The sequence below is a fragment of the Nocardioides sp. BE266 genome, assembly GCF_031457855.1.
In the GTDB taxonomy this organism is placed as follows: domain Bacteria; phylum Actinomycetota; class Actinomycetes; order Propionibacteriales; family Nocardioidaceae; genus Nocardioides.
This window is the reverse complement of the sequence record NZ_JAURTI010000003.1, coordinates 114,242-225,725: the sequence shown is the minus strand read 5'-3', so window position 1 is coordinate 225,725 and position 111,484 is coordinate 114,242. Positions and strand designations below refer to the sequence as shown.

Here is a 111,484-nt window from a genome sequence, read left to right as displayed (position 1 = left end):
GTGAGCAGGACCTTGCTGGTGGTGCGGTGCATGAGGCATGACTTCCTGGTCGTGGCGAGACCCCCGATGGCCTCGCCGCTCCCTCCACCCGAACCGATGCCGACCGCCGGGGTCAACCCCGCGCGGGTGAACCGTCAAAGAATTTGCCCTCGTCCTTGAGTCTCTGGGAGACTCACGGCACAGGGCGTCGTCCACCGCCCAGCCCACGCGTCGGCCCCAGTCCGTGCGAGGTGGCGAAGGGGAGCAGATCCTCGGACGCATCCGAGAGAGCTGATTCATCGATTCGCCCGCTGCAGCGGCGTACTGGGGACGCAGCGCAGTCGAGGTGACCACGATGACCAGGGACAGTGACTTCAAGCAGGTCGTGCGTGCGCGCATGGCCGAGACCGGTGAGAGCTACACCGTCGCCCGCGCGGCGGTGCAGGGGAGCACGAGCCCGCACGACGCGGCGTACGACGTCGCGCGTGTCGAGCAGGAGCGGCTGGTCGGCCGGCTGTTCACCGACGGGCGCATCGAGCGCGTGCCGGCGAAGCGGAAGGTGCGCGCCGGTGTGCTGCTCGAGGTGGTGAGCAGGTTCGAGCCGGGGCGGACCTACTCCGAGAAGGAGGTCAACGAGGTGCTGCTCGGGGTGCACGAGGACTTCGCCTACCTGCGCCGCGAGCTCGTGAACTACCACTACCTCGAGCGCGAGGCCGGTCGCTACCGGACCGCGGCGCGCGCTCCGCAGCGGTCGGTGGTCGAGCTCCAGGAGATCCCTGCGTGGGAGGCCCACTGGCTGCCGGCCTTCCTCGCGGGTCGCTGACAGGGCAGGGTGGGGTCATGACCGATCCCACGCCTGCAGGCATCGACCCCGAGGTGGCGCCGTCCGGACCGGGCTGCGTCGAGTGCGAGGAGGCGGGTGGCTGGTGGGTGCACCTGCGCCGCTGCGCGCAGTGCGGCCACGTCGGGTGCTGCGACAGCAGCCCGGCGCAGCACGCCACCGCTCACTTCCGCGCGACGGGCCACCCGGTCATGCAGAGCTACGAGCCGGGCGAGGACTGGTTCTGGGACTTCACCCGGTCGGTCGGCGTGATGGGCCCGCGGCTCGCGGACCCGCAGTGCCACCCCGAGGACCAGCCGACCCCCGGCCCCACCGGTCGCGTGCCCGACGACTGGCGCGACCACGTCCACTGACGCGCGTCAGCAGCCGGCAGCGGTGAAGGTGAAGTCGCTGAGGAAGATGCGCTGGTTGCCGTTGCCCGAGTTGTTCCAGAACGACATGACGATCGGCGAGCTGGCAGCGATCGTCCCGCTGTAGGTGACCGTGAGGTTGCCGGCACCCGAGTTGTTGTTCTGGTTGCCCTGGTCGTCGGGGCGCCAGGCGTTGTTCGTGTTCGACGGCGGCGTCCCGTTGGTGCCGTCGCCGTTGATGTTCGGACCGGAGTAGGTGCGGCTCCCGGTGAGCTCGACGCGGTCGTTCCAGTCGCCGTTCTGTCGGTCGATGTCGGTGATGGTGAAGCTCAGGCCGGTCACCGCACGGTCGAAGGAGATGGACACCTCCTGGCGGTTCGCGCGTCCCGTGGGGATAGGGGACTGGTGGGAGATGTTCAGCCCCGCTCCCTGGTTGAGCCCGCCGACGTTGTTGGCAGCGGGCGACAGGACGGTGGACACCCGGAGGTTGTCGCCGTCGCGCTGCATCGTGCCGACCATCTTGCTGCTGAAGGTGACCTGGATGGGCAGGGTGCCGACCGGGCCGGTGATCGTGGCGACGCCGGTCTGGATGCCGCTTGTCGTCGTCGGAGTCGGGTAGGACGTCGTGAAGGCATCGACGGTGTTGTCGTTGCTCCAGTCCAGGCGCCACGTGAGGCTGGTCATCCCGCACGAGGCCGCGAACGCCGGCGCACCGACGCTCGCGGCCACGACGGGCACGGTCCAGGCCGCGGTCCGCACGACGTTGCGGCGCGTGGGCAGCGTGACTTCACTCAACTGAGATCCCCATCCCTGAGGAAGCCCTGGCGTATCCCCACACGCTCGTGGCGGGCCCCTCGCCTCGAACGTAATCAGGCCCTACCGCACGCCCGGCGCCTTCGGGATTCCTTCGACGAACGTTGACGCTTTCCCGATTTTTGGGGATGACAGGTCTAGACCGAGGCTCCTCACCACCTTCCCGCTCGCGGGTCCCCGGACGTGCCATGCTCGGCGCATGCGTCGTACGCCGCGCATCCGCCGCGCCCGTCAGCCCCGCACCCGGCCGCAGGTGGTCGCCCACCGTGGCAGCAGCCACGACACGGCCGAGCACACGCTCGCGGCCTACGTGAAGGCGCTCGACGAGGGCGCCGAGGCGCTCGAGTGCGACGTCCGGCTGACCGCCGACGGCCACCTGGTCTGCGTGCACGACCGCAACCTGAGGCGTACGGCGTCCAACGCGGGGATCGTCTCGACGATGAACCTGGCCGAGCTCGACGAGCTCGACTTCGCGTCGTGGAAGAGCCCGTGGTCCGACCTCGACGACGAGGCGCCCGAGCGCGACCCCGAGCACGGCAAGGTGCTGACCCTGCGCAAGCTGCTCACCACGGTGGCCGACTACGACCGCCCGGTTGAGCTGGCCATCGAGACCAAGCACCCGACCCGCTACGGCGGACTGGTGGAGCGGCGCCTGGTCGAGACGCTGGGCGACTTCGGGTGGGACCGGGCGGGGTCGCCGGCGCGGATCATGAGCTTCTCGCTCAACGCGGTGAACCGCGTGCGCAAGCTCGCCCCCGAGCTCGACGTGGTGATCCTCGTGGACAAGGCGCACCACTGGCCGGTGCTGCGCCCGGTCATCGGCGACGACTGGATCGTCGGCCCCGGCATCGACGAGCTGCGCGACCACCCCGGCCTCGGCAAGCACCTGGTCAAGGCCGGCCGCGAGATCCACGTCTGGACGGTCAACACCGCCGACGACCTCCAGATCTGCCTCGACCTCGGTGTCACCGCGGTCATCAGCGACCGCCCGGCCCACATGCTGGAGCTGCTCGACGGCTAGATTTCCGGCCATGGCCAAGAAGTCCCGCACCAAGTCCCAGCCCGCCGACGCCGCGCCCGGCGAGGTCGGCCCCCGTCAGCCGTGCCCCTGCGGCTCGGGCAAGCGCTACAAGGCCTGCCACGGCGCGGCCGGTGGCGCGGCCCCGACCTTCGTGGCCCGGCCCTTCGAGGGGATGCCGAGCGAGTGCGACGTGATCGCGCTGCGTGAGCTCGTCCCCGCCGCGACCGCCCCGCTGACGCTCAAGGAGGGCTCGCGCAAGGTCCGGCTCGCCACGCTGCTGCCCGGCGCCGCACCGGCGATGGTGCGCGACTCCGGCGACATCTGGCTCGGCCTGCAGGTGCAGCACTCCTACGGCAACCCCGCGCGCGACCTCGGCGCGGTCCTCGAGGCGGCCCTGGCCACCGAGGAGCCCGGCATCGTCGGCCTGATGAGCGCGCCCGGCGACGGGTGCAGCATCCAGGACCTGATCACCGACACGGAGCTCGACATCACCGTCCACGACGGCTTCGAGTACTGGATCGACGACATCCCCGACCGCGACGCCACCATGGAGGCCGCCCTCGAGCAGGCCAACGGCGGCGTGATGCCCACGACGCGGCTCACCTCGGTCGAGGCGGCGTACTGGACCAACGTCGGCACCAAGGAGCACCTGCGCTGGGTGATGCCCCACCCCGAGGACCAGCTCCTCGACGCGCTCGCCCGCCTGCACGCCGCCGGCGACGACTCGGTGGCCGACGGATCGCGCTTCGTGGGGATGTTCCGGGCCCACGGGCTGCTCGCCCCGGTGTGGGACCTGCCGCTCGGCACGGGCGCCGAGGTGCTGGAGGGTCCGGCCACGGCGTTCGCCGCCGCGCTGGACGACGCACTGAAGGGCGGAGACCTCACCGCGGCCGAGCGCTCGGCCCGGGCAGGACTTGCCAACCGGCAGGTGACGATCCGGTAAGGAACGGGCTACGTTCGTTCCACGGGCCGAACACAACGTCGCGGACTGTTGTGCGTGCGCTCGCGAGCGGAGTAGATTGATGTCTGCCCGGTCGTTGTTGTTTCCCCCGTCAACAACGACCGGGCTTTCACATTTCCTGCGCCCGGTCGTCGTCCCGGGCAGGTTTCACGCGCCAGGCCTCCAGGTGGTGGAAACCCTTCGCCGAGACGCGCCGTAGACGACGCCAGCGCCACGCCGGATCGTCGTCCTCGTCGCCCGCCAGCGCCTCGTGGACGCCGGCGTCGACCAGCACGGTGCCCGGTCGCGCGGCCGACGTGAGGCGCGAGGCGGCGTTGACGGTGGAGCCGAACACGTCACCCAGACGTCGTACGACGGCACCGTGGGCGATGCCGGCCCGCACCCGCGGGAAGGGGTCGTCCGCGTCCTCGCCGCGGGTCGTGAGCGAGTGCGCGATGGTGACCGCGGCGCCCGGGTCGGCGACGGTGAAGAGCACCTCGTCGCCGATGGTCTTGATGACCTGACCGCCGTGGTCGACCACGAGCGTGGTGGTGTCCTGCTCGAAGCGGTCGACCCACTCGACGAGCTCGGCGCCGTCGAGGCTGCGGCTCTGGGTGGTGTAGCCGACGATGTCGACGAAGCACACGGAGAGCCGCGACTCGCTCTGGGCGAGGGCGCTGGTGGCGTCGAGCAGGTGCTGGGCGGCGCTGGCGAGGTGGCGCCGCCAGACGTAGGTCTGGAGCGCCTCGACGCGCGGCAGCACGTCGCCGGCCAGCGTGGTCAGCTGGGCCGCGGGGTCGTCGCCCTCGACCGCGAGCCCGGCCAGGAGCGTGGTCTGCCACTCGGCGAGCCGGGCGTAGCTGCGGCCCCAGGTGCGCACCAGTGCGGCCTGCGACTCTGGCGGCAGGATGCCGAGCTCGACCAGGTCGGCGCTGAGCCTCAGCGCCTCGACGTCGCTCTCGGCGAAGGCGACGTCCTCGTCGTCGCGGTGCGGGAAGCCCAGCTGGTGCCAGAGCGTGACGGCGAGGTCGAGCGGCACGCCGGCACGCTCGGCGACCTGCACGCGGGTCAGGCTGGGTGCCTCACCGAGGAGGAAGGCCTGCAGGACGTCGCCGAGGTCGGGCGGCAGCTCCGGCAGCGGCAGCCCCGACTCGATCGCCATGCTGGGGTCAGCTCCGGTCGATCCGCGCGGCGGAGGCTGCCCGCAACGCCTCGCCGAAGGCCGGGATGTCCGCGGCGAGCTCCTCGATCCGCTCGCTGGTGAAGTGGACGACCTTGAGCGGCGTGAGCGCCACGATGGTGGCCGAGCGCAGGGTCTTGTTGACGATCGCGGTCTCGCCCACGACCGCGCCGGGACCGAGCGTGGCCACCTCGGTGCCGCCCTTGCGGACCGACACCTCTCCCTCGGTGATCAGGTAGGCCTTGTCGGCAGGGGTGCTCTCGGCGATCGGGGACCAGCCCTGGGGCAGGGTCAGCGCGTTGCCCGCGGCCAGGACGCGCTGGGCGTCGGCCGGGTCCAGGGCATCCAGGATGGATTCAGTCATGCCTCGTCAACGAGTGACCGCGACGAACGTGATGCCCTTTCGGTCAACAGTTGTGCACTGACCTCAGTCGACCTGCAGGGGCTCCCGCGAGATCGGGCAGCTCATGCAGCGCGGGCCGCCGCGGCCCGAGCCGAGCTCGGAGCCGGCGATCCGCACGACCTCGATACCGGCGTCCTCGAGCCGGTCGTTGGTCTCGTCGTTGCGCTCGTAGGCGACCGCCACCCGCGGCGCGAGGGCCAGGGTGTTGTTGCCGTCGTCCCACTGCTCACGCTCGGCGGTGACCGGGTCGAGGCCGGTGTCGATCTGGTGGAGCGTGTCGATCTGCATCGCCTTCGCGGCCGCCACGAGGAACGGCTCCGACTCGCTGACGGTCAGCGTCAGGTCGGACTCGTCGGAGCCCTGGTCGTCGAGGGTCACGGTGACGGCACGCAGCGTGTCGGCGACGTTGGGGTACATCACGACCTTGTCGACGTCGACCATCGTGCAGACGGTGTCGAGGTGCATCGTCGCCCGCTCCTGGGCGATCGGGACCGCCAGCACGGTGTGCGCGAGGTCGGCGTGGAAGACCTGGCGGGCCAGCCGCTCGACGCCGGCGGGCGTCGTACGCTCCCCGACGCCGACCGCGATCACGCCGGGCGCGAGCAGCAGCACGTCGCCGCCCTCGACGTGCTCGTTGTGCCAGCCGTGGATCTTGCGGGTGCCGGCGAACCTCGGGTGCTCGGTGTAGATCAGCTCGGTCAGCTGCGTCTCGCGCTTGCGCGCGGGCATCGCGAGGCTGGTGACCGCGACCCGGTCGCGGACCCACACGCTGGAGTCGCGGGTGAAGAGCAGGTTGGGCAGCGGGTCGATGAGGAAGTCGTGCGGGTGCAGCAGGCTGGTGACCAGGCCGTGGCCGCCCTTGACCTCGTCGTTGCGGATGCCCGCCGTCAGTACGTCGGTGAGCTCGGCCGGCGACAGGTCGCGCAGCGCGGTCGCGAGGTAGCGGCGCATCGTGTCGCCGAGGTGCAGGCCGGACAGCGCACTGGTGATCGCGTGGTTGCGGGCGAGCTCGCTCTCCAGGGTCTGGGTGAGCAGCTCGGTCAGGTAGAGCACCTCCACGCCGCGGTTGCGCAGCGTCTCGGCGAAGGCGTCGTGCTCCTCCTGCGCGCGGTTGACCCACGGGATGCCGTCGAACAGCAGCCGGTCGTTGTTGCGCGGCGTCAGGCGCTTGAGCTCGTTGCCGGGGCGGTGGAGCATCACGGTGGCCAGGCGGCCGACCTCGCTGTCGGCGCCATGGGGAGTTGAGACCATGAGCGGGACTCTATCGGTGCCCCGGCCCGGACACGTGTCCGAGAAGTCGCCCTCGATCCTGGCTCGGGAGGGCGACAAGTCGGACACGTGTCGTCGTACGACCTCAGGCCGCGTCGGAGAAGCCCGGGAAGTGCGGCCGCCAGTCGTCGAGCAGTCGGAGCGGGACGCCCGGGAGACCTCGTGCCAGCAGCACCCGGTGCACGCGCTGGAGGGTGCGGAGCGGGTCCTTGTAGATGCCCGGGCTGATGACGACCACCAGTCGCCATTCGTCCTCGTCCATGTCGGCTCGGCGCTCGAGGTCGTCCTCCCAGTTCTCGACGACCTCGACGTGGAGCTTGCCGTTGTACTCCACGGCGACACGCACGGCGGGATAGCTGAGGTCGTACTTCCGGATCAGCTCGCCGACGTCGTCGCGGACCTCGAGGTTGATCTCGGGCTCGGGCAGCCCGGCGAGGACCAGCAACATCCGCAGCCGAGTCTCCATCGGCGAGTCCACGCCGCGGCGGACGAACCGGGCCGCGGCCCAGGCCTTGCGGGCGTCCTTGTGCCGGCTGCGCTTGCAGGCGGTCATCAGCTGGGCCGGCGAGATCCCACGCCTGCGGACCAGCCAGTCGCCGACCACGACGAGATCGACGAGGCCCAGCTGCCCGCTGAGCTCGATGAACATCGGAATGTCGCCCGAGACCCGCATGCCCCGCTCCACGACCACGCCCGTCGGATCGCCGACGTGGCAGCGCATTCCCTTGTGGTGGCGCCGCATCTTCTGGTGGGCCACGCTCACGTGCTCGTCCGCGATCGTCGGGATCGGCGCCTGCTTCACCCGGGCGGCCGAGGCGTGGCTCGCCCACGCCTCGTCGCACTGGAGCACGAGCGCACCCCGGACGCGCTGGACCGCCGTCGGCGGCGTCGATGACGAGACCAGGACGCCGCGGAACAGCTGTCGATAACCGGGGCCGCGCAGCACTTTGTCGCTCAGTCCGTGCTCCATGCCGTCGGCACGGAGGAACGGCTGCGTCGGGTCGAAGGCCATGTCCTCAGGGTCGAGGATCCCGGCGATCGGCGTCGGGCGTCGTCCACAGCCCCATTCGTCGACGTACACGTGTCCGAGAAGTCGCCCTTCGATTGAGCCGGCGAGGGCGAGAGGTCGGACACGTGTACGGCGCGGCCGCCGGCGTACACGTGTCCGAGAAGTTGCCCTTCGATTGAGCCGGCGAGGGCGAGAGGTCGGACACGTGTCGGCGGTACGGCGATCAGGTCAGGGCTGCTGGGCCAGCCACTCGTCGCGGAGGAGGGCGTACTCGTAGGAGTCGGTCCACCGGCCCTTGGACCAGAAGTCGCCGAGGCGGTGGGTCTCGCGGCGCATGCCGAGGCGCTCGCACATCGCGGCGGAGCGGTCGTTGCGGGCGTCGAGGTTGGCGGTGACGCGGCGCAGGCCGTAGTGCTCGAAGGCCATCCGGAGCACGGCGCGGGCGGCCTCGGTGGCGTACCCGCGACCGGCGTGGCGGGGCATCACGGTCCAGCCGATCTCGGCCTCGCTCAGCCCGGTGCCGCCGAGGATCAGGACGGAGTCGCCGACCACCTCGCCGTCGTGCTCGGCGACGAGGCCGACGATCATCCCGTCGCCCGGGTCGGAGCGGCGGCGCACCATCTCGCGGACCTCGGCGGGGTTCTGGGTGCCGGTGAGCAGCAGGCTGGCGTAGTCCTCGTCGGCCCACGCCTCGACGAGCGCGGCCTCGTCTTCCGCGCGCCAGGGGCGCAGCAGCAGCCGCTCGGTCACCAGCGGCCAGACGGGCGCGACCGGGGTGAGGAACTCCCGGCGCGGGCCTTCGACCCAGGTCTCGCGCACCGTGGGCCCGCCGAAGCGCAGCCGGTCGTAGGCCGTCATCGGCAGCAGGATCGAGTCGAGCCCGGGCACCGCCAGGACGCCGTCGACGGCCTGGCCGATCATCCCGCGCCCGATCGGGTCGTGCGGGTCGCGGCGCAGGATCTCGACCGCGGCCGACGCCTCGGCGACGCGGGCGGTCTTCATGCGGATCCGGATCGGCGAGACCTCCTTGAGGCAGACGTACTGCCCCGAGAGGTAGTGGCCCCACTCGGCCTCGCCGGTGCCGGGGTCGTCGGGCCAGAAGGCGATGAACCAGTCGTGCAGCGCGTCCACGCCACCGGCGAACTCCGCGAGCCGGCCGTGCTCGGCGGGCACCATCGGCGTGCCGTCGGAGAGGAGGTACGACGGCAGCGGCAGGCGGCCGTCGACCATCAGCGCCAGCGCCTCGGGCGTGGCCTCGACGAAGTGCTCGCGGACGTAGGCGTCGTCCGCGTCCGACATCGGGTGGTCGCCGTTGACGGCGACGTAGCGCCGGCGGACCTCGGTCAGCGAGTCATCTCCCACACGGTCAACAGTGCCATCAGCACGCAGACCGTCGCACCCACATAGTGGAGGACCGACAGCCTCACGCGCTGGAGCAGCAGCCGGCCGACGATGACGGCGAGGCCGGAGACGGTGAGCAGCGCACCCCAGGCGCCGAGGAAGACCGACACCGGGTCGTCGTACTTCGCGACGAGGGAGATGGTGAGCAGCTGCGACAGGTCGCCCCACTCCGCGGCGAAGAGCACCACGAACGACGTCGCGATCACCTTGAAGCCGTGGGCGGCCGAGTCGGCCTTGGCGGCGTACTCCTCCTCCTGCCCGGCCTCGTCCTCGTCGGCCGAGCGGGCCTCGCGGAAGAGGATGACCGCCCCGATGACGAACATCAGCGCGGCCACGCTGTGGATCAGCTGCTCGGGCAGGAACGACGCGGCCTTGCCGACGCCGACCGCGACGCCGGTCTGCACGAGGAAGGCCAGCCCGACGCCGATCCAGACGAAGAGCGGTCGCATCTTCGTCGACATGACGAGGGTGGCGATGAAGGTCTTGTCGGGCAGCTCGACGACGAAGATGGCGCCGAAGGCCAGGGCCACGACCAGCAGATCGATCACCCGGCGAGTGTTCCCTACTCGCCGCGGAAGGCATCCGCGGGGTAGACCCCGAGCACCTTCACCTCGGTCGTGAAGAACTCCAGCTCCTCGAGCGCGTTGCGGACCGGTACGTCGTCGGGGTGGCCGTCGACCTCGGCGAGGAACTGCGTCGCGGTGAAGTGCCCGTCGACCATGTAGCTCTCGAGCTTGGTCATGTTCACGCCGTTGGTCGCGAAGCCGCCGAGCGCCTTGTAGAGCGCGGCCGGCAGGTTGCGGACGTTGAAGATGAAGGTCGTCACGACCGGGCCGTTGCCTGCGGGCGCCTGCTCGAAGTCGCGGGAGAGCACCACGAAGCGGGTGGTGTTGTGGTCCTCGTCCTCGATCTCCTCGCGCAGCACCTGGAGGCCGTAGATCTCCGCGGCCAGCGGCGGCGCGATCGCGGCCTGCGTCGGGTCGCCGGACTCGGCCACCTCGCGCGCGGCACCGGCGGTGTCGCCGGCGACGACGGGAGTCAGGCCGAGCTCGCGGATCACGCCGCGGCACTGGCCGAGCGCGTGGACGTGGCTGTGCACCGTGCGCAGCGAGTCGACGCTCGCCTCGGGCAGCGCCATCAGCGAGAACTGGATGCGCAGGAACCGCTCGCCCACGATGTGCAGGCTCGAGGTCGGCAGGAAGTGGTGGATGTCCGCGACGCGGCCCGCGATCGAGTTGTCGATCGGGATCATCGCGAGGTCGGCCTCGCCGTTCTCGACCGCCGCGAAGGTGTCCTCGAAGGAGGCGCACGGCAGCGGCTCCCAGTCGGGGTAGGCCTGCTGGCAGATGATGTGGCCGTTGGCTCCCGGCTCGCCCTGGTAGGCGATCCGGCGCGGCGAGGAATTCACCCGGCGAGTCTGGCACGCGCGGCCGTGTCCGACCGGCCGTGACCAGTCGCCGAACATAGGGTCAGGGGGTGCTCGATGTGGTCGCCGTCGTCCTTGCCGCCCTGGCCTGCGTGCTCGCCGCGCTCGCCCTCCGTCGTACGACGTCGCGCCCGGGCGGCGAGGGCGTGGACGCCCTGCCCGAGGACGTGCACGGCCTCCGTCAGGAGGTCGCGGCCCTCAAGGCGGAGAACGCCGACGCCCTGCGGCACCTCTCCGTCGTGCGCTACGACGCCTTCGGCGACGTCGGCGGACATCTCAGCTGGAGCCTCGCGCTGCTCGACGACGCCGGCCACGGGGTCGTGCTGACCTCGATCCACGGCCGCAGCGAGGCCCGCACCTACGCCAAGTCGATCTCCTCCTGGTCGTGCGAGCAGCAGCTCTCGCCCGAGGAGGAGGAGGCGATCGAGCACGCGCGTCCGTAACGGTCGTCCGGCGTGAACAACGCGCCTGATCGGCGTCAGGAACGCGTCAAGGCCGCGGCGCCGCGGCCGGCCGGTGCTTCCATCGAAGGATGGACACGACCCTGACCCCGTGGTGGCAGACCAGGACGCCCGTCCGGCTCGCCGCCGCCATCGTCCCGTTCGCACTCTGCGCAGTCCTCTACGGCATGCGGGAGCAGGTGCCCGCTGCCAGCGCCGTGCTGGTGCTCGCGCTGTGCATCGTGGCAGCCGCGGCCACCGGCGACCGGGTGGCGGGCCTGCTGGCCGCCCTCTCGAGCGCCGTGTGGTTCGACTTCTTCCTGACCGAGCCCTACCTGCGGCTGACCATCGAGGACGGCGACGACATCCAGGCGGCGGTGCTGCTGGTCGTGATCGGCGCGTCCGTGACCGAGCTGGCGATCTGGGGCCGGCGCCAGCAGGAGAGCGCGTCGCGGCGCTCGGGCTGGCTCGACGGCGTGCTCTCCGCGGCGGTCACCGTCAGTGACGGTGCCTCCGGTCCCGACGACGCCGTCCACGTGGTCGCGGCCGGGATCACCGACGTGCTCGGTGCCGACTCGTGCCGCTTCGTCGCCGGCCCGGTCCGCGACCGCCGGATGGCCGTGCTCGACCACGACGGCGTGCTCACCCAGAACGGTCACCACCGCGACGTCGACCGCACCGGCCTCCCGGTCGACGAGTACGTCGCCATCGAGGTACGCCGCTCGACCCGGGTGGTCGGCCACTTCGAGGTCACCGCCGCCACCCGCGCCGTACGCCCCACGCGTGAGCAGTGCCGGGTCGCGGTCCTCCTCGCCGACCAGGTCGCCCCCCTGGTCGACGCCTGACGAGGCCCGCGCCACACGGGCGACAAGTGCTCGTCAACGAGCGCTAAGACGGCGTCAAGGCGTCGCGACCAGACGCCCGGCGGGCGTTTGCTGGAGGACATGAGCATCGAATCCAGCCTGCTCGTGGTCGCGGTGGTCGTCATCGCGCTCTACGTCCTCGCAGCCCTTGTCTTCCCGGAGCGTTTCTAGTGTCTGACACCCTCGGCGGTCTCCTGACGATCGCCCTCCTGGTCGGCCTGCTGGCGCTCGTGTACGTCCCTCTGGGCGACTACATGGCCCGGGTCTACACCAGCACGAAGCACCTGCGCGTCGAGCGCCTCGTCTACCGCCTGACCGGCGTCGACCCCGATGCCGAGCAGGGCGCGCGGTCCTACGCGACCAGCGTCGTCGGCTTCAGCCTGGTCAGCGTCGTGGTCCTGATGGGGATCCTGGTGGGCCAGGCCGCCCTGCCGATGGGTCGCGACCTGCCGGGCATGCCGTTCTGGATGTCCTTCAACACCGCGGTCTCGTTCGTGACCAACACCAACTGGCAGTCGTACGCCGGTGAGTCGACCCTGGGCTTCACCGCCCAGGTGGCCGGTCTGGCGGTCCAGAACTTCCTCTCCGCCGCGGTCGGCATCGCCGTCGCCGTGGCCTTGGTCCGGGGCTTCGTCCGCTCACGCAGCGGAGCGCTGGGGAACTTCTGGGTGGACCTGACCCGCGGCACGATCCGCATCCTGCTGCCGCTGTCCTTCGTCGCTGCGCTGGTGCTGGTCGCCGGCGGCGTCGTGCAGAGCTTCGCGGACTCGACCATGACCACCCTGGCCGGGCACTCGCAGGTGCTCACCGGCGGCCCGGTCGCGAGCCAGGAGGCGATCAAGGAGCTCGGCAACAACGGCGGTGGCTTCTTCAACGCCAACTCCGCGCACCCGTTCGAGAATCCCACCGCCTGGACGAACTTCCTCGAGATCTTCATGATCCTGGTGCTCCCGGTCAGCCTGACCCGCACCCTCGGCACGATGCTGGGGAACCGCCGCCAGGGCCTCGCCGTCCTCGGCGTGATGGCCATGCTGTGGTCGGTCTCGCTGGCCGTGGCCACCTGGGCCGAGGTCGGCGCGCACTCCCCGGCCGCCCAGGCCGCGGGCGCCGCGATGGAGGGCAAGGAGACCCGCTTCGGCGAGTGGGCCTCCGCGCTGTTCGCGGTCGCCACGACGGGTACGTCGACGGGCGCGGTCAACGCGTCCCACGACTCGCTCACCGCCACCGGCGGCGGCGCCGTGATGGTCAACATGATGCTGGGCGAGATCGTGCCCGGCGGCGTCGGTGCCGGCATCTACGGCATCCTCGTGATGGCGATCCTCGCGGTCTTCGTAGCCGGCCTGATGGTCGGCCGGACCCCCGAGCTGCTCGGCAAGAAGATCAGCGCCCGGCAGATGACGTACGTCGCCCTCTACACGCTGGCCACACCAGCCCTCGTGCTCGTCGGCACCGGCGTCGCGATCGCGCGCAGCTCGACGGCCGACGCCATGGGCAACTCCGGCGGGCACGGCTTCAGCGAGGTGCTCTACGCCTTCACGTCGGCGGCCAACAACAACGGCAGCGCCTTCGGCGGCATCACCGTGACCTCGGACTTCTTCCAGATAACCCTGGGCCTGGCCATGCTCATCGGCCGGCTGCTGCCCATCGTGCTCGTCCTGCTCCTGGCCGGCTCGCTGGCCGCGCAGGGCACGGTGCCCGTCACGGCAGGCACCCTCCCCACCCACAAGCCCCTGTTCGTCGGGATGCTGGTCGGCGTCATCGTGATCATGACCGGCCTCACCTACTTCCCGGCGCTCGCCCTCGGACCGATTGCTGAGGCCCTCGTATGAGCACCCTTGTCCCGACCCCTCCCGACGAGACCGTGCGGGCTCCCCACACCCACCACACCCACCGGCCGGCCGCTGGCATGACGCTCGGCGTCCTCCTGCGGCAGGGCGCCCGGCAGCTCCCCGAGGCCGTGCGCAAGCTCGACCCGCGCCACATGTGGCGCTCGCCGGTGATGTTCCTCGTGCTGCTCGGCTCCGTGGCCACCACGGCGTACGCCATCGCCGACCCGAGCACCTTCACGGTCGCCATCGCGGCGTGGCTGTGGCTCACCGTCCTCTTCGGCAACCTCGCCGAGGCGGTGGCCGAGGGCCGCGGCAAGGCCCAGGCGGCCTCCCTGCGTGCCACCCGCACCGACACCGTCGCCCGCCTGGTCGGCACCGACGGCGCGGAGTCGCAGGTCCCTGCGACGCAGCTGAAGGTCGGTGACCTGGTGGTCGTCGAGGCCGGTGACGTCGTCCCCGGCGACGGCGACATCGTCGAGGGCATCGCGTCGGTCGACGAGTCGGCGATCACCGGGGAGTCCGCCCCGGTCATCCGGGAGGCCGGCGGCGACCGCAGCGCCGTGACCGGCGGCACCCGCGTGCTGTCGGACCGCATCGTCGTACGCATCACCGCGGCGGCGGGCGAGACGTTCCTCGACAAGATGATCGCGCTGGTCGAGGGCACCTCGCGGCGCAAGACGCCCAACGAGATCGCGCTCTCGATCCTGCTCGCCAGCCTGACCCTGGTCTTCCTCGCCGCGGTCGCGACCCTGGCACCCATGGCGACGTACGCCGGTGCGCCACAGGACGTCGTCGTCCTGGTCGCACTGCTGGTCTGCCTGATCCCGACCACCATCGGCGCGCTGCTGTCCGCGATCGGCATCGCGGGCATGGACCGCCTGGTCCGCGTCAACGTGCTCGCCATGTCGGGGCGGGCCGTCGAGGCCGCCGGCGACGTCAGCACGCTGCTGCTCGACAAGACGGGCACGATCACCTACGGCAACCGGCAGGCCAGCCGGTTCGTGCCGGCCCCGGGCATCGGCCACGACGAGCTGCGCAACACCGCCCGCCTGTCCAGCCTCGCCGACCAGACCCCGGAGGGGCGCTCCGTCGTCGACCTCGCCCTCCTGCAGGGCGCCGACGACCACGACCTGCCGAGCGACGCGACCTTCGTGGAGTTCACCGCGCAGACCCGGATGTCCGGCGTCGACCTGGCCGACGGCACACAGGTCCGCAAGGGCGCCGGGTCCGCGATCGGTGCGTGGCTCGGGCTCGAGCAGCCCCGCGAGGTGCAGGACACCGTCGACGAGATCTCCCGCGCCGGCGGCACCCCGCTGGTGATCGGGCGCAAGGACACCGCGGGAGTCGGTGCGGTGCTCGGCGTCATCCACCTCAAGGACGTGGTGAAGGAGGGCATGTCCGAGCGCTTCGCCGAGCTGCGCGCGATGGGCATCCGCACGGTGATGATCACCGGCGACAACGCCCTGACCGCGCGGGCGATCGCGGACGAGGCAGGTGTCGACGACTTCCTCGCCGAGGCGACGCCCGAGGACAAGATGGCCTACATCCACCAGGAGCAGGAGGGCGGCCGGCTCGTCGCGATGACCGGTGACGGCACCAACGACGCCCCGGCACTGGCCGCCGCCGACGTGGGCGTCGCGATGAACAGCGGCACCGCCGCTGCGAAGGAGGCCGGCAACATGGTCGACCTCGACTCCGACCCGACGAAGCTCATCGACATCGTCGAGATCGGCAAGCAGCTGCTCATCACCCGCGGTGCGCTGACCACGTTCTCCATCGCCAACGACGTCGCGAAGTACTTCGCGATCATCCCCGCGATGTTCGTGACGGCCTACCCGTCGCTGGACCGGCTCAACGTGATGGGCCTGGCCACGCCGCAGTCGGCGATCCTCTCGGCGGTCGTCTTCAACGCCCTGATCATCGTCGCCCTCATCCCCCTGGCCCTGCGCGGCGTCCGCTTCCGTGCGGCGTCCGCGACGTCGGTGCTGCGCCGCAACATCCTCGTCTTCGGCCTCGGCGGGATCCTCGTGCCGTTCGTCGGCATCAAGCTCATCGACCTGCTCGTCTCGACCATCCCAGGGATCTGACATGTTCACCGACCTCTACCGCCAGTCCCTCGCCGGCCTGCGCCTCCTCCTCGTCATGACCGTCCTGCTCGGCGTCGGCTACCCGGCCGCCGTGTGGGCGGCCGGCCAGGCGTTCGGCGACCGCGCCGACGGCTCGCCCGTGCGCGTCGACGGCCAGGTCGTCGGCTCCCGCCTGATCGGCCAGCAGTTCGGGGGCGACCAGTGGTTCCTCTCGCGGCCCTCGCTCAACGACTACGACACGCTCGCCTCGGCACCGAGCAACCTCGGCCCGCTCGATCCCGACCTGATCGGCTCGATCCAGGACCGGAAGGCCGAGGTGGCCGCGCGCGAGGGCGTCGACCCCTCGGAGGTGCCGGCCGACGCCGTCACCGCGTCGGCGTCCGGGCTCGACCCGCACATCTCGCCCACGTACGCCGAACTGCAGGCGCCGCGGGTGGCCGAGGCCAACGGGCTCGACCTCGAGGACGTCGAGCAGCTGATCGAGGAGTCGACGGACGGCCGGAGTCTCGGCTTCCTCGGGGAACCCGGCGTGAACGTGCTCGAGCTCAACGTGGCGGTGCGCGCCGCCGTCGTGGGTGGAGACTGACCCCATGGATCGCGGACGCCTTCGTGTCTACCTCGGCGCCGCGCCCGGGGTGGGCAAGACGTACGCGATGCTCGACGAGGGCCACCGGAGGCTCGAGCGTGGCACCGACCTGGTCGTCGGCTACGTCGAGACCCACGGTCGACCGAAGACCGAGCGGGGCGTCGAGGGGCTCGAGGTCGTGCCGCGCCGCCGCATCGACTACCGCGGGACGATCCAGGAGGAGATGGACCTGGCCGCGATCCTCGAGCGCCGGCCCGAGGTGGTGCTGGTCGACGAGCTCGCGCACACCAACGTGCCGGGCAGCACCCACGAGAAGCGGTGGCAGGACGTCGAGGCGCTGCTCGACGCGGGCATCGAGGTCATCACGACCGTCAACATCCAGCACCTGGAGTCGCTCAACGACGTGACGGAGTCGATCACGGGGGTCCGGCAGCGCGAGACGGTGCCGGACCAGGTGGTGCGCGCCGCGGACCAGATCGAGCTCGTCGACATGAGCCCGCAGGCCCTGCGGCGCCGGATGGCACACGGCAACATCTACACGGCCGAGAAGATCGACGCCGCGTTGTCGCGCTACTTCCGCGAGGGCAACCTCACCGCGCTCCGCGAGCTCGCACTCCTGTGGCTCGCCGACCGGGTCGACGAGGGCCTCGAGCGCTACCGCGACGAGCACGAGATCGAGTCGACGTGGGCGACGCGCGAGCGCATCGTCGTACCTGTCAGCGGGGGGCCGGAGTCGTCGACGCTGATGCGGCGGGCGGCACGCATCGCGACGCGCCGCTCGGGCGGTGAGTGGCAGGCGCTCTACGTCACCCGGCAGGACGGGCTCACCGGGATCTCGCCCGACCAGCTCACCCGGCTGGCGGCGAAGGCCGAGGAGCTCGGCGGCACGTTCCACACCGTCGTGGGCGACGACGCCGCCGAGGCGATCCTGTCCTTCGCGCGGGCGGAGAACGCCACCCAGGTCGTGATCGGCGCGAGCCGACGCGGACGGATCTCGACCCTCCTGCGGCCCGGCGTCGGCGAGCGGGTGGTCACCGGCTCGGGCGACATCGACGTGCACATCGTCACGCACGACTACGCCCGGCGGTCCTCCCTCCGGCCGGCGGTCGACAACCTCGGACCGCGACGACGGCTGGCCGGTCTGGTCTTCGGCGTGGTCGTACCCGGTGTGCTGAGCGGGCTGCTCTACCTCACCGCCGACCTGCACGGCCTGCCCATCGAGGCGATGTCGCTGATGGTCGTGGTCGTGGCCACCGCACTGATCGGCGGGCTCGCACCCGCCATCGTCGCGGCGATCGTGTCGGCGTTGATGTTGAACTACCTCTTCACCCCGCCGCTCTACACGCTGACGATCGCCGAGCCCGAGAACGTCGTCACCATCTCGATCTTCGTCGCGGTGGGCATCGCGGTGGCCACGGTGGTCGACAACGCAGCGCGCCGCACGGCGCAGGCGATGTCGGCGCGGGCGGAGGCGGACGCGCTCACGGTCCTCGCCCACAGCCTGCTGACCTCGGCCGACGACACGGCCGGACTGCTCTCCTCGGCGTGCCGGCTCTTCAACGCGACCGGAGCGGCGGTGGTCAGGCGCGAGCCCTCCGGTGCCGAGACGGTGGTGGCGAGCTGTGGCACGCCGCCCGCGTCGGTCGAGCGCGCGGACATGTCCGCGGCGATCGACGACCACAGCACGCTCGTGCTCGCCGGAGCCACGCTGCCGGCGTCCGAGCGCGGCCTGCTCAACGCGTACGCCGCCTACGCGAAGGTGATGGCCGAGCGCCGTGCGGCCACCGTCGCCGAGGTCGAGCGGTTGCGGCTGACCGAGGTCGACCGGACGCGGACCGCGCTGCTCGCCGCCGTGTCGCACGACCTGCGCAACCCGCTCGCCGCCGCCAAGGTGGCCGTGGCGAGCCTGCGCAACGGGGAGGTCGACTGGTCGCCCCAGGACGAGGCCGAGCTGCTGCAGACCATCGAGGAGTCGACGGACCGGCTCACCGCGCTCGTCGCCAACCTGCTCGACATGAGCCGGATCAACACGGGCTCGGTGAGCGTGGCCCTGGCCGAGGTCGACCTCGGCGAGGCCGTGCGGGCGAGCCTGGCGCCACTGGCCGGGAGCGAGCGGATCGAGGTCGCCACACCCGCCGACGTGCTCGTGCTGGCCGACGCCGGCCTGCTCGACCGGGTGCTGGCCAACATCTGCGAGAACGCGTTGAAGTACACGCCCGAGTCCGCGCAGGTGCGCATCGACGCGACGGTCGCGGGAGACCGCGCGATCCTGCGCGTCGCCGACACCGGGCCCGGCGTGACCGACCACGACCAGGCCCGCCTGTTCGCGCCGTTCCAGCGGCTCGGCGACGTGCCGCAGCAGGACGGTGTCGGATTGGGCCTCGCAGTGGCCCGCGGCTTCACCGAGGCGATGGGTGGCACCATCACCACCGAGGAGACCCCGGGCGGCGGACTGACGTTCGTCCTCGAGCTCCCCGCGCTGCCCCACCCGACGGCGGCGCCCGCCAGCGACCTGAGCGAGGCCCGATGACGTTCGTCCTCGTCGTCGACGACGACCCGGCGATGCGGCGCACGTTGTCGATCAACCTGCGCGCCCGCGACTACGAGGTCGAGACGGCCGGGGACGGCCGGTCGGCGCTCCAGGTCGTGGACGAGAGGATGCCCGACGTCGTGCTGCTCGACCTCGGCCTCCCCGACCTCGACGGGATCGCCGTACTGAGGCAGCTGCGATCGTTCACGCAGGTGCCGGTCATCGTGGTCTCGGCCCGGTCGGAGTCCGACGACAAGGTCGAGGCGCTCGACCTCGGCGCCGACGACTTCATCACCAAGCCGTTCTCGATCGAGGAGCTGCTCGCCCGGGTGCGGGCGACATCGCGCCGCGCCGGCCGGGAGGAGCCCGACCTCGTCGTCGAGGTCGGCGACCTGCTCCTCGACCTCACCGACTCGCGCGCCGTCCGCGCCGGCGAGGAGATCCACCTGACGCCGATCGAGTGGCGCATCGTCGACGTGCTCGCGCGTCGCCGCGGCCGGCTCGTCCGCCAGGCCGAGCTCCTGCGCGAGGTGTGGGGGCCGGCGTACGAGAAGCAGACCAACTACCTCCGCGTCCACCTGGCCAGCATCCGGCGCAAGCTCGAGGACGACCCGACCCAGCCGGTGCTGTTCGTCACCGAGCCCGGGATGGGCTACCGGTTCCTCGGGCCACCCCCGCTGTAACGCCGGGTTAGTGCTTGTTCTACCTATCCCCGGAGGGGGTGCCTACAAGCACCAACCCGGCGTTACAGCGGGCGGCGAGGGCTAGGCCTCAGCGCGGCACGCGGACCAGCAGGCGGCCGTGGATGCACTCCATCCAGAGCTCGCGGCCCTCGCCGATGGAGTCGCCGTCGAGTTGGCGGGGGGTGTCGGCGGAGGCCTTGATCCGGACGCGGGAGCCGGTGCGGCGGTCGATCAGCTCGTCGACGGTCTGGCTCTTGGCGAGCACGCGCACCGCGAGCGGGATCCACGAGAGGAACTTGCGCGGGTGCAGGATCACCACGTCGAGGACGCCGTCGTCGATCGCGGCGTCGGGCAGCAGGGGCATGCCGGCCTGGAGGAAGCCGACGTTGCCGACCACGACGGTGCGGGCCCGGTGGACGGTGGGCTCGGCGTCGTCGATCTGGATCTCGATCTTCACCGCCGGGAACATCAGCGACTTGAGGCCGGACAGGATGTAGGCGACCCAGCCGATCTTCTTCTTGATGTCCTCGTTGACGCCCTCCATGATCGCGGCGTCGAAGCCCATGCCGGCCATCACCATGAAGTGGGTGTCCTCGATGCCGTCGCCGCCGACCTCGACCAGGTCGATGGCCCGGTCCTGGCCGTTGAGCGCGACGTCGATCGCCGAGCGCAGGTAGAGCGGGATGTCGAGGTTGCGGGCCAGCAGGTTGCCGGTGCCGGCGGGGATGATCCCGACGGGGATGCCGGTGCCGGCGAGCTCAGCACACACCTCGCGCACCGTGCCGTCGCCGCCGCAGACCATCACCAGGTCGGCCCCCGAGACGGCGGCCTGCTCGGCCATGCCGGTGCCGGGGTCCTCGACGGTCGTGTACTGCCAGGTCGGCTCGGACCAGCCCGACTCCTTGGCCATCGCGCTGACGATCGCGCGGAACTGGCCGACGTCCTCGACCTTGATCGGGTTGAGGACCACCGCGAGCTTGCGCTCGGAGGCGTAGACCTCGGGCAGCGGCTCGGCCTTGGCGGCGATCGAGCGCGGCCGCGGATCGATGAAGGCGAGCGCGACGAGGAAGACGGCGAGGCCCAGGAGCGAGCCGCCGATGACGTCGCTGGGGAAGTGGCGGCCGAGCAGCAGCCGGTCGAGGCAGACCAGGAGCCACATCGCGACGACCACCGCGATTCCGGTACGACGCAGGCTCGCCCGCCGCACGAAGAGCACGAGCAGCATCACCAGGATCGCCGCGAAGGCGGCCGTCGAGGAGGCGTGCCCGGACGGGAAGCTGTAGGTCTCGTGCAGGCCGAGCGTGTCCTGCCAGCTCGGCCGGTCACGGCCCAGCCAGACCTTGATCCCGGTGGTGGCGAGCGAGGTCACGGTCATCACCACGGCGGCCAGCAGAGCTGCCCAGCGCTGGCGTCGTACGAACAAGGTGACGACGAGCAGCACCGTCAGCACGGTCATCCCGAGCGTGCCGAAGGAGACCTCGATGATGCGCAGCCCGTCGACGAGGAGCGAGTAGTCGTCGGCCCAGTCCTCGAGCCGCTTGCCCTCGACGTCGAGCTGGTCGAGCGGCGACCGGTCGCGCGTGACGAGCCACCCGAGGATCCCGAACAGGACGACGGCGAGGCCGGCCCAGGTGAGGGTGCGGGTGCGGGAGGCGGGGGTCACCCGCGAAGTATGCCCAAACCGAGTCGAGAACCCGATCTCGCGACGGATAGCCTTTGACCATGATCGACCCGCGCCTCCTCCGTGACGACCCCGACCGCATCCGTGCCGCCCAGGCCAAGCGCGGGCTGTCCGACGACGTGGTCGACCGGGCGCTGGCGGCCGACTCCGCGCGCCGGCAGGCGATCGCCGACTTCGAGGCCAAGCGGGCCGAGCAGAAGGCCAGCGGCGCCCTCGTCGCGAAGGCGCAGGGTGAGGAGAAGCAGGCCCTGCTCGCCCAGGTCAAGGAGCTGGCCGCGGGCGTGAAGGACGCCGAGGCCGCCCGCAACGCCGCCGAGGCCGAGTGGGACGACGCCATCAAGGCGATCCCCAACCCGGCCGCCGACGAGGCCCCGGCCGGCGGCGAGGACGACTTCGTGGTGCTCGAGCACGTCGGCACCCCGCGCGAGTTCGACTTCGAGCCGCGCGACCACATCGAGCTCGGCAAGATGCTCGGCGCGATCGACCTCGAGCGCGGCGCCAAGGTCAGCGGCTCGCGCTTCTACTTCCTCACCGGCGTCGGCGCGCAGCTCGAGCTCGCGCTGGTGAACATGGCGATGGACCAGGCCCGCAACGCCGGCTTCACCCAGGTGATCGCCCCGTCGCTGGTCAAGCCGCGTGCCATGGAGGGCACCGGCTTCCTCGGCCAGGCCGCCGACGACGTCTACCGGATCGAGGGCGAGGACCTCTACCTCGTCGGCACCAGCGAGGTCGCGATGGCGGCCTACCACTCCGACGAGATCCTCGACGGCGCCACGCTGCCCCGGCGCTACGCCGCCTTCAGCCCGTGCTTCCGCAAGGAGGCCGGCAGCCACGGCAAGGACACCAAGGGCATCATCCGGGTGCACTGGTTCGACAAGGTCGAGATGTTCGTCTACACGACCCTCGAGGAGTCGTACGCCGAGCACGAGCGGCTGCTGGGCTGGGAGAAGGAGTTCCTCGACAAGCTCGAGCTGGCCTACCGCGTCATCGACGTGGCCGCCGGTGACCTCGGCCTCAGCGCGCAGCGCAAGTTCGACTGCGAGGCGTGGATCCCGACGCAGGGCAAGTACCGCGAGCTCACCTCGACGTCGAACTGCACCGACTTCCAGTCGCGTCGCCTCGACATCCGCATGCGTGAGGACGGCCAGACGACCCCGGTCGCGACCCTCAACGGCACGCTGACCGCGATCACCCGCGCCATCGTCGCCGTGCTCGAGACCCACCAGAACGAGGACGGCTCGGTCACCGTCCCCCAGGCGCTCCGCCCCTACCTGGGCGGGCTGGAGGTCATCAAACCCCTTGGCTGACTGGACGCCGAAGGTCGTCGCGCTCGACATCGACGGCACCCTGCTCGCATGGGTCGACGGGCAGACCGAGGACTACGAGACCATCCCGCCGGCGGTGTACGACGCCGTGCACCGCGCGCTCGACGCCGGTGCGCACGTCGTGCTGTCCAGCGGCCGCTCGCCGCACGGCATGACGCGCATCGCGGACCTGCTCGACGTGCCGCGTGAGGGCACCGACCGGCTCTGGATCGTGGCGTCCAACGGCGCGGTGGTGTTCCGCTACCCGCCGATGGAGGTCGTCCACGAGGAGACCTTCGACGCCGCTCCGGCGGTCGCGGCGGTGCTCGAGCACCACCCGAACGCCCTCGTCGCGGTCGAGGAGCGCGGCGTCGGCGGCTACCGCGTCAACCGGGTCTTCCCCGAGGGCGAGATCTCCGGCGAGCAGATCATCACCGAGGTCGACGACATCGTCGGCGAACCCGTCAGCCGCGTGATCATCCGCGACCCCGAGGCCACGGCGCAGGACTTCGTCGACCTCGGCGCCCGCCTCGGCCTGCACGGCACCGACTACGTCGTGGGCTGGACGGCCTGGCTCGACCTCTCCCCGGTCGGCGTCTCGAAGGCCTCCGGCCTCGCGCACGTGTGCGAGGCGCTGGGCCTCGACGCGAGCGACGTACTCGCCATCGGGGACGGGCGCAACGACATCGAGATGCTGCGCTGGGCCGGTCGCGGTGTGGCGATGGGCCAGGCGGTCGAGGAGGTCAAGGCGGCCGCGGACCACGTCACCGAGAGCGTCCACGACGACGGTGCCGCGGTCGAGATGTCGCGCTGGTTCCCGCCCGCCGGTGGCTGACGTGGACTCCTTCACGTTCACCGCGCCGCTGTGGCGCTGGACCGCGCGTGAGGAGTCGGCCGACGCCGGCGCGTGGAGCTTCGTGACCCTGCCGCTCGAGGTGGCCGACGAGATCCGCCAGCGGTCCGGTGAGCCGCGCGGCTTCGGGTCCGTGCGCGTGCACGTCGAGGCCGCCGGCAAGGCCTGGGACACCAGCGTCTTCCCCGACGCCGGCTCCGGCAGCTTCGTGCTGCCGGTCAAGAAGGCGATCCGCGTCGCGGCCGACGTCGAGGAGGGCGACGACCTGACCGTGACCCTCTCGCTCCGGGACCCCGCGTGACGCCGCGCCTCGTCGCGACCGACCTCGACGGCACGCTGCTCGACTCGGAGGGACAGGTCTCCGCTCGCACCCGCGCGGTGCTCGACGAGCTCGACGCCACCGGCGTACCCGTCGTGTTCACCACCGGCCGGCCGATCCGCTGGATGGAGGGGCTGTGGGACGCCGTCGGCGGCCACGGGCTGGCGATCTGCAGCAACGGCGGGATCGTGTACGACGTCGCCGCGCGGCAGGTGCGCGACCACTGGCCGGTCACGCGCGAGGTCGGCCTCGCCCTCGCCGAGGCGGTGCGCGCGGCCGTGCCCGGCACGACCTTCGCGATCGAGCACATCTCCGGCTGGGCCAGCGAGGTCGACTTCCCCACGCACCCCGACGACCGCGAGGAGCGCACGCAGGGGGCGTGGGAGGACATCTTCCGCGACGACGTCGTGAAGGTCCTGGCCGTGCACCGCGACCTCGACCCGGAGGTGTTCTGGAGCCGGGTGGCCGAGGCAGTGGGCGACTCGGTCGTCACCACGTGGTCGTCCTCCTTCGCGCTCGTGGAGATCAGCGCGGCCGGTGTCACCAAGGCGACGACTCTCGCCCGGGTCGCCGCCGAGATGGGTCTCGGGCCCGAGCACGTCGTCGCGTTCGGCGACATGCCCAACGACCTCCCGATGCTGGAGTGGGCCGGGACGTCGTACGCCATGGCCAACGCGCACGAGACGGTGCAGGAGCTTGCCGACCACCTGGCGCCGACCAACGACGACGACGGGGTCGCCACGGTGCTCACCGAGCTCTTCGACCTCTCTCGCTAGGCTGCCCGCCATGACCCGCACCGCCCGACTCGCTGCTGCCCTGCTGCTCGCGTGCCTGGGACTGGTCGTCACCGTCAGTGCGCCGGCCTCGGCCGAGTGCACCTGCAAGCAGGGTCAGCTGGCCCAGCAGGTGAAGAAGGCCGACGTCATCTTCATCGGCACCGTCGACGCCGTCGCCACGGAGGGCAAGGACCACACGTACTCGATCACCGCCTCCCGCGCCTACCAGGGCGAGCCGGAGCGCTCGACCATGGTCGAGTCGGCCGGCGGGCGCAACGCCTGCGGGCTCGGCGCGCTCGGGGTCGGCACGGCCTACGTCTTCTTCGCGACCGGCACCGAGGCGCCCTACCAGGCCGACAGCTGCGGCGGCACGAGCGTCGCCAACCCGACGAAGGTCCAGAAGATCGAGAAGATCCTCGGTGAGGGCACCTCGGTCGAGCCGCCCCCGCCGCCGGAGGCGGTGTTCGAGAAGGTCGAGGACTCGGCCCCGCCCGGGTTCGCGCGGATGGCCGCGCCCGGTGCGGCCGCGGCGATCATCGGCCTGCTCGGCCTCGTGCTCGTACGCCGCCTGGCTCGGCGCTAGAGGTACATCCCGCCGCTGCCGGAGCCCTCGTCGGACTGACCGGGCGGCGGCTGGGGCATGCCCATCGGCGGGTGTGCCCCCTGGTCGGAGCCGGCCGGGAGCGCGCGGCGCATCTGCTCCAGCTGCGCGCGCGAGGCGACCTGCTGGGCGTAGATCGCGGTCTGGATGCCGTGGAACAGGCCTTCGAGCCACCCGACCAGCTGGGCCTGCGCGATCCGCAGCTCGCCCTCGGACGGCGTGCCCTCCTCGGTGAACGGCAGCGAGAGCCGGTCGAGCTCCTCGACCAGCTCGGGCGCCAGGCCCGACTCCAGCTCCTTGATCGAGGCGGCGTGGATCTCCTTGAGGCGCTGGCGGCTGGCCTCGTCGAGCGGGGCCGCCTTCACCTCCTCGAGCAGCTGGCGGATCATGCTGCCGATCCGCATCACCTTCGCGGGCTGCTCCACCAGCTCGGTGATGTGGCGCTCGCCCTCACCGTCGCCGTCGTCGTCGGAGGCGGCGACCTGCGCCATCGGCGGCAGCGCGCTCGCCGGGATCGTGCCGATCGGCTGACCGTCCGGTCCGATCACGACCACCTGGTCCTCACCGTCGTCGGCGGGCGTGGCGCTCTGCTCGGGCTGCTCCTCGGTCATGCCACGACCCTAGCCGGGGCACCCCGTGCCGCTCCCGGCGCGGGGCGGGCGGTGGTCCACCTACATTCGGCGGCCCTGGAATGTGGGTCCGCCACCGCTCGTACGGCGTGTCGGTCCCGCCGCGCGGATGGGCGGTGGTCCACCTCCATTCGGCGGCCCTGGAATGGTGGTGGACCACCGCTCATCTGGGGCCGGCGATCAGAGGGTCAGCAGGATCTTCCCCGAATGGCCGCCGTCCTCCATGAGCTGGTGGGCGGTGGCGACCTCGTCGAGCGGGAGCGTGGTCCCGACGACGGGCTTGATCGCGCCGGAGGCGACGAGGGGCCAGACGTTCTCCACGACCCCGCAGCAGATCGCGGCCTTCTCGGCGAGAGGCCGGGCGCGGAGCGAGGTGGCGGTGACCGAGGCGCGCTTGCGGAGGAGGGCGTTGATGTCGAGCTCGCCCTTGGTGCCGCCCTGCATGCCGATGATCACCAGGCGGCCGCCGGTGGCGAGCGCGTCGACGTTGCGGCCGAGGTAGCTCGCGCCCATGTTGTCGAGCACGACGTCGGCGCCGCCGAGCTCCCTCATGACCTCGACGAAGTCCTCGTCGCGATAGCTGATCGCCCGGGTCGCGCCGAGCGAGCGGCAGAGCTCCAGCTTCTCGGCGGACCCGGCGGTCGCGTAGACCTCCGCGCCGCGGGCCGCGGCGAGCTGGATCGCCATCGTGCCGATGCCGCCGGCACCGCCGTGCACGAGGAACCGCTCGCCCTTGGCGAGGTGCGCTGCCATGAAGACGTTGGACCACACGGTGGCCGCGACCTCGGGGAGGGCCGTCGCCTCGAGGAGGGGTACGCCGGCCGGGACCGGCATGACCTGGCCGACCGGCACCGCCACGCGTTCGGCGTACCCGCCACCGGCGAGCAGGCAGCACACCTCGTCGCCGACCGACCAGCCCTCCACGCCCTCGCCGAGCTCGACGATCCGGCCGCTGCACTCGAGGCCGATGACGTCGGAGGCACCGGGCGGGGGCGGGTAGAAGCCCATCCGCTGGAGGGTGTCGGCGCGGTTGACGGCGGTCGCGACGACCTCGACGAGGACCTCGCCGGCGCCCGGGCGGGGGTCGGCGACCTCGCCGACGGACAGGACGTCGGGGCCGCCGGCCCCGGAGGTGACTGCAGCGCGCACGGGCCGGTCAGTCCTCGTACGCGTCGTCGGTGTGGTCGACCGAGGAGTCGTCGGGCACGTCGTCGTCGATGTCGTCGGGGTCGGGCGCGTCGGCCGGCTTGTCCCAGCTCTCGGCGAGCTGCTGCGCACGGCCAGCCAGCTTCTCGACCTCGTCGGGGTCGGCGTCGGCGGCACCTGCCGCGAAGCCGAGGAGGTACGCCGTGATGGGCGCGGCCGTCCTCTGCACGTTGTCCGCGGCCACCTTCGCAAGGTCGAGGATCAGCGCCTCGTCGACCTCTGTCTCGACGTCGAGCACGTCGCTGAGCTCGTCGATCCAGTCGTGGAGGTTCACGAGGCCAATGTCTCGCAATCAACCCGCGCCCCGCAAGGAAAACGGGCCGGAACGGGGCGATCCGGGCGTGTCTAGCCGCTCAGGTCGCGGAGGTCCGACCACGTGTCGACGTCGACCGCCTCGTCCCCGGTTGCGGGCACGAGCGCGAGGTCGAGCGGTGCCAGCAGGCGGTGCAACGGCATGCCGTGCTGGCCCTCGAGGTCGGGTCGCACCGCCGCGAGCCGGGCCGCGTCGAGCACGCCGGCCAGCTGCCGTCGCCCCGACGCGTCGGCCAGGAAGGCGCCATCGTGCCCGGCGGAGGCCTCGCGCAGCCGCCGCATCGTGTACGACGTCGTGCGAGGCATGTCGACCGCGAGCACCCCGACCAGGCGGGGTCGTCGCAGCAGCGCGTCGACGCCGGTGAGGAGCCCCGCCACCGGCCCGCCGCGCGGCGGGTCCTCGCAGACGAAGGTGACGGGCCGCGCCGTGGGGACGGCCTCCGGTGCGACCACGACGACCTCGTCGGCGTCGAGGAACGCGTCGATCGCGAGCTCCAGCAAGGTCCGCCCACCGAGCTCGACGCTCGCCTTGTCGACCCCGTCCATCCGCGCGGCCGTGCCGCCCGCCAGGACGACGCCGCAGAAGCCGGCCGCGGTGAGGTCGAGGTCCATGGGGTTCATCCTCCCAGCCGGAGGATGTGTGCCTACGCTGGAGCCATGGGTGACCAGCTGCGCGTGCGTGTCCAGCAGTGGGCGAGCGGGCTCGACCCTGCCGACAACCGGGCGCGGCTGGCGGAGGGCGTGACGCCGGGCGCCGACCTGGTGGTCTTCCCCGAGGCCTTCGCCCGCGACTTCGGCCAGGCCGGCTCGGACGTCAGCCCCTTCGCCGAGCCGCTCGACGGGCCCTTCGCCCAGGAGGTCTCCCACGCCGCCGACGCCGCGTCGTGCACGGTCGTGGCCGGGATGTTCGAGGTCGCCGACGACCCCGAGCGCCCCTACAACACGCTCGTGGTGGGCGGTGGCGCGAAGGCGTCCTACCGCAAGATCCACCTCTACGACTCCTTCGGCTACAAGGAGTCCGAGCGGCTGACCGGTGGCGCACTGGAGCCGGTCGTGGTGGAGGTCGCGGGCTGGCAGGTCGGGCTGATGACCTGCTACGACCTGCGCTTCCCCGAGCTGGCCCGCCGGCTCGTCGACGCCGGCGCCGAGGTGGTCGTCGTACCTTCTGCGTGGCTGCCGGGCGACCGCAAGGTCGAGCACTGGCGCACGCTGCTCGCCGCGCGCGCGATCGAGAACACCTGCTTCGTGGTCGGGGCGGGCCAGCCCGAGCCGCGCTACGTCGGGCACTCGGCGGTCTTCGGGCCGCTGGGCCAGGAGCTCGCTGCGGCCGACGGTGCGGAGCAGACGCTGGAGGCCACCCTCGACCGGGCCGACCTCGTCGCGGCACGCCGCACCAACCCGTCCCTGGCCAACCGTCGGCTGTAACCTCGTCCGACGTGTCTTCCCCCACCTCCGGCTCCCGCGGGTCCTCCCGCGGCAAGCGCGTCGCCGAGCGGCCTCCGTCACGGTTCCGGCGCACCCGGAAGGTCGAGAAGCCGGTCGGGACCAAGGTCGAGGAGCCGGCGGCCCCGGCACCTGTCGAGACCGCGCCCGTGGCGGTCGAGGAGACCGTCCCGCCCGGCCCGGGCGGACCATCCAGGCGGGTCCTCGCGCTCTGGCTCGGGTTGCTCCTCGTGGGCACGCTCGCCCTCGGCTGGTCGGCAGTCGACGGCGTGCTGAGCCGCGGCAACGCGCTCAGCGACATCGTCCCCCTGCCGAGCTGGCTCGACGGCGCCGGCGCGGTGGCCGTCGTGACGTCCATGTCGTGGCTTCTCGCCACCCGCACGGCCGGACGGCCGCTGGTGTCGGCCGGGCTGGCCCTCGTGCTCGGCGTGACGAGCCTCGTCGTCGGCGGTCGCATCCTGCCGACCGGCGCTGCTGTCATGACGTGCGTGGTCGGCAGCGTGTACGCCGTGATGGCGACGGTGCCGGCAGTCACGTGGTGGAAGGCCGTGCGCGAGGTGCTCGTCGCGACCGTCGTGGCAGCAGTGACCTCGCTCGCGGCCGTGGGGTTCGAGCCCACCGTGGCCACCGAGCGCTTCGACATGGCCGCGCTCTTCCTCGCGCTCGCCCTCGCCTTCACGATCGTCTACCGCCTCGGTGCCGGCCTCCACGGCCTCGGCCGCCGCGGCATGATCGTCGTCGCGATCGGCCTCGCGCTGCTCTTCGTGACACTGGCGTACGCCGAGCTGCTGCGGCGCTACGGCGCGCAGACCTTCGTGTCGTCGGTGCTCGACTTCGTCGACACCACCTCCGAGCAGATCGGGGCGTTCCCGCGTCCGCTGGTCGTGCTGCTCGGGATCCCCGCGCTGGTCTGGGGCACGCACGTCCGCGCCCGCCGGCGTCAGGGCTGGTGGGTGTGCGCGTTCGGCGTCGCGGCCACGGTGCCGTTGGCGACGGGGCTGGTCGCGCCGGACAGCTCCTACCTCGAGGCGGGGCTGCGGGCGGCGTACTCCCTCGTGCTCGGACTGCTGATCGGCTACCTCATCATCCGGGCCGACCTGGCCCTCACCGGGCCCAAGGGCCGTCGCGGGCGACGCGCCGAGGAGGCCGGTCCGCACCGGCCCGAGCCGTCGCGCTTCGCCGAGCTGTGAGGTCGACTCGGCGCCCCTGATCGGTGGCTACGCCCGGGTAACCGCTAGCGTCGGGCGCATGGCCCGCAGCAAGTCGCTCGAGATCGTGTCCGAGCTGGTCGCCAACGTGCTGACCATCGAGGTCGCCGAGGGCGACCACGTCGAGGCCGGCGACACCGTCGTGCTCCTGGAGTCGATGAAGATGGAGATCCCGATGCTGGCCGAGCGCGCCGGCACCGTCTCCGCGGTCAAGGTCACCGTGGGCGACGTCGTCCAGGACGGCGACGTCCTCGTCGTCCTCGACTGAGCATCCTCGTCACCTAGCGCGGACGTGAGTCCGGGGCCCAGCGCCTCGGCACCGTGGCATTGGACCCGACGGCGCGACGGAGCGACGGCGCGTCGAGCCCGGCGGGCTTCTCGTCCGTGAACAGCCACGCGTCGAAGAGTCCCTCGAGGTCCTCGCCCGACACCCGCTCGGCGAGCTTCACGAACATCGGCGTCGTGACGTTGCCGCGGGAGTTGAGCTGCGTCCAGAGCCGCAGGGTCCGGAAGAAGGCCCGGTCGCCGATCTCCCGCCGCAGGGCGTGAAGGGTGCCGGCGCCGCGGAAGTAGACCGCGTCGTCGAAGAGCGCGTCCGGCCCCGGATCGCCGATGGTGAGGCTCCAGAACGGGTCGTCTGCGGGGATCGAGGCGAGGAAGCCGAAGATGTCGTCGGCCGTGTCGCCGCCCTGTGCCTCGCTCCAGAGCCACTCGGTGTAGGACGCGAAGCCCTCGTTGAGCCAGACGTGCTGCCACGTGTCGACCGCGACGTCGTCGCCGACCCACTGGTGGGCGAGCTCGTGGACGACCACCCCCTCGGTGCCCCCGGTGCGGTTCTGGAAGAAGCCCTTGGCATAGATCGGCCTGGTCTGGTTCTCCAGGGCGAACCCGATCCGGTCGGTGTCGTCGACGATCCCGCCGACCGCGGAGAACGGGTAGCGACCGAAGAGGCCCTCGAGGAAGTCGACGATCTCCGGCTGGCGGGCGAGCGAGCCCCGGGCGACGTCCGCGACGGTGGGCGGCGCGTCGGAGGCGCCCCCCGCGATCCAGTCGTTCTCGTTGGGGGCGCTGCCCGCAGGAGCGCCCGGGGTGGTCCAGCCGTCGAGCGGGTCGGCGTCCGCCTCGAACGACGTCGAGCCGCCCGGCCACGTCACGTCGTCGACGTACACGCCGGAGAGCTGGAAGAAGTCGTCGCTCGCGTAGGAGAGGGAGACCTCGACCTGCTGGCCGGCGTACGGCGTCAGGTCGACCGCCCAGCGCTCGTAGCCGTCGCTCCCCCCGCTCGCCGCCCACCACTCGCCGGTCGCCGTGCCCGGCGTGCACGTGCCGTCGCCGTTGTCGGTCTGGTAGCTGCCGAGGAACGGGTGCAGCTGGAGCCAGAACGGGCACGCGAAGCCGGTGGCGTCGGACGTGTGGCCCGCGAGGTCGGGAAGCGTCGTCCACTCGTCGGAGCCCACCGCGTGCGCCTCGACGAAGAAGTAGTCCCAGTCCGGCTCGGTGTCGCGGGTGACCCAGAACGACAGCTGACCGCCGCCGGCCGGGACGTCGATGGTGCGGGCCAGCCGCTTGTAGGAGGTGTCGGCGACCTGGGACAGGGCGTACCCGGTGCCGGTCCGCGGCTGCGGGGAGGTGTCGAGGTCGGGGTCGAGGGCGTCCCAGTAGCGCCGCCCGTCCGCGCGGTAGGCGTCGATGTCCCACTCCCCGACCGACGCGGTCGCCAGGTAGGGGGCCATCGGCTCCTCGACGCTCCAGCGCCACGTGGTCCAGCCCCGTCGCGTCGACGTCCCGCGCAGCACGCCGTTCGACATCGCCTCCAGCCCGGCGGGCGCGGTGACGTCGATGTCGAAGGTGGCCTTGTCGCGCGGGTGGTCGTTGACGGGGAACCAGGTCGCGGCGACCTCGGGCTCGCCGATGACCAGCGAGCCGTCATCGGTGTGGAAGAACCCGCTCTCGCCGAGGGTCGGGGACGAGAGCGTCACCGGCACGCCGTCGTACTCGATGGCGCTGGTGAACGTGTGGTGGCGTCGCAGGGGCTTGCGCGGGACCACGGTGAGCTCGTCGCCGGTGCGGGTCCAGCTCGCCGCGCGGCCGTCGACCAGCACCCGGCGCACGGTCAGTCCGGACAGGTCGAGGTTGAAGCTCGAGAGGTCCTGGGTCGCGCGTGCGCGCATCGTCGTCACGCCGACGAGCACGTCGGTGGCGGGGTCGTAGCGCACGTCGAGGTCGTAGTGCCGCACGTCGTACCCGCCGTTGCCGTAGAGGGGGTAGTACGGGTCACCGATGCCGGCGGCGCCGGGCGTGCCCGGGGAGTGTCCGTGGTCGCCCGGATGGGCGGCGGCCGGGGCGAGCGATGCCAGGGCGAGGGCGAGGGCAGCAACAAGGGTCCGAGTCATGACAGCCTCCTGGTCCTTCGACGGTAGACCGGTTCTTCACTGTGGGAGCGATGGTCTGGACCGGCGGTCTGCACCGGCGATGGCCCTAGGCTCCTGCCATGACTCCCGCGCGCGCCCGGAGCGTGCACCTCGTGGTGGCCGCGGTGGCGTGGTTCGCGTTGGTGTTCCAGCTGGTGCTGGTGTTCACCGGCGAGGCGGTGCTGGTCGAGACCGATCCGCCGGGGCTGGCGGCCCGGATCTACCGCTACTTCGCCTACTTCACGATCCAGAGCAACATCCTCGTCGCCGTCACCTCGACGATGTTGGCGCGCGAGCCGGCGCGTGACGGCACGCGTTTCCGGGTGGCCCGCCTGGCCGCGCTCGTCGGGATCACCGTGACCGGGTTGGTCCACTTCTTCCTGCTGCGTCCGCTGCTCGACCTCGAGGGCAGCAACTGGGTCGTCGACAAGCTGCTGCACATGGTCGTGCCGGCCCTGGCCGTCGTGGCGTGGGCGCTGGTCGGGCCTCGCCCGCGCGCCGACCTGCGCGTGGCGGCGTACGCACTCGTGTGGCCGATCGTGTGGACGATCTGGACGCTGGTGGTCGGGCAGGTCGACGGCTGGGTGCCGTACCCGTTCCTCGACCCCGCCGAGGACGGCTGGGGAGCGGTCGGGATCGCCTGCGCCGGGATCACGATTCTCTTCCTCCTGCTCTTCGCGCTCTACACGTGGCTCGACGCGAAGCTGCGCCCGGCGCCTCGCTAGTGTCGAAACCATGGAATTCCGATACCTCGGCAACAGCGGACTGAAGATCTCCGAGATCACCTACGGCAACTGGCTCACCCACGGCTCGCAGGTCGAGAACGACGTCGCGTCCCAGTGCGTGCGCGCCGCCCTCGACGCGGGCATCTCGACGTTCGACACGGCTGACGTGTACGCCAACACCGCGGCGGAGACCGTGCTCGGCGAGGCGCTGAAGGGCGAGCGGCGCGAGTCGCTGGAGATCTTCACGAAGGTCTACTGGCCCACCGGCCCCAAGGGCAAGAACGACACCGGCCTGTCCCGCAAGCACATCATGGAGTCGATCAACGGCTCGCTCGAGCGGCTGCAGACCGACTACGTCGACCTCTACCAGGCCCACCGCTACGACGTGGAGACCCCGCTCGAGGAGACGATGCAGGCCTTCGCCGACGTCGTACGCCAGGGCAAGGCGCTCTACATCGGCGTGAGCGAGTGGACCGCCGACCAGCTCCGTGCCGGCGTGGAGCTGTCGAAGGAGCTCGGCTTCCAGCTGATCTCCAGCCAGCCGCAGTACTCCATGCTGTGGCGCGTCATCGAGGACGAGGTCGTGCCCGCGTCGCGTGAGCTCGGCGTCTCGCAGATCGTGTGGAGCCCGATCGCCCAGGGCGTGCTCACCGGCAAGTACAAGCCCGGTGCCGAGCCGCCGGCCGGCTCGCGCGCCACCGATGCCAAGGGCGGCGCCGACATGATCTCGCGCTGGATGCGCGACGACGTGCTCACCGCGGTGCAGGACCTCGAGCCGATCGCCGCCGACTGCGGCCTGACGATGGCCCAGCTCGCGGTCGCGTGGGTGCTGCAGAACGACAACGTCGCCGCCGCGCTCGTCGGCGCCTCGCGCCCCGAGCAGGTCGCCGACAACGTCAAGGCCGCCGGCGTGAAGCTCGACGCCGACGTGATGAAGCGCATCGACGACGCCATCGGCTCCGTCGTGATCCGCGACCCGAAGCTCACGCAGGTCCCGGAGGGCCGCGTCGTCTGACGCAGCACCCTCTGCTTCATCCCTGATCGCTGGGCAGCGCACAGCAGTCGCACAGGAGGGCGGCCGAGGCTCGAGGACACCTCATCCCGAAGGAGTCCTCGATGCCTCGTCCGTCCCTCTCGCGCCGCCTGACCTCCGGCACCGCGGCGTTCGCCCTCGCCACCACGGCGGTCCTGGTCCCGGTCGCTGCCGCCTCTGCCGCGCCCGCGATCGTCCGCACCGACGCCGGCTGGAGCCCGTACGGCGGCCAGTACCCGGCCTACCCGTCGTACCCCTCCTCTCCCGGCAGCGCGACGGCGACGACCACCGCCGGGCTCGACGTCACCGCCGCCACGGAGTCCCAGTCCAGCGGGCTGGTGCTCGTGTCGTCCACGATCGGCTACGGGACCGGCACCGCGGCCGGGACGGGCATGGTGCTGGAGTCCGACGGCCTGGTGGTCACCAACCACCACGTCGTCGAGGGCGCGACCAGCGTCGAGGTCACCGTCGCGACGACCGGGGAGACGTACGACGCGACGGTGGTCGGCACCGACTCCCGGCGCGACGTCGCGGTCCTGCAGCTGGAGGACGCCTCGGGCCTGACCACCGTGACCACCTCCACCGATGGACTGTCGACCGGTGACGCGATCACCGCAGTCGGCGACGCGGGCGGTGACGGCGGCGACCTCACCGCGGCTGCGGGCACGGTCACCGACCTGCGCGACTCGATCACCGTCTCCGACGAGGCCGGCGGCTCCAGCGACCTGCGCAACCTGATCCAGATCGACGCCGACATCATCGGCGGCGACTCCGGCGGCGCCCTCCTCGACAGCGACGGCGACGTGGTCGGCATGAACGTCGCCGCGTCCAGCGGCACCGCCGAGATCACCGGCTACGTCATCCCGATCGCCCGCGTGCTGCGCGTCGTCGACCGGATCGTCGCCGGCGACGAGGGCGGCAGCATCGTCCTCGGGGTCGGTGGTCGGCTCGGCGTCGGGACCTCGATCGCCGCCGGCGGCGCGACCGTCGCCGAGGTCGCGGATGGCACCCCCGCCGCCTCGCTCGGCCTCGAGGTCGGCGACGTGATCACCGCCGTCGACGGCACGGCCGTCTCCTCGTCGTCGCAGCTCTCGGAGCTCATCGGCGGCCACGACGCCGGGGACCGGGTGACGATCACCTGGACCGACTCCACCGGCGCGACCCGGTCAGGAACGGTCACGCTGGCGGTTGGGGCCGTGCGGTAGCCGCCACACGTGTCCGACTTCTCGACCTCCGAACCTCCGTCCGAGGGCGACTTCTCGGACACGTGTGGTCCGGGGTCAGGCCTCGAGCCCTGTGTGCGTGGCGACCCACGCCTCGGCCGCCTCGAGCGTCTGCCGTCCGTCGCCCGCCGAGACGTCGTACGGAGTCCAGGTGTGCGGTGCGGGCACATCCGCGATCTCGCGCAGCCGGCGGTCGATGTCGACGTGGGACTCGGGTGACGGTACGTCGGAGATGCCCGTCCTGCCTGCAATGCGGGCGAGGACGGTCTCGGGCTCGCTCACGAGCGCGAGGAAGTGGACGACCTCGTCGGTCGTCGCCGCGAGCACCTGGTCGGGTAGGCAGACGCACGGCACCACGGGGACCAACCCGTTGGCGCGCACCTCACGACAGATCCTCAGTACGTAGCGCCAGAACCCGACGTAATCCCGCCGCCCGTCGGCCGTCGCTGCCGCACCCCGCCCGAGGACATCGCCGTCGAGGACGAGAAGTCCGGCCCAGCCAATGAGCTGGTCGCCGATCGTCGACTTCCCGGTCGCCGCGGCGCCCGTGACGACCAGCACCGACCGTGGCTCGCGCACGCAGTGACCGTAGACCACCGCACGTGCGGCGTATGTCGCCCTCGCGTCGTCTGGACGGGGGCCACAACCGCCACACGTGTCCGCGTTCTCGCCCTCCGAACGTCGGTCCGAGGGCGACTTCCCGGACACGTGTCAGGTGGTCGTCACCCGGGTGACCCGGTAGCGGACGAAGGCGGGGACGGCGAGGGCGGCGAGCACCGTGAAGACGACGATCAGCACCCCGCCGCCGGCAGCGGCGACGGCAGCACCGGTGGCCGCCGCGGTCGCGCCGTGGGCGACGTCGGCGACGCGCGGGCCGCCGGCGACGACCACGATGAAGATGCCCTGGAGGCGGCCCCGGACCGAGTCGTCGGCCGCGGCCTGCAGCATCGACGTACGGAAGGCGGCGGAGGCCATGTCGGCGGCGCCGCCGATCGCGAGCATGAGCACGGCGACGCCGAGCATCACCGCGGGGGCGTACGACGCCAGCATCGCCGCGACGCCGAAGCCGACCATCGCCAGGCCCCAGACCAGGATCGCGACGATCACCGCGCGGCCCTGGTGCTCGACGCGGGAGACCCAGCCGGACAGCACGCCGCCGATGACGGCACCCGCAGGGATCGCGGCGAAGAGCAGGGCGAAGGCCAGGCCGCCCTCGCTCGGGCCGCCGAAGTCGACGTCGGCCATCTCCGGGAACAGGGCGCGCGGCATGCCGAAGACCATCGCGATGATGTCGACGACGAACGACATCATCAGCACCGGCTGGGTCCGGAGGTAGCGGAAGCCGTCGACGACCGCGCCGATGCCCGGCGTCACCGTCGCGCCGATCACCGGCAGCGCGGGCAGCCCGACGACCGCGCCGAGGGTGGCGAAGAGCGTGATCGTGTCGACGAGGTAGAGCCACGAGAAGCCGATCAGCGGGATCAGCGCGCCGCCGACGAGCGGCCCGGCGATGCCGCCGGCCTGCATGACGGTCATGTTCAGAGAGTTCGCCGCCGGCAGCAGCTCGTCGGGGAGCAGGCGGGGCAGCAGTGCTGACCGCGTCGGCTGGTTCACCGCGAAGAACGCCTGCTGGACGGCGAACAGCCCGAGCAGCAGCCACACGTCCTCGGCGCCGAAGGCGGCCTGCAGCCAGAACCCGGCACTCGTGAGGATCAGCCCGGTGGTGGTGATCATGAGCAACGTACGACGGTCGAAGACGTCGGCGAGGGCACCGCCCCACAGCCCGAAGACCACGAGCGGCACGAGGCCGAAGACGCCGGTCAGGCCGACGTACGCCGACGAGCCGGTGATCGCGTAGATCTGCGCCGGCACCGCGACGACTGTCAGCTGTGCGCCGATGACGGTGACGATGTTGGCCAGCCACAGCCGCTTGAAGTGCGGGTTGGCGAGGGGGCGGGTGTCCGCCAGCAGTCGCCTCTCCACCTCGGCAGGCTAGGTGACCGACGGCACGCCTTCGTCACCGGTCCGCCGACAGGTTCTCAGACGTTCTCGGGGCGGAACAGCTCGCTCACCAGCGAGACCACGTCGGCGATCGAGTCGACCACCAGGCTGGGGCGGTAGGGGAAGTTCTCGACCTCGTGGCGCTCGGTGGCACCCGTCGCGACGAGGATCGTGCGGAGGCCCGCCTCGAGGCCGCTGATGATGTCGGTGTCCATCCGGTCGCCGATCATCACGGTGGTCTCGGAGTGGGCCTCCAGCCGGTTGAGCGCGCTGCGCATCATCAGCGGGTTGGGCTTGCCGATGAAGTACGGCTGGCGGCCGGTCGCGGTGCTGATCAACGCGGCCACCGACCCGGTCGCCGGCAGCATCCCCTGGCTGCTCGGCCCGCTCGGGTCGGGGTTGGTCGCGATGAAGCGAGCGCCGCCGTTGACGAGGCGGATCGCCTTCGTGATCGCCTCGAACGAGTAGGTGCGCGTCTCCCCGAGCACGACGTAGTCGGGGTCCTGGTCGGTCATCACGTAGCCGACGTCGTGCACGGCCTGGGTCAGCCCCGACTCCCCGACGACGTACGCCGACCCGCCCGGGCGCTGCTCGTCGAGGAACTGCGCGGTGGCGAGGGCCGACGTCCAGATCCGGTCCTCCGGCACGTCGATGCCGCTGCTGCGCAGCAGCCGGACCCGCAGGTCGCGCGGGGTGAAGATCGAGTTGTTCGTGAGGACGAGGAACGGGATGTCCTGGTCGCGGAGCGCGGCGATGAACTCCTTCGCGCCCGGGATCGGGTCCTCCTCGCGGACGAGCACGCCGTCCATGTCGGTGAGCCAGGTGAGTACGGGGCGGCGGTCGGTCACAGGGACATTGTGACGGTCGTAGGCTCGGCGCGTGGACCAGGAGACTCCGGCGACACGCGCGCTGGCCGCGTCGGGGATCGCGCACACCGTCACCCGGCACGGCCGCGTCGGCTCTCTCGCCGAGGCCGCGGCCGCACGAGGCGTCGACCCGTCGGCGATCGTGAAGACGATGGTCGTGCGCCGCGGCGAGGGCGACCACCTCCTGGTGCTGGTGCCCGGCGACCGCCAGATCTCCTGGCCCAAGCTGCGCGCGCTCCTCGGGGTCAACCGGATCTCGATGCCCGACGCCGACACGGCGCGCGAGGTCACCGGCTACGAGCGCGGCACCATCACGCCGTTCGGTGCGCAGGGCGACCTGCCGGTCATCGCCGACGAGCGCCTCGTCGGGCAGACGATCTCCCTCGGCGCAGGCGGTCACGGCGTCGCCGCGACCCTGGCGGCCGACGACGTGGTCGCCCACTTCGGCGCGCGGGTCGCGGACGTCACCGACCCCGCCTGATCGTCGTACCCCTCGCCTGGTGGTCCTCCGCCGAGGGTGGCGGCGGACGACATCGATCCGGGCTTCGGGGATGTCGTGCGCCGCCACCCTGGGGCCGACACGCCCGGGATACGCGTTGAGTCTCTGGGCGACTCAAGGGCCAGTGCGAGTGGTCGAAGATCACACCCGCCAGGGATTGGATCGTTCCAAAGATTTCGGCAGACTGGTCGTACCGACGCACATCCGAGGAGAACAGCATGCGTCTGATCGACGAGCTCAACGAGCTCCACGCCCACTACGCCCGCATGATCGAGGCCGCGATCGCCGGCGACGACGTCGCCCAGGCCGAGGCCTACGCGCAGGCCTACGAGGACGAGGCCGTCCAGCTGATGGCCGAGCGCGAGGGCCTGACCCACCTGCTGCCGCTGCCCCGCTTCGGCACGCAGGAGAGCGCGCTCCGCTCGCGCGTACGCCGCTTCGGCCGCACCCGCGCCGCCTGACTCATCGCGTAGACGCGCGGGCACCAGGTCCGTCGTACGTCCGGCCGGTCGTGGGTCCGTCCGGACGCGCCGGACCAGTGCCCGCGCGTCTACGGCGATGATGGGCCCGTGCTGCTGCATCTCGGCCCGCTCGGTGACGACGAGGCCTTCGAGCTCTCGATCGCCCACGCGCTGCTGAGGCGCGCCGGCGCGGGCGAGCTCGATGAGGCGTTGCGCGTCTACCGACCGGCCGGTCCCGCCGTCGTCTTCGGGCGTCGCGACACCCGCCTCCCGGGCTACCCGGCCGCCGTCGCGGCGGCGCACGAGGCCGGCTTCGGGACGGCCGTCCGAGCCGTCGGCGGGAGGGCCGTGGCGTACACCCGCGAGGCGGTCGTCGTCGACCACGTCCGTGCCGAGGCACAGTCCCCGGCCTCCATGGACCGCCGCTTCGAGGACTTCGGCCGGCGCTTCGCCGCGCTGTTCGGCGACCTCGGCATCGACGCCCGGGTCGGACCCGTGCCCGGCGAGTACTGCCCCGGCGCGCACAGCGTCAACGCCCGCGATGAGGTCAAGCTCGTGGGTACGGCGCAGCGCGTGCTGCCGCGGGCGTGGCTGTTCAGCTCGCTGGTGAACGTCGGCGATCGCGACCGCGTCAGCGCGGTCCTCGCCGACGTCTACGGCGCCCTCGACCTGCCGTTCGACCCCGCGTCGGTCGGCACGCTCCAGTCCGAGGCCGGGACCGGGGCCGACGAGGTCCTCGCTGCCGTCCTGCGTGCCTGGGACGCCGACCCGCAGCAGGCCGTCGAGGTCGACCGGGACACCCTCGACCGAGCCGCGCTGCTCGAGCCCGACCACCGCACGCCCGCGGTGCCGAAATGACGATCAGGCCGGCCCGCGAGGGACCGGCCTGATCGGCTGGCGGTGACGGAGGGATTTGAACCCTCGGTGGACTTGCGCCCACAAACGCTTTCGAGGCGTTCTCCTTAGGCCGCTCGGACACGTCACCGCGGGGAACGTTACCGGAGGGGGTCCGCGAGTCGGAAACCGGCGACGTCGGTCCACGAACCTGGCCGGGGCCGTGGCGAGCGAGCGCGTACGACGGTAACTTTCGGCGCACGCCTGTGCTCGCGCTCCGGTGCGTGCGGGAAGGAGAGCGGTGACTGCCGTCCGACGTGCCCGAGACCTCGCCCGTGCCGCGCTGCCCCGGAGCGTCGGGGAGCGATTGCCGGCTGCGCCGCCGCCGGAGGTCACCGAGCTCCTGCACGACAAGCGCTTCCAGCGCGCCGTCGCCGAGCAGGCCGAGGAGCAGGGCCGCCCGGAGGCGGAGGTCTGGGAGGAGGTCAAGGGCTACCTCCACGAGATGTCCGCGGCCCACGACGACCGCGCCTCGCAGGGCTGGACCCGGATGGGCGAGTGGTTCCTCAGGGCGTACGACGTCCTGGTGGACGAGGACGAGATGCAGAAGCTGCGGCGGGTCGACCGCGATCACAGCCTGGCCCTCGCGTTCAGCCATCGGTCCTACCTCGACGGCATGGTCATCCCCAACGCCCTGTCGGCGCGGCGCTTCTCGCCGACGTACACCTTCGGCGGCGCCAACCTGAACCTCCCGGTGATCGGCTCGGTGGCCAGCCGCACCGGCCTGATCTTCATCCGGCGGGCGACGCAGGAGATCCCGGTCTACCGGCTGGCGCTGCGCTCCTACATCCGCCAGATGGTGACCAACAAGCGCAACCTCGCCTGGTCGATCGAGGGCGGCCGCACCCGCACCGGCAAGCTCCGGCCGCCGGTCCACGGCATCCTGAAGTACCTCACCGACACAGTCGAAGGAGCCGACGCCCCCGACGTACAGGTCGTGCCCATGTCGGTCGTCTACGACCAGCTCCACGAGGTCTCACTGATGACCCAGGAGGCCCGCGGCGCCAGCAAGACGCCGGAGGACTGGCGCTGGCTGGTGCGCTTCGCGCGCCTCCAGCGCAACCGCCTCGGCCGCGCCTACCTGACCGTCGGCGAGCCGTTCTCGCTGCGGGAGCGGATGGCGGAGCTCGCCGCCGAGGGCGTCACCGGCCACCAGGCCGTCGAGCGGGTCGCGCTCGACATCTCCCACCGCCTCAACCGGGCCACGCCCGTGACGGTGACCGCCATCGTGAGCCTCGCGCTGCTCGGCGCCGACCGCGCGATGACGATGGACGAGGTGCTCGAGACCGTCGAGCCGCTCGCCACCTACATCGAGTCCCGCGACTGGCCCGTCGCCGGGGCCGCCGACCTGCGCGACCGCTCGACGATCCGGCGGGCGCTGTCCGAGCTGGCCCGCAGCGGCGTGCTGACGTCGTACGACGGCGGGACGGAGCCGGTCTGGAAGATCGGGGACGACCAGCACCTGGTCGCCGCGTTCTACCGCAACACGGTCATCCACATCCTCGTCGAGCGCGCGATCGGCGAGCTCGCGCTGCTGACGGTGAGCGAGCTCGAGCCCGGCGCGGAGCTGCCGCCCGGCGGCGAGCTGCAGGTGGGCTGGGAGGAGGCCAAGCGGATGCGCGACCTCCTCAAGTTCGAGTTCTTCTTCCCGGGCCGGGCCGGCTTCGAGGACGACCTGCGCACCGAGCTCCAGCTGCTCGTCGGCGAGGACGTCACGGGACTCACCCCCGGCCGGGCGCGCGAGCTGCTGGTGACGGCGCGGCCACACCTGTCCCACCTCGTGCTGCGGCCGTTCCTGGAGGCCTACCTCGTGCTGGCCGACCGGCTCGCCGACCGTGGCGATGCCGAGGTCGACGAGGACGACCTGCTCGCCGACTCGCTCGCGGTCGGGCGGCAGTGGGCGCTGCAGCGCCGGGTCGCGAGCGAGGAGTCGATCTCGCTCGAGCTCTTCCGCACCGCGCTGGCGCTCGCTCGCCACCGCGGACTGATGGACGGCGGCGACGGCGTGGGCACGGCCCGCGAGGCGTTCGCCGCCGAGCTGCGCGACTCCGTGCGGCGGGTCAACATCATCGGCGAGATCGCCGGCGAGCTGGCGCCGTCGGTGCCCGAGCCGCGCCACACCCAGGAGAGCAGATGAACACCCCACGACGTTCTTCTCCTCCGCTGCGCTCCCCCGAACAACGCCGCGGGGACCCCGTATGAGCGGACTCTCACCTGCGGTCGAGCAGGCCATCGCCGCGATCGAGGCGGGGCCGCACGGTCCCGAGGTCGGCGCGTTCTTCGACCTCGACGGCACACTCGTGGCCGGCTACACCGCCGCGACCTTCTACGGCGACCGGCTCCGTGGCCGCGAGGTGTCGCCGGCCGAGTTCCTGCGCACCGTGGTGACCGCGGTCGACGGCGAGCTCGGTGGCGACCCGACCGCGATCGCCCACGTCGCCTTCTCGGCGATGCGCGGTGAGTCCGAGGAGGCCTTCGCCGACCTGGGCGAGCGGCTGTTCCGGTCCAAGATCGCAGGCACCATCCGGCGCGAGTCGCGCGCGCTCGTCGCCGCCCACCAGCGCGCCGGCCACACCGTCGCCATCGCCTCGGCCGCCACCCGCTACCAGATCGGGCCCGTCGCCCGGGACCTCGGCGTCGAGCACCTCGTCTGCACCCAGCTGGTCGTCGAGGACGGCCAGTTCACCGGCGCCACCGACGGGCCGATGCTGTGGGGCAGGCACAAGGCGACCGGCGTACGCACGTTCGCGAAGGCGCACGCCGTCGACCTCGCACAGTCCTACGCCTACGGCAACGGCTACGAGGACGTCGCCTTCCTCTCCTCCGTCGGCCACCCGACCGCGCTCAACCCGCACCGCGACCTGCGCTCGGCCGCCGCCCGCCTCGGCTGGCCGGTGCTCGACCTGAGCGACCCGGTCGGCGGGTCGCTCGTCGCCGCCGGTCGTACGCTCGGCGCGCTGGCCGGCATGAACGCCGGCGTCGTCGCCGGGCTCGCCTACGGCCTGGCCCGCGGCAACCGGCGCGAGGGACGCAACGTCGCGGTCAAGCTGGCCACCCACATCCCGATGACGGTGGCCGGCGTCTCGATGAACGTCCTCAACCAGGAGCGGCTCTGGACCCACCGGCCGGCGATCTTCGTGGCCAACCACCAGAGCTCGCTCGACATCCCGGTGCTCGGCCGCTTGCTCGAGCGAGACTTCACGATCGTGGCCAAGAAGGAGGCGCGCTGGGACCCGCGTGCCATCGTCGGGTCCGCGGTGATCGACCCGGCCTACATCGACCGCTCCGACTCGGGGTCCGCGCGCGCCACCCTCGACGGCGTCGTCGAGCGGATCCGCAGCGGCACGTCGCTGATGATCTTCCCCGAGGGCACCCGCTCCGCGACGCCGGTGCTCGGCCCCTTCCGCAAGGGCGCCTTCCACCTCGCCGCGCAGGCCGGCGTCCCGGTCGTGCCCGTCGTGCTCCGCAACACCGGCGAGCTGATGCGCCGCAACTCCCTCGTGCTCAACCCCGGCGTCGTCGACGTGTGCGTGCTCGAGCCCGAGACCGACTGGACCAAGGACGGGATGAGCGAACGGATCGCCGCACTGCACACCAAGTTCGAGGAGACGCTGGCGAGGTGGCCTCAGTGAGCAGCGAGGACTTCGAGCGCTGGGGCGGTGCCGCGACCTGGTCGGCCGCGCCCGAGCTGACGGCGATGCAGACGCTGATGTGGCGCTCCGAACGTCACCCCGTCCAGTCGTCCACCTCCACCGTCGTCATCGACCTCGACCGGGCGCCGGACTGGAAGCGCTTCGTCGCCGCGACCGACTGGGGCACCCGACTCGTACGACGCCTCCGCCAGCGCGTGGTCGACCCGGTCGTGCCGACCGCGGCGCCGACGTGGGCCGACGACCCGACCTTCGACCTCGCCTACCACCTGCGTCGCGAGCGGGTCGCCGACCGCGCGGAGATGCTGGCCCAGGCAGCCCAGATCGCGCTGCGCCCCTTCGACCGGTCGCGGCCGCTGTGGGAGGGCGTGCTCTTCGAGGTGGGCGAGGAAGCGGCGTACGTCCTCAAGATCCACCACGCGCTCGCCGACCCGCTCGGCACCGTGCAGCTGCTCTCGATGCTCCAGTCGGGCAAGCGGTCGCACACCGCCCGCAAGCCGCTCGCCGACGACGTGCCGTACGTCGCCGCCGACCCGGTCGAGCTCGCGGTCTCCGGGCTGCGCGCCGACGTGGCCTCGCTGCCGGAGGCCGCGGCGACGACGCTGCGCAACCTCGGGGTTGCCGCCGCACGGCCGCAGTCCGCGCTGGCCTCGGCGCTGCGCTACGGCGCGTCCGTACGCCGCCTCGTCACCCAGGCCGCCCCGCCGTCCCCGGAGCTCACCCCGCGCACCGGGCGGATGTGGTCGTTCCTCACCTTCGACGCCCCGCTCGAGCCGCTGCGCGCGGTCGCGCGGCAGGGTGGCGGCACCCTCGACGACGCCGCGGTCGCGCTCGTGCTCGGTGGGCTGGGTCGCTACCACGCCCGCCGCGGCAGCCCGATCACCGAGCTGCCCGTCGGGGTGCGCGTCTCCTTGAACCGCGCCGACGACCTCGGCAACCGGTTCGCCGGCGCCCTGATCTCCGGCCCGCTGACGATCGACGACCCGGTCGACCGGGTCGCGGCCGTCCGCGGCGAGATCCTGTCGCTCCACACCGAGCGCGCGCTCGAGGTGCTCGACGCGGCGGCCCCGGTGATGAACCGGATGCCGGCCTTCGTCGGCGCGTCCGCGCTGCGCAGTGCGGCCGTCCCCGACGCCTTCGTCCTGACGCTGCCCGGGCCGCCGAAGAAGCGCTTCATGGCCGGCGCCGAGGTGAAGGGGATGTACGTCCTCGGGCCGCTGCCCGGTGCCGCGCTCACCGTGTGCCTGGTGACCGTCGCCGACACCGCCTGCATCGGGGTCAACGTCGACGCCAGCGCCGTCGCCGACCTCGCCGGGCTCGAGCAGTGCCTCGCCGACGAGGTCGCGGCCATGACCCAGGTGGTCGAGTAGCCCCCTTTCAGGTGGTCGAGTAGCCGAGCGAGGAACGAGCGAGGCGTATCGAGACCCCCTCCATAGGTGGGTCTCGATACGCCGCTCGCTGGCGCTCGCGTGCTACTCGACCACCTACGGGGAGGCGCGCTCGCGTGCTACTCGACCACCTACGGGGAGGCGCGCTCGCGTGCTACTCGACCACCTACGGGGAGGGGCGCTCGCGTGCTACTCGACCAGCTGTGCGAACCGGGTGGCGGGACCAACCGCTGACCAACGGTCGGCGTGGTCCCCTGCGCCGGTGACGACACTGACCGACGGCAGCATGCGGGCGCAGGTGGCCGACTCCTGGCACCTGTCCGCCGCGTCCGGCGTGGACGCCGGGGCCGCGGAGGCGCCGATCACGCTGGCCGAGGGCGACCTGCGCGACCACCGAGAGGCGCACCCGCTGGCGCGGGTCTTCCCACTGCTCGACGACGTGCTCGGCCAGGCGGCCCGCGAGTGCGGCGCGATCATGGCCGTCAGCGATGCGGCCGGGCAGCTGCTCTGGGTGTGCGGCACGCCGTCGACCCTGCGCAAGGCCGAGTCGATCGGCTTCGTCGAGGGCTCCAACTGGGACGAGCGGATGGCCGGCACCAACGCCCCCGGCATGGCGCTGCGCCTCGGCCAGACGGTTCAGGTGCGCGGCTCCGAGCACTTCCGCCGCTCGGTCCAGCCGTGGAGCTGTGCGGCCACGCCCATCCTCGACCCGACGTCGTCCACGCTGCTCGGCGTCCTCGACGTCACCGGAGGTGACGACATCGCGGTCCCGCAGACCACCGCGATGGTGCGGGCCGCCGCCCGGATGGCCGAGGCCGAGCTCGCACGCGAGCTGCTCTCGGGACGCCCCCAGGCCCCGACGGCCAACGGTCTCCAGGTGGGCGTCGAGCTGCTCGGCCGCCACGAGGCCCTGCTCACGGTCGGCTCCGCGGGCCGTACGGCGACGCCGATCCGGCTCACCCCGCGCCACTCCGAGATCGTGCTGCTCCTCGGCACCGCCTCGCACGGCCTGTCCGGCGACGAGCTGGCCGTGCTGCTCTACGAGGACGACGGCGCCTCCTCGACCCTGCGCGCCGAGCTCAACCGGCTGCGGCACCTGCTCGGTGACGAGCTCCTCCTCTCGCGCCCCTACCGCCTGGCCGCGGCGATCGCCGGCGACTGGCTGGCCGTGGAGGCGCAGCTCGCTGCGGGCGACCTCCGCGGAGCGCTGCGGGCCTATCGCGGTCCGGTCCTGCCCCGCTCGACCGCACCTGGCGTCGTACGGCTCCGGGAGCAGCTGCACCACTCGCTGCGCGCCGCCCTGCTGGCCGGGCGGGAGCCGGACCTGATGTCGACGTGGACCCGGACGGCGTGGGGTGCCGACGACTACGAGGTCTGGCAGGCCCAGCGCGACGTCGTCGGCCCGACGTCGCCGATGCGCGCCCTCGTCGAGGGGCAGATCGCCCGGCTGGACCGGGACCTTGCCTGACGGTTTCGAGGCTCGCGGCGCTCGCACCTCAACCGCCGGTGGGTGACGCAACGTCGTTGCAACGTGCCGCTTCCTAACGTGACGGACGTCACTTCCTCCCACGCCTTGGAGCAGCACATGACCGTCTACGCACAGCCCGGAACCGCAGACTCGGCCATCGAGGTCAAGAGCCGCTACGGCCACTACATCGGCGGCGAGTGGGTCGACCCGATCAAGGGCGCCTTCTTCGAGAACATCTCGCCGGTCAACGGGAAGCCCTTCACCGAGATCGCCCGCGGCACCGCCGAGGACATCGAGAAGGCGCTCGACGCCGCGCACAACGCCGCGCCCGCCTGGGGTCGTACGTCGGCCACCGACCGCTCCAACGTCCTGCTCAAGATCGCCGACCGGATGGAGGCGGCGCTCGAGGACCTCGCCGTCATCGAGACGTGGGACAACGGCAAGGCCGTCCGCGAGACGCTCAACGCCGACCTGCCGCTGGCGGTCGACCACTTCCGTTACTTCGCCGGCGTGCTCCGCTCGCAGGAGGGCACGATCTCGGAGATCGACGAGAACACGATCGCCTACCACTTCCACGAGCCGCTCGGCGTCGTCGGCCAGATCATCCCGTGGAACTTCCCGATCCTGATGGCGGTCTGGAAGCTGGCGCCCGCGCTGGCCGCCGGCAACGCCGTCGTGCTGAAGCCCGCCGAGCAGACCCCGTGGTCGATCCTCAAGCTCGCCGAGATCATCGGCGACCTGCTCCCTGCCGGCGTGCTCAACATCGTCAACGGCTTCGGCGTCGAGGCCGGCAAGCCGCTCGCGTCGTCCCCGCGGATCTCCAAGATCGCCTTCACCGGCGAGACGACCACGGGCCGGCTGATCATGCAGTACGCCAGCGAGAACATCATCCCGGTCACCCTCGAGCTCGGCGGCAAGAGCCCGAACATCTTCTTCGAGGACGTCGCCGCCCAGCGCGACGCGTTCTACGACAAGGCGCTCGAGGGCTTCACGATGTTCGCCCTCAACCAGGGCGAGGTCTGCACCTGCCCGAGCCGCGCGCTGGTGCAGCGCTCGATCTACAGCGACTTCGTGCCCGACGCGATCGCGCGGGTCGAGGCGATCACCCAGGGCAACCCGCTCGACACCACCACGATGATGGGCGCCCAGGCCTCCAACGACCAGCTCGAGAAGATCCTGTCGTACCTCGACATCGGCAAGGCCGAGGGCGCCAAGGTCCTCACCGGCGGCGAGCGCAACGTGCTCGAGGGCGACCTCGCCGAGGGCTACTACGTCCAGCCCACGGTCTTCGAGGGCGACAACTCGATGCGGATCTTCCAGGAGGAGATCTTCGGCCCGGTCGTCGCGCTGACGTCCTTCGACGAGGAGGCCGACGCCCTCAAGCTCGCCAACGACACGTTGTACGGCCTCGGTGCCGGCGTGTGGTCGCGTGACGGCTCCCGCGCCTTCCGCGCCGGCAAGGAGATCCAGGCCGGTCGCGTCTGGACCAACTGCTACCACGCCTACCCGGCCCACGCGGCCTTCGGCGGCTACAAGCAGTCCGGCATCGGGCGCGAGACCCACAAGATGATGCTCGACCACTACCAGCAGACGAAGAACCTGCTCGTGTCCTACTCCCCGGACGCCCTCGGCTTCTTCTGATGAGTCGAGTCTCCGTCTCCGGTGAGGCGGCGGACCTGATCCGCCGCCTCACCGGGCTCCACGGCCCGGTGATGTTCCACCAGTCCGGCGGCTGCTGCGACGGCTCCGCCCCGATGTGCTACCCCGACGGGGAGTTCCGCCTCGGCGGGAGCGACGTACACCTCGGTGACCTCGACGTCGGCCTGGAGCGTCCGGTGCCGGTGTGGATGTCGAAGGCGCAGTTCGCGTACTGGAAGCACACCCACCTCACCATCGACGTGGTCGTCGGCCGCGGTGCCGGCTTCTCCCTCGAGGCCCCCGAGGGCGTGCGCTTCCTGATCCGCTCGCGCCTGATGACCGACTCCGAGCTGGTCGAGTAGTCGTCTCTCAACCAGCGGGGTCCGCGTGGGTCGGGCCGACGTAGCAGAGCATCCGGTAGTCGACGCCGGGCTCGATGTTCACGAACCCGTGCCGCTCGTAGAAGCGGCGGGTGTCGGTGTCGATCTCGTCGACGTTGATGTGCATCTCGGGCGAGCCGAGGTCGCGCACCAGTCGCTTGCAGAGCTCGAGGATCGCGGTGCCGATGCCGTGGTCGCGCAGGGCCGGTACGACGTAGAGCTCCTCGAGCTGGGAGACCGGGCCGTCGAACCAGATGGCCGGCCGCAGGCTCACCAGGGCGAACCCCACCGGCTCGGCGGAGTCCTCGACGGAGTCCTCGGCCAGGACCGCGACGATCCCGTCGAGCTCGAGCAGCCGTGTGAAGCGGTCGGCCAGCACCTCCGCGTCGTCGGTCGCGGTCTCGAACTCGGTGTTGAAGTCCCAGAGCAGGCGGCCGAGCACCCCGGCGTCGCCGGGTGTGGCTCGACGGACCTCGCTCATGTCGGCAGGGTACGACCCGATCGCTCCAGGAGCATCGCGTCGATCGCCGCGGGGGCGAGCGCGTTGTCGAGCGCCATGACGGCGCAGCCGACCAGGCCCGCCCGGTCGCCGTAGGTCGACGGCAGCACCTGCAGGTCGCGGGTCGCGAGCGCGGTCGCGCGGGCGTAGATGCTCTCCCGCAGGCCCGCGGCGTAGACGTCGAAGGCGGCGGACATGTCGCCGCCGACGACGACGGCGTGCGGGTTGAGCAGGGTGATGGCCGTGCCGAGGACCTCGCCGACGAGGCGTCCGCTCTCGCGCAGCAGCGCCTTGGCCTCGGCGTCACCGGCCAGGGCGAGCGCGGTGAGCTCGCGGACGTGGTGCACCTCGCGGCCGGACTCGGCGCAGCGCGCGACGAGCGCCCAGCCCGCGGCCGCCGCCTCCAAGCAGCCCACGGCGCCGCAGCGACACCCCCGTCCGGCCGCGGCATCGACCGGCACGTGCCCGATCTCGCCGGCACCGCCGAGGTGGCCGCTGACCACGTGGCCGCCGGCGATGATCCCGAGGCCGAGCCCGGTCGAGGCCTTGAGCACCAGCAGGTCGTCGTACGACGACGCGTGCCCGAGGCGCTCCGAGAGGGCGAGCACGTCCGCGTCGTTGCCGACGTGCAGCGGTGCGTCCGTCGCGGTGGCGAGGTAGGGCGCGAGGTCGACGCCGTCCCAGCCGGCGATCACCGGCGAGGCGAGGCTCACGCCGCGGACCGGGTCGACCGTGCCGGGCAGGCTGATGCCGACGCCGAGGACGGGCCGGTCGTGGGCCGCGACGAGCTCCGCGAGGTGGGCGGCGACCGGAGGCAGCACCTCGTCGGGGCCCGCGCCGACCTCGTGGTCGACCGATGCCGAGCCCAGCTCGGTGCCGGCGAGGTCGAAGGCGGCCAGCTGCGTGCGCGAGCGGCCGATCGCCGCCGCGAGCACCGTGCCGGCGTCGACGTTGAAGACGAGGCTGCCGGGCGGTCGGCCGCCGGTGCTGGCGAGCTCCTCGCCCAGCAGCAGGAGTCCCGCGTCGGTGAGGGCGGCGACCCGGGCGACGACCGCGGTGCGCGACATGCCGGTGATCCGGCCCAGGTCGGAGCGGGTCTGGGCCTCGCCGCTGCGCAGCAGCTCGAGCAGGTCCCCCGCGGTCTCGTTCATCGTCCCCGATCCTAAGGTGCGGGTAGTTAGGTCTCAAAAAGTCCTAAGTGGTGGTCACAAAAGACCGAACGTGCTCTACGGTGGATCAGGTGACCCTTCCGACCACCGAGCTCACCACCGAGCTGCCCGCCTGCGACTTCGTCGTCTTCGGCGGCACCGGCGACCTCGCCCTGCGCAAGCTGCTGCCTGCGCTCTACCACCGTGAGCGCGAGCACCAGCTGCCGCGCGACTTCCGGATCATCGGCGCCTCGCGCAGCCACCTCGACGACGAGGGCTACCGCGCGCTCGCCGCCGAGGCCCTCAACCGCCACGTCGACCCGGCCGACCTCGACGCCGAGGCGGTCGACCGCATGCTCGGCCGCATCCACCACCTCACCGTCGACGCGGGCGACCCGGAGGGCTGGCACCTCCTGCACGGCCTGCTCAAGGACCGCGAGCACGGCCAGGTCCGCGCGTTCTACCTCGCCGTCGCCCCGGCGCTGTTCGGCCCGATCTGCGAGCGGCTCGACGAGATCGGCGTCGTCGACGCCAGCTCGCGCGTCGTGATGGAGAAGCCGGTCGGCACCGACCTGGCGTCCGCTCGCCTCGTCAACGACGCGGTCGGGCGGGTGTTCGCCGAGCACCAGATCTTCCGGATCGACCACTACCTCGGCAAGGAGAGCGTGCAGAACCTCCTCGTCACCCGCTTTGCCAACACCTTCCTCGAGCCGCTGTGGAACTCCCGCTGGGTCGACCACGTGCAGATCACCGTTGCCGAGACGTTGGGCGTCGGCGACCGCGGCGCCTACTACGACACGTCGGGCGCGCTGCGCGACATGGTGCAGAACCACCTCCTGCAGCTGCTCTGCCTCGTCGCGATGGAGCCGCCGACCTACGTCGGCCGCGAGACCGTGCGCGACGAGAAGCTCAAGGTGCTCCAGGCGTTGCGGCCGATGTCGGCCGAGGACGTGGACCGCGACACCGTCCGCGGCCGCTACGGCCAGGGGGTCGTCGGCGGCGCTGTCGTGCCGTCGTACGCCGAGGACCTCGGGCTCGGCGACGGACGCGAGGCCAGCGCCACGGAGACCTTCGTGGCGCTGCGGGCCGAGGTGCAGAACTGGCGCTGGGCGGGGGTCCCGTTCTTCCTCCGCACCGGCAAGCGGATGGGGCACCGGCTCTCCGAGATCGTGGTGGTCTTCAAGGAGCCGCCGCACGCGATGTTCCCGCACTCCGAGGGCGCCGCCCTCGGCAACCGGCTCCACATCCAGCTCCAGCCCGAGGAGGGCATGCGGCTGCACATGACGGCCAAGGAGCCCGGCCCCGGCGGCATCCGGCTGCACCCGGTGTCGCTCGACCTCAGCTATGCGACCGCGTTCTCCGAGCGCTCGCCCGACGCCTACGAGCGCCTGCTCATGGACGTCATCAAGGGCAACCCGACCCTGTTCATGCGCCGCGACGAGGTCGAGGCCGCGTGGGCGTGGGTCGAGCCCATCCTGTGCCGATGGCGCGACAGCGGCGTCGCCCCGAAGCGCTATCCCGCCGGCACGTCCGGCCCCACCGCAGCGGCCATGCTCCTCGAGCGCGAGGGCCGCACCTGGCAGGAGATCGAATGACCGAGCAGACCCTCCACCCCGTCATCGCGGACGTGACCCGCCGCCTGGTCGAGCGGAGCGCGCCCAGCCGGGCGGCGTACCTCTCCCGCGTGCGCGCCGCGGCCGGCACCGGCCCCGCCGCCCGCACCGACCTGGGCTGCGCCAACCTCGCCCACGGGTTCGCAGCGAGCGAGCCGACTGAGAAGGTCGCCCTGCGCGGGCGCACCAAGCCCAACCTGGCGATCGTCACGAGCTACAACGACATGCTCTCCGCGCACCAGCCCTTCGTGGACTACCCGCCGGCGCTGAAGAAGGCGGCAGTCCGGGCCGGCGGCCTCGCCCAGGTCGCCGGCGGCGTGCCGGCGATGTGCGACGGCATCACCCAGGGCCGTGCGGGCATGCAGCTCTCGCTCTACAGCCGTGACGTCATCGCGATGTCGACGGCGATCGCGCTGAGCCACGACATGTTCGACGGCGCACTGCTGCTCGGCGTCTGCGACAAGATCGTGCCGGGGCTGCTGATCGGCGCGCTGTCCTTCGGCCACCTGCCGACCGTCTTCGTGCCGGCCGGGCCGATGCCCTCGGGCCTGCCCAACGGCGAGAAGGCGCGAGTGCGCCAGCTGCACGCGGAGGGCAAGGCGACCCGCGACGAGCTGCTCGCGGCGGAAGCGGCGTCGTACCACTCCAAGGGCACCTGCACGTTCTACGGCACAGCCAACTCCAACCAGCTGCTGATGGAGGTGATGGGCCTGCACCTGCCGGGCTCGTCCTTCGTCAACCCCGGTACGCCGTTGCGCGAGGCGCTGACGCGGGCCGCGGCCGAGCGCGCCGTCGCGATCACCCGCCAGGGCGGCGAGCCGACGCCGGTCGGCGAGCTCGTCGACGAGCGCACGATCGTCAACGCCTGCGTCGCGCTGCTGGCCAGCGGCGGGTCGACCAACCACACGCTGCACCTGGTCGCGATCGCCCGCGCGGCCGGGATCGCGCTCACGTGGGACGACTTGTCGGACCTGTCGGCCGTCGTGCCGCTGCTGTGCCGGATCTACCCCAACGGCCAGGCCGACGTGAACCACTTCCACGCCGCCGGCGGCATCGCCTTCCTCGTGCACACCCTGCTCCGCGCCGGGTTGCTCCACGAGGACGTGCAGACCATTGCCGGCCACGGGCTCTCGCTCTACACCCGCGAGCCGGTGCTGCGCGGGGCCCCCTCCGATGGGCAGAGCCTGACGTGGGAGGAGGGCCCCAAGGCCAGCCTCGACCACACGGTGCTGCGACCGGCCGACGAGCCGTTCGCCGCCGACGGCGGGCTCAAGGTGCTCACCGGGGACCTCGGTACGGCCGTCATCAAGACCTCGGCCGTCGCTCCGGAGCACCGGGTGGTGACCGCGCCGGCGCTGGTCTTCGACGACCAGGCCGACTTCCTCGCCGCCTTCGCCGACGGTGCGCTCGACGGGCGCGACCTCGTCGCGGTGATCCGCTACCAGGGCCCGGCCGCCAACGGCATGCCCGAGCTGCACAAGCTCACCCCAGCCCTCGGAGTGCTCCAGGACCGCGGGCAGCAGGTCGCGATCGTCACCGACGGCCGCATGTCCGGCGCGTCCGGCAAGGTGCCGGCGGCCATCCACGTCACCCCCGAGGCGGCCCTCGGTGGCCCGCTGTCGTGCGTGCGCGACGGCGACCTGGTGACCGTCGACGCGCTCACCGGGCGGCTGACGGTCGAGGCCGACCTGCGGTCCCGGCCCGCCACCGGCCGCGGGCCCGAGGGCGACGAGTTCTCCGGCACCGGCCGCGAGCTGTTCGCCGCCTTCCGCGCCACCGTCGGCCCGGCCGACGCCGGCGCCAGCGTCTTCCCCGCGTTCGACATGCCCACCCCGGAGGTGCCCGTTGCCCAGCACGCCTGATTCCGTCCTCGACGTCGTCCCCGTCATGCCCGTGGTCGTCGTCGACGACCTCGCCGACGCCGTCCCTCTCGCCCGCGCGCTCGTGGCCGGCGGCCTGCCCGCCATCGAGCTGACCCTCCGCACATCGGTCGCGCTCGACGCCATCGCTGCGATCAGCGACGAGGTGCCCGAGATCCTCGTCGGCGCCGGCACGATCCTCACCCCCGGCCAGGCCAAGGAGGCCCACGACGCCGGTGCCGGCTTCCTCGTGTCGCCCGGCGCGACCCCGGCCCTGCTGGAGGGCATGGCCGCTACCGGGCTGCCGTTCCTGCCCGGGACCTCCACGGTCTCCGAGGCGCTGGCCGTGCTGGAGCTCGGGTTCACCGAGATGAAGTTCTTCCCCGCCGAGGCCTCCGGCGGCACGGCGTGGCTCTCCTCGCTCGCCTCACCGGTGCCGGCCGCCCGCTTCTGCCCGACCGGCGGCATCACCGCCGCCACCGCGGCGTCGTACCTCGCCCTCCCCAACGTCGGCTGCGTAGGCGGCTCGTGGCTGACGCCCGCCGACGTCGTACGCCGTGGCGACTGGGCCGAGGTCGAGCGGCGGGCTGCGGCCGCCGCGGCCCTGGGTAGTCCAGTGAGCAATGGCTGACGTGGCCCGGTAGTCCAGTGACGGTTGGCTGAGGTCGCGGCCAGATCTCAGCCATCCGTCTCTGGACTACCTCGACGGGAGATCAGCGGTGGGACCTGAAGAAGTCGTCGAGCAGGGCCGTGGACTCGGCGGCCAGCACGCCGGCGACGACCTCGGGCCGGTGGTTGAGGCGGCGGTCGCGGACCACGTCCCAGAGCGAGCCGACCGCGCCCAGCTTGTGGTCGTACGCACCGAAGACGAGGCGGTCGACCCGGGCGAGGACGAGGGCGCCGGCGCACATCGTGCAGGGCTCGAGCGTGACGACCAGGGTGCAGCCGGAGAGCCGCCACTCGCCGCGGGTGGCAGCGGCGGCGCGGAGCGCGACGACCTCGGCGTGGCCGGTCGGGTCGCCGTCCGACTCGCGGGTGTTGCGTCCGGTGCCGATCACGGTGCCGGTCTCGTCGAGCACGACGGCCCCGACCGGTACGTCGTCACCGGCGAGCGCGGCCTGCGCCTCGGCGAGGGCCAGGCGCATGGGTGCTTCCCAGGTCATGCAGACGTCAGCCCGACGGCGTCGTCGAAGAGCTTGCCGAACCCGAGCCGGCGCGCGATGTCGGAGAGCATCTCGTCGGGATAGAGCTCGACGTCGTCGAGCAGCGCGCCCATGTCGATGGCGTGGAGGCCGAGGTCGGCGAGCAGGTCGAGGTCGCCGGCCGGGACCTCGACGTCGTCGTCCTCCGGGGGCGGCAGGCCGAGGAAGTCGATGGCCGACTGGGCGAGCTCCCACTCGTCGGCCGCGGTGACGTCGCTGAGCAGGACGCGGGTGTCGCTGCCGTCGACGCGCACGAGCACGAAGAAGTCCTCGTCGACGGCGACCATCCCGACCGCGCCGGCGTCACCGGACAGGCGGCGCAGGGCGTGGCTGAGCGCGTCGATGGAGTCGAACGCGGGCGAGGCGATGTCCTGCAGCTGCCACTCGCCCTCCTCGCGGAAGGCGGCCAGCGCGAAGTCGACCTCGCCGTTCGGCTCGGACATGGAGCGACCCTCCCCACGGTCTACGGACACGTCCAATGTCCCAGAAAGCCGGAGAACCGCCAACCCTGTTTGCCGCGACCGCCCACTAGGGTGGCCCCCATGCGCCTGCACGTGGTGAACCACCCCCTCGTCTCCCACAAGCTCACCGTCCTCCGCGACGAGGACACCGACTCACCGACCTTCCGTCGGCTGACCGACGAGCTGGTCACCCTGCTTGCCTACGAGGCGACCCGCGAGGTCCGCGTCGACCCCAAGCCGATCACCACCCCGGTTGGTCCGACCACGGGCGTGTACCTCGCCCAGCCCAAGCCGATGGTCGTCCCGATCCTCCGCGCCGGGCTCGGCATGCTCGACGGGATGATGCGCCTCCTGCCGACCGCCGAGGTCGGCTTCCTCGGCATGGTGCGCAACGAGGAGACCCTCGAGGCCTCGACCTACGCCGAGCGCCTCCCCGACGACCTGTCCGGCCGCCAGTGCTACGTCCTCGACCCGATGCTCGCCACCGGCGGCACGTTGGCCGCGGCCATCAAGTTCCTCACCGACCGCGGCGCCGACGACATCACCGCGATCTGCCTGCTCGCCGCCCCCGAGGGCGTCGACAACCTCGAGAAGGGCCTCGCCGACCTCGACGTCCCGGTCACCGTCGTGACCGCGGCCCTTGACCAGAAGCTCAACGACAAGGGCTACATCGTCCCCGGCCTCGGCGACGCGGGCGACCGGCTCTACGGCGTCGCCCAGTAGTCCGCCCGCCGCTGGTTGAGCAGCGCGCCCCGCGCCCGTGTCGAGGCCAAGGGGCTCGAAGGCTCAGTCAGCCGACCAGCACCACGTGGAGGGTGCGGGGTCCGTGCACTCCCTCGACCCGGTCGAGCTCGATGTCGCTGGTGGCCGAGGGCCCGCTGATCCAGGTGAGCGGGCGCCGCGGGTCGAGCAGGGCGATCGCGTCGGGTACGTCGGCCACGACCTGCCCCGCGTCGACGATGCAGACGTGCAGGTCGGGCACGAGGCTGATCGCCCGGCGACCCTGGTCCGGCCGGTGGTCGAGCACGATGGTTCCCGTCTCGGCGATGCCGACGGCGGCCCGGGTGACCACCGCGTCGATCGCGTCGAGCTCGGCGGCGGTGAGGCCGCCGTCGGTGACCGAGCCGGCGACCTCGAGCCCCAGCCCGGGAGGTACGACGGCGCGCGCCGGCCCGAGCACGTCGGCCACCACCGACGCCAGGTCGGCGGCCGCGCAGCGGGTCACCTCGGCCCGGTAGTCCTCGACCCGCTCGACGAACAGCGCCACGAGGTCGCCGCGGTCGGGGGCCCGAGGGGCCGGAGGAACGTCCACCGCGGGCGACACGTCGGACAGTGCCGAGCGGACACGCCGGAGGATGTCGTCGCGGGCGCTCATCTTCGGCCCCCGTCGGTGCGGTCCCACCACGCGCGGAAGGACTCCTCCGGCGGTGCGGGCAGGTCGCGCGCCCCGGTCCAGGCGGCGCCGGGGCCGGGCAGGCGGCCGGCGGCGGTGCGGCCTCCGGGCAGCGTCGTACGGCTGAAGCGGCTCAGGACGCGGCCGGCCAGGCCGGAGACGCGCTCGGCCCAGCCGAGGCGACGCGAGTCGGAGAACGTCCACGCTGCCGCCTTCATCGCGACCGCCTCCGGCTTCGGCACCCGGTCGTCGCGGTGCGCGTCGACGACGGCGGCGCGCTGGTCGACCAGGACCGACGGGATGTCGATCCGCACCGGACAGACCTCGAAGCAGGCACCGCAGAGCGAGGAGGCGTACGGCAGCGATGCGGTCTGCTCGTCGGAGACGCCGCGCAGGAGCGGGTTGAGGATCGCGCCGATCGGGCCGGGGTAGACAGAGCCGTAGGCGTGACCGCCGACCCGCTCGTAGACCGGGCAGACGTTGAGGCACGCCGAGCAGCGGATGCAGCGCAGGGCCTGGCGGCCGACCTCGTCGGCGAGGGCGCGGGTGCGGCCGTTGTCGAGAAGGACGACGTGCACCTCCTGCGGTCCGTCGCCGGGCGTCACGCCCGACCAGGTCGAGGTGTAGGGGTTCATCCGCTCGCCGGTCGACGAGCGCGGCAGCAGGCGCAGCATCGGGTCGAGGTCGGACCACGTCGCGACCACCTTCTCGATCCCGACCACGCTGACCAGCACCTCGGGCAGCGTCAGGCACATCCGGCCGTTGCCCTCCGACTCGACGACCACGAGGGTGCCGGTGTCGGCGACGGCGAAGTTGGCGCCGCTGACGCCGACCTTGGCGCGCAGGAACTTCTCGCGCAGGTGCTCACGCGCCGCCCCGGCCAGTACGGCGGGCTCGTCGGTCAGGTCGTCGGGTGCGGGCCGGCCGACGACACCCATCCGGCGGCCGAAGATCTCGCGGACCTCCGACCGGTTGCGGTGGATCGCGGGCACGAGGATGTGGGAGGGCAGGTCCTCGCCGAGCTGCACGATGAGCTCGGCCAGGTCGGTCTCCCAGGCGGCGATGCCCTCGGCCTCGAGGGCCTCGTTCAGGCCGATCTCCTGGGTGGCCATCGACTTCACCTTGACCACCTCGTCGGCCCCGTGTTCGCGGGCGACGGCGGCGACGATCGCGCACGCCTCCTCGGCGTCGCGGGCCCAGTGCACGGTCGCGCCGGCTCGGGTCAGCGACTCCTCGAGGGTCTCGAGGTGGGTGGCGAGGTCGCGCAGCGCGGCCTCCTTCACCCCGGCGCCGGCGAGCCGGAGCTCCTCCCAGTCCTCGACCTCGGCGACCACGCGGGCCCGCTTGTCGCGGATGGTGTGGGTGGCGTGGGCGAGGTTGCGGCGCAGCTGGGTGTCGCCGAGCGCCTCGCGGGCGGCGCTCGGGAAGGCCGGCATGCCGACGAAGGTGCCGCTGCGCTTTTCGGGGTCCCCGCGGCGTTGTTCGGGGGAGCGAAGCGGCGGAGAAGAAGGGCGTGGGGTGTTCATTCGGTGGCCGCCAGGATCTCGGCGAGGTGCATGACGCGTACGCCGGCGCGCTGGCGCGAGAGCACGCCGCCGATGTGCATCAGGCAGGAGTTGTCGCCGGCGACCAGCACCTCGGCACCGGTGTCGCGCACGTGACGCGCCTTGTCGGCGCCCATCGCGACGGAGGTGTCGGCGTTCTTCACCGCGAAGGTGCCGCCGAAGCCGCAGCACTCCTCGGCCTGCGGGAGGTCGACGAGCTGGATCCCGCGGACCGCCTCGAGCAGCCGCTGCGGACGGTCGCCGACGCCTAGCATCCGCAGGCTGTGGCAGGTGGGGTGGTAGGTCACGCGATGCGGGAAGTAGGCACCGACGTCGGTCATGCCGAGCACGTCGACGAGGAACTCGGTGAGCTCGTAGGTCCTCGGCCCAGTCTCGGCAACGGCGGCCACAAGGGCCGGGTCGCCCGAGCGCTCGGCGACGAGCGAGTGCTGGTGGCGGGCCGATCCGGCGCACGAGCCGGACGGCGTGACGATGGCGTCGTAGCCCGCGAAGGCGTCGACGAAGGTGCGCACCACCGGCACGGCCTCGTCGAGGTAGCCGGTGTTGACCATCGGCTGGCCGCAGCAGGTCTGTGCCTGCGGGAAGTCCACGTCGACCCCGAGCCGCCGCAGCAGCCGCACCACGGACTTCCCGGTGTCGGGGAACATGGCGTCGTTGACGCAGGTGATCTGGAGGGCGACCTTCATCCCTTGGCATCCTGCCACTGGCGGGCGCGCGGCGCGTGCCGGCGCAGGTCCTGGGTGCGGGCAACCAGTGCGCGGAGCTCGTCGAGCCCACCGGTGATCGCACCGGCGGCGCGGCCCTGCACGAGCACGTTGCCCAGGGCCGTCGCCTCGACCGGCCCGGCGACGACCGGCAGCCCGGAGCGGTCCGCGAGGGCCTGGCAGAGCAGGGCGTTCTGGCTGCCGCCTCCCACGACGTGCACCTGCCGGACGGTCCGTCCGGCCAGGCTTGCCGCGGTCGCGAGGGCATCGGCGTACGCAGCGGCGAGGCTCTCGACGATGCTGCGCACCAGCGACGCGTCGTCGACCGGAGCCGCCATGTCGTGCTCCGCGCACCACGCCGCGATCCGGCCGGGCATGTCGCCGGGCGCCACAAAGCGCGGGTCCTGCACGTCGAAGAGCGGCACCGGCCCGGTGACGTCGGCAGCCGCGGCGAGCAGGGCGCCGAGGTCGTCGCGACCCCACGTGCGCAGGGTCTCGCTCAGCAGCCAGGTGCCCATCACGTTGGTGAGGAAGCGGATCGTGCCGTCCACACCGCCCTCGTGCGTGAAGTTGGCGGCGCGCGCGGCCTCGGTCAGCACGGGTGCGTCGAGCTCGAGGCCGACGAGTCCCCACGTCCCCAGCGAGACGTACGCCGCGTCCTCCGCCATCGGTACGCCGACCACAGCCGACGCCGTGTCGTGCGAGCCGACGGTCACGACGGGCAGCCCCGGCGCACCGACGGCGGCCCCGACCTCGGGCAGCAGCGTGCCGATCGTCGTACCCGGGTCCACGAGGTCGGCGAAGAGGTGTGCACGCAGGCCGAGGACCTCGATGAGCGACTCGTCCCAGGCGCCGGTGCGGACGTCGAGCAGGCCGGTGGTCGAGGCGTTGGTCCGCTCCGCGACCTCCACACCCGTGAGCCACGCGGCGAGGAGGTCGGGCACCAGCAGCAGCCGGTCGGCCTCGGTGAGCCGGTCGTCGGCAGCGAGCTGGTAGACCGTGTTGAACGGCAGGAACTGCAGCCCGGTGCGGGCGTAGAGGTCGGCGGGCGACACCCGCTCGTGCACGCGCGCAGGACCGACCGAGCCGCGACGCTCGTCGCGGTAGTGGAACGGCTCGGCCAGCAGCCGGCCGGCGCGCAGCAGGCCGTAGTCGACCGCCCACGAGTCGATGCCCACGCTGGCCAGCCCCTCGGGCGCCGCCTGCGCGGCGATCCGGAGGCCCTCCAGCGCGTGGCGGTGCAGGGCGGAGACGTCCCAGTGCAGGCCGTCGTCGCCCTCCACCGGGCCGTTGGCGAACCGCGCGGCCGCGGTCAGCCGCAGCACGTCGGGACCGACCTCGCCCAGCATCACCCGGCCGCTCGACGCGCCGAGGTCGACGGCCGCGACGCGGACGGGGGCGGTCCCCGCGATCACCGGAGGAACGCCGCGGCCACGCCGGCGTCGACGGGGACGTGCAGGCCGGTGGTGTGGCTGAGCTCGTCGGAGCAGAGCACGAAGACGGCGTTGGCGATGTTCTCCGGCAGCACCTCGCGCTTGAGCAGGGTGCGCTGGGCGTAGAACTTGCCGAGGTCCTTCTCGTCCACGCCGTAGACCGCGGCTCGCGAGGCGCCCCAGCCGCCGGCGAAGATGCCGGAGCCCTGGACGACGCCGTCGGGGTTCACGCCGTTGACCTTGATGCCGTGCTCACCGAGCTCGGCCGCGAGCAGCCGCACCTGGTGGGCCTGGTCGGCCTTCGCGGCGCCGTAGGCCACGTTGTTGGGACCGGCGAAGATCGAGTTCTTCGAGGAGATGTAGACGATGTCGCCGCCGATGCCCTGCTCGATCATCGCCTTCGCGGTGGCCTTCGAGACGAGGAACGAACCCTTGGCCATCACGTCGTGCTGGAGGTCCCAATCCTTCTCGGTGGTCTCGAGCAGCGAGCGCGACAGCGACAGGCCGGCGTTGTTGACGACCAGGTCGACACCGCCGAACGCCAGCACCGCGGCGTCGACCGCGGCCTGCACCGCTGCCTCGTCGGAGACGTCGACCTGCACGCCGACGGCGACGTCGGTCGAGCCGATCGAGGCAGCCGCGTCCTGCGCCTTCTCCAGCGAGAGGTCGGCGATGACGACGCACGCGCCCTCTGCCGCCAGCTTGCGAGCTGTCGCGAGCCCGATGCCCGAGGCGGCGCCGGTCACGAGCGCGACGCGGGTGGCGAGCGGCTTGGGCGTCGGCATCCGCTGGAGCTTGGCCTCCTCCAGCGCCCAGTACTCGATCCGGAACTTCTCCGACTCGTCGATGGGGGCGTACGACGACAGCCCCTCGGCGCCGCGCATCACGTTGATCGCGTTGACGTAGAACTCACCGGCGACGCGGGCGGTCTGCTTGTCCTTGCCATAGCTGAACATGCCGATGCCGGGCACCAGGATGATCAGCGGGTCGGCGCCGCGCATCGCGGGCCACTCGCCGCCGAGGGCCTTCGCGTTGCGGTCGTAGTACGACGCGTAGTCGGCGCGGTAGGCCTCGTGCAGCTCGGCGACCCGGGTGCGCACCTTGTCCATCGGGGCGTCGGGGCCGAGGTCGAGCACCATCGGCTTGACCTTGGTGCGCAGGAAGTGGTCGGGGCACGACGTACCGAGCCCGGCGAGACGCGGGTGGTTCTTCGAGGCGAGGAAGTCGAGGACGACCTTGTCGTCGGTGAAGTGCCCGACCATCGGGCGATCAGCGGACGCGACGCCGCGCAGGAGCGGCGCGATCTCTGCGGCGCGGGCCCGGCGCTTCGCGGGCGACAGCGGCTCCCACTTCCTCACGCGCGCACCGAACGGGTTCTTCTTCGAGTGCTGCTTGATGTAGCGCTCGGCGGTGCGGATGATCCAGAGCGAGTTCTTGCGGGTCTGCTCGCTGGTGTCGCCCCAGGCGGTGATGCCGTGCCCGCCGAGGATGCAGCCGATCGCCTTCGGGTTCGCCTCCTTGATGGCGGCGATGTCGAGGCCGAGCTGGAAGCCGGGCCGGCGCCACGGCACCCACACGACCTTGTCGCCGAAGACCTCCTTGGTCAGCTGCTCGCCGTCGGCGGCGGTCGCGATCGCGATGCCGGAGTCGGGGTGCAGGTGGTCGACGTGCGCAGCGTCGACGAGGCCGTGCATCGCGGTGTCGATCGAGGGGGCGGCGCCACCCTTGCCGTGCAGGCAGTAGTCGAAGGCCGCGACCATCTCGTCCTCGCGGTCGACGCCGGGGTAGACGTCGACGAGCGCGCGCATCCGGTCCAGCCGCAGCACGGCCAGGCCGGCCGGGGTCAGGGTGCCGAGGTCACCGCCGGAGCCCTTCACCCACAGCAGCTCGACGTCCTCGCCGGTGACCGGGTCGGTCTCGGTGCCCTTGGCGGAGGTGTTGCCGCCGGCGTAGTTGGTGTTCTTCGGGTCGGCGCCCAGCGCGTTCGAGCGAGCCACGAGCTCGGCGACGGTGGGGTTGAGGTCACTCACGGTGCAGGTTCCTTCACTGATGGTTCGGGAGGTGGGGGGTGGTCAGTTCCAGCCGGCCTGGGTGCCGCCGACGCGGTCGGCCTCGATCTGCTGCTGGTAGCCGGACTCGAGGTAGGCGCGCATCGGGTCGGCGGGCAGCCCGCGCTCCTCGCGCCACGCGGCCAGGTCGCGGCGTACGTCGGTGTAGAAGGCGTCCATGAAGATCTCGTTGGCGAGCAGCACGTCGCCGGCGGTGCGGGCCTTGTCGAGGGCGTCGGTGTCGAGGAGCAGCGCGCGGGCGGTCATCTCCTGCACGTTGAGCACCGAGCGGATCTGGCCGGGCACCTTGGCCTCGATGTTGTGGCACTGGTCGAGCATCAGCGCGACCGGGCTGTCGGGGCCGTAGCCGCCACCACGCACGACCTCGACCAGGATCCGGAAGAGCTGGTAGGGGTCGGCCGCACCGACGATCAGGTCGTCGTCGGCGTAGAAGCGGCTGTTGAAGTCGAACGAGCCGAGCTTCCCGAGCCGCAGCAGCTGGGCCACGATGAACTCGATGTTGGTGCCGGGTGCGTGGTGGCCGGTGTCGAGGCACACCATCGCCTTGTCGCCGAGGGCGGCGCAGTGGGCGTACGACGTGCCCCAGTCGGGTACGTCGGTGTGGTAGAACGCCGGCTCGAAGAACTTGTACTCCAGCACGAGCCGCTGGTCGTCGCCGAGCCGGTCGTAGATGGTGCGCAGGCCCTCGGCCAGCCAGTCCTGGCGGGCCCGGATGTCGCCCTGGCCGGGGTAGTTGGTGCCGTCGGCGAGCCAGATCTTCAGGTCGCGCGAGCCGGTCGCGTCCATCACGTCGATGCAGTCGAGGTTGTGCTGCACGGCCTTCGCACGGACGGCCGGGTCGGCGTGGGTGAGGCTGCCGAGCTTGTAGTCGTCGTCCTGGAAGGTGTTGGAGTTGATCGTGCCGAGCCGCACGCCGAGGTCCTCGGCGTAGGTGCGCAGGGCGCCGAAGTCGTCGACGAGGTCCCACGGGATGTGGAGGGCGACGCTCGGCGCGAGGCCGGTGGCGCTGTGCACCTGGGCGGCGTCGGCGATCTTCTCCTGCACGGTGCGCGGGGTGCCGGCGGAGCCGAAGACCTTGAAGCGGGTGCCGGAGTTGCCGTAGGCCCACGAGGGCACCTCGATCGCGAGGTCGCCGAGCCGGTCGCTGATGTCGGAGAAGCTGGTCATCGGGAGTCCTGGGGTGTGTCGGTGGGGGAGAGGGCGGCGAGCTGGTCCTCGAGGTGGAACACCTCGGTCAGCTGCCAGAAGCCCTGGTCGGGCGGGAGGTCGAGGTCCACGAAGAACTCGCCCATCTCCGCCTGCCAGCGGGCGTTGACGTCGGTGCGGGCCATGCCCGCCTGCGCGGCGGCGAGGTCGTCGGTCTCGAGGTAGCCCACGAGCAGGCCGTCCTCGCGCAGGAAGAGGGAGTAGTCGCGCCAGCCCGTGGCCCGGAGGGCCTCGAGCATCTCGGGCCAGACCGCGGCGTGGCGCTCGACGTACTCCTCCATCCGGTCCGTGCGGACCTGGAGGGTGAAGCAGACGCGGGGCATCGCGGTCTCCTCTGGCGTGGTGGTCGGTGGGTCTCGATACGCCGCCTCGTTCCTCGGCGGCTACTCGACCAACCAGGTGGTCGAGTAGCCCCGCGAGGGACGAGCGGGGCGTATCGAGACCCCTGGTGATCAGAAGTCGAAGTCGCCGATGTTGGACTTGTCGAAGGTGAAGGGCTCGCCGAGGAGCACGACGCCGTCGGCGCCGACCTCGAAGGAGCCCAGGTCGCCGGCGTCGAAGGAGTCGCCCTCCTCGCCCGTGATGTCGCCGTTGACGAGCGCGGCGGCGGCGTAGGTCGCGAGGTAGCCCAGGTCGCCCGGGTTCCACAGCGCGAACGAGGCGACGGTGCCGTCCTCGACGTACTCACGCATCTGGTTCGGGGTGCCGAGGCCGGTCAGCGCGACCTTGCCCTTGTACTGGCTGTCCGAGAGGTAGCGCGCCGCGGCGGCGATGCCGACCGTGGTGGGCGAGATGATGCCCTTGAGGTCGGGGTGGTTCTGCAGCAGCGCCTCGGTCTGGTCGAAGGACTTCTGGTCCTCGTCGTCGCCGTAGACCGTGTCGACGAGCTCGATGTCGGCGTAGTCCGGGTTGTCCGCAAGCTCCTTCTCCATCATGTCGATCCACGCGTTCTGGTTGGTCGCGTTGGCCGACGCGGACAGGATCGCGATCTCGCCCTTGCCGCCGATCTGGTCGGAGATCAGCTCGAGCTGCTTGCTGGCGATGCCCTCGGCGGTGGCCTGGTTGATGAACAGGTCGCGGCAGTCGGGGTTGGTGTCGGCGTCGAAGGTGATGACCTTGACGTCGGCGCTGCGGGCCTCGTCGATCGCGTCGCACAGGGCGTCGGGGTCGTTGGCCGAGAGGATCAGGGCGTCCTTGCCCTGCTGCGCGACGGTGTTGATGTACGACACCTGGGCGTCGGGGCTGCCGGTCTCGGGACCGACCTCCTCGATGTCGGCGCCCAGCTCGTCGGCGGCCTTCTCCGCACCCTTGGTGCTGGTGTCGAAGTAGGCGTTGCCGAGGTTCTTCGGGAGCATGGTGAGGCTCAGGGCATCCCCGCCGCCGTCCCCGCCACTGCCGCTGTCGCCGCCGTCGTCGCTGCCGCACCCGGTCATCGCCAGCGCGGCGGTGAGCAGGAGCGCGGCCAGGGCCGTGGGACGCCTGGTGTGGAGCTTCATCGTCTCTCTACCTTTCGTGTTCCTAGACGGCGGCGGATGCCGCGTCCTTGTCGGGGCGCGGTCCCGGAGGAGCCGCTGATGCCTTGCGGGGCAGCCGCGAGCCGGCCCACCCAAGGACGTTCGGGAGGATCACCGAGGCCACGAGCAGCAGGCCGACGATGATGTTGGTGACGTTGACCGTCACGCTCTCCAGGCGCAGCGCGCTGGAGAGGACGCCGATCAGGACGACGCCGGCGAGCACGCCGTGCAGCCGGCCGCGACCGCCGAAGATCGACACCCCGCCGAGCAGGACGGCCGCGATGACCTGGAGCTCGTAGCCGGTGGCGTTGTCGCCGCGGGCGCTGCCGAAGCGGAGGGTGAAGTAGATGCCGGCGAAGGCCGAGACGACACCGGAGAGCAGGAACAGCACCATCTTGGTCCGCGCCACGTCCACCCCGGTGAAGTGCGCGGCCTCGCTGTTGAGCCCGATGTCGTAGACCCCGCGCCCGAAGGTCGAGAAGTGCAGCAGCACCACGAAGCCGATCGCGAGGACGGCGAAGGGGATCATCACCAGCGGGATCCGGCTCTCACCGATCGTGTCGGTGGCGAGGTCGGCCCACTTCTCGGTGAAGTCGGTGACCGCCTTGGTGCCGAGCAGGCCGACCGCGATGCCGCGGAAGAGCGCCAGCGTGCCGATCGTGACGGCGAGGGACGGCAGGCCGACGTACGCGATGAGGAAGCCGTTGAGGGCGCCGCACGCCAGGCCGGCGAGCAGGGCCAGCGCCGCGGCAGCCGGGACCGACATGCCGTTCTCGTGGAGCACGCCGAGCAGCACGCTGCTCAGGCCCATGATGCTGGCGACCGACAGGTCGATCTCGCCGGTGATGATCACCAGCGTCATCGGCAGCGCGATCAGCAGGATCGGCGCGATGTCCTGCAGCAGGAACTTCAGCGTCAGCGGGCCGTCGAAGTTGGGCACGTTGGCCAGCGAGTAGAGGATCACCGCCGCGGTCAGCGCGATGACCGCCGTCTCGCGGGTGAGCAGCACCCGCTGCCACAGCGGCGCCGAGTACGTCGCGTACGTCCGGGCCGGGGCCTGCGTGGTCGTGGTGCTCATGAGTGGTCCCTCGATTCGGCGAGCTTGCGGGCCTGTCGGGCGGCGAGGACGCGGTCGAGCACGATCGCGCCGAGGATCAGCGCGCCGACGACCGCCCGCTGCCAGAAGTCCTCGATGCCGAGGCTGGGCAGCGCCCGGTTGATCGTGACGAGGAGGAAGGCGCCGATGGCGGCGCCCCAGACGGTGCCGCTGCCGCCGAAGATCGCGATGCCGCCGATGACCGCGGCCGCGACGGCCTGGAGCTCGATGCCGTTGCCGACGCTGGAGCTCACCGTGCCGTAGCGCGCGGTGTAGAGGGCGCCGGCGAGACCGGCCAGCGCGCCGCTGAGGACGAACGCGGCGAGCAGGCGACGTCGTACGGGCAGGCCGTAGAGGACGGCCGCGTCGGGGTCGGAGCCGATGGCGTAGAGCTCGCGGCCGCCCCGGGCGGTGTGGAGGTAGTAGCCGACGGCGACGAGCACGACGAGCGCGATGATCGTCAGCACGGGTACGCCGACGACGGTGCGCGTGCCGAGGCGGAGGAACTCGCGCGGCAGGTCGCCGGCGTTGATCCGGTCGCTGCCGGCCCAGGTGAGCATGATGCCGCGGTAGATGTAGAGCGTGCCGAGCGTGATCACGAGCGCGGGGACGTTGCCGTAGGCGACGAGCACGCCGTTGACCAGGCCGAGGACCGCGCCGAGCGCGAGGCAGGCGGCGAGCACCGCGACGATCGGGATGCCGGGCTGCTCGATGAAGAGGCGACCGGTGAGGTAGGCGGTCAGCGCCATCACCGACCCGACCGACAGGTCGACGTTGCGGGTGATGATCACGGCCGCCTGGCCGACGGCGAGGAGCAGCAGCAGCGACGGGTTCAGCAGGAAGTTGCGCCAGCCGTCGGAGCTGAAGAGGAAGCTGTCGTTCTTCGTCGTCGCCAGTACGACGACCGCGACGAGCACCAGGAAGATGGAGAGCTCGCGCGAGCGGAGCACCGTGGTGAGCGCGCGGCGCGTCGGCGAGAGGCGGCTCGGCTCGACGAGGAGGGCCTCGCTCGTCGAGACCTCGGCGTCCGGGGTGTCGAGGTGGGTCTGGCTCATGCGGCGGTCTCCGGGTGGTGGGTGGCGGCGTGCATGACCGCTTCGGGGGTGGCGTCGGCGCGGTCGAGCTCGGCGGTGACCCGGCCCTCGCAGAGCACGACGACGCGGTCGGCCATGCCGAGGACCTCGGGCAGCTCGGAGGAGATCATCAGGATCCCGAGGCCCTGGCCGGCCAGCTCGGAGAGCAGGCGGTGCACCTCGGCCTTGGTGCCGATGTCGATGCCGCGGGTGGGCTCGTCGATGATCAGCAGCTTCGGGCCGGTGGCGAGCCACTTGGCGATGACGACCTTCTGCTGGTTGCCGCCGCTCATCGTGGTGGCGTGCATGTCGAGGGCGCTCGTCTTCACCTCGAGGCGCGCGGCCCAGGGGGCGGTCGCGCGGTTCTCCATCGCCGAGGTGATCAGGCCGGCCTTGGCGATGCCGCGGCGGATCGCACCGGCGACGTTGCGGGCGACGGAGGACTCGATGACCAGGCCCTGCTTGCGCCGGTCCTCGGGGATGAACGCCATGCCCGCGCGGATCGCGGACCGCGGGTCCTTCGCGCGCACGGCCTTGCCGGACATCGTCACGGTGCCGGCGTCGTAGGGGTCGACGCCGAACACGGCCCGGGCGACCTCGCTGCGACCCGCGCCGACGAGGCCGGCCAGGCCGACGATCTCGCCGGCGCGCACCTGGAGGTCGACGTCGTGGAACACGCCGGCCCGGCTCAGGCCGCGCACCTCGAGGACCGTCTCGCCGATGGTGGCGGCGGTCTTCGGGAAGAGCTCGCCGACCTCGCGGCCGACCATGAGGGCGACCAGCTGGTCGACGTCGGTGTCGTCGATGCGCAGCGTGTCGACGTACTCCCCGTCGCGCATGACGGTGACGGTGTCGGCGAGGGCGAAGACCTCGTCGAAGCGGTGGGAGATGAAGACGAGCGCGCGGCCCTCGTCGCGGAGGCTGCGGGCGACGGCGAAGAGCCGCTCGACCTCGACGCCGCTCAGGGCCGCGGTGGGCTCGTCCATGATCAGGAGGCGGGCGTCGAGCGAGATGGCCTTGGCGATCTCGATGATCTGCTGGTCGGCGATCGAGAGGCCCTCGGCCGGGCGGCGCGGGTCGATGCGCACGCCGAGGCGGTCGAAGAGGCGCTCGGCCTCGGCGTACATCGCCTGGCGGTCGATGCGGCGGCCGCGGGCGAGCGGCTGGCGGCCCATGAAGATGTTCTCGGTGACCGACAGGTCGGGGAAGAGCGTCGGCTCCTGGTAGATCACGGCGATGCCGGCCTGCTTGGACTCCGCGGTGCTGCCGAAGTCGACGGCGTCGCCGCCGAGCTCGAAGGTGCCGGCGTCGCGGCGGTGCACGCCGGCGACGACCTTGACGAGAGTCGACTTGCCGGCGCCGTTCTCGCCGACCAGGGCGTGGATCGAGCCGGCCTCGACGCGGATGCTGCCGGAGCGCAGGGCGACGACGGGGCCGAACGACTTGGACACGTCGCGCAGCTCGAGCACCGGTGCGGCGGTGGGCATGTTGCTCCTCGGATTGAAAGGTTTCAACGCAAGGTAGGTGAGGGTCGTCACACGTGTCAACCCCATGTCTCGGCGTGTCTGCTCGCAGAGGTCGAGGTGGCGTGCCGATGGCGTAGGCTGCGCGCCACATCGTTTCAACCCACCGGTCCGAGGGAGGTACGCCGTGGCCCGCGCCGCCTCCGTGAAGGACGTCGCCGCCCGCGCGGGCGTCTCCCTGGGCACGGTCAGCAACGTGCTCAACCGGCCCGACCGGGTCTCGCCCGAGACGCGGGGGAGGGTCGAGCAGGCGATGCGCGACCTGGGCTTCGTGCGCAACGAGTCGGCTCGCCAGCTGCGTGCCGGGCGCAGCCGCACCCTCGCCTACGTCGTGCTCGACGTGCGCAACCCCTTCTTCACCGACGTCGCGGAGGGCGCCGAGCGGGCGGCCGAGGAGTCGGACCTCTCGCTCTTCCTCTGCCACTCCGACAACCGTGCCTCGCGGGAGGCCGACTACCTCGCGCACCTCGTCGAGCAGCGCGTGCAGGGCATCCTCGTCACGCCGGTCGACCCGGCCGCCCCGGGCCTCGCAGAAGTACGTCGCAACGGCACGCCGCTCGTGATCGTCGACCGCACCCGCGAGGACGACAAGTTCTGCTCGGTCGCCGTCGACGACGTCCTCGGCGGCCGGCTCGCGGTGGAGCACCTCGTCGAGCGCGGCCACACCCGCGTCGCCTTCATCGGGGGGCCGGACAGCATCGGCCAGGTGCGCGACCGCCTCGCCGGCGCGCGCCGGGCGTGGGCCGACGCCGGGCTGCCGCCCGACCAGCTGGTCGTCGTACCGACGTCGGGGCTGACCGTCGTGGAGGGCCGCTCCGCCGGCGAGCGGGTGATGGGGCTGGCCGCGCGGCGCCGGCCCACCGCCGCCTTCTGTGCCAACGACCTGCTCGCCCTCGGCCTGCTCCAGCAGCTGAGCACCGCCGGCCTCGCCGTCCCCGGCGACCTGGCCATCGTCGGCTACGACGACATCGACTACGCCGGCGCCGCCGCCGTACCTCTGACGTCGGTGCGTCAGCCCCGCCAGGAGCTCGGCCGCCGCGCCGCCGAGCTGGTCATGGACGAGGCCGACAACCCCGACCACCTCCACCAGCAGCTCGTCTTCACCCCCGAGCTCGTGGCTCGCCGCTCGACCCTCGGCTGAGTCGGACTCCCCGACACGTGTGACCCCCGTCACCTGAGACGCCGGTGACGGGGAGGCCGGGTTCGGTACGTTGTGCCCGGCCCGCACGCCGTCCAGGTCAGTCCACACACCCGGCCCCACCCAGGAGGCAGCACGTGCGCATCGGCATCCCGCGCGAGTCCCGACCCGGCGAGACCCTTGTCGCCGCCACGGCGAAGACGGCGTCCCAGCTCGCCGCGCTGGGGTACGACGTCGTGGTCGAGGCCGGTGCCGGCGTGGCCGCCGACCAGCCCGACGCGTCCTTCGTCGACGCCGGTGTGCAGGTCGGGAGCGCCGAGGAGGTGTGGGGCAGCGACGTCGTGGTGAAGGTCAACGCACCCACCGACGACGAGGTCGCCCGGCTGAGGCAGGGCGCCACCGTGGTCAGCCTGATGGCGCCGGCCCGCAGCCCCGAGCTGGTCGAGCGGCTCAGCGCCGCCGGTGTCACGGCGCTCGCGATGGACGCGGTGCCCCGCATCTCGCGCGCGCAGTCGATGGACGTCCTCTCGAGCATGGCCAACGTCGCCGGCTACCGCGCGGTGATCGAGGCCGCCCACGAGTTCGGCCGGCTCTTCACCGGCCAGGTCACGGCTGCTGGCAAGGTCCCGCCGGCCCGCGTGTTCGTGGTCGGCGCCGGTGTCGCTGGGCTCGCGGCCATCGGTGCCGCCGGCTCGCTGGGCGCGATCGTGCGCGCCTTCGACGTACGCCCCGAGGTGGCCGAGCAGGTCGAGTCGATGGGCGCGCAGTTCGTCACGGTCGACATGGAGCAGGAGGTCTCCTCCGACGGCTACGCCAAGGAGATGACCGCCGAGCAGGAGGCCGCCACCGCCGCGATGTACGACGAGGAGGCGCGCGCCGCCGACATCGTCATCACCACCGCGCTGATCCCCGGCCGCCCCGCCCCGCAGCTGGTGACGGCCGAGACCGTGGCCGCCATGCGCCCCGGCTCGGTGGTGGTCGACATGGCTGCGGCCAACGGCGGCAACGTGGCGGCGACGGTGAAGGACGAGCGGGTCGTCACCGACAACGGCGTCACGGTCCTCGGCTACACCGACCTCGCCGGCCGCCTGGCCGCCCAGACCAGCCAGCTCTACGGCACCAACATCGTGAACCTGCTCAAGCTGCTCACCCCGGAGAAGGACGGGCAGCTGAGGCTCGACATGGACGACGTGATCCAGCGCGGCATCACCGTCACTCGGCAGGGCGAGACACTCTGGCCCCCACCGCCCGTCCAGGTCTCCGCGGCCCCGGCGGTCGAAGCGGCCGCGACGGCCGAGCCGGAGCAGCCGAAGGTCGAGCTCACGGCGCGGGCGAAGACCGGCCTGGTGCTCGGCGCCATCGCGCTCTTCGGCCTGGTCAACGCGCTCGCCCCGACCGAGGACCTCCGCCGCCACTTCACCGTGCTGATGCTCTCGATCGTGATCGGCTACTACGTGATCGGCAAGGTGGCGCACGCGCTGCACACGCCGCTCATGTCGGTCACCAACGCCATCTCGGGCGTGGTCGTCGTCGGTGCACTGCTCCAGATCAACAGCGCGGACGACACGGTGCTCGTGCTGTCGACGCTCGCGGTCCTGCTGGCGTCGATCAACATCTTCGGTGGCTTCGCGGTCACCCGGCGCATGCTCGGCATGTTCAGCAAGGGAGCCTGACGTGGACATCGTCTCCACCACCAGTGCGACCTACATCGTCGCCTCCCTGCTCTTCGTCCTGTCCCTGGCCGGGCTCTCCAAGCACGAGTCGGCCAAGAACGGCCTTACCTACGGCATCGTCGGCATGGCGGTGGCGCTCCTCTTCACCGTCATCGCCGTGATCGACGCCAACTCCGACGGCGGCAGCTCCGTCGCGGTCCCGCTCATGCTGGTCGCGATCGCGGCCGGCGCGGCGATCGGCCTGTGGCGGGCGCGGATCGTCGAGATGACCGGCATGCCCGAGCTGATCGCGGCCCTGCACTCCTTCGTGGGTCTTGCCGCGGTGCTGATCGGCATCAACGGCCACATCGAGGGCTCCCACTACCCGCTCGCCAGCCTGAACAACATCCACGAGGCCGAGGTCGCGATCGGCATCTTCATCGGCGCGGTGACGTTCACCGGCTCGATCGTGGCCAACCTCAAGCTCTCGGGGCGGATGAAGTCCGACCCGCTGATGCTCCCGGGCAAGAACCTCATCAACGTCGGCTCGCTCGCGCTGTTCGCGGTGCTCACCGTCGTGTACGTCGCTGGTGACGGCGGCCGCGGCCAGGACGTCGTCCTCGCCGTGCTGACGGTCCTCGCGCTCGCGCTCGGCTGGCACCTCGTCGCCTCCATCGGCGGCGGCGACATGCCGGTCGTGGTCTCCATGCTCAACAGCTACTCGGGGTGGGCCGCGGCCGCGTCGGGCTTCCTGCTCGGCAACGACCTGCTCATCGTGACCGGCGCGCTGGTGGGGTCCTCGGGTGCCTACCTCTCCTACATCATGTGCAAGGCGATGAACCGGTCGTTCATCTCCGTGATCGCCGGCGGGTTCGGGATCGCCGCGCCGGCCGAGGACCGCGACTACGGCGAGCACCGCGAGATCCAGGCCGACGACGTCGCCGAGCTCCTCGCCCACGCCTCCTCCGTCGTGATCACGCCGGGCTACGGCATGGCCGTCGCCCAGGCGCAGTACCCCGTCGCCGAGATGACCCGGAAGCTGCGCGAGAAGGGCGTCGAGGTGCGCTTCGGCATCCACCCGGTCGCCGGTCGCCTGCCCGGCCACATGAACGTGCTGCTCGCCGAGGCCAAGGTGCCCTACGACATCGTGCTGGAGATGGACGAGATCAACGACGACCTCCCCGACACCGACGTCGTACTCGTCATCGGGGCGAACGACACGGTCAACCCGGCCGCGCTCGAGGAGCCCAGCTCGCCCATCGCTGGCATGCCGGTGCTGGAGGTCTGGCGGGCCAAGGAGGTCATCGTCTTCAAGCGCTCGATGGCCACGGGCTACGCCGGCGTGCAGAACCCGCTGTTCTTCAAGGAGAACACCCAGATGCTCTTCGGCGACGCCAAGGACAAGGTCAACGAGATCGTCGCCGCCCTCGGCTGAGCGCGTACGTCAGGCGTCGGGAGCGGCCGCGGTCGAGCCGCGCACGACCAGCTCGGGGCGGTAGAGCACCTCACCCGCGTGCGGCTCGGCGCCGGCGATCTGCTCGGCGATCTCCTGGCTCGCCGCCTGGGCCAGCGCCTCGGCGGGCTGGCGCACGGTGGTGAGCGGCGGGTCGGCGAACTCCATCATCTGGCTGTCGTCGCTGCCGACGACGGAGAGGTCCTCGGGCACCCGCAGGCCGCGTCGCCGGGCTGCGCGCACGACGCCGAGGGCCATCACGTCGGAGCCGCAGACGATGCCCGTGACGCCTCGGTCGAGGAGCCGCTCGGCGGCCCGCTGCCCACCCTCGACGCTGTACGACGTCGACTCGACGAGCTGCGAGGCGGTCAGTCCCTCGGGCACCAGCCCCCGCTCGGTGATCGCCTCCAGGAAGGCGTTGCGCTTGCGCTGCGCGGGGACGTAGCGCAGCTGGCCGAGGGCGGCGCCGATGCGGCGGTGCCCCATGTGCTCGAGGTGCTGCACGGCGAGGTCGACGGCCGCCACGTCGTCGGTGGAGATGCAGGGAGCCGCCAGCCCGTCGAGGGCGCCGTTGACCAGCACGATCGGGAGCCCGAGGTCGAGCAGGCGCTGGTAGCGGGCCGGGTCGCTGTCGACGAGGGCGTGCACGCCGGAGACGAAGACGATCCCGGTCACGGAGTGCTCGAGCAGCATGGCGACGTAGTCGTCCTCATGGACGCCGCCGAGGGTCTGGCTGCAGAGCACGGGCGACAGCCCCAGGCGTGACAGGCCGAGCTCGAGGTGGTGGGCCAGGCGCGGGAAGAACGGGTTCTCCAGCTCGGGCAGCACCAGGCCCACGAGTCCGCCGGCCCGCGGGCGCAGACGCACCGGGCGGTCGTAGCCCAGCACGTCGATCGCGGTGAGCACCTGGCGACGGGCCTGAGGGCTCACCCCGGGGCGCTCGTTGAGCACACGACTGACGGTGCTGATGCTCACGCCGGAGCGCTCCGCGATCTCGGTCAGCCTGATCCTCACGGGGGTCAGCCTAGTGATCGAGGTCACTTTCGCCAGCCCGTACTGAAAATTCTTGCAGCGCCTTTTCAACTTTGCAAAACCGCTGTTACGGTGTGGCGACCCTCACACTGACGCATCCCCTGGAGGACCCGCACATGCGCAGATTGACCCGGACTCTCGGCCCCGTGGCCGTGATGGTCCTCGCCATGACCACCGCCGCCTGTGGCGGCGGCGGAAGCTCGGACAGCAGCTCGTCCGACTCCGGAAGCACCTCGAGCTCGAGCCCCGACGCCGACTCCGGCGGCGGTGACGCCGACCTGCTGGTGTGGACCGACGCGCTCAAGATCGACGCCGTCAAGAAGGTCGCCGAGGACTTCGGCGAGGCCAACGGCATCACCGTCAAGGTCCAGGCGATCTCCGAGGACCTGCAGGGCAGCTTCGTCACCGCCGACGCGGCCGGCAACGGTCCCGACGTGGTCGTCGGTGCCCACGACTGGATGGGCAACCTGGTCCAGAACGGCGCGATCTCGCCGCTGAACCTGACCCCGGACGAGCTCTCGGGCTACTCCGAGAAGGCCGTCCAGGCCACGACCTACGACGGCAAGCTCTACGGCGTCCCCTACGGCATCGAGGCGCTCGCGCTCTACCGCAACAAGGACGTCGTGCCCGACGAGCCGGCCACCATGGACGACGCGATCTCCACGGGGGAGGCGGCGGTGAAGGCCGGCAAGGTCGACTCCGCCCTCAACCTCCCGGTCGGCGAGCTCGGCGACGCCTACCACATGGAGCCGATCCTGACGTCCTACGGCGGCTACATCTTCGCCTACGACGAGGGCACCGGCTACGACGACTCCGACGTCGGCATCGGCAAGGAGGGCTCGATCAAGGCCGCCCAGGAGATCTCCAAGCTGGCCAAGGCCAAGGTGCTGCGCACCTCGATCAGCGGTGACAACTCCATCGCCCTGTTCACCAGCGGCAAGGCCGCCTACCTGATCTCCGGACCGTGGGCCCTGGCCGACGTGAAGAAGGCCGGCTTCGACTACGGCATCCAGCCCGTCCCCGGCTTCGCCGGCCAGGAGGCCGCCGCCCCGTTCATGGGCGCCCAGGCGTTCATGGTCGCCGCGCACGGCAAGAACCAGGACATCGCGCAGGAGTTCGTGAACAACGGCGTGAACAGCGAAGAGGCCATGATGACCCTCTTCGAGGGCACCCAGCTGCCGCCCGCGATGACCGCCGTCCAGGACCAGGTCGACGACCCCGACCTGACGGTGTTCACCGACGCCGCCAACGCCGCCGCCCCGATGCCCGCCATCCCTGCGATGGCCTCGGTGTGGGAGCCGCTGGGCAAGGCGTACTCCGCCATCGTGAGCGGCAAGGACCCGGTCGCGACGATCAAGTCCGCCGGCGACACCATCAACAAGGCGATCGCCGACGCCGGCTGAGCATGGGGGAACGCCGGCGGGCGACCCAGGTCGCCCGCCGGGCTCTCCCGAGCCGTCCTGCTCCACCCTCTGCTCCACCCCCCTGCACCACTGCCCCGCTCGGACCCTGAAGGGGAACTGACATGGCGGACCTCCTCGACGCGCCCGACACCCACTCCGCCGGCGGCCCCGACGGCCGACGACGCCTGACGCGGCCCGGCCGCGACGGCGTACCGGCCCTGCTGGTGCGGGTGCTCTTCCTCGGCGTCGTCATCGGCACCGCGATCGCCCTCACGCCCGCCCTCGTCGGCGAGAAGTCGTGGGCCTTCCTTGTCGCGATCTGGGTGATCACCGCGCTCCTCGTCGCGGTGTACGCCACCGGGCGCGCGCTGCCCGCCAAGTACCTCCTGCCCGGCACGCTCATGCTGGCCCTCTTCGTCGTCTACCCGATCGCGCTGACGGCGAAGACGTCGTTCACCAACTACGGCGACGGCACGCGCAACGACAAGCAGACGACGGTCGACCAGATCGTCGGGTCGTCGGTGACGCGGGCCGCGGACTCCCCGCAGTACAACCTGACGATCGCCACCGACGGCGACCCGACGTCGGGCCCGTTCACCTACTTCCTGGTCCCGCAGGACGATCCCGAGAAGGTCTACGAGGGGACGCCCGACGGCCTCGAGGAGGACCCCGACGGCGTCACGCTCGACAACGGCCGGGTCACCGCCGTCGACGGCTACACGGTCCTCAACATCAAGCAGATCGCCGCCGCCGCGGACGACCTCGACGAGATCGCCATCCCGACCGAGAGCGACAGCTTCATCGTCCGCGACGGCACCAGCGAGGCCTTCGAGGGCGCCCCGACGCTGGTGTACGACGAGGGCGACGACACGATCACCGACACGTCCAGCGACACGGTCTACTCGGTCAAGAAGCAGGGCGACCGGGAGTACTTCGTCGACGACTCCGGGAAGCGGATCTCCGACCAGTCGTGGACGGCCAACGTCGGCGGTCGCAACTACAACACGATCTTCACCGACAGCCGGATCAGCAGCAGCTTCGTCAGCATCTTCATCTGGACCTTCATCTTCGCCACGGTCTCGGTCGTCAGCACGTTCCTGCTCGGCCTGCTGTTCGCGATCACCCTCAACGACCCCCGGGTCCGCGGGCAGAAGGTCTACCGGGCGCTGCTGATCCTCCCCTACGCCATCCCCGGCTTCATCTCGCTGCTGCTCTGGTCGAGCTTCTACAACCAGGACTTCGGCCTGATCAACAACATGACCGGCCTCAACATCAACTGGTTCGGCGGCACCACCACGGCCAAGATCGCGGTGCTCATCACGAACCTCTGGATGGGCTTCCCCTACATGTTCCTGGTCGCCACGGGTGCGCTGCAGGCGATCCCGGAGGACCTGACCGAGGCGGCCCGGCTCGACGGCGCCAGCGGCTTCGCCGGCTTCCGCCGGATCACCTTCCCGCTGCTGCTGGTCACCGTGGCGCCCCTGCTGGTCGCGACGTTCGCCTTCAACTTCAACAACTTCGGTGCCATCTACCTGCTCACCGGGGGTGGGCCGTTCAGCCCGGACAACCCGACGGCCGGCGGCACCGACATCCTGATCAGCTACACCTACCGGCTCGCCTTCGGCGCCGGAGGCGTGCAGATCGGCTTCGCCGCGGCCGTCTCGGTCGTGCTGTTCGTCATCACGGGCGTCATCGCCGCCCTGCAGTTCCGTGCCACCCGCTCGCTCGAGGATGTGAACTGACATGACCCAGGTCCAGGGCCCGCCGCCGGGCACCACCGTCGTCGACGAACCTCCCGCCACCGCCGGCTCCGGGCGCGGTCGCGGGCGTGACCTCGCCCCGAAGGTCAAGATGAGCCCAGGCCGCTGGTTCCGCGAGATCGGGTGGCGCCACCTGGTGGGCGTGATCGCCGTGCTGTGGGCGCTCTTCCCGGTGTCGTACCTCCTCTCCGCCTCGCTCAACCCGTTGGGCAACGTGGTCACCTCGACGCTGATCCCGCAGTCGTTCAGCACCGCCAACTTCTCCAAGCTGCTCGACGAGCAGCCCTTCGGCACGTGGGCGCGCAACAGCATCATCGTGTGCGTCTGCGTGGTCTTCGTGCAGCTGCTCTTCAGCGCGCTCGCGGCCTACGCCTTCAGCCGCTTCCGCTTCAAGGGCCGCCGCGGCGGCCTGCTGGCGCTGCTGCTGATCCAGATGTTCCCGCAGTTCCTCGCGCTCGTCGCGCTCTACCTGATGTTCACCGAGATCGGCGAGGTCATCCCGGCCATCGGGCTCGACACGCTCGCGGGCTACATCCTGATGATGTGCGGCGGCTCGCTCGGACAGGTCTGGCTGATCAAGGGCTTCTTCGACTCGATCCCGCTGTCGCTCGACGAGGCCGCGATGATCGACGGCGCGAGCCACGTGCAGGTGTTCTTCCGGATCATCCTGCCGCTGGTGCGCCCGATCCTCGCGGTCTGCGGCCTGCTGGTGTTCGTGGGCACGATCGCGGAGTTCCTGATGGCCTCGATCTTCCTGCGCGACGAGGGCAACAAGACGCTGGCCACCGGCCTCTACGGCCTCATCGACTCCGACCGGTCCAACAACCTCGGCGTCTTCGCCGCCGGCTCGATCCTCACCGCGATCCCGGTGGTCCTGCTGTTCCTCTACCTCCAGAAGTTCATCGTCGGCGGCATCACGGCCGGCGGCGTGAAGGGCTGAGGGCACGGCTCGATGGCCAGCGCTCCTCACCCGCTCGACCCCCACCACGACGGCTCGCCGCTCTACGTCAGCCACACCCGCCCCGAGCTGGGCGACGTGCTCCGGCTGCGCGTGCGGGTGCCGCACACCGCCGACGGCTCGGTCGGTGCGACCACCGTCGTGCTGCGCGCCGTGCGCGACGGCGAGCCGGCCGTGAGCCGGGCCGAGCTGGCCGCCACCGACGACGCCGGCACCTGGTGGGAGGTCGACCTGAGGCTCGTCAACCGGCTGACGTCGTACCGCTTCCTGGTCTCGCGCGGTCCGACGGACTACCGCTGGCTCAACGCCACCGGCGTCCATGCTGGCGACGTCACCGACGGCGGCGACTTCAGGATCAGCACCGAGGCCCGCCTGCCGGAGTGGGTGCCCGACCAGGTCGGCTACCAGGTCTTCCCCGACCGCTTCGCCCGCACCGAGACCGGCGCGCCCGTGCCCGACTGGGCGATCGCGTGCGAGTGGGACCAGCCCGTCGTGCACAAGGGCCCCGACGTCCCCTTCCAGTGGTACGGCGGCACGCTCGACGGGGTCGCCGACCACCTCGACCACCTCGACGGACTCGGCGCGACGCTGCTCTACCTGACGCCCGTCTTCGAGGCGTGGTCCACCCACCGCTACGACGCCGTCTCCTTCGACCGTGTCGACCCGCTGCTCGGCGGTGACGAGGCGCTGGAGCGGCTGGCCAAGGCCGTGCACGAGCACGGGCTGCGGCTGATGGGCGACCTCACCACCAACCACACCGGCGACCACCACGACTGGTTCCTCAAGGCCCTCGACGACCCGGACGCGGACGAGCGGGCGTTCTACCGCTTCGGCGACGACTACGCCCACGGCTACGCCGCCTGGCTCGACATCCCCAGCCTGCCCAAGCTCGACCACCACTCCGCCGAGCTCGCCCGACGGCTGTACGCCGGTGCGGACTCCGTGGTCGCGCACTGGCTGCGCCGAGGGCTCGACGGGTGGCGGGTCGACGTCGCCAACATGACGGGACGCCTCGGCGGCGACGACCTCGCCCACGCCGTCGCGCACGCGATCCGTCGTACGTTCGACGAGGTCTCGCCCGATGCCTGGCTGCTCGCCGAGCACGGCCACGACGCGACGGCCGACCTCACTGGCCCCGGCTGGCACGGCACCATGGACTACGCCGGCTTCACCCGCCCGGTCTGGTGCTGGCTCAACGGCGGCTCGCCCGACGGGGACGGCCTGCCCCACGGCCTCGACTACCTCGGCCTCCCGGTCGACATCCCGGTCCTGCCCGCGTCGGCGGCCGTCGCGACCATGCGCGACGTGCACGGCTCGGTGCCGTGGACCTCGTGGCAGGGGTCGACGACCCACCTCGACTCCCACGACACCCCGCGCTTCCGCACTGTCACCGGGGGCGGCACCGACGGCGGACCCGACCTGGCCGGCCACGGCCGCGACCGGCACCTCGTCGGCCTCGGGCTCCAGATGACGATGCCCGGCGTGCCCGTCGTCTTCATGGGTGACGAGCTCGGGCTGACGGCGGTCGACGGCGAGCACGCGCGCACGCCGTTCCCCTGGGACCACCTCGACCGGTGGGACGAGCCGACCCTCGACGCCTACCGCCGCTGGATCGCGCTGCGCCGCGACCACGTCGCGCTGCGTCGCGGCGGCCTGCGCTGGCTGCAGGCGGGCGACGACTCGATGACCTTCCTCCGCGAGCACCCCGAGGAGACCCTGCTCGTGCACGCCGTACGACGCACCGCACCCGCGGTCGAGCTGCCCCTGCACGCCCTCGGCCCCGACCCGCGCCTCCAGGCCCTCGTCGGCGCGGACGCCGTCAGCGCGGGAAGCGTGCTCACGCTGCCCGGCGAGCCCGGCGTCTCGATCCACGTGGTCGGGTGAGCGTCGACCCGCTCGCACTGATGCGGGCCGCCGGCTTCCCGGTGACGCACGAGGTCGGGCGCGGCATGGAGGGCGTCGTCGCGGCACTCGACGACCGACGGGTCGTCAAGGTGTGGGACCGACGTCCGCGCGAGGAGGTCGAGCGGCTGCGCACCTTCTACGACGCGGTGGAGACCGGCCTCGAGTCCGTCGGGTCGGACCTCGCGGTCCCGCGGATCCTCGACGTCGGCGAGGTCGACGGGCTCGTCGTCACCGTCCACCGCCGGCTGCGCGGACGGGCCACCGCCCCCGCCACCCCGGGGCCGGTGCTCGACGTGCTCGACGTGCTGGCCCAGGTGCCCGGGACCGCTGACCTCGCGGTGCTGCCGGTGCCCGACGGCGAGAAGCCGTTCGACCTCGACGTGCCCTTCGGCGAGTCGCTCGCCGACCTGGTCCTGCGCCGCGCCCCGCTCGTCGACGACCTGGCCGACGGCGCGGCCGAGGAGCTGGCCGACGCCCTCCGCGGGCTCGAGCCCGTGCCGCCACGGCTCGTGCACGGCGACCTCGGGCCGGTGCACGTGCTGCTCGAGGACGGCCGGGCGGTGGGGCTGCTCGACTTCGGCTACGTCTCGACGGTCGGCGACCCCGCCTTCGACGCGGCCGTGGCAGCCGCGCTGCAGGACATGTTCGGACCGGGAGCAGCGGCGGCGACGGCCGCCTTCGACGCGCTGTCCGTCGAGCGGTTCGGCCACGACCCGGACGTGCTCGTCCTCCACCGCGCGGCCTACGGCCTGGTCACCGCCAGCTGCCTCGCCGGGCATCCGGGGCAGCACCTGGACTGGTGCCTGGCCCTCGTCGACACGTGGCGGGCGAGCCAGGCCTGAGGTCAGCCAAGCTGGGTGCCGGCGAGCATGCCGATCAGGTAGGTGACGCCCATCGCGAGCAGGCCGCCGGAGACGTTGCGGATCATCGCCGGGACCCGCGGGCTGTAGCCGATGCGGGCGCTGACGAAACCGGTGAGGGCCAGCGCGACGGCCACGCTGAGCACGGTCACGAGGACCCGCACGGTGTCCGGCATGAACGCGACGATCAGCAGCGGCAGCAGGGCACCGACGGTGAAGGCGACCATCGAGGCCCATGCGGCGTGCCACGGGTTGGTGAGGTTGTCGGGGTCGATGCCGAACTCGATGTCGGCGTGCGCCCGCAGGGCGTCGTGCTCGGTGAGCTCGCGCGCCACCTGCTTGGCGGTGGCGGGGGTGAGGCCCTTGTCCTCGTACATCTTCGCGAGCTCGCCCTCCTCCGTCTTGGGCATCCGCTCGAGCTCGACGGCCTCGAGGTGGAGCAACGACTTCTCCGAGTCGCGCTGCGTGCTGACCGAGACGTACTCGCCCGCACCCATGCTGAGTGCGCCCGCGGTGAGCGCGGCGATGCCCGCGATCACGATCGCGCCGCTGTCGTCGGTGGCGCCTGCGACACCCATCACCACGCCGGCGGTGGACACGATGCCGTCGTTGGCGCCGAGCACCGCGGCCCGCAGCCAGTTCAGTCGGGTGCCCACGTGGTCACCCAGCTCGTCGTGGAAGTGCTGCGGGTCCTCGTCGGTTCCGATCTCCAGGCTCACGTGATCGATCCTTCCCCTGCGGTCGACGCCGCGCAACGAAGGTGAGGCTGGGCTCAACGGGTCACTGAGCTCCTGATGGACTTCCGCCCGAGTGCGTGGAAGTTCAGCGGCGGACGGGTCCTCCCACGCTGAGGCCCCGATGAACTTCCGCCCGAGTGCGTGGAAGTTCAGCGGCGGATGGGACGTCCCACGCTGAGCCCCTGATGAACTTCCGCCCGAGCGCGTGGAAATCCATCGAAAGGTGAGGCTGGTTCAATCCCGGCCCAGGGCGTACGTCGCCACCACCTCGTGGCGCGGTCGACGCCGTGCGCCCTCGCCGAGGTACGACGCCACCAGCGCGACCTCGTCGACGCACCACTCGGGCCCGTCGTAGTCGTCGAGCAGTCGCACCCACGACGTCACGTTGTCGGGGTGGCCCAGGCGTCCGAGCGTCAGGTGCGGGCGGAAGCGCTGGCCGTCGACCTGCGCGCCGGCCTTCGCCAGGGCCGCGCGGGCGCCGGTGGCCAGCCGGTCCAGCTCGGTCGTGGCGACCTGGTCCGCGTCGAGCCGGGCGAAGAGGACGCGCGCCCGGTCGGGGTGGGGGAACGCGCCGCCTCCGGCGACCCGCAGCGTGAAGGCGTGCCGCTTCGCGGCGGCCCGGGTGAGCCGGTCGTCGAGGTCGTCGAGGCTACGGTCGGGCACGTCGGCCGCGAAGGCCAGCGTGAGGTGCCACTGCCCGGGGTCGGACCACCGGAAGGCCGCCGCCTCGCGGCGGGGTGCCAGGAATTGGTCGAGGTGCTCGACCGCCTCCGGCGGCACCACCGCCGCCACGAACATCCGCGTCACAGGCCGAGGTCGCGCCCGATCAGCATCTTCATGATCTCGTTGGAGCCGGCCCAGATCTTCGTGACGCGGGCGTCGCGCCAGGCGCGGGCGACGCGGTACTCGTTCATGTAGCCGTAGCCGCCGTGGACCTGGACGCAGTGGTCGAGGACGTCGTTCTGGACCTGCGAGGTCCACCACTTCGCCTTGGCGGCGTCGACCGGGGTCAGCTCCTTCTTGGTGTGCGCGATGACGCACTGGTCGACGAAGGCCTGGGTCACGTCGACCCGGGTGACCAGGTCGGCCAGCAGGAACTGGGTGTTCTGGAAGGCGCCGATCGGCTGGCCGAAGGCCTGGCGGTCCTTGGCGTACTGGACCGTCTCCTCGAGGATCTGCTTGGCGTGGGCCAGGTTGGTGATGGCCGAGCCGAGGCGCTCCTGCGGCAGGAACTCCATCATCGAGATGAAGCCGGTGTCGAGCGGGCCGACGAGGTCGTCGTTGCTGACCCGGACGTTGTCGAAGGCGAGCTCCGCGGTGTCGGACTCGTCCTGGCCGACCTTGTCGAGGACGCGGCCGACGCTGAACCCGTCGAGCGTGGTGTCGACCGCGAAGAGCGAGATGCCCTTCGCCTTCTTCTCCGGGCTGGTGCGGGCGGCGACCAGCACGATGTCGGCCGAGCCGCCGTTGGTGATGAAGGTCTTCGAGCCGTTGATGATCCAGTCGTCGCCGTCACGGACGGCGGTGGTCCTGAGGTTGGCGAGGTCGGAGCCGCCGCCGGGCTCGGTCATGCCGATCGCGGTGAGGATCTCGCCGGAGGCGGCGCCGGGCAGCCAGCGGGCCTTCTGCTCGTCGTTGGTGAGGTGCACCAGGTAGGGCACGGTGATGTCGGCGTGGATCCCGACGCAGCTCGGCAGGGTCATGTTGACCTTGGCCAGCTCCTCGGTCAGCACCGCGTTGAAGCGGTAGTCGCCGGCCTCCGAGCCGCCGTACTCCTCCGGGATCTCCAGACCGAGGAAGCCCTGCTTGCCGGCCGAGGTCCAGAAGTCGCGGTCGAGCCCGTGGTGGTCGGCGTACGCCTCGAGGTTCGGGGTGACCTCGCGGTCCAGGAACTGCTTCACCGAGGCGCGGAAGGCCTCGTGGTCCTCGTCGTAGATCTCACGCTTCATGGGGCAATGTTACCCGTGAGTCACCACGCCGCACCTGTGAACCTCGGTGAAGTCGCCCACGACCACCGCATCCCCACGTAACCTCGCCCGCACTGACTCGTTGCGGGGGCGGGAGCAGCAGTGGGAGCAGACGAATCGACGTGGATCCGTCCACGAGGACAAGCGTGGGGCAACGAGGCCCAACGCGCGGTCCTGCATGCCATCGCCGAGGACGTGGCCCGTCGCTCGGGCTACAAGGTCGCCGCCATCGAGGCGCTGCGCTCCGACGGCAACCTCGAGTTCGTCGCGATCGCCGGCAGCCCGGAGGCCCGCGCGCAGCTGCTCGGCAAGGCCGCCCCGCTGCGGCTGGAGAAGATCGTCGCCTTCGGCACCCGCATCGACGGCTGGATCCACATCCCCGAGGAGCGGGTCGACGACGAGACCCGTGAGTGGATGGCGCGGTACGGCCACACGCCCGACATCCCCGAGAGCGACCTGGCGGACGCCTGGCGGGCCGAGGACCGGTTGGTCCGACTCCTCGAGAACCCCGACGGCGAGCTCCGCGCGACGCTCTACCTCGACGAGCCCCTCGACGGCCTGCGCCCCACGCCGGCGTCGGTCGCGGCGATGAACGCCGAGATCGAGGTCATGTTCGACGCGGTGGTCAGCATCGTCGAGCGCGAGCTCTACGGCGAGCAGGTCCGCATGGTCACCCAGGCCCGTACGGCGCTGCAGAGCGTGCGCCCCGGCCTGGGTGTCGGTGACTTCCTCAGTGAGATGTCCGACGCCATGGTCGCGGCGATGGAGGTCGACTACGTCGACGTGCTGCTGGCCGGCCAGCGCGAGCCGGCGCTCGAGCCGTACACGCCCTTCCTCGAGCAGCACATGCGCCGGGTCCTGGTGCGGCGCGGCCACCTGATCGTCGAGCCCACGCAGACGTGGGGCATCACGACGACGTCCGTCCCCACCCCCGAGGTCCTCTACGACATCATGGACCGCCGCGGCATCGGGTCGTGGTTGCTCGTGCCGATCGGCATGGGTGAGGAGTACCTCGGCACGATGGGCCTGGGCCGCAAGAACGGCGGTCCGCGCTGGATCGACTCCGAGATCAACGCCGCGATCGCGGTCGCCGCCGACGTCGCGGTCACGGTCTTCGACGCGCGCCTGATGGAGCGCGAGCGCCGGCTCAACGCCGAGCTGCGCGACATCAACGACTACCGCCGCGACATGGTCAACACGCTGGCCCACGAGCTGCGCAACCCGGTGAGCGTGCTGTGGACCCACCTCGACCTGCTCGGCCAGGAGCAGGTCCCCGGCCCGTTGGGGGCCTCGGTCGAGGCGATGGACCGCGCGACCCGCCGCATCGAGGACATGGTCGCGGACCTGATGGCGCTGGCAGCCGCCAGCGACCCCTCGCTCACCCCGGCACTCGCTCCTGTCGACGTGTCGGCCTGCGTGCTGGAGTGCGCGGAGTTCCTCGCGCCCGTCGCGGCCGCCGAGGGGATCGACGTCCGGCTCGAGGTCACCGAGGGGCTGGTGGTCGAGGGCGAGGTCGCGGGCCTCCAGCGGATGGTGGCCAACCTGGTCTCCAACGCGATCAAGTACACCGCGGCCGGCGGCACGATCACCCTGACCCTCGTCCCCGACCGGGTCGAGGGCCGCGACGGCGTGCGGTTCACGTGCACCGACACCGGCATCGGCATCGACGAGGACGACCTGGCGCACCTGTTCACGCCGTTCTTCCGCTCCGCCGACCCCGAGGCCCGGCGTCGGCCCGGCACCGGGCTCGGCCTGGCGATCGTCGAGCGGGTGGCCACGCTCCACCACGGCGACGTCGAGGTGGCGTCGGTGCGTGGCGAGGGCACGACGTTCACGGTGCGGCTCCCGCTCGCCCCGCCTGCCGACGTACGTTGAGGTGGTGTCGGTCGACGCCTTCCTCGTCGCGCTGGTCCACCTGCTCCTGACGGTCACCGCGACGCCCGTCCCGCCCGTTCCTGCCGAGGTCCGGGTGTCGGTGGCGAGCACCGACGGCACCCAGGCGGCGGCCGCCTCGGGGCGGGGCAGCGTGCCGCCGCGCTGGCTCGGCACCCGCGAGCTGCGCGAGGACCCGGCGACCGGCTACGGCCGCGTGCGCCCGACGCCGCCGGCGCTTCGACACCGGCGCTGGACCCTGCCCGACTCGGTGCCGATGCTGCCCGGCAACGGGTACGCCAACCGGGTGGTGTCGCCGGCTCCGCGCCACGTGGTCCGCCGCTCCAGCTGGCAGCCCGGCTGCCCCGTCGCCGCCCGCGACCTGGCCTGGGTGCGGCTGACGTTCTGGGGCTTCGACGCGCGGCGGCACACCGGCGAGCTGCTGGCGCACCGGTCGGTTGCCGACGACCTCGTGCAGGTCTTCGGCGTGCTCTACCGCGAACGGTTCCCCCAGGAGCACGTCGGCATCGTGCGCCGCTGGGACCCCGACGCGCCGAGCACCGGCGACGGCAACGGCACCGGAGCCTTCGTGTGCCGGCCCTCGACCGGGTCGTCGTACTTCTCCCAGCACGCGTACGGCCTGGCGATCGACGTGAACTCGTTCCAGAACCCCTACGCCAAGCGGGCCGTGGTGCTGCCCGAGCTGGCGTCGTCGTACCTCGACCGGGGGCGCGTGCGGGCCGGGATGATCACCCCCGACGGACCCGTCGTGCGGGCCTTCGCCCGCATCGGCTGGGAGTGGGGCGGTGCGTGGCGGCAGTCACGCGACTACATGCACTTCAGCCGCAACGGCCTCTGACCGCCGACCACGCAGCGGTGGCTCGACCGGGTGGTTTGGCCGGGAAACCCCACGACTGCTGGGGATCCGTGCCTACGATCCAACTGCCGGATTGGGGAGGCACGATGTCATGGGGCAGGGACGGACAGGGGAGCGCCGCACGCGCGACCTGAGCTGGGGTGACTCGCAGGCACGTGCGCTGATGCACGCCCTGGCGAGGGACGCAGCAACCCGTGCCGGTTTCCGCGTCTGCGCGATCGAGGTGGTCCGGCCCCAGGGACTGCTCGAGTTCGTCGCGATCTACGGCGACGAGACCAGCGCCGAGGAGCGGCTCGGCACCGCGTCCCGCCTGGCCGACATGCTGACCGCCTTCGCGGACGGGGAGGCGCACGGCCACTTCGTCTGGATCCCGGAGGAGAAGTTCTCCGAGCCGGCCCTGGCGCAGCTCGAGGGCTACGTCGTCATCCCGGACGTGCCGGAGACCGACGACCCTGCGGCCTGGCACGCGATGGACATGCTGGCCGCCCGGATCATCGACGAGCGCGGCGACCTGCGGGCGCTGCTCTACCTCGACGTCCCCGAGGACCTGCGCCGCCCCGATGCGGCCCGCCTCCTCGAGCTCTCCGACGCCCTCACCATGACCCTTCGCTCGATCGTGACCGCGGTCGAGCGCGAGGAGTACGTCGAGCACATGCGCGTCATCCGGGCGACCCGCCGGCTGGCCCGGTCCAACCCGGCCCGCCACGACGTCAGCCACCTGCTCCGCGAGGCGCGCAGCACCCTCCTCGGTGCGCTCTCCGTCGACGAGCTGGAGATCCGGCTCTTCGACGGCGACGACGGGCAGAGCCCGGACAGCCTCGGGCTCGACATGGCCCCGGAGGTCCGTACGGCGCTGGACGAGGCCGCCGCGCGCGCGTGGGCCGAGCAGCGGGTGCTGATCATCGAGCCCGAGCACGTGTGGGGCGACGTCGAGCTCGCGGGCGCCTACGCCGCCTGGTTCGCCGACGCGCTGGTCGAGGCGGACCTCGAGACCGTCGTGGTCGCGCCCGTGGGCGTCGAGGACGAGGTGCTCGGCACGATGATCTTCGCTCGGCGCACCGGCTCGCGACGGTGGACCGACGGCGAGGGCGTGGCGGCCCTCGAGCTCGGCCACGACCTGGGCCGGGCCATCGCCAACGCCCACGCCACCCAGCGCGAGCGCGCCCTGCTCGGAGAGCTGCGCGAGCTGGAGGAGGCGCGCCACAAGTTCCTCCAGGTCCTCACCCACGAGATCAACAACCCGATGACGGTGATCGCCGCGAACGCCGAGTTCCTGGCGACCAGCGACACCGCCGACGAGCGCGACCGGAGCCGGGCCGAGGCCATCCTGCGCGGCACCGAGCGGCTGGGGGGCCTGCTCGAGGGACTGCTCATGCTCTCGCGGGTCAGCGACCCGCAGCACCCCCTGGTGACCCGGCGGCTCGACCTGGCCCTCGTCGTGGCCGACACCATCGGCTCGATGACGGCCGTGGCCGAGCGGGCCGAGGTCGCCCTCCACCGCAGCGGCGAGACAGCCGACGCGTGGGTGCTCGGTGACCCGCGCGAGGTCGCAGGGGCCGTGACCAACCTCGTCGACAACGCCGTGAAGTACTCCGACCCCGGCGCACGGATCTGGCTCAGCGTCTCGCACGCCGAGGACGGCGGCGTCACCTTCACCTGCCGCGACGAGGGGATCGGCATCTCGGACGACGACCAGGCCGCCCTGTTCACGCCGCTGTTCCGCTCGACCAACGACGACGCGCTGCGCCGCCCCGGGACAGGACTCGGGCTGGGCATCGTCCGCGAGATCATGCAGCGCCACGCCGGCACCGTCGAGGTGGAGTCGCGGCTCGGCGTCGGGACGTCCGTCCGCCTGCAGTTCCCGCCGCTGCCCCGCGACTGACCAGTCGGGCTAGGGGTTGAAGACGTCCTTCGGCCTGGGGGCCAGGACCAGGACCTCCTGGTTGAACTCGGAGATCGCCAACGACCCCTTGTCGCCCTTCCCCGCGTAGTCGACCCGCACCACGCGGTGGGGGGCCTCGCTGGTGACCCAGCTCAGCTCGCCGGCGCGGCCCGGCAGCATGACGACCCGATCGCCGTCCGCCGTGGTCTCCTCCTCGTAGGTCGCCTCCTGGCCGGCACGTGCCTCGCCGCCCGTAGCGACGAGCTTCAGGGCCTTCAGGTAGCTGTCGAGGTCGCAGAGCCGCAGGATCGTCTTGTCGTCGGCCGGGATCCACGAGGTGCTGAGCCGAGCCAACGCGTTCGCCGGCAGCGCGCCGTCCGACACGCGGGTGACGAAGGCTCCGTCGCCCTTGATCCAGGCACGTGCGCCGATCCGCCGGATCGCCAGGTGGCCCTGGCTCAGACGCATGGTCCCGCTGCACCGGCCGTCCTCGTCCATCGCCAGGTCGATGAGGATCTGGGTGCCTTCGGGGTGCACCTGCCCGGTCACCCGCATGCTGGTGACGTCCTGCATCGCGGTGTTCGCCGCGTCGGCGATGGACTCGGCGTCCTGCTTGGCGAAGTCGCTCTTGCGGAAGTTCTCGTAGGCGCTGCACCCGGTCGTGAGGGTCGCCAGGAGGAGGACTGCGGCGGTGGCACGGATGCTGCGCATGACGACTCCTCCCGTTGATCGGCCCGAACGACCCTCCCACCTGCGCGCGCTCCGTGGTCGAACGGCCGAAGTCGGGCGAGGCGGTGGGCGCCGGCGTATGCGCACGTGGCACGAACGGGCCATGGGACCGGTCCCGAAGGACTACGTCGCATGGAGAGTTCGGCGCGATCGGGTCCAGACCACTCAGGTGGGGGGCCACGGGGTCGATGGGGGCATCCGTCAGGACGCGAAGAGATGGAGACGCGCGTGGATGCCATGGATGGCTTGGACGAGATCATCGGTGAGTTCCTGGTCGAGAGTCATGAGAACCTCGACCAGCTCGACAGCGACCTCGTCGCGCTGGAGCAGGACCCCGGCTCGACCGCGCTGCTCGCCAGCGTGTTCCGCACCATCCACACGATCAAGGGCACGAGCGGCTTCCTCGCCTTCTCGGTCCTGGAGTCGGTCACCCACGTCGGCGAGAGCCTGCTGGCCCGGTTGCGCGACGGCGAGCTGACCCTCACCCCGGAGCTCACCAGCCTCCTGCTCGAGGTGGTCGACGCCGTACGTGCGCTGCTCACGGACATCGAGCTCACCGGCGCCGAGGGCGACCGGTCGTACGACGACCTCGTCGGCCGGCTGAACGCGGTGCTCGACGGTGAGGCACCGGCCCCCGTGGCTCCCGTCGCTCCCGTCGAGGTGGCCGAGGTCGTCCCGGACGAGGCGCCCGCCGCCCCGGTGCGGGCCCTCGTGGTCGCCGAGGCCGAGGCCCACGCCGAGCCCGAGCCCGAGCCGGAGCCCGCGCCCGAGCCCGGCGAGGCCGCTGAGGGTCGCCGGTCGGTCGCCGACAGCACCATCCGCGTCGACGTCACCCTGCTCGACTCCCTGATGAACCTCGTCGGCGAGCTGGTGCTGACCCGCAACCAGATGCTGCAGAACGCCGCCGCCCGCGAGGACGTCGACCTGGCTCGCACCACCCACCGCCTCAACCTGGTGGCGGGCGAGCTGCAGGAGGGCGTGATGCGCACGCGCCTGCAGCAGATCGACACCCTGTGGAGCAAGCTGCCCCGGGTCGTGCGCGACCTGTCGGTGCAGCTCGGCAAGTCGGTGCAGCTCGACATGGTCGGGCGCGAGACCGAGCTCGACAAGACCATCCTTGAGGCTGTCCGCGACCCGCTCACGCACCTCGTGCGCAACAGCATCGACCACGGCATCGAGTCGCCCGCCGACCGCGCCGCCGCCGGCAAGCCGGTCGAGGGGACGCTCGTGCTGCGTGCGTTCCACGAGGGCGGCCAGGTCAGCATCGAGATCACCGACGACGGTGCCGGCATCGATCCCGCCAAGCTCCGCGACAAGGCAGTGTCCAAGGGCCTGCTGACCCGCGAAGCCGCCGACCGCCTCACCGACCACGAGGCCACCTCCCTCATCTTCATGGCGGGCTTCTCGACCGCCTCCGCGCTGACCAACGTGTCGGGCCGCGGCGTCGGCATGGACGTCGTCAAGACCAACATCGAGCGGATCGGCGGCTCCATCGACCTGTCCAGCGAGCCTGGCCGCGGCACCACCGTCCGGATCCGGATCCCGCTGACCCTGGCGATCATCCCGGCGCTCGTCGTCACCGCCGCCGAGAACCGGTTCGCCATCCCGCAGGTCAACCTGCTCGAGCTGGTCCGGCTCGACGCCGTCCAGGCCGCCTCCGCGATCGAGAACGTGCACGGTGCCCCGGTCTACCGCCTGCGCGGCCGCCTGCTGCCCCTCATCGACCTGCGCGAGCAGCTCGGGCTCGACGCCGTGGAGCGCGAGACGACGTACGTCGTGGTGCTCCAGGCCGACAACCAGCAGTACGGCCTCGTGGTCGACGACATCCTCGACACCGAGGAGATCGTCGTGAAGCCGCTCGGCAACCAGCTGCGCCACCTGCCGCTCTACGCCGGTGCCACGATCATGGGCGACGGTGCCGTGGCGCTGATCCTCGACGCGACCGCGATCGCCCGCAAGGTCGGGATGGCGCTGGAGTCGGAGCTCAACGCGGCCGCCGACCTCGGTGCCGCCGACGCCTCCGACATCGCCTCGGTGCTCGTCGTCGAGCTCGGCGGAGGTCGGCGCGCGGGGATCCCTGTCAGCGCGGTCGACCGCCTCGAGGAGATCGACCTCGCGGTCGTCGAGCGGGCCGGGCACCACGAGGTCGTCCAGTACCGCGAGCAGATCCTGCCGCTGGTGCGGCTGGACCGCGTGCTCCACGGCGACGCGGGCCTCGACGGCGGGTCGCTCCAGGTGGTCGTGTGCCGCAAGGGCGAGCAGCGTGCCGGCGTCGTCGTCGCCGGCATCCTCGACATCGTCGAGACCGACCTGGCCATCCGCACCGCCCTCGACTCGAGCAGTGGCGACGGCTCGGCGGTCATCGCCGGCCACGTCACCGAGCTCGTCGACATCGACCAGGTCTTCGCCGGCCTGCCCGGCCACGACCGCCTCGCGCGGACGGCGTGAAGGAGCTCCCCATGTCCCAGTACTGCACCTTCGTCCTCGACGGGCACGTGTTCGGCGTCCCGGTCGCCTCCGTCCAGGAGGTGCTGCGTGCGCAGGCCCTCACCAGCGTCCCGCTGGCGCCCCCAGAGGTCGCCGGACTGCTCAACCTGCGCGGCCAGATCGTCACCTCGCTCGAGCTGCGCGCCCGCCTCGGCCTCCCGCCGCGACCCGCCGACGCACCGTCGGTGAACGTGGTCGTGAAGACCGCCGACGGCAGCGCCGTGAGCCTCGTGGTCGACGAGATCGGCGACGTGATCGAGCCGCCGCGCGAAGCCTTCGAGGCCCCGCCCGAGACGGTCCCCGCGTCCGTACGCGCGCTCGTCAGCCGCGTCTGCAAGCTGGAGCGCCAGCTGATGCTCCTCCTCGACACCGAGCGGGCCGCCCAGGTCCACGACCTCGTCTGACCCACCAGATCGACCACCCTGCGAGCCGTTTCGGGCGGACTCGCCACACCCACCCATCACCGACCCGTCACATCCGCCCGGAGGACACCATGACCACTCTCGCCCCGCCGCCGCCCGACTACGCCCCGGGCGTCACCGCCCAGCCGACGCAGGGTGCCGCGTACGCCGGCGTACCGACGCCGCCGGCGCGGCAGCGCACCAAGCCGAGCCCGATGCGGGTCCTGGCGAACCTGAGCACGGGCCGCAAGCTGCTCGTGCTCGCGGTGGCGTGCCTCCTGCCGACCGGGGTGATCACCTTCACCGTTCTGAACGGGCTCTCCACCCTCAGCGACGACAAGGAGAAGGTCGACGCGCTCGCGCAGGCGTCGGCGAAGCTCTACCACCTCGACAACCGCAACAGCGAGATCAAGGCCGACGGCTTCCGGGCGCTGATCGGCGCCGACGCCGACCTGGTCGTCACCGACACGGCCGACGACATCGAGAGCGCCCAGGTCATCTTCGACGAGGTGCTCGCGCTCGACCTGCCGGCCGAGATCCTCGACGACGTGGACAGCGCCCAGGTGCCCGCACAGTCGTTCTACACCTACGTCGAAGCCTTCGTGGACAACCCGAACGCCGCCGGGCGCACCGACGCCGAGGGCGAGACGGACCTCGTCGACAAGAACCACGAGGTCGACGGCCGGCTCGACGCCCTGCGCGAGACGATCGACGCTGCGGTCGCCGACGAGGACGCCTCGTACGAGGCCGCCGAGTCCGCCCAGCGCACCACCCTCTACGTCGCCCTGGTCATCGCCCTGGCCGTGGCCACCCTGCTCTCCATCGTCATCACCCGCCTGATCACCCGCCCGCTGCGGCGCGCGGTTCACGCCCTCGGTGAGGTCGCGGAGGGTCGTCTCGACGCCCGCCTCGAGGTGTCGTCGCGCGACGAGGTCGGACAGATGGGCGAGGCCCTCAACAACGCCCTCGAGCGCCTGGGCTCCGCGATGGGCCAGATGGACCAGAACGCCCAGTCCCTCGCCTCGGCCTCCGAGGAGCTGTCCTCGGTGTCGGGCCAGATGAGCGCCTCGGCCTCCGAGTCCTCCTCGCAGGCGGGACTCGTGTCGGCCGCGGCCGAGCAGGTCTCGCGCAACGTGATGACGGTCGCGACCGGCACCGAAGAGATGTCGGCCTCGATCCGTGAGATCGCCCAGAACGCCTCCAGCGCCGCGGGTGTCGCCGCCCAGGCCGTCGTGGTGGCCGAGTCCACCAACGCCACGGTCGCCAAGCTCGGCGCGTCCTCGGCCGAGGTCGGCAACGTGATCAAGGTGATCAACTCGATCGCCGAGCAGACCAACCTGCTCGCCCTCAACGCCACCATCGAGGCCGCCCGTGCCGGCGAGGCCGGCAAGGGCTTCGCGGTCGTCGCGACCGAGGTCAAGGAGCTGGCGCAGGAGACCGGCAAGGCGACCGAGGACATCGGCCGTCGGATCGAGGCCATCCAGTCCGACACCGAGGCCGCAGTGGCCGCGATCGGCGAGATCGCGGAGATCATCGGCCAGATCAACGACACCCAGTCCACGATCGCCTCGGCCGTCGAGGAGCAGACCGCGACGACCAACGAGATGAGCCGCAACGTCGCCGAGGCGGCCACCGGCTCGACCGACATCGCGCAGAACGTCACCGGCGTCGCCCGGACGGCCTCCGACACCCAGGCTGCTGCCAACAGCACCAGCCAGGCGGCCGACGAGCTCGCCCGGATGGCGGCCGACATGCGCACCCTCGTCGGCAAGTTCCGGTACTGAGCCGGCGCGAGAGGTAGTCCGATGTTGAGGAAGATCCGGGTGCTGGTGGTCGACGACTCCGTCGTCGTCCGCCGCCTGGTCAGCGACGTGCTGTCCGCCGACCCGACGATCGAGGTCGTCGGGACGGCGGCCAACGGCAAGGTCGCGCTGGCCAAGATCGACCAGGTCAACCCGGATCTGATCACCCTCGACGTCGAGATGCCGGTGATGGACGGGCTGGAGACCCTGCGCGAGCTGCGCAAGGACCACCCGCGGCTGCCCGTGGTGATGTTCTCGACGCTGACCGAGCGAGGTGCGTCCGCGACGCTCGACGCGCTCGAGCTCGGCGCCAGCGACTACGTCACCAAGCCCGCCAACGTCGGCAGCGTGCAGGCCTCGATGGAGGCGGTGCGCGAGCAGCTGGTGCCGCGCATCCGCGGCCTGTGCCGGCACGTCGTACGCCCTGCGGCGGGCGTGGTGGCGCCCGCCGGGCCACCCGCCCGCCCCGTGGTTCCCTCGGCGCTGGGCCGACCGAGCCGGGTCGACGTGGTGGCCATCGGCGCCTCGACCGGAGGTCCGGACGCCCTCTCGACCGTCCTCGCCGCACTGCCCGGGGACCTGCCCGTCCCCGTGGTGATCGTGCAGCACATGCCGCCGGTGTTCACCCGGCAGTTCGCCGACCGGCTCGACTCCAAGGTCGCGCTCCAGGTGGCGGAGGCGGCCCCCGGCATGCCCGTGGTTCCCGGGCGAGCGGTCGTCGCACCCGGCGACTTCCACCTGCGCTTCCGCACCGCCGCCACCGGGCAGGTCGTCAGCGCGCTCGACCAGGGCACCCCGGAGAACTACTGCCGGCCCGCCGTCGACGTGATGATGCGCTCGGTGGTCGACACGTGGCGCGGCAACGTCCTCGCCGTCGTGCTCACCGGCATGGGCTCCGACGGCGCCCGCGGCTGTGCCGAGGTCGTCGCCGCCGGTGGCTCCGTCCTGGTCCAGGACGAGGCCTCGTCCGTCGTGTGGGGGATGCCGGGCGCCGTGGTCGCTGCCGGGCTCTCCCCGTCCGTGCTCCCCCTGCAGCAGGTCGGGCCCGCCATCGTCGAGCGGGTCCGGGCCGGCAGGGGAGTCTCCCTATCCCCGAGAGAGGTGTCCTTCTCGTGACGCTGTCCCCCACAGCCTTCGGCTACGTCGCCGACCTGGTGCGCCGCGAGGCCGCCATCGTGCTCGAGCCGGGCAAGGAGTACCTCGTCGAGGCGCGCCTGCACCCCCTGGCACGTGCTGCCGGCGTGGCCGACGTGTCGGCGTACGTCGCCCACCTCCAGTCGCCCGCTGGACGGGTCGACCACGCCGCCGTCGTCGAGGCGCTGACCACCAACGAGACGTCGTGGTTCCGCGACCGCGAGCCCTTCGACGTGCTCGTCTCCCATGTCATCCCCGACCTGCTGGTCCGCACCGCGGCCCGACGCAAGATCACGATCTGGTCGGCTGCCTGCTCCAGCGGGCAGGAGGCCTACACGATCGCGATGCTGATGGCCGAGCACGTCGTGCCCAAGGGCTGGCAGGTCGAGATCGTCGCCACCGACATCGCCCCGAGCATGGTGCAGCGCACCCGCGAGGGCAGCTACAGCCAGCTCGAGGTCGGTCGCGGCCTGCCGGCGCCGCTGATGGTCAAGCACTTCCAGCGCGCGGGCACGCAGTGGCAGGTCTCCGACCAGCTGCGCTCGATGGTCCGCGTGCAGACCCTCAACCTCGCGGCGCCGTTCCCGCTGCTGCCGGTCTTCGACCTGGTCTTCCTGCGCAACGTGCTCATCTACTTCGACCAGCCGACGAAGCAGTCGGTCCTGTCGCGGGTGCGCCGGGTGATGTCGCCCGACGGCTACCTCTTCCTCGGCGGCGCCGAGACGACGCTCGGCGTCGACGAGACCTGGCACCGCACCCCCGTGGGTCGGCTGACCCTCAACCGCCCGCGTCCCCAGGTCGACGACACGTCCCCCCCGGCGCTGCCGCACCGCATGCCGCGCACGGTCGTCGGCGCGACACCCACCACCTCGACGTTGCTGTCCACGACACAGAGAGCGAACTGACATGAAAGCACTCGTCATCGACGACTCGCGCACGATGCGCATCGTCCTGCGACGCCAGCTCGAGCAGCTGGGCTACGACGTGGTGGAGGCCGCGGACGGGCAGCAGGCCCTCGAGGCCCTCCAGTCCAGCCGCGACGACCTGCCCGTCCTGGCGACCGTCGACTGGAACATGCCGGTCATGAACGGCCTGGACTTCGTGAAGGCCGTCCGCGCCGACGGCGGCCTGCGCGACGTCACCTTGATGATGGTGACGACCGAGGCCGAGCACGGCCAGATCGTGCGCGCGCTCGCCGCCGGGGCCCACGAGTACCTCATCAAGCCCTTCACCGCCGACGCGCTGGTCGACAAGCTCGACTACCTCGGCCTCAACCCGGAGCGGAGCGTCGCATGAGCGTCACCACCGCCGAGTCCCCGGTCACGCCACACGACCTCCAGGTCTTCGGCGAGGAGGTCCTCACCGCGTTCCTGCTGGAGCAGGGCCTGCCCGAGGCACCGCAGCAGGGCGACGACTCCCGACGCGTCCACGCCTCGATCGCCGTGACCGGCGGCTGGTCCGGCCACGTCACCCTCGACGTCTCGCGCACCGGCGCCGACGTCCTGGCCGCCCGGATGCTCCAGGCGGACGAGGTGTCCGACGAGGACGTCGTGGACGCGATCGGCGAGCTGGTCAACGTCCTCGGCGGCAACGTCAAGGGACTCCTCCTCGAGGAGAGCGCCCTCGGCCTCCCCGAGGTCAGCACGGACGCCCCCGGCGACCGTCGTACCGCCACCGAGGTCTGCCACGCCGAGCTGCTGTGGGCAGGCCACCCCGTCGACGTCCGCGTCTGGCTCGCCGAGCAGGACGACACCACCCCAGGAGACACCCCATGAAGATCCTCATCGCCGACGACAGCCGCGTGATGCGGCAGATCGTCATCCGCACGCTGCGCCAGGCCGGCTACGACGGCCACGAGCTGATCGAGGCCGGCAACGGCGCGGAGGCGCTCGACCTCGTCCGGAGCCAGGCGCCCGACCTCGTCCTCTCGGACTGGAACATGCCGGAGATGACCGGCATCGAGCTGCTGCGCGCGTTGCGCTCGGCCGACCACCAGGTCCCGTTCGGCTTCGTCACCTCGGAGGGGACGCCGGAGATGCGCGAGATCGCCGCGTCGTCGGGCGCGCTCTTCCTGATCGCCAAGCCGTTCACGCCCGACTCCCTGCGCGACCAGCTCGAGGGCGTGGTCGCATGAGCACCTGGGTGATGACCCCGGTCCCGACGGCGCTCGACGCGCGCGAGCTCCTCACCGGCCTGCTCGGGCGCGAGGTGACGGTGCAGATGTCCGACGCCTTCGTCGGCGACGAGGGTGCCGGCACGACGTACGCCGTCTACCAGGACGACCAGGCCCGCACCCGCGCGGTCGCGGTGATGGACCTGGCCCTGTCGGCGTACGCCGGTGCGGCGATCGGCCTGATGCCGGTGGGTGCCGCCGAGATCGCGATCGAGGAGAAGGACCTCCCGCCGGTGATGCAGGAGAACCTCGGCGAGGTGCTCAACGTGCTCGCCGCGCTCCTCAACGCCGAGGACTGCCCGCACGTGAAGCTCACCTCGGTCACGCACGTCGGCGGCTCCCCGGACCCCGAGGTCGCGGCCCACGCCACGACCGTCGGACGGCGCCTCGACCTCGAGGTCACGGTGCCGCAGTTCGGCACCGGGCGGCTCGCGATCGTCGGCCTGAAGTAGCCCTCGGTCGTCGCTCAGCGCAGCCGGGGCGGGTCCTGGTCGTGCCGCCTCGACGGCGTACACGTGTCCGAGAAGCTGCCCTCGAGACCGCCTGCCGAGGGCGAGAAGTCGGACACGTGTGCCCGAAGAGTCGCCTGTTTGCTCAGTAGTACCAGGGGTACGGCGACCAGTCGGGGTCGCGCTTCTCGAGGAACTGGTCGCGACCTTCCTGGGCCTCGTCGGTCATGTAGGCCAGGCGGGTGGTCTCGCCGGCGAAGAGCTGCTGGCCGACCAGACCGTCGTCGAGGAGGTTGAAGGAGTACTTCAGCATCCGCTGGGCGGTGGGGGACTTGCCGTTGATCTTCCGGCCCCAGTCGAGGGCGACCCTCTCGAGGTCGGCGTGCTCGACGACCCGGTTGACCGCTCCCATCCGGTGCATGGTCTCGGCGTCGTACTCCTCGGCGAGGAAGAAGATCTCGCGGGCGAACTTCTGGCCGACCTGGCGGGCGAGGTAGGCCGAGCCGTAGCCGCCGTCGAAGGAGCCGACGTCGGCGTCGGTCTGCTTGAAGCGGGCGTGCTCGCGGCTGGCCAGCGTGAGGTCGGCGACGACGTGGAGGCTGTGCCCGCCGCCGGCGGCCCAGCCGGGGACCACGCAGATGACGACCTTCGGCATGAAGCGGATCAGTCGCTGGCACTCCAGGATGTGGAGGCGGGCGAGCTTGGCCTTGTCGATCGGGTTCGGCGGGGCCCCGGCGTCGTCGTGGCCGGACTCCTCGTACTGGTAGCCCGCCTTGCCGCGGATCCGCTGGTCGCCGCCGGTGCAGAAGGCCCACTTGCCGTTCTTCGCGCTCGGGCCGTTGCCCGTCAGGATCACGCAGCCGACGTCGGCGGACTGACGCGCGTGCTCGAGGGTGCGCAGCAGCTCGTCGACGGTGTGCGGCCGGAACGCGTTGAGCACGTCGGGTCGGTCGAAGGCGATCCGGACCGTGCCGTGCTCGCGGGCACGGTGGTAGGTCAGGTCGGTGAGGTCCTCGAAGCCGGGCACGACGTCCCACGCCTCGGGGTCGAAGATCTCGCTGACGCCCTCGATCGCACTCATGCCGGGAGGGTAGTCGTGAGGGTGTGGAAGATCGCCGGAGGGCGTGGTGTTGTGGCAGGCATGGCACTGACAGGTGAGTACGTCCCCAGCAAGGCCGAGTGGGTCCGTAACCAGGTCGCGGAGTACGAGGCCAGCAACGGCGAGAAGGCCAACACCCTGCCCGGCACGAACTACCCGATCGTCGTGATCACGTCCGTGGGCGCGAAGTCGGGCAACCTCCGCAAGAACCCGGTGATGCGGGTCGAGCGCGACGGCGCCTACCTCGCGGTCGCCTCGAAGGGCGGCGCCCCGGAGAACCCGGAGTGGTACTTCAACTTCGTCGCCCACCCCGAGGTCGAGCTCCAGGACGGCCCGGAGCCCCACACCTTCACCGCCCGGATCCTCGAGGGCGAGGAGCGCGCCGACTGGTGGGAGCACGCCGTCGCCACCTGGAAGACCTACGCGTCCTACCAGGAGAAGACCGATCGGCTGATTCCGCTGTTCCTCCTCGAGCGCGCCTGACCGGGCCCTAGGCTGGTGGTCTAGACAGCAAAGGACCACTCACCATGACGACGGCCGCATGAGCGCACCCATCCGCCTGTACCTGCTCGACGACCACGCAGTCGTACGACGAGGGCTGCGTGCGGTGCTCGAGCTCGAGGACGACTTGGAAGTGGTGGGGGAGTCCGGCACGGTGGCCGAGGCGATCCCCGACATCCTTGCCCTCGCGCCCGACGTGGCGGTGCTCGACGGCCGGCTGCCCGACGGCAACGGCATCGAGGTCTGCCGCCAGGTCCGTTCGGTCAACCCGCAGGTCCGGGCGCTGATCCTCACCAGCTACGACGACGACGAGGCGCTGTTCAACGCGATCCTCGCCGGGTCGGGCGGCTACGTCCTCAAGCAGGTCGACGAGAGTGCGCTGGTCAACAGCATCCGGGCGGTGCACCAGGGGCAGTCCCTCATCGACCCCGCCGTCGCCGTCCGGGTGATCGAGCGGATGCGCTCGGACAGCGAGACGCCCGACGGACTATCCGCCCTCACCGAGGTGGAGTCGCAGATCCTCGACCTGATCACCGAGGGCCGCACCAACAAGCAGATCGGCGACGAACTCTTCCTCGCCGAGAAGACGGTGAAGAACCACGTCACCAGCCTGCTCGCCAAGCTCGGCGTGCAGCGTCGTACGCAGGCGGCGGTGCTGGCCTCGCAGCTGGGCCGCAAGCGACAGCGCTGACCAGGCAGCCCGGGAGCTGGGCCTCAGGCGTCCTTGGAGCGGTCCCGGATCCCCTTCAGCAGGGAGTCGACGGCACCCTCGGGCGGCGAGGCCGCCTCCTGGTTGGACTGGGCCAGCTGCGCGAGGAGCTCCTCGCGGTGCACGGCGACCGATCGCGGCGCGTCGATGCCGATGCGCACGACGTCGCCGCGGACCTCCAGGACGGACACGGTGATGTTGTCGCCGATGACGACGCTCTCACCCGCACGACGGCTCACGACCAGCATGCGTGCACGGTACCCGAGGCACCGCGCTCCCGGTCACGCGATCAGCGGCGTGGTCACCGAGAGCTGCGGGTCGTCGAGGACGACCTGCACGGCACGGTGGGTGGCGATGTCGAGCACGACCGGCGCCGCGAGGTTGGCCGTGGTGCTGGCCAGGGATTCTCCCGCGGTCAGCACGCACAGCATCACGAGGTCGTCGACCGAGCTCGAGCCGAGGTCGGTCAGGATCGTGTCCTCCACCTCGGGGGCGTAGTCGGGGAAGAAGGTGGCAGGCGGCACGACCAGGAACCGCAGCCCCGGCTGGTCGAGCGACGTCAGGCTGCACAGGGCACCCGTGTCGTCGACCCGCACCAGCGCGAAGCGCGCGAGCTCGGGGAACCCGGGCATCGGCTGCACCAGCTCGATCACCGGGATCTCGGGAGTTCCGGTCATGGTCGTCCTCTCCATCGTTGCGATCATCGCAGAAAGTCCAGGAGGCTCGGCTGAAGCACCCGGGAGGTGGCGGCGAGGGCGGCCTGGTAGGCCACCTCCTGCATCTTCAGCTCAACGGTCGCGAGAGGGAGGTCGGTGTTCTCGATCTCGCTCAGCGCGTTGGTCAGTGACAGCTCGGTGTCGCCCGCCCGGATCCCAGCCTGCTCCACGCGGCTGGAACGAGCGCCCACGTCTGTGCGGGCCACCACCAGGCGGCTGCCGTCCACCTCGAGGGCGTCGAGCCCGGACTGGATCGCGGTGGTGCTGCCGCCCCGGATCGCGGCGGCGAGGGCGGTCAGGTGGTCGAAGGTGTTGTCCCCATCGGGACCGAACGCGCCCGGACCGGCGACGGCGACGTCGACGACCACGCCCTCGGCGACCGCCCGGTTCACCGGGTTGGCATCACCGGCGTACGTCACCACGCCACCGGCCTCGGCGAAGGCTGCGGTCCCAGCGGTGGTGCCGCCGAGGACCGGTCGGTCGAGGTACGTCGTGTTGGCGGTGCCGACCAGCGAGCTGCGAAGCTGCTCGATCTCCACGGCGAGCGCCTCACGGGTGTCCTGGCTCGCCGCTCCGCTGACCGCCTGCTGGCCGACCTCGCGCGCCCGCCGCACCAGGTCTCCTGCGGTGCCGAGCGTGCTGTCGAGAGTGTCGAGCCAGCCCATGCCGTCCTCCGCATTGCGGGCGTACTGCTGCTGGGCGCCCACCGCGGACCGTAGCCGCATCGCGGAGGCGGCGTCGGCCGGGTTGTCGGAGGGTCGGTTGAGCACGCGGCCGGTGGACAGGTGCTCCTGGAGCTCCGAGAGCCGGGACAGGCTGCCCTGGAGCCGGCTCAACGACCGGTCGGTCAGCATCGACTGGGTGACGCGTCCGATCGTCATCAGCGCACCAGTCCGGTCCGGTTGATCAGGGTGTCGAGCACCGAGTCGAGCGTGGTCATCACGCGGGCGGCTGCCTCGTAGGCCCGCTGCGCCTGCATCATCGTCACCGTCTCCTCGTCGAGGTTCACGCCGGAGAGCTGCTCGCGGGCGCCGTCGACCTGGCTGGTCAGGGTGAGCTGGGTGTCCGCGAGCCGCCGGACCGAGGCGACGTCGGTGCCGAACACCGTCACGAACCGCTGGTAGGACCGCTCCGGCGTCGCGAGGGCGCTGGCAATCGCGGTGGCGTTGCCGCCGTCGCGGTTGGCGCCGCCGCCGATGCCGGAGGCCGCGATGTCGGCGGCGTCGTCGACCAGGAGGACCAGAGGGCCGCCCTCGGCGGCCGGGTCGACCGCGAAGAACTGCTGTCCCGCAGCGCCGGTGGCGTCGTAGCCGGACTGGTGCACCGCGTTGACCGTGTCGGCCAGCTGCTGGGCGATGGCCGTGATCTCGTCGCGGAGACCGGGGAGCGTGGTGGTGAGCAGCTCGGCGGCGCCACCGATCTCGCCGCGCAGGCCGCTGACCGCGGTGGCCGCACCGCCGGGAGGAGTGAGGGAGAGGGCGAGGGGCTGGCCGTCCGACGTGCCGTCGGGGTTGATCCCGGCCGTCACGGCCAGGGCGCCCGCCTTGCTGCCGGAGACGAGGGCGACCCCGCCGACGGTGACGTCGAGCCCACCCTGGCCGTTCTCGACGGCGGTGCCGCCCGTCAGCTCCGCGAGCCGCATCGCCATCAGGTCACGCTTGTCGAGCAGGCTGGACGGGTCGTTGCCGCCGAGCTTCGCTGCGGCGACCGCCTCGTTGGCCGCGGCCAGGTCGGCCGCGAGAGTGTTGGTCTCGCCCAGGTCGGCGAGCAGCGACATGCGCTGGTCGGCCTCCTCCGACTCGACGTTGCGCCGCTGGGCGGCGACCGCGTCGACGAGCGTGCGCGAGGTCGAGATCACCGTCGCGCGCACGGCGGGGGAGTCGGGGCTGTTGCCGAGGTCGTGCCAGGCGTTGCGCACGTCCGCGAGCGCCTTGGAGATGCCATCACCGGCAGGCTCCCCCAAGGAGGCCTCGACGCGGGCCAGTGCGGCGGCCCGGGTGTCGAGGTAGGACTGGGCGCCGTGCTCGCGCCGGGCCCTCGCGTCCAGGAGCGGGTCGACCAGCCGGTCGACCGAGCCGATGCGGACGCCCTCGCCCTGGCCGTCGTACCGGCTCCACATCGCCGGCTGCACGGGTGCGCCGACGGACACCCCGACCACGCGACGACGGGCGTAGCCGTCGGTCGACACGTTGGCGATGTTGCCGCTCGCGACCTCCATCACGGACTGGTGGTAGCGCAGCGCGCTCGCGGCGCTGCCGATGGAGCCGAAGGTGCCGCTCACGTCACAGGCTCCGGTCCACGAGGCTCGCGCGCAGGGGGTCGGCGGTCGCGCTGCCGTCGGCGGCGTACCCGTCGACGGACTCGCCCATGGACATCAGGGTCTCGCGGGCGGAGCGGTAGCCGGCGGAGATGAGGTGCCGGTTGGAGTCGGCGAGCGTCGTGATCTCGCTGGTGAGGGCCACGAAGGCCTCACGGTGCTCGGTCAGGATGGTCGACCAGGGCTCGCCCGCCGCCTCGGCCAGGGAGGCCAGGCTCGGGTTGGAGCTCATGCCGGACGCGGCAGCGGCCTCGTCGGCAGCCACGGCGCGGAGCAGCTCGGTCTCGCGCACGGTGGCGAGGAGGGCGTCGATGTCGCGGGTCGCCTGGGCCAACCAACGGCTGCGGCCGCTGGCCAGGACCAGCTGCTCGACCTCGAGCCGGTAGTGGAGCTCCTCGAGCAGCTCGCGCTCGCGCCACAGGACCAGGGAGAGCTTCTCCATGGCCGCGGTGCGGGTGTCGTCGGTGAGGTTCACGCAACCCCCATCGGCGGTCCCGGCACGGACCTGAGGGATTGACTGGACCAGTACCCGCGGACCGGACTACCCGGCGCGCGGCGGGTGGGGGGAGGTGGGCATGGCCCGATCGGGCCATGGGTCCTCGGGACCACGGTCCCCGATGAACGCCCCTGTGGATCAACAACCCCTGTTCGGTAACAACTCGCCCACAAGACGTTCAACTATCTACCCGTGCTCAGCAACGCGACCCTCACTTCCCCCACTGCTTCCCCAGCAGCGTCCTCCTCGGCCGTCCCTACCGCCGACGAGCTCGTGACCGCCCACATCCCTCTGGTGGGACACCTGGTCCGCGAGATCCTGGCGCGGGTCCCCGGCCACGTCGACCGCGACGACCTGACCTCCGCCGGCCTCACCGCGCTGGTCCAGGCGGCGCAGGGCTTCGACGCCGAGCGGGGCGTCCCGTTCGCCCGCTACGCCTCGACCCGCATCCGTGGCGCTCTGCTCGACGAGCTGCGCGGTGTCGACTGGGCCACGCGCTCGGTCCGCCGCACGGCGCGCGACCTCGACGAGACCCGCACCCGGCTGACCCACAGTCTGGGCCGCATGCCCACCGATGCCGAGCTCGCCGCGGCCATGGGCATCCCTGTCGAGCAGGTGCTCGCCAACCGCGAGGACCTCGCTCGGGCCCAGGTCCTCTCCCTGGAGGCCGACGACGCCCGCGGGTCGTACGCCGCCGAGCTGCCGTCCGGCGGTCCGACGCCCGAGCAGGCTGCCGAGCACGCCGAGCTGCTGACGTACCTCTCCGAGGCCGTCGCCGAGCTGCCCGAGCGCCTGCGCAGGGTCGTGGAGGGCTACTTCCTGGCCGAGCAGCCGATGGCCGAGCTCGCTGCCGAGCTCGGGGTCACCGAGTCGCGGATCTCCCAGCTGCGCGCCGAGGCAATGGTCCTGCTGCGCGATGCGCTGAACTCCCAGCTCGACCCGACGATGGTCAAGGCCCACGAGCGTCCGGACGGCGTCGCCTCCCGTCGCCGCGAGGCCTACTTCGCCGCCGTCGCCGAGCGCCATGCCGCTGCGTCGGCCCGCCCGTTCGTGCCCCGCGTGGCCACCAGCGCCTGACCGTCCGGTCCGGCGGCCGAGAACTTCTGCCCAGAATTCTCAGGTCGGCCCGCATCTCGCCGAAGACGATCTCGAGGGAGTCCATGGACGGACTCCTGCAGTGATCCCAGGAACCACGGAAGGAATCCATCATGGGTCTTCGCATCAACCAGAACATCGACGCCGTCAACTCGTACCGCAACCTGTCGGTCACGCAGGGCCAGATGTCCAAGTCGCTCGAGAAGCTGTCCTCGGGCTTCCGCATCAACCGTGCTGCCGACGACGCGGCCGGTCTGGCCATCTCCGAGGGCCTGCGCTCGCAGGTCGGTGGTCTCAAGGTGGGCGCGCGCAACGCCCAGGACGGCGTCAGCCTCGTCCAGACCGCTGAAGGTGCCCTCACCGAGGTCCACTCCATGCTGCAGCGGATGAACGACCTCTCGGTGCAGTACAACTCGGGCACGCAGAACACCGACTCGAAGACGGCCCTCAAGGCCGAGTTCGACCAGCTCTCCACCGAGATCGGCCGCATCCAGACCAACACCAAGTTCAACGGCGCCGACCTTTTCAGCGGCACCGGGGTCGCCGGCGTGGGCGACAAGACCTTCCAGGTCGGTTACTCCAGCACGGACACGATCAACGTCGCCGGTGACACCGCCCTGAAGAAGTTCTACACCGCTGGCGCGACGGCCGCCGACCCGGGGACCGTCGGGGGTCAGGTCCTGGACATCGCATCGGCCACGGCGTCGGACGACGTGCAGAAGGCGATCACGGCGGTCTCCAAGCAGCGTGCGGACCTCGGTGCGACGCAGAACCGTTTCGAGCACACCATCAACAACATCAACGTCGCGGTCGAGAACCTGTCGGCGTCGGAGTCGCGCATCCGTGACACCGACATGGCGCAGGAGATGATGAGCTTCACCCGCTCGCAGATCCTGTCCCAGGCCGGCACCGCGATGCTGGCGCAGGCCAACCAGGCCTCACAGGGTGTCCTGTCCCTCCTCCGCTGAGCACGGCTGAGGAACGTCACACCCACCGGACGCCGGGTGGGTCGCCGTCGCGACCCACCCGGCGTCTGCGCGTCCCGAGCCGCCCGTGAAGAAAGTGCGCGGAAAGCTCTCAGGTGTGCCGTTGGGTCGCCGAACATCTTCCCGAAGGAGTCCATGGACGGACTCCTGCAGTGATCCCAGGAACCACGGAAGGAATCCATCATGGGTCTTCGCATCAACCAGAACATCGACGCCGTCAACTCGTACCGCAACCTGTCGGTCACGCAGGGCCAGATGTCCAAGTCGCTCGAGAAGCTGTCCTCGGGCTTCCGCATCAACCGTGCTGCCGACGACGCGGCCGGTCTGGCCATCTCCGAGGGCCTGCGTTCGCAGGTCGGTGGTCTCAAGGTGGGCGCGCGCAACGCCCAGGACGGCGTCAGCCTCGTCCAGACCGCTGAAGGTGCCCTCACCGAGGTCCACTCCATGCTGCAGCGCATGAACGACCTCGCGGTCCAGCACAACTCCGGGACCCAGAGCACCGAGTCGAAGGCCGCCCTGGCTGCCGAGTTCGGTCAGCTGAAGACGGAGATCGGGCGCATCCAGACCAACACGAAGTTCAACGGTGACACCCTGTTCGCGGGTGCGGCCAAGACCTTCCAGGTCGGCTACTCGAGCAGTGACACCATCGACGTCAGCGCCGCGGCCCTGGGCAACTTCGCCACGGCCGGTTCGATGACCGGTGCCGTCATCACCGACTCCAACACGGTGCAGACGGCCATCACCGCGGTGTCGACGCAGCGTGCGGAGCTCGGTGCGACGCAGAACCGTTTCGAGCACACCATCAACAACATCAACGTCGCGGTCGAGAACCTGTCGGCGTCGGAGTCGCGCATCCGTGACACCGACATGGCGCAGGAGATGATGAGCTTCACCCGCTCGCAGATCCTGTCCCAGGCCGGCACCGCGATGCTGGCGCAGGCCAACCAGGCCTCACAGGGTGTCCTGTCCCTCCTCCGCTGAGCACGGCTGAGGAACGTCACACCCACCGGACGCCGGGTGGGTCGCCGTCGCGACCCACCCGGCGTTTCGTGCGTCGCGGAGACGCCGAAAAAGCAAAGACATCCGAAAACCCCTCAGGTGGGTTGCTGCCCGGCCGAAGATGACGTCGAGGGAGTCCATGGACGGACTCCTGCAGTGATCCCAGGAACCACGGAAGGAATCCATCATGGGTCTTCGCATCAACCAGAACATCGACGCCGTCAACTCGTACCGCAACCTGTCGGTCACGCAGGGCCAGATGTCCAAGTCGCTCGAGAAGCTGTCCTCGGGCTTCCGCATCAACCGTGCTGCCGACGACGCGGCCGGTCTGGCCATCTCCGAGGGCCTGCGCTCGCAGGTCGGTGGTCTCAAGGTGGGCGCGCGCAACGCCCAGGACGGCATCAGCCTCGTCCAGACCGCTGAAGGTGCCCTCACCGAGGTCCACTCCATGCTGCAGCGCATGAACGACCTCGCGGTCCAGCACAACTCCGGGACCCAGAGCACCGAGTCGCAGGCCGCCCTGTCCGCCGAGTTCGACCAGCTCACCACCGAGATCCAGCGGATCCAGACCAACACGAAGTTCAACGGCACTGCGCTCTTCGCGGGCACCGACAAGACGTTCCAGGTCGGCTACGCCAGCTCCGACACCATCACCGTGTCCGGCGCCACGGCGCTCAGTGGCTTCTACAAGGCCGCCGTTGGCGCTGACGACGCCGCAACGACGACGGTCGACGAGACCAAGCTGTCGATCGGTGGCTCGAACGTCAACATCAACAGCTCGGACTCGGTGCAGGCGGCGATCAAGGGGGTGTCGACGCAGCGTGCGGAGCTCGGTGCGACGCAGAACCGTTTCGAGCACACCATCAACAACGTCAACGTCGCGGTCGAGAACCTGTCGGCGTCGGAGTCGCGCATCCGTGACACCGACATGGCGCAGGAGATGATGAGCTTCACCCGCTCGCAGATCCTGTCCCAGGCCGGCACCGCGATGCTGGCGCAGGCCAACCAGGCCTCGCAGGGTGTCCTGTCCCTCCTCCGCTGATCGCGGCTGAGGAACGTCACACCCGTCGGACCCTGGGTGGGTCGCGGTCACCGCGACCCACCCGGCTCCAGTCAGGCACGAGCAGTCCCCGGTAGGGGCGACCAAGGAGGGAGGAACCGCGATGGCCACGGCCAGCATCAGCGGGCTCGGCAGCGGGCTCGACACTGCCTCCATCATCGAGCAGTTCATGCAGCTCGAGGCGGCGTCCCAGACCCGGCTGAAGACGCGTCAGAGCGCGGAGAAGTCCGTGCTCTCGGCCCTGCAGTCGCTCAACACCAAGGTCGCCGCTCTCGCCACCCGCGCGGGCGACCTGCTCAAGCCGGCGGCGTTCAACGCGGTCACCGCCACCACGTCGGAGCCGAAGGTGGCCGTCAGTGCCACTACTTCGGCCGCTCCCGGGTCGTACTCGATCCGGGTCGACCAGACCGCGGTCAGCCACCGGTCGGAGCACGTCACGGCTGTCGGGACCAGCGCTGCTGGCACCGTCCCGACCACGGTCCGGCTGGACCGCCTGGACGGGACCGTCCCGCTCGACCTGACCACGGACGGCACGCTCGGCGGGCTGGTGGCAGCGATCAACGACCCGGCGAACGCCACCGGCCTGCGGGCCACGGCGGTCCGGGTGGGCACTGACCAGTACCGGCTGGTCGTCGAGTCCGCAGCCACGGGGGCTGCGGGCGACTTCACGCTCACCGACGCCGCCGACGGCTCGGCCCTGCTCGGGGGCGCCACCGTCCGCCAGGGGCGCGACGCGCAGGTGACGGTCGGCGACTCGATCGTGGCGACCTCCTCGACCAACACCTTCGCCGACCTCGTCCCCGGGGTGACCGTCACGCTCGCGCCCGGAGCCACGACCGGCACCACCTCCGAGGTGGTGCTGGCCCGCGACCCGGCCGCCACGACGACGGCGGTCAAGGGTCTCGTGGACGCGGTCAACTCCCTGATCGCCGACATCGACGCCCAGACCAAGACGAGCTCGACCGCGAGGGGGGTGCTGGCCGGTGACGCCGGCGTCCGCAGTGTGCGGGACTCGGTGCTCTCCAGCGTGTTCCCCGGCGACGGGACCAGCCTGGCCGACCTGGGCATCCAGACCGACCGCTTTGGCAAGGTCGTCCTCGACGAGGCCGCCTTCAAGAAGGCGTACGACGCGGACCCGACCGCTGTCCAGAGTCGGCTCACCGCCTCGGGCACGGGATTCGTCGCTCGCATCAAGGCCGCCGCCGACGGCGCCAGCGACAGCGTCACCGGCACCCTCACCACCGCGATCACCGGCAGCAACGCCACGATCGCACGCCTCGATGACGGTATCGAGGCCTGGGACCTACGGCTGGAGCTGCGACGGACCGCGCTCACCCGGCAGTTCACCGCCCTCGAGACGGCGCTCAACCAGATGAACAGCCAGTCGACCTGGCTGAGCAGCCAGATCTCCTCACTACCCACGGGAAGCTAAGGACAGCACCCTCATGGCCTACACCTCGCACTTCGCCAGCCCCTACGGATCGACGTCTCCCGCGTCCACCACGCCCCTCGCCTACCTGCAGTCCTCGGTCGAGACCGCCAGCCCGAGCAAGTTGCTGGTCATGCTCTACGAGCGCCTGGTGCTCGACTGCCGTCGCGCGGTCGCGGCCCAGCAGGCCGGCGACCACGCGGTGGCTCACCACAACCTGTTGCACGCCCAGGACATCGTCGTGGAGCTGCAGTCCTCGCTTCGCCCGGGCGTGTGGGAGGGGAGCGAGGGCCTGAACAGCATCTACACGCACCTCATGGTGCAGCTCGTCCAGGCCAACGTGAAGCGTGACGTGTCGATCACCGAGCACTGCCTCGACCTGGTGGTCGGGCTGGCGGACGCGTGGCGGGAGGCGGCCGCTGAGGCCGCCCGCCCTGCGGACACCGCCCGGTCCGCGTGAGCGCCCTGCCGGCCCTCCCGGAGGGCGACGAGCTCGTCGCGGCCTGGGAGGAGGCCCTGGACGCCATCGAGCAGGACGTGCGCTCGGCCGCGGAGCTGGCGCGGGACCCGAAGGCGACCGGCCCGGCCGTCGTCCCGTGGGAGCCCCCCACGCCGGGTGGCCCGGTGCCGGAGGTCCTCGTCGACCGCGTGCGCGAGCTGCTCCGGCTCCAGGCCGAGGTCAGCGCCGGCCTGGTCCGTGCGGTCGACGACACCCGCACGAGCCTCGCCGGGCTGGAGCGCAGGGCCGCCTCGGCGCGCCGCGGCGCGGCGTCGTACGTCGACGTCTCGGCGTAGCCAGAGGGCATCGCCCTGCCGGGTGGTGCCGGCATGGCCCGACCGGATGGTGCTCGATCGGGACCTTCGTCCCGATCGTGCGGAACGGGTCAAGAAGCCTTCATCAATTCCTCAACAGGACGGCAACAACGCCGATCCGACCCTGTGAGCACGGAACGCTCACCCCCTTCGCCGATGGACCGGCAACCACTTCCTCGCAGGAGTACCCGTGTCCCTCGGCATGCCCGACGCCGTCACCTCCGTGCTCGCCACGGCCCTCGACGGCCTGGCGACCCGCCAGAGCGTGATCGCCGACAACATCGCCAACGTCGACACCCCCGACTTCCGGGCCACGAGCGTCGACTTCGAGTCCTCGCTGAGCGCGGCGCTCCAGCGCGGCGAGATGCCGTCGTCCGGCGTCACCCCCTTCGAGCAGCCGAGCAACGCGCCCGTCGGTGAGGACGGCAACAACGTCGACCTCCGCAAGGAGTCGCTCTCGGCGGTCCAGACGCAGTTCCAGTACCAGATGATGACCCGCGCGGTCTCCGAGCGCTTCGCCCTCGTCAACACCGCGGCCGGTGCCTTCTGATGGGCGCCTTCGACATGCTGCGCATCGCGAACAGCAGCCTGGGCATGCACCAGACCTGGCTCGACGCGCTGGCCCACAACATCGCGAACGCCAACACGGTCCGCGCGACCAGCGAGGACGCCTTCCAGCAGCAGATGGTGGTCGCGACCGCGCGCCCCGACGGCGGCGTCGACGTGAGCGGCATCGAGCTCGGCGACGCCGAGGGCATCCTCGAGTACGCCCCCGACCACCCCCTCGCCGACGCGGACGGCTACGTCCGCGCCCCGGCGATGGACATGTCCGTGCAGATGACCTCCCTCGTGCAGGCGCAGCGCGGCTTCCAGGCCTCGGTGCAGGTCACCAAGACCGCCCAGGACACCTACAACGCGGCACTCCAGATCGGACAGGGCTGATGAGCATCGGCGGCATCGAGGCCATCAGCGGCTTCACCCCCCTCGCGGCACCGGTGGTGCAGGCGCCGGCTCCGGCCGCGGCGCCGGCCACCCAGGGCGTAAAGGGTGCGGACTTCGGCAGCATGGTGCTCGACGGCATCGAGCGCCTCGAGGGCATCCAGGACCACGCTGACACGCTCGCCGTGCGCGCGGCCACCGGCACCCTGCCGAACATCCACGACTACACGCTGGCCGCGACCGAGGCCGAGACCGCCACGAAGCTGACGGTCGCCGTGCGCAACAAGGCCATCGAGGCGTTCAGCGAGATCATGCGGATGCAGGTCGGATGAGGACCGGCATCACGCAGGCGCTGGAGCGCTACCGGCGCGCGTTCGCCGTCTTCAGCCCCGGCCAGAAGGTCGTCGCGATCGTCGGCACCGGCGCCCTCCTGCTGGCTGCCTTCATGGTGTTCCGCTGGGCGTCGGCGCCGTCGTACGCGCCGCTCTACACGAACCTCTCGGCCGAGGACGCCTCCGCCGTCGTCGAGCAGCTCGACGCCGACGGTGTGTCCTACGAGATCGGTGGCGGTGGCGGCACCATCTCGGTGCCCCGCGACGAGGTCTACTCGACCCGCATCTCCCTGAGCGGCGAGGGCATCCCGTCCGGCAGCGGCGACAGCGGCTACGCCCTGCTCG

Annotated in this window: 113 protein-coding genes and 1 tRNA gene (2 of these 114 cut by a window edge); 69 read left to right on the top strand and 45 right to left on the bottom strand. The window is 71.5% G+C overall.

Annotation, left to right across the window (positions count from 1 at the left end; all coding sequences use genetic code 11):
• Nucleotides 1–32, bottom strand: the start of a protein-coding gene (locus tag J2X46_RS09680) for a hypothetical protein (protein WP_310249615.1). It extends 460 nt beyond the left edge of the window; the window shows 32 of its 492 coding nt (coding positions 1–32); its start codon is at nt 30–32; the stop codon falls past the left edge of the window.
• A 302-nt stretch (nt 33–334) separates the two neighbouring features.
• On the opposite strand from J2X46_RS09680, the gene J2X46_RS09675 reads away from it, so the two are divergent.
• A complete protein-coding gene (locus tag J2X46_RS09675; protein WP_310249614.1) occupies nt 335–802 on the top strand; it encodes a DUF2087 domain-containing protein in 468 nt (155 codons plus the stop codon).
• Between the two features lie 17 nt (nt 803–819).
• Entirely contained in the window at nt 820–1,173 is a 354-nt protein-coding gene (locus tag J2X46_RS09670) for a UBP-type zinc finger domain-containing protein (RefSeq protein ID WP_310249612.1), read from the top strand.
• 6 nt (nt 1,174–1,179) lie between these two features.
• Here J2X46_RS09670 and J2X46_RS09665 read toward each other — a convergent pair whose 3' ends face one another.
• Nucleotides 1,180–1,965, bottom strand: coding sequence for a hypothetical protein (locus tag J2X46_RS09665; protein WP_310249611.1), 786 nt, complete (start codon nt 1,963–1,965; stop codon nt 1,180–1,182).
• 217 nt (nt 1,966–2,182) lie between these two features.
• Here J2X46_RS09665 and J2X46_RS09660 point away from each other — a divergent pair, with 217 nt between their 5' ends.
• A complete protein-coding gene (locus J2X46_RS09660) occupies nt 2,183–3,004 on the top strand; it encodes a glycerophosphodiester phosphodiesterase family protein (protein WP_310249609.1) in 822 nt (273 codons plus the stop codon).
• 10 nt (nt 3,005–3,014) lie between these two features.
• Nucleotides 3,015–3,947, top strand: coding sequence for a DUF5926 family protein (locus tag J2X46_RS09655; RefSeq protein ID WP_310249607.1), 933 nt, complete (start codon nt 3,015–3,017; stop codon nt 3,945–3,947).
• 127 nt (nt 3,948–4,074) lie between these two features.
• Here the strand turns inward: J2X46_RS09655 and J2X46_RS09650 are convergent, their stop codons facing one another.
• The 7 genes from J2X46_RS09650 to J2X46_RS09620 all read right to left on the bottom strand — a co-directional run bounded on the left by J2X46_RS09650 (nt 4,075) and on the right by J2X46_RS09620 (nt 10,614).
• On the bottom strand, nt 4,075–5,106 hold the full coding sequence (locus J2X46_RS09650; protein ID WP_310249605.1) for an adenylate/guanylate cyclase domain-containing protein: 1,032 nt from the start codon (nt 5,104–5,106) through the stop codon (nt 4,075–4,077).
• Nucleotides 5,107–5,113: 7 nt separating this feature from the next.
• Nucleotides 5,114–5,488: a cyclic nucleotide-binding domain-containing protein gene (locus tag J2X46_RS09645; RefSeq protein WP_310249604.1), complete on the bottom strand. Its 375-nt coding sequence runs from the start codon at nt 5,486–5,488 to the stop codon at nt 5,114–5,116.
• 63 nt (nt 5,489–5,551) lie between these two features.
• A complete protein-coding gene (locus J2X46_RS09640) occupies nt 5,552–6,778 on the bottom strand; it encodes an arginine deiminase (protein WP_310249602.1) in 1,227 nt (408 codons plus the stop codon).
• A 103-nt stretch (nt 6,779–6,881) separates the two neighbouring features.
• Nucleotides 6,882–7,808: a hypothetical protein gene (locus J2X46_RS09635; RefSeq protein ID WP_310249600.1), complete on the bottom strand. Its 927-nt coding sequence runs from the start codon at nt 7,806–7,808 to the stop codon at nt 6,882–6,884.
• 225 nt (nt 7,809–8,033) lie between these two features.
• Nucleotides 8,034–9,167: a GNAT family N-acetyltransferase gene (locus J2X46_RS09630; protein WP_310249598.1), complete on the bottom strand. Its 1,134-nt coding sequence runs from the start codon at nt 9,165–9,167 to the stop codon at nt 8,034–8,036.
• On the bottom strand, nt 9,149–9,754 hold the full coding sequence (locus J2X46_RS09625; RefSeq protein WP_310249597.1) for a TMEM165/GDT1 family protein: 606 nt from the start codon (nt 9,752–9,754) through the stop codon (nt 9,149–9,151). Before J2X46_RS09625 ends, J2X46_RS09630 begins: the two co-directional genes overlap by 19 nt.
• 14 nt (nt 9,755–9,768) lie before the next feature.
• Nucleotides 9,769–10,614: a prephenate dehydratase gene (locus J2X46_RS09620; RefSeq protein WP_310249595.1), complete on the bottom strand. Its 846-nt coding sequence runs from the start codon at nt 10,612–10,614 to the stop codon at nt 9,769–9,771.
• 68 nt (nt 10,615–10,682) lie between these two features.
• On the opposite strand from J2X46_RS09620, the gene J2X46_RS09615 reads away from it, so the two are divergent.
• The 8 genes from J2X46_RS09615 (at nt 10,683) to J2X46_RS09580 (ending at nt 19,650) form a co-directional block, all read left to right on the top strand.
• Nucleotides 10,683–11,075, top strand: coding sequence for a DUF4446 family protein (locus J2X46_RS09615; RefSeq protein ID WP_310249593.1), 393 nt, complete (start codon nt 10,683–10,685; stop codon nt 11,073–11,075).
• 89 nt (nt 11,076–11,164) lie between these two features.
• On the top strand, nt 11,165–11,917 hold the full coding sequence (locus J2X46_RS09610; RefSeq protein WP_310249591.1) for a DUF4118 domain-containing protein: 753 nt from the start codon (nt 11,165–11,167) through the stop codon (nt 11,915–11,917).
• A gap of 99 nt (nt 11,918–12,016) precedes the next feature.
• Nucleotides 12,017–12,106, top strand: a complete 90-nt coding sequence (locus tag J2X46_RS09605) for a potassium-transporting ATPase subunit F (RefSeq protein WP_310249589.1) — start codon at nt 12,017–12,019, stop codon at nt 12,104–12,106.
• On the top strand, nt 12,106–13,764 hold the full coding sequence (gene kdpA / locus J2X46_RS09600) for a potassium-transporting ATPase subunit KdpA (protein WP_310249588.1): 1,659 nt from the start codon (nt 12,106–12,108) through the stop codon (nt 13,762–13,764). Before J2X46_RS09605 ends, kdpA begins: the two co-directional genes overlap by 1 nt.
• Complete coding sequence (gene kdpB, locus J2X46_RS09595) at nt 13,761–15,851, top strand: potassium-transporting ATPase subunit KdpB (protein ID WP_397213688.1); 2,091 nt, start codon at nt 13,761–13,763, stop codon at nt 15,849–15,851. Before kdpA ends, kdpB begins: the two co-directional genes overlap by 4 nt.
• 1 nt (nt 15,852) lies before the next feature.
• Nucleotides 15,853–16,437 (top strand): potassium-transporting ATPase subunit KdpC, encoded by a 585-nt coding sequence (kdpC, locus tag J2X46_RS09590; RefSeq protein ID WP_310249587.1) that lies wholly within the window; start codon nt 15,853–15,855, stop codon nt 16,435–16,437.
• Between the two features lie 4 nt (nt 16,438–16,441).
• Entirely contained in the window at nt 16,442–18,967 is a 2,526-nt protein-coding gene (locus J2X46_RS09585) for a sensor histidine kinase KdpD (protein WP_310249586.1), read from the top strand.
• Nucleotides 18,964–19,650 carry a response regulator transcription factor gene (locus J2X46_RS09580; RefSeq protein WP_310249585.1) on the top strand — a complete coding sequence of 229 codons (687 nt, stop codon included), beginning with the start codon at nt 18,964–18,966 and terminating at the stop codon, nt 19,648–19,650. Before J2X46_RS09585 ends, J2X46_RS09580 begins: the two co-directional genes overlap by 4 nt.
• A gap of 88 nt (nt 19,651–19,738) precedes the next feature.
• On the opposite strand, the gene J2X46_RS09575 is transcribed toward J2X46_RS09580, so the two are convergent.
• The gene (locus J2X46_RS09575) at nt 19,739–21,313 is read right to left on the bottom strand and encodes a YegS/Rv2252/BmrU family lipid kinase (RefSeq protein ID WP_310249583.1); all 1,575 of its coding nucleotides are present in this window, start codon (nt 21,311–21,313) and stop codon (nt 19,739–19,741) included.
• Nucleotides 21,314–21,372: 59 nt separating this feature from the next.
• Here J2X46_RS09575 and serS point away from each other — a divergent pair, with 59 nt between their 5' ends.
• The 5 genes from serS to J2X46_RS09550 are packed head-to-tail and all read left to right on the top strand — an operon-like array spanning nt 21,373 to nt 25,166.
• Entirely contained in the window at nt 21,373–22,638 is a 1,266-nt protein-coding gene (gene serS, locus J2X46_RS09570; RefSeq protein WP_310249581.1) for a serine--tRNA ligase, read from the top strand.
• Complete coding sequence (locus tag J2X46_RS09565) at nt 22,631–23,470, top strand: HAD family hydrolase (protein WP_310249579.1); 840 nt, start codon at nt 22,631–22,633, stop codon at nt 23,468–23,470. Before serS ends, J2X46_RS09565 begins: the two co-directional genes overlap by 8 nt.
• 1 nt (nt 23,471) lies before the next feature.
• The gene (locus tag J2X46_RS09560) at nt 23,472–23,789 is read left to right on the top strand and encodes a DUF1905 domain-containing protein (RefSeq protein WP_310249577.1); all 318 of its coding nucleotides are present in this window, start codon (nt 23,472–23,474) and stop codon (nt 23,787–23,789) included.
• A complete protein-coding gene (locus J2X46_RS09555) occupies nt 23,786–24,583 on the top strand; it encodes an HAD family hydrolase (RefSeq protein ID WP_310249576.1) in 798 nt (265 codons plus the stop codon). Before J2X46_RS09560 ends, J2X46_RS09555 begins: the two co-directional genes overlap by 4 nt.
• A 10-nt stretch (nt 24,584–24,593) precedes the next feature.
• Nucleotides 24,594–25,166 carry a hypothetical protein gene (locus tag J2X46_RS09550; RefSeq protein ID WP_310249575.1) on the top strand — a complete coding sequence of 191 codons (573 nt, stop codon included), beginning with the start codon at nt 24,594–24,596 and terminating at the stop codon, nt 25,164–25,166.
• On the opposite strand, the gene J2X46_RS09545 is transcribed toward J2X46_RS09550, so the two are convergent.
• From J2X46_RS09545 to J2X46_RS09530, 4 genes are all read right to left on the bottom strand, one after another.
• Entirely contained in the window at nt 25,163–25,795 is a 633-nt protein-coding gene (locus tag J2X46_RS09545) for a bacterial proteasome activator family protein (protein ID WP_310249574.1), read from the bottom strand. The two genes, J2X46_RS09550 and J2X46_RS09545, sit on opposite strands and share 4 nt — an antisense overlap.
• Nucleotides 25,796–25,993: 198 nt before the next feature.
• On the bottom strand, nt 25,994–26,962 hold the full coding sequence (locus tag J2X46_RS09540) for an NAD(P)H-quinone oxidoreductase (RefSeq protein ID WP_310249573.1): 969 nt from the start codon (nt 26,960–26,962) through the stop codon (nt 25,994–25,996).
• Between the two features lie 7 nt (nt 26,963–26,969).
• Nucleotides 26,970–27,293: a DUF6457 domain-containing protein gene (locus J2X46_RS09535; RefSeq protein WP_310249571.1), complete on the bottom strand. Its 324-nt coding sequence runs from the start codon at nt 27,291–27,293 to the stop codon at nt 26,970–26,972.
• A 71-nt stretch (nt 27,294–27,364) separates the two neighbouring features.
• The gene (locus tag J2X46_RS09530; protein ID WP_310249569.1) at nt 27,365–27,943 is read right to left on the bottom strand and encodes an NTP transferase domain-containing protein; all 579 of its coding nucleotides are present in this window, start codon (nt 27,941–27,943) and stop codon (nt 27,365–27,367) included.
• 45 nt (nt 27,944–27,988) lie between these two features.
• Here J2X46_RS09530 and J2X46_RS09525 point away from each other — a divergent pair, with 45 nt between their 5' ends.
• Genes J2X46_RS09525 through J2X46_RS09515 form a run of 3 tightly spaced genes read left to right on the top strand, consistent with a single transcriptional unit; the run spans nt 27,989 to nt 30,250 of the window.
• On the top strand, nt 27,989–28,756 hold the full coding sequence (locus J2X46_RS09525) for a carbon-nitrogen hydrolase family protein (RefSeq protein WP_310249568.1): 768 nt from the start codon (nt 27,989–27,991) through the stop codon (nt 28,754–28,756).
• An 11-nt stretch (nt 28,757–28,767) separates the two neighbouring features.
• Nucleotides 28,768–29,964, top strand: coding sequence for a hypothetical protein (locus J2X46_RS09520; protein WP_310249567.1), 1,197 nt, complete (start codon nt 28,768–28,770; stop codon nt 29,962–29,964).
• A 58-nt stretch (nt 29,965–30,022) separates the two neighbouring features.
• Complete coding sequence (locus J2X46_RS09515; RefSeq protein ID WP_310249565.1) at nt 30,023–30,250, top strand: biotin/lipoyl-binding carrier protein; 228 nt, start codon at nt 30,023–30,025, stop codon at nt 30,248–30,250.
• 13 nt (nt 30,251–30,263) lie between these two features.
• Here the strand turns inward: J2X46_RS09515 and J2X46_RS09510 are convergent, their stop codons facing one another.
• A complete protein-coding gene (locus J2X46_RS09510; protein WP_310249563.1) occupies nt 30,264–32,375 on the bottom strand; it encodes a M1 family aminopeptidase in 2,112 nt (703 codons plus the stop codon).
• A gap of 98 nt (nt 32,376–32,473) precedes the next feature.
• Here J2X46_RS09510 and J2X46_RS09505 point away from each other — a divergent pair, with 98 nt between their 5' ends.
• The 3 genes from J2X46_RS09505 to J2X46_RS09495 all read left to right on the top strand — a co-directional run bounded on the left by J2X46_RS09505 (nt 32,474) and on the right by J2X46_RS09495 (nt 35,356).
• Complete coding sequence (locus J2X46_RS09505) at nt 32,474–33,118, top strand: Pr6Pr family membrane protein (RefSeq protein ID WP_310249561.1); 645 nt, start codon at nt 32,474–32,476, stop codon at nt 33,116–33,118.
• Between the two features lie 10 nt (nt 33,119–33,128).
• Nucleotides 33,129–34,133 carry an aldo/keto reductase family protein gene (locus J2X46_RS09500; protein WP_310249560.1) on the top strand — a complete coding sequence of 335 codons (1,005 nt, stop codon included), beginning with the start codon at nt 33,129–33,131 and terminating at the stop codon, nt 34,131–34,133.
• A gap of 101 nt (nt 34,134–34,234) precedes the next feature.
• Nucleotides 34,235–35,356, top strand: a complete 1,122-nt coding sequence (locus J2X46_RS09495; protein ID WP_310249558.1) for a trypsin-like peptidase domain-containing protein — start codon at nt 34,235–34,237, stop codon at nt 35,354–35,356.
• A gap of 75 nt (nt 35,357–35,431) precedes the next feature.
• On the opposite strand, the gene J2X46_RS09490 is transcribed toward J2X46_RS09495, so the two are convergent.
• From J2X46_RS09490 to J2X46_RS09480, 3 genes are all read right to left on the bottom strand, one after another.
• Complete coding sequence (locus tag J2X46_RS09490; protein ID WP_310249556.1) at nt 35,432–35,953, bottom strand: hypothetical protein; 522 nt, start codon at nt 35,951–35,953, stop codon at nt 35,432–35,434.
• Between the two features lie 132 nt (nt 35,954–36,085).
• The gene (locus J2X46_RS09485; RefSeq protein WP_310249554.1) at nt 36,086–37,357 is read right to left on the bottom strand and encodes an MFS transporter; all 1,272 of its coding nucleotides are present in this window, start codon (nt 37,355–37,357) and stop codon (nt 36,086–36,088) included.
• 56 nt (nt 37,358–37,413) lie between these two features.
• A complete protein-coding gene (locus J2X46_RS09480) occupies nt 37,414–38,184 on the bottom strand; it encodes an HAD-IIA family hydrolase (protein ID WP_310250699.1) in 771 nt (256 codons plus the stop codon).
• A 70-nt stretch (nt 38,185–38,254) separates the two neighbouring features.
• Here J2X46_RS09480 and J2X46_RS09475 point away from each other — a divergent pair, with 70 nt between their 5' ends.
• The 3 genes from J2X46_RS09475 (at nt 38,255) to J2X46_RS09465 (ending at nt 40,059) form a co-directional block, all read left to right on the top strand.
• A complete protein-coding gene (locus tag J2X46_RS09475) occupies nt 38,255–38,722 on the top strand; it encodes a YbaK/EbsC family protein (protein ID WP_310249552.1) in 468 nt (155 codons plus the stop codon).
• A gap of 236 nt (nt 38,723–38,958) precedes the next feature.
• On the top strand, nt 38,959–39,201 hold the full coding sequence (locus tag J2X46_RS09470; RefSeq protein WP_310249550.1) for a hypothetical protein: 243 nt from the start codon (nt 38,959–38,961) through the stop codon (nt 39,199–39,201).
• 108 nt (nt 39,202–39,309) lie between these two features.
• Nucleotides 39,310–40,059 (top strand): lipoyl protein ligase domain-containing protein, encoded by a 750-nt coding sequence (locus J2X46_RS09465; RefSeq protein WP_310249548.1) that lies wholly within the window; start codon nt 39,310–39,312, stop codon nt 40,057–40,059.
• 37 nt (nt 40,060–40,096) lie between these two features.
• Here the strand turns inward: J2X46_RS09465 and J2X46_RS09460 are convergent.
• Nucleotides 40,097–40,186: transfer RNA gene (locus tag J2X46_RS09460), tRNA-Ser, on the bottom strand.
• 150 nt (nt 40,187–40,336) lie between these two features.
• On the opposite strand from J2X46_RS09460, the gene J2X46_RS09455 reads away from it, so the two are divergent.
• The 6 genes from J2X46_RS09455 to J2X46_RS09430 all read left to right on the top strand — a co-directional run bounded on the left by J2X46_RS09455 (nt 40,337) and on the right by J2X46_RS09430 (nt 48,601).
• Nucleotides 40,337–42,232: a lysophospholipid acyltransferase gene (locus J2X46_RS09455; RefSeq protein WP_310249546.1), complete on the top strand. Its 1,896-nt coding sequence runs from the start codon at nt 40,337–40,339 to the stop codon at nt 42,230–42,232.
• 61 nt (nt 42,233–42,293) lie between these two features.
• Nucleotides 42,294–43,727 (top strand): HAD-IB family hydrolase, encoded by a 1,434-nt coding sequence (locus tag J2X46_RS09450; RefSeq protein ID WP_310249544.1) that lies wholly within the window; start codon nt 42,294–42,296, stop codon nt 43,725–43,727.
• Nucleotides 43,724–45,115: a wax ester/triacylglycerol synthase domain-containing protein gene (locus tag J2X46_RS09445; protein ID WP_310249543.1), complete on the top strand. Its 1,392-nt coding sequence runs from the start codon at nt 43,724–43,726 to the stop codon at nt 45,113–45,115. Before J2X46_RS09450 ends, J2X46_RS09445 begins: the two co-directional genes overlap by 4 nt.
• A gap of 280 nt (nt 45,116–45,395) precedes the next feature.
• Nucleotides 45,396–46,601 (top strand): GAF domain-containing protein, encoded by a 1,206-nt coding sequence (locus tag J2X46_RS09440; protein ID WP_310249541.1) that lies wholly within the window; start codon nt 45,396–45,398, stop codon nt 46,599–46,601.
• A 117-nt stretch (nt 46,602–46,718) separates the two neighbouring features.
• Nucleotides 46,719–48,242 carry an aldehyde dehydrogenase family protein gene (locus tag J2X46_RS09435; RefSeq protein WP_310249539.1) on the top strand — a complete coding sequence of 508 codons (1,524 nt, stop codon included), beginning with the start codon at nt 46,719–46,721 and terminating at the stop codon, nt 48,240–48,242.
• Nucleotides 48,242–48,601 carry a DUF779 domain-containing protein gene (locus J2X46_RS09430; RefSeq protein WP_310249537.1) on the top strand — a complete coding sequence of 120 codons (360 nt, stop codon included), beginning with the start codon at nt 48,242–48,244 and terminating at the stop codon, nt 48,599–48,601. The genes J2X46_RS09435 and J2X46_RS09430 overlap by 1 nt, the downstream gene beginning before the upstream one ends.
• A 7-nt stretch (nt 48,602–48,608) precedes the next feature.
• Here the strand turns inward: J2X46_RS09430 and J2X46_RS09425 are convergent, their stop codons facing one another.
• Both J2X46_RS09425 and J2X46_RS09420 read right to left on the bottom strand, forming a co-directional pair.
• Nucleotides 48,609–49,100 carry a GNAT family N-acetyltransferase gene (locus tag J2X46_RS09425; protein ID WP_310249535.1) on the bottom strand — a complete coding sequence of 164 codons (492 nt, stop codon included), beginning with the start codon at nt 49,098–49,100 and terminating at the stop codon, nt 48,609–48,611.
• Nucleotides 49,097–50,269: an ROK family protein gene (locus J2X46_RS09420; protein WP_310249533.1), complete on the bottom strand. Its 1,173-nt coding sequence runs from the start codon at nt 50,267–50,269 to the stop codon at nt 49,097–49,099. The genes J2X46_RS09425 and J2X46_RS09420 overlap by 4 nt, the downstream gene beginning before the upstream one ends.
• A gap of 89 nt (nt 50,270–50,358) precedes the next feature.
• On the opposite strand from J2X46_RS09420, the gene zwf reads away from it, so the two are divergent.
• Genes zwf through eda form a run of 3 tightly spaced genes read left to right on the top strand, consistent with a single transcriptional unit; the run spans nt 50,359 to nt 54,369 of the window.
• Entirely contained in the window at nt 50,359–51,861 is a 1,503-nt protein-coding gene (gene zwf / locus J2X46_RS09415; protein WP_310249531.1) for a glucose-6-phosphate dehydrogenase, read from the top strand.
• Nucleotides 51,858–53,741, top strand: a complete 1,884-nt coding sequence (gene edd, locus J2X46_RS09410; protein WP_310249529.1) for a phosphogluconate dehydratase — start codon at nt 51,858–51,860, stop codon at nt 53,739–53,741. Before zwf ends, edd begins: the two co-directional genes overlap by 4 nt.
• The gene (gene eda, locus J2X46_RS09405; protein WP_310249527.1) at nt 53,725–54,369 is read left to right on the top strand and encodes a bifunctional 4-hydroxy-2-oxoglutarate aldolase/2-dehydro-3-deoxy-phosphogluconate aldolase; all 645 of its coding nucleotides are present in this window, start codon (nt 53,725–53,727) and stop codon (nt 54,367–54,369) included. Before edd ends, eda begins: the two co-directional genes overlap by 17 nt.
• 82 nt (nt 54,370–54,451) lie before the next feature.
• Here eda and tadA read toward each other — a convergent pair whose 3' ends face one another.
• Entirely contained in the window at nt 54,452–54,901 is a 450-nt protein-coding gene (gene tadA, locus J2X46_RS09400; RefSeq protein ID WP_397213661.1) for a tRNA adenosine(34) deaminase TadA, read from the bottom strand.
• Nucleotides 54,898–55,383, bottom strand: a complete 486-nt coding sequence (locus J2X46_RS09395; RefSeq protein WP_310249524.1) for a tRNA adenosine deaminase-associated protein — start codon at nt 55,381–55,383, stop codon at nt 54,898–54,900. Before J2X46_RS09395 ends, tadA begins: the two co-directional genes overlap by 4 nt.
• A gap of 99 nt (nt 55,384–55,482) precedes the next feature.
• Here J2X46_RS09395 and upp point away from each other — a divergent pair, with 99 nt between their 5' ends.
• On the top strand, nt 55,483–56,124 hold the full coding sequence (gene upp / locus J2X46_RS09390; RefSeq protein ID WP_310249522.1) for a uracil phosphoribosyltransferase: 642 nt from the start codon (nt 55,483–55,485) through the stop codon (nt 56,122–56,124).
• A 67-nt stretch (nt 56,125–56,191) separates the two neighbouring features.
• Here the strand turns inward: upp and J2X46_RS09385 are convergent, their stop codons facing one another.
• The 11 genes from J2X46_RS09385 to J2X46_RS09335 form a co-directional block, all read right to left on the bottom strand.
• Nucleotides 56,192–56,776 (bottom strand): LUD domain-containing protein, encoded by a 585-nt coding sequence (locus J2X46_RS09385; protein WP_310249520.1) that lies wholly within the window; start codon nt 56,774–56,776, stop codon nt 56,192–56,194.
• On the bottom strand, nt 56,773–58,230 hold the full coding sequence (locus tag J2X46_RS09380; protein ID WP_310249519.1) for a lactate utilization protein B: 1,458 nt from the start codon (nt 58,228–58,230) through the stop codon (nt 56,773–56,775). The genes J2X46_RS09385 and J2X46_RS09380 overlap by 4 nt, the downstream gene beginning before the upstream one ends.
• 86 nt (nt 58,231–58,316) lie before the next feature.
• Nucleotides 58,317–59,045 (bottom strand): (Fe-S)-binding protein, encoded by a 729-nt coding sequence (locus J2X46_RS09375; RefSeq protein WP_310249517.1) that lies wholly within the window; start codon nt 59,043–59,045, stop codon nt 58,317–58,319.
• Nucleotides 59,042–60,478: a rhamnulokinase family protein gene (locus J2X46_RS09370; protein WP_310249515.1), complete on the bottom strand. Its 1,437-nt coding sequence runs from the start codon at nt 60,476–60,478 to the stop codon at nt 59,042–59,044. The genes J2X46_RS09375 and J2X46_RS09370 overlap by 4 nt, the downstream gene beginning before the upstream one ends.
• Entirely contained in the window at nt 60,475–62,526 is a 2,052-nt protein-coding gene (locus J2X46_RS09365; protein ID WP_310249514.1) for a bifunctional aldolase/short-chain dehydrogenase, read from the bottom strand. The genes J2X46_RS09370 and J2X46_RS09365 overlap by 4 nt, the downstream gene beginning before the upstream one ends.
• A gap of 42 nt (nt 62,527–62,568) precedes the next feature.
• Nucleotides 62,569–63,732, bottom strand: a complete 1,164-nt coding sequence (rhaI, locus tag J2X46_RS09360) for an L-rhamnose isomerase (protein ID WP_310249512.1) — start codon at nt 63,730–63,732, stop codon at nt 62,569–62,571.
• The gene (locus J2X46_RS09355; RefSeq protein ID WP_310249510.1) at nt 63,729–64,094 is read right to left on the bottom strand and encodes an L-rhamnose mutarotase; all 366 of its coding nucleotides are present in this window, start codon (nt 64,092–64,094) and stop codon (nt 63,729–63,731) included. The genes rhaI and J2X46_RS09355 overlap by 4 nt, the downstream gene beginning before the upstream one ends.
• Before the next feature lie 129 nt (nt 64,095–64,223).
• Nucleotides 64,224–65,267, bottom strand: coding sequence for a rhamnose ABC transporter substrate-binding protein (gene rhaS, locus J2X46_RS09350; protein WP_310249509.1), 1,044 nt, complete (start codon nt 65,265–65,267; stop codon nt 64,224–64,226).
• Between the two features lie 22 nt (nt 65,268–65,289).
• Nucleotides 65,290–66,363, bottom strand: coding sequence for an ABC transporter permease (locus tag J2X46_RS09345; RefSeq protein WP_310249507.1), 1,074 nt, complete (start codon nt 66,361–66,363; stop codon nt 65,290–65,292).
• Nucleotides 66,360–67,436, bottom strand: coding sequence for an ABC transporter permease (locus tag J2X46_RS09340; protein ID WP_310249506.1), 1,077 nt, complete (start codon nt 67,434–67,436; stop codon nt 66,360–66,362). Before J2X46_RS09340 ends, J2X46_RS09345 begins: the two co-directional genes overlap by 4 nt.
• On the bottom strand, nt 67,433–68,941 hold the full coding sequence (locus tag J2X46_RS09335; protein WP_310249504.1) for a sugar ABC transporter ATP-binding protein: 1,509 nt from the start codon (nt 68,939–68,941) through the stop codon (nt 67,433–67,435). The genes J2X46_RS09340 and J2X46_RS09335 overlap by 4 nt, the downstream gene beginning before the upstream one ends.
• A 163-nt stretch (nt 68,942–69,104) precedes the next feature.
• Here J2X46_RS09335 and J2X46_RS09330 point away from each other — a divergent pair, with 163 nt between their 5' ends.
• From J2X46_RS09330 to pntB, 3 genes are all read left to right on the top strand, one after another.
• The gene (locus J2X46_RS09330) at nt 69,105–70,118 is read left to right on the top strand and encodes a LacI family DNA-binding transcriptional regulator (RefSeq protein WP_310249503.1); all 1,014 of its coding nucleotides are present in this window, start codon (nt 69,105–69,107) and stop codon (nt 70,116–70,118) included.
• Nucleotides 70,119–70,252: 134 nt separating this feature from the next.
• Nucleotides 70,253–71,788: a Re/Si-specific NAD(P)(+) transhydrogenase subunit alpha gene (locus tag J2X46_RS09325; RefSeq protein WP_310249501.1), complete on the top strand. Its 1,536-nt coding sequence runs from the start codon at nt 70,253–70,255 to the stop codon at nt 71,786–71,788.
• Nucleotide 71,789: 1 nt separating this feature from the next.
• Entirely contained in the window at nt 71,790–73,202 is a 1,413-nt protein-coding gene (gene pntB / locus J2X46_RS09320) for a Re/Si-specific NAD(P)(+) transhydrogenase subunit beta (RefSeq protein WP_310249500.1), read from the top strand.
• Between the two features lie 9 nt (nt 73,203–73,211).
• Here the strand turns inward: pntB and J2X46_RS09315 are convergent, their stop codons facing one another.
• Nucleotides 73,212–74,234, bottom strand: coding sequence for a LacI family DNA-binding transcriptional regulator (locus J2X46_RS09315; RefSeq protein WP_310249498.1), 1,023 nt, complete (start codon nt 74,232–74,234; stop codon nt 73,212–73,214).
• A 134-nt stretch (nt 74,235–74,368) separates the two neighbouring features.
• Here J2X46_RS09315 and J2X46_RS09310 point away from each other — a divergent pair, with 134 nt between their 5' ends.
• From J2X46_RS09310 to J2X46_RS09290, 5 genes are all read left to right on the top strand, one after another.
• Nucleotides 74,369–75,655 (top strand): extracellular solute-binding protein, encoded by a 1,287-nt coding sequence (locus J2X46_RS09310; protein WP_310249496.1) that lies wholly within the window; start codon nt 74,369–74,371, stop codon nt 75,653–75,655.
• A gap of 122 nt (nt 75,656–75,777) precedes the next feature.
• Nucleotides 75,778–77,397, top strand: a complete 1,620-nt coding sequence (locus J2X46_RS09305) for an ABC transporter permease subunit (protein ID WP_310249494.1) — start codon at nt 75,778–75,780, stop codon at nt 77,395–77,397.
• 1 nt (nt 77,398) lies between these two features.
• Complete coding sequence (locus J2X46_RS09300; protein WP_310249492.1) at nt 77,399–78,355, top strand: sugar ABC transporter permease; 957 nt, start codon at nt 77,399–77,401, stop codon at nt 78,353–78,355.
• A gap of 12 nt (nt 78,356–78,367) precedes the next feature.
• Nucleotides 78,368–80,257, top strand: coding sequence for a glycoside hydrolase family 13 protein (locus J2X46_RS09295; protein WP_310249490.1), 1,890 nt, complete (start codon nt 78,368–78,370; stop codon nt 80,255–80,257).
• Nucleotides 80,254–81,120 (top strand): phosphotransferase, encoded by an 867-nt coding sequence (locus J2X46_RS09290; RefSeq protein WP_310249489.1) that lies wholly within the window; start codon nt 80,254–80,256, stop codon nt 81,118–81,120. Before J2X46_RS09295 ends, J2X46_RS09290 begins: the two co-directional genes overlap by 4 nt.
• Before the next feature lie 2 nt (nt 81,121–81,122).
• Here the strand turns inward: J2X46_RS09290 and J2X46_RS09285 are convergent, their stop codons facing one another.
• The 3 genes from J2X46_RS09285 to J2X46_RS09275 form a co-directional block, all read right to left on the bottom strand.
• On the bottom strand, nt 81,123–81,857 hold the full coding sequence (locus tag J2X46_RS09285) for a VIT family protein (RefSeq protein WP_310249487.1): 735 nt from the start codon (nt 81,855–81,857) through the stop codon (nt 81,123–81,125).
• A gap of 252 nt (nt 81,858–82,109) precedes the next feature.
• Nucleotides 82,110–82,673: an RNA 2',3'-cyclic phosphodiesterase gene (gene thpR, locus J2X46_RS09280; protein ID WP_310250696.1), complete on the bottom strand. Its 564-nt coding sequence runs from the start codon at nt 82,671–82,673 to the stop codon at nt 82,110–82,112.
• Nucleotides 82,674–82,678: 5 nt separating this feature from the next.
• Nucleotides 82,679–83,824, bottom strand: coding sequence for an acyl-CoA dehydrogenase family protein (locus J2X46_RS09275; protein ID WP_310249485.1), 1,146 nt, complete (start codon nt 83,822–83,824; stop codon nt 82,679–82,681).
• A gap of 120 nt (nt 83,825–83,944) precedes the next feature.
• Between J2X46_RS09275 and J2X46_RS09270 the strand changes: the two genes are divergently transcribed.
• The 3 genes from J2X46_RS09270 to J2X46_RS09260 all read left to right on the top strand — a co-directional run bounded on the left by J2X46_RS09270 (nt 83,945) and on the right by J2X46_RS09260 (nt 88,473).
• Complete coding sequence (locus tag J2X46_RS09270) at nt 83,945–85,717, top strand: HAMP domain-containing sensor histidine kinase (protein WP_310249483.1); 1,773 nt, start codon at nt 83,945–83,947, stop codon at nt 85,715–85,717.
• Nucleotides 85,718–85,721: 4 nt separating this feature from the next.
• Complete coding sequence (locus tag J2X46_RS09265; protein ID WP_310249481.1) at nt 85,722–86,573, top strand: M15 family metallopeptidase; 852 nt, start codon at nt 85,722–85,724, stop codon at nt 86,571–86,573.
• A gap of 109 nt (nt 86,574–86,682) precedes the next feature.
• Nucleotides 86,683–88,473, top strand: coding sequence for a GAF domain-containing sensor histidine kinase (locus J2X46_RS09260; RefSeq protein WP_310249479.1), 1,791 nt, complete (start codon nt 86,683–86,685; stop codon nt 88,471–88,473).
• A 9-nt stretch (nt 88,474–88,482) separates the two neighbouring features.
• On the opposite strand, the gene J2X46_RS09255 is transcribed toward J2X46_RS09260, so the two are convergent.
• A complete protein-coding gene (locus J2X46_RS09255) occupies nt 88,483–89,184 on the bottom strand; it encodes a hypothetical protein (RefSeq protein ID WP_310249478.1) in 702 nt (233 codons plus the stop codon).
• Nucleotides 89,185–89,439: 255 nt separating this feature from the next.
• On the opposite strand from J2X46_RS09255, the gene J2X46_RS09250 reads away from it, so the two are divergent.
• The 9 genes from J2X46_RS09250 (at nt 89,440) to J2X46_RS09210 (ending at nt 97,651) form a co-directional block, all read left to right on the top strand.
• Nucleotides 89,440–91,650, top strand: a complete 2,211-nt coding sequence (locus J2X46_RS09250) for a chemotaxis protein CheA (RefSeq protein ID WP_310250693.1) — start codon at nt 89,440–89,442, stop codon at nt 91,648–91,650.
• Nucleotides 91,651–91,661: 11 nt separating this feature from the next.
• Nucleotides 91,662–92,093: a chemotaxis protein CheW gene (locus J2X46_RS09245; protein WP_310249476.1), complete on the top strand. Its 432-nt coding sequence runs from the start codon at nt 91,662–91,664 to the stop codon at nt 92,091–92,093.
• 89 nt (nt 92,094–92,182) lie between these two features.
• On the top strand, nt 92,183–93,874 hold the full coding sequence (locus J2X46_RS09240) for a methyl-accepting chemotaxis protein (protein WP_310249474.1): 1,692 nt from the start codon (nt 92,183–92,185) through the stop codon (nt 93,872–93,874).
• A 21-nt stretch (nt 93,875–93,895) separates the two neighbouring features.
• Nucleotides 93,896–95,008 carry a chemotaxis response regulator protein-glutamate methylesterase gene (locus J2X46_RS09235; protein ID WP_310249472.1) on the top strand — a complete coding sequence of 371 codons (1,113 nt, stop codon included), beginning with the start codon at nt 93,896–93,898 and terminating at the stop codon, nt 95,006–95,008.
• On the top strand, nt 95,005–95,931 hold the full coding sequence (locus J2X46_RS09230) for a protein-glutamate O-methyltransferase CheR (protein ID WP_310249469.1): 927 nt from the start codon (nt 95,005–95,007) through the stop codon (nt 95,929–95,931). The genes J2X46_RS09235 and J2X46_RS09230 overlap by 4 nt, the downstream gene beginning before the upstream one ends.
• 1 nt (nt 95,932) lies before the next feature.
• A complete protein-coding gene (locus tag J2X46_RS09225) occupies nt 95,933–96,322 on the top strand; it encodes a response regulator (protein ID WP_310249467.1) in 390 nt (129 codons plus the stop codon).
• A complete protein-coding gene (locus tag J2X46_RS09220) occupies nt 96,319–96,801 on the top strand; it encodes a chemotaxis protein CheX (RefSeq protein ID WP_310249466.1) in 483 nt (160 codons plus the stop codon). Before J2X46_RS09225 ends, J2X46_RS09220 begins: the two co-directional genes overlap by 4 nt.
• A complete protein-coding gene (locus J2X46_RS09215) occupies nt 96,798–97,160 on the top strand; it encodes a response regulator (RefSeq protein WP_310249464.1) in 363 nt (120 codons plus the stop codon). Before J2X46_RS09220 ends, J2X46_RS09215 begins: the two co-directional genes overlap by 4 nt.
• On the top strand, nt 97,157–97,651 hold the full coding sequence (locus J2X46_RS09210; protein WP_310249462.1) for a hypothetical protein: 495 nt from the start codon (nt 97,157–97,159) through the stop codon (nt 97,649–97,651). Before J2X46_RS09215 ends, J2X46_RS09210 begins: the two co-directional genes overlap by 4 nt.
• 142 nt (nt 97,652–97,793) lie before the next feature.
• On the opposite strand, the gene J2X46_RS09205 is transcribed toward J2X46_RS09210, so the two are convergent.
• A complete protein-coding gene (locus tag J2X46_RS09205; protein WP_310249460.1) occupies nt 97,794–98,729 on the bottom strand; it encodes a 1,4-dihydroxy-2-naphthoyl-CoA synthase in 936 nt (311 codons plus the stop codon).
• A 60-nt stretch (nt 98,730–98,789) separates the two neighbouring features.
• Here J2X46_RS09205 and J2X46_RS09200 point away from each other — a divergent pair, with 60 nt between their 5' ends.
• Nucleotides 98,790–99,230: a nitroreductase family deazaflavin-dependent oxidoreductase gene (locus tag J2X46_RS09200; RefSeq protein WP_310249458.1), complete on the top strand. Its 441-nt coding sequence runs from the start codon at nt 98,790–98,792 to the stop codon at nt 99,228–99,230.
• Nucleotides 99,231–99,288: 58 nt separating this feature from the next.
• The gene (locus J2X46_RS09195) at nt 99,289–99,939 is read left to right on the top strand and encodes a response regulator transcription factor (RefSeq protein WP_310249454.1); all 651 of its coding nucleotides are present in this window, start codon (nt 99,289–99,291) and stop codon (nt 99,937–99,939) included.
• Nucleotides 99,940–99,962: 23 nt separating this feature from the next.
• Here J2X46_RS09195 and csrA read toward each other — a convergent pair whose 3' ends face one another.
• From csrA to flgN, 5 genes are read right to left on the bottom strand one after another with little or no spacing between them, the layout of a single operon-like run.
• Nucleotides 99,963–100,205 carry a carbon storage regulator CsrA gene (csrA, locus tag J2X46_RS09190; RefSeq protein WP_310249453.1) on the bottom strand — a complete coding sequence of 81 codons (243 nt, stop codon included), beginning with the start codon at nt 100,203–100,205 and terminating at the stop codon, nt 99,963–99,965.
• 33 nt (nt 100,206–100,238) lie between these two features.
• Nucleotides 100,239–100,634, bottom strand: coding sequence for a flagellar assembly protein FliW (fliW, locus tag J2X46_RS09185; protein WP_310249451.1), 396 nt, complete (start codon nt 100,632–100,634; stop codon nt 100,239–100,241).
• A gap of 23 nt (nt 100,635–100,657) precedes the next feature.
• Nucleotides 100,658–101,554: a flagellar hook-associated protein FlgL gene (flgL, locus tag J2X46_RS09180; RefSeq protein WP_310249450.1), complete on the bottom strand. Its 897-nt coding sequence runs from the start codon at nt 101,552–101,554 to the stop codon at nt 100,658–100,660.
• On the bottom strand, nt 101,554–102,954 hold the full coding sequence (flgK, locus tag J2X46_RS09175) for a flagellar hook-associated protein FlgK (protein WP_310249449.1): 1,401 nt from the start codon (nt 102,952–102,954) through the stop codon (nt 101,554–101,556). The genes flgL and flgK overlap by 1 nt, the downstream gene beginning before the upstream one ends.
• 1 nt (nt 102,955) lies before the next feature.
• Nucleotides 102,956–103,465 (bottom strand): flagellar export chaperone FlgN, encoded by a 510-nt coding sequence (flgN, locus tag J2X46_RS09170; protein ID WP_310249447.1) that lies wholly within the window; start codon nt 103,463–103,465, stop codon nt 102,956–102,958.
• A gap of 213 nt (nt 103,466–103,678) precedes the next feature.
• On the opposite strand from flgN, the gene J2X46_RS09165 reads away from it, so the two are divergent.
• From J2X46_RS09165 to fliF, 11 genes are all read left to right on the top strand, one after another.
• Nucleotides 103,679–104,563 carry a sigma-70 family RNA polymerase sigma factor gene (locus tag J2X46_RS09165; RefSeq protein WP_397213629.1) on the top strand — a complete coding sequence of 295 codons (885 nt, stop codon included), beginning with the start codon at nt 103,679–103,681 and terminating at the stop codon, nt 104,561–104,563.
• A gap of 131 nt (nt 104,564–104,694) precedes the next feature.
• On the top strand, nt 104,695–105,549 hold the full coding sequence (locus tag J2X46_RS09160; protein ID WP_310249443.1) for a flagellin: 855 nt from the start codon (nt 104,695–104,697) through the stop codon (nt 105,547–105,549).
• Between the two features lie 201 nt (nt 105,550–105,750).
• Nucleotides 105,751–106,548: a flagellin gene (locus tag J2X46_RS09155; protein ID WP_310249442.1), complete on the top strand. Its 798-nt coding sequence runs from the start codon at nt 105,751–105,753 to the stop codon at nt 106,546–106,548.
• Nucleotides 106,549–106,753: 205 nt separating this feature from the next.
• Entirely contained in the window at nt 106,754–107,608 is an 855-nt protein-coding gene (locus tag J2X46_RS09150) for a flagellin (RefSeq protein ID WP_310249440.1), read from the top strand.
• A gap of 121 nt (nt 107,609–107,729) precedes the next feature.
• Entirely contained in the window at nt 107,730–109,058 is a 1,329-nt protein-coding gene (gene fliD, locus J2X46_RS09145; protein WP_310249438.1) for a flagellar filament capping protein FliD, read from the top strand.
• Between the two features lie 13 nt (nt 109,059–109,071).
• Complete coding sequence (gene fliS / locus J2X46_RS09140) at nt 109,072–109,515, top strand: flagellar export chaperone FliS (protein WP_310249436.1); 444 nt, start codon at nt 109,072–109,074, stop codon at nt 109,513–109,515.
• Nucleotides 109,512–109,850 (top strand): hypothetical protein, encoded by a 339-nt coding sequence (locus tag J2X46_RS09135; RefSeq protein ID WP_310249434.1) that lies wholly within the window; start codon nt 109,512–109,514, stop codon nt 109,848–109,850. Before fliS ends, J2X46_RS09135 begins: the two co-directional genes overlap by 4 nt.
• A 208-nt stretch (nt 109,851–110,058) precedes the next feature.
• The gene (gene flgB, locus J2X46_RS09130) at nt 110,059–110,418 is read left to right on the top strand and encodes a flagellar basal body rod protein FlgB (RefSeq protein ID WP_310249433.1); all 360 of its coding nucleotides are present in this window, start codon (nt 110,059–110,061) and stop codon (nt 110,416–110,418) included.
• Nucleotides 110,418–110,810: a flagellar basal body rod C-terminal domain-containing protein gene (locus J2X46_RS09125; protein ID WP_310249431.1), complete on the top strand. Its 393-nt coding sequence runs from the start codon at nt 110,418–110,420 to the stop codon at nt 110,808–110,810. Before flgB ends, J2X46_RS09125 begins: the two co-directional genes overlap by 1 nt.
• Nucleotides 110,810–111,139 carry a flagellar hook-basal body complex protein FliE gene (locus tag J2X46_RS09120; protein ID WP_310249430.1) on the top strand — a complete coding sequence of 110 codons (330 nt, stop codon included), beginning with the start codon at nt 110,810–110,812 and terminating at the stop codon, nt 111,137–111,139. The genes J2X46_RS09125 and J2X46_RS09120 overlap by 1 nt, the downstream gene beginning before the upstream one ends.
• On the top strand, nt 111,136–111,484 hold the 5' portion of the coding sequence (fliF, locus tag J2X46_RS09115; RefSeq protein WP_310249428.1) for a flagellar basal-body MS-ring/collar protein FliF. It continues 1,247 nt past the right edge of the window; only the first 349 of its 1,596 coding nucleotides appear in the window; its start codon is at nt 111,136–111,138; the stop codon falls past the right edge of the window. The genes J2X46_RS09120 and fliF overlap by 4 nt, the downstream gene beginning before the upstream one ends.

What these genes read in the sequence shown, in the direction of transcription:
- J2X46_RS09675 (WP_310249614.1), top strand. Translation starts at nt 335, where the DNA reads ATGACCAGGGACAGTGACTTCAAGCAGGTCGTGCGTGCGCGCATGGCC.
- J2X46_RS09670 (WP_310249612.1), top strand. Translation starts at nt 820, where the DNA reads ATGACCGATCCCACGCCTGCAGGCATCGACCCCGAGGTGGCGCCGTCC.
- J2X46_RS09660 (WP_310249609.1), top strand. Translation starts at nt 2,183, where the DNA reads ATGCGTCGTACGCCGCGCATCCGCCGCGCCCGTCAGCCCCGCACCCGG.
- J2X46_RS09655 (WP_310249607.1), top strand. Translation starts at nt 3,015, where the DNA reads ATGGCCAAGAAGTCCCGCACCAAGTCCCAGCCCGCCGACGCCGCGCCC.
- J2X46_RS09650 (WP_310249605.1), bottom strand. Translation starts at nt 5,106, where the DNA reads ATGGCGATCGAGTCGGGGCTGCCGCTGCCGGAGCTGCCGCCCGACCTC.
- J2X46_RS09645 (WP_310249604.1), bottom strand. Translation starts at nt 5,488, where the DNA reads ATGACTGAATCCATCCTGGATGCCCTGGACCCGGCCGACGCCCAGCGC.
- J2X46_RS09640 (WP_310249602.1), bottom strand. Translation starts at nt 6,778, where the DNA reads ATGGTCTCAACTCCCCATGGCGCCGACAGCGAGGTCGGCCGCCTGGCC.
- J2X46_RS09635 (WP_310249600.1), bottom strand. Translation starts at nt 7,808, where the DNA reads ATGGCCTTCGACCCGACGCAGCCGTTCCTCCGTGCCGACGGCATGGAG.
- J2X46_RS09610 (WP_310249591.1), top strand. Translation starts at nt 11,165, where the DNA reads ATGGACACGACCCTGACCCCGTGGTGGCAGACCAGGACGCCCGTCCGG.
- J2X46_RS09605 (WP_310249589.1), top strand. Translation starts at nt 12,017, where the DNA reads ATGAGCATCGAATCCAGCCTGCTCGTGGTCGCGGTGGTCGTCATCGCG.
- kdpB (WP_397213688.1), top strand. Translation starts at nt 13,761, where the DNA reads ATGAGCACCCTTGTCCCGACCCCTCCCGACGAGACCGTGCGGGCTCCC.
- kdpC (WP_310249587.1), top strand. Translation starts at nt 15,853, where the DNA reads ATGTTCACCGACCTCTACCGCCAGTCCCTCGCCGGCCTGCGCCTCCTC.
- J2X46_RS09585 (WP_310249586.1), top strand. Translation starts at nt 16,442, where the DNA reads ATGGATCGCGGACGCCTTCGTGTCTACCTCGGCGCCGCGCCCGGGGTG.
- J2X46_RS09580 (WP_310249585.1), top strand. Translation starts at nt 18,964, where the DNA reads ATGACGTTCGTCCTCGTCGTCGACGACGACCCGGCGATGCGGCGCACG.
- serS (WP_310249581.1), top strand. Translation starts at nt 21,373, where the DNA reads ATGATCGACCCGCGCCTCCTCCGTGACGACCCCGACCGCATCCGTGCC.
- J2X46_RS09550 (WP_310249575.1), top strand. Translation starts at nt 24,594, where the DNA reads ATGACCCGCACCGCCCGACTCGCTGCTGCCCTGCTGCTCGCGTGCCTG.
- J2X46_RS09545 (WP_310249574.1), bottom strand. Translation starts at nt 25,795, where the DNA reads ATGACCGAGGAGCAGCCCGAGCAGAGCGCCACGCCCGCCGACGACGGT.
- J2X46_RS09530 (WP_310249569.1), bottom strand. Translation starts at nt 27,943, where the DNA reads ATGGACCTCGACCTCACCGCGGCCGGCTTCTGCGGCGTCGTCCTGGCG.
- J2X46_RS09525 (WP_310249568.1), top strand. Translation starts at nt 27,989, where the DNA reads ATGGGTGACCAGCTGCGCGTGCGTGTCCAGCAGTGGGCGAGCGGGCTC.
- J2X46_RS09515 (WP_310249565.1), top strand. Translation starts at nt 30,023, where the DNA reads ATGGCCCGCAGCAAGTCGCTCGAGATCGTGTCCGAGCTGGTCGCCAAC.
- J2X46_RS09510 (WP_310249563.1), bottom strand. Translation starts at nt 32,375, where the DNA reads ATGACTCGGACCCTTGTTGCTGCCCTCGCCCTCGCCCTGGCATCGCTC.
- J2X46_RS09505 (WP_310249561.1), top strand. Translation starts at nt 32,474, where the DNA reads ATGACTCCCGCGCGCGCCCGGAGCGTGCACCTCGTGGTGGCCGCGGTG.
- J2X46_RS09500 (WP_310249560.1), top strand. Translation starts at nt 33,129, where the DNA reads ATGGAATTCCGATACCTCGGCAACAGCGGACTGAAGATCTCCGAGATC.
- J2X46_RS09495 (WP_310249558.1), top strand. Translation starts at nt 34,235, where the DNA reads ATGCCTCGTCCGTCCCTCTCGCGCCGCCTGACCTCCGGCACCGCGGCG.
- J2X46_RS09480 (WP_310250699.1), bottom strand. Translation starts at nt 38,184, where the DNA reads ATGGACGGCGTGCTCGTCCGCGAGGAGGACCCGATCCCGGGCGCGAAG.
- J2X46_RS09470 (WP_310249550.1), top strand. Translation starts at nt 38,959, where the DNA reads ATGCGTCTGATCGACGAGCTCAACGAGCTCCACGCCCACTACGCCCGC.
- J2X46_RS09450 (WP_310249544.1), top strand. Translation starts at nt 42,294, where the DNA reads ATGAGCGGACTCTCACCTGCGGTCGAGCAGGCCATCGCCGCGATCGAG.
- J2X46_RS09435 (WP_310249539.1), top strand. Translation starts at nt 46,719, where the DNA reads ATGACCGTCTACGCACAGCCCGGAACCGCAGACTCGGCCATCGAGGTC.
- J2X46_RS09430 (WP_310249537.1), top strand. Translation starts at nt 48,242, where the DNA reads ATGAGTCGAGTCTCCGTCTCCGGTGAGGCGGCGGACCTGATCCGCCGC.
- J2X46_RS09425 (WP_310249535.1), bottom strand. Translation starts at nt 49,100, where the DNA reads ATGAGCGAGGTCCGTCGAGCCACACCCGGCGACGCCGGGGTGCTCGGC.
- J2X46_RS09420 (WP_310249533.1), bottom strand. Translation starts at nt 50,269, where the DNA reads ATGAACGAGACCGCGGGGGACCTGCTCGAGCTGCTGCGCAGCGGCGAG.
- edd (WP_310249529.1), top strand. Translation starts at nt 51,858, where the DNA reads ATGACCGAGCAGACCCTCCACCCCGTCATCGCGGACGTGACCCGCCGC.
- tadA (WP_397213661.1), bottom strand. Translation starts at nt 54,901, where the DNA reads ATGACCTGGGAAGCACCCATGCGCCTGGCCCTCGCCGAGGCGCAGGCC.
- J2X46_RS09395 (WP_310249524.1), bottom strand. Translation starts at nt 55,383, where the DNA reads ATGTCCGAGCCGAACGGCGAGGTCGACTTCGCGCTGGCCGCCTTCCGC.
- upp (WP_310249522.1), top strand. Translation starts at nt 55,483, where the DNA reads ATGCGCCTGCACGTGGTGAACCACCCCCTCGTCTCCCACAAGCTCACC.
- J2X46_RS09385 (WP_310249520.1), bottom strand. Translation starts at nt 56,776, where the DNA reads ATGAGCGCCCGCGACGACATCCTCCGGCGTGTCCGCTCGGCACTGTCC.
- J2X46_RS09380 (WP_310249519.1), bottom strand. Translation starts at nt 58,230, where the DNA reads ATGCCGGCCTTCCCGAGCGCCGCCCGCGAGGCGCTCGGCGACACCCAG.
- J2X46_RS09375 (WP_310249517.1), bottom strand. Translation starts at nt 59,045, where the DNA reads ATGAAGGTCGCCCTCCAGATCACCTGCGTCAACGACGCCATGTTCCCC.
- rhaI (WP_310249512.1), bottom strand. Translation starts at nt 63,732, where the DNA reads ATGACCAGCTTCTCCGACATCAGCGACCGGCTCGGCGACCTCGCGATC.
- J2X46_RS09355 (WP_310249510.1), bottom strand. Translation starts at nt 64,094, where the DNA reads ATGCCCCGCGTCTGCTTCACCCTCCAGGTCCGCACGGACCGGATGGAG.
- rhaS (WP_310249509.1), bottom strand. Translation starts at nt 65,267, where the DNA reads ATGAAGCTCCACACCAGGCGTCCCACGGCCCTGGCCGCGCTCCTGCTC.
- J2X46_RS09345 (WP_310249507.1), bottom strand. Translation starts at nt 66,363, where the DNA reads ATGAGCACCACGACCACGCAGGCCCCGGCCCGGACGTACGCGACGTAC.
- J2X46_RS09340 (WP_310249506.1), bottom strand. Translation starts at nt 67,436, where the DNA reads ATGAGCCAGACCCACCTCGACACCCCGGACGCCGAGGTCTCGACGAGC.
- J2X46_RS09335 (WP_310249504.1), bottom strand. Translation starts at nt 68,941, where the DNA reads ATGCCCACCGCCGCACCGGTGCTCGAGCTGCGCGACGTGTCCAAGTCG.
- J2X46_RS09310 (WP_310249496.1), top strand. Translation starts at nt 74,369, where the DNA reads ATGCGCAGATTGACCCGGACTCTCGGCCCCGTGGCCGTGATGGTCCTC.
- J2X46_RS09305 (WP_310249494.1), top strand. Translation starts at nt 75,778, where the DNA reads ATGGCGGACCTCCTCGACGCGCCCGACACCCACTCCGCCGGCGGCCCC.
- J2X46_RS09300 (WP_310249492.1), top strand. Translation starts at nt 77,399, where the DNA reads ATGACCCAGGTCCAGGGCCCGCCGCCGGGCACCACCGTCGTCGACGAA.
- J2X46_RS09295 (WP_310249490.1), top strand. Translation starts at nt 78,368, where the DNA reads ATGGCCAGCGCTCCTCACCCGCTCGACCCCCACCACGACGGCTCGCCG.
- thpR (WP_310250696.1), bottom strand. Translation starts at nt 82,673, where the DNA reads ATGTTCGTGGCGGCGGTGGTGCCGCCGGAGGCGGTCGAGCACCTCGAC.
- J2X46_RS09275 (WP_310249485.1), bottom strand. Translation starts at nt 83,824, where the DNA reads ATGAAGCGTGAGATCTACGACGAGGACCACGAGGCCTTCCGCGCCTCG.
- J2X46_RS09260 (WP_310249479.1), top strand. Translation starts at nt 86,683, where the DNA reads ATGGGGCAGGGACGGACAGGGGAGCGCCGCACGCGCGACCTGAGCTGG.
- J2X46_RS09255 (WP_310249478.1), bottom strand. Translation starts at nt 89,184, where the DNA reads ATGCGCAGCATCCGTGCCACCGCCGCAGTCCTCCTCCTGGCGACCCTC.
- J2X46_RS09250 (WP_310250693.1), top strand. Translation starts at nt 89,440, where the DNA reads ATGGATGGCTTGGACGAGATCATCGGTGAGTTCCTGGTCGAGAGTCAT.
- J2X46_RS09245 (WP_310249476.1), top strand. Translation starts at nt 91,662, where the DNA reads ATGTCCCAGTACTGCACCTTCGTCCTCGACGGGCACGTGTTCGGCGTC.
- J2X46_RS09240 (WP_310249474.1), top strand. Translation starts at nt 92,183, where the DNA reads ATGACCACTCTCGCCCCGCCGCCGCCCGACTACGCCCCGGGCGTCACC.
- J2X46_RS09235 (WP_310249472.1), top strand. Translation starts at nt 93,896, where the DNA reads ATGTTGAGGAAGATCCGGGTGCTGGTGGTCGACGACTCCGTCGTCGTC.
- J2X46_RS09225 (WP_310249467.1), top strand. Translation starts at nt 95,933, where the DNA reads ATGAAAGCACTCGTCATCGACGACTCGCGCACGATGCGCATCGTCCTG.
- J2X46_RS09220 (WP_310249466.1), top strand. Translation starts at nt 96,319, where the DNA reads ATGAGCGTCACCACCGCCGAGTCCCCGGTCACGCCACACGACCTCCAG.
- J2X46_RS09215 (WP_310249464.1), top strand. Translation starts at nt 96,798, where the DNA reads ATGAAGATCCTCATCGCCGACGACAGCCGCGTGATGCGGCAGATCGTC.
- J2X46_RS09210 (WP_310249462.1), top strand. Translation starts at nt 97,157, where the DNA reads ATGAGCACCTGGGTGATGACCCCGGTCCCGACGGCGCTCGACGCGCGC.
- J2X46_RS09205 (WP_310249460.1), bottom strand. Translation starts at nt 98,729, where the DNA reads ATGAGTGCGATCGAGGGCGTCAGCGAGATCTTCGACCCCGAGGCGTGG.
- J2X46_RS09200 (WP_310249458.1), top strand. Translation starts at nt 98,790, where the DNA reads ATGGCACTGACAGGTGAGTACGTCCCCAGCAAGGCCGAGTGGGTCCGT.
- J2X46_RS09195 (WP_310249454.1), top strand. Translation starts at nt 99,289, where the DNA reads ATGAGCGCACCCATCCGCCTGTACCTGCTCGACGACCACGCAGTCGTA.
- csrA (WP_310249453.1), bottom strand. Translation starts at nt 100,205, where the DNA reads ATGCTGGTCGTGAGCCGTCGTGCGGGTGAGAGCGTCGTCATCGGCGAC.
- fliW (WP_310249451.1), bottom strand. Translation starts at nt 100,634, where the DNA reads ATGACCGGAACTCCCGAGATCCCGGTGATCGAGCTGGTGCAGCCGATG.
- flgL (WP_310249450.1), bottom strand. Translation starts at nt 101,554, where the DNA reads ATGACGATCGGACGCGTCACCCAGTCGATGCTGACCGACCGGTCGTTG.
- J2X46_RS09160 (WP_310249443.1), top strand. Translation starts at nt 104,695, where the DNA reads ATGGGTCTTCGCATCAACCAGAACATCGACGCCGTCAACTCGTACCGC.
- J2X46_RS09155 (WP_310249442.1), top strand. Translation starts at nt 105,751, where the DNA reads ATGGGTCTTCGCATCAACCAGAACATCGACGCCGTCAACTCGTACCGC.
- J2X46_RS09150 (WP_310249440.1), top strand. Translation starts at nt 106,754, where the DNA reads ATGGGTCTTCGCATCAACCAGAACATCGACGCCGTCAACTCGTACCGC.
- fliD (WP_310249438.1), top strand. Translation starts at nt 107,730, where the DNA reads ATGGCCACGGCCAGCATCAGCGGGCTCGGCAGCGGGCTCGACACTGCC.
- fliS (WP_310249436.1), top strand. Translation starts at nt 109,072, where the DNA reads ATGGCCTACACCTCGCACTTCGCCAGCCCCTACGGATCGACGTCTCCC.
- J2X46_RS09125 (WP_310249431.1), top strand. Translation starts at nt 110,418, where the DNA reads ATGGGCGCCTTCGACATGCTGCGCATCGCGAACAGCAGCCTGGGCATG.
- J2X46_RS09120 (WP_310249430.1), top strand. Translation starts at nt 110,810, where the DNA reads ATGAGCATCGGCGGCATCGAGGCCATCAGCGGCTTCACCCCCCTCGCG.